Consider the following 115,343-nt stretch of genomic DNA (forward strand, 5'->3'; position numbering starts at 1 on the left):
TGTATAAATAATCAATGAACCATTCATCATTCGTATCATCTGAGTTGGGAGTGATGGCATTGTAGGGATGTATTTTAACTAAAACAACCACGTCTATGGTGGCAAAACTCTGGCAAGATAAACCCGTAGTAGCATCTTTTCCCACTCCTGTAATAAAATACGTCAAAGTAAAACTTGTACCTTCTAAATCTTGATGGCTTTGAATGATTTTCTGAATGTCAAACGTGGTATTCAGTCTAGTTGTATCAGTAATACCAATTTCTTGTCCACGATTTGTTCCCGCTAAAGTCCATGTCCATTTGATATCTGCATTTTGCGCCCCATTGACAGGAATGGGAATGGGATCAGGATAAGGTTCCCCTAAAAGGCGATTGGGAGAAAAGACCACCACTTTCTTTTCGGTAGCTACCCACACTGGACATTGAGCCCAAGTAGGTATATTTGCTCCCAATAAAAAGAGTAGCAGCAATACGTGCTTCACACGAGTTAAAGAAGGGTATTTTAATCTAGAAATTAATAAAGTGTTTGTTAAAAACATAAAGCTTAAAAAATTCTCCCTAAGGTTTTGTAAATATACCTAAATTCACAAAATTTTTATGGAATGCCCATGACCCATTTTTTTGAAACAGATTTAGCTTTGCTACGTGGTATCACTCCCGCGAGGCTTAGCCTGCTTCAAATGGAATTAGGTCTTTTTACCTATGGCGACTTAATTCAGTACTTTCCCTTTCGTTACGAAGACCGAACGGCTATTTATCCGATTGATCAAATCACCGAACAATTGGAGCATGCCCAATTTGTAGGGCGCATTCGTTACAAAGAAAAAATCGGTCAGGGACCCAAGCAAAGACTCGTAGCTCAATGTTGCGATGAATCTGGCTGTATTGAGCTAGTCTGGTTTCAAGGCATTAAATGGCTTGAAAAAACCTTAACGCCCGGGGTGGATTATTTATTTTATGGCAAGCCAACTAGCTTCAATGGACAAATCCAAATTACTCACCCAGAAATGGAAGTTTATAAGGGCAAAACCCAAAATGACACCTATTTCCATCCTGTTTATTCCTTAACTGATAAATTAAGAAAAAAATACATAGACAGTAAAGTGATAGCTCAACTGCAAAAAAATGTCTTGCAAGTGGCCTTCCCTTACATTCGAGAAACGCTTCCTACAGAAATAATCCAACAATTTAAACTCATTTCCAAGCAAGAAGCCCTATACCACATTCATTTACCCCAATCTGAAAATTGGCTACATCAAGCCAAAAGACGCTTGAAATTTGAAGAGCTGTTTTATAACCAACTCCGATTAATCAAACAAAATTTAGTCAGGAAAACCGCTTTCCCCGGTCAAGTTTTTTCATCAGCTGCCCTATTAACCAATTTCTATCAAAATCACATGCCCTTTGAATTGACCAATGCGCAGAAAAAAGTGATTCGAGAAATTTTTCAAGACATGAAATCAGGGCAGCAGATGAACCGACTTCTACAAGGAGATGTTGGATCGGGCAAAACCATTGTAGCCTTTATTGCGATGCTCTTGGCTATTGATAATGGGACCCAAGCCTGCCTGATGGCTCCAACTGAAATTTTGGCGGATCAACATTATCAAGGGTTAAAGAAATTTGCTGATTTATTGGATATTCAAATTGCCAAGTTAACAGGCTCGACTAAAAAGAAAGATCGACAAGTTTTACATGAAGATTTAGCCTCTGGGAAATTACAAATTTTGGTGGGGACCCATGCCATCTTTGAAGATGTAGTCCAATTTCACAATTTGGGATTGTGCATTATTGACGAACAGCACCGTTTTGGGGTAGCTCAACGCGCCAAACTTTGGGATAAAAACAAACAGACTCACCCACATGTCATGGTGATGACGGCCACGCCTATCCCGCGTACTTTGGCCATGACGCTGTATGGGGATTTAGATATTTCCATCATCGATGAAATGCCCGCAGGAAGAAAAGCTATTCAAACCATTCATCGCTATGATAGCCATCGTCTGCAGGTATTTGGTTTTATTCAACATGAGTTAAACAAAGGCCGTCAGGTGTACATCGTCTATCCACTGATTGAAGAATCCGAAAAAATGGATTTCAAAGATTTGATGGATGGCTTTGAAAGTATTTCAAGGGCCTTTCCTGAGGTGCCCTTGGGTATTCTTCATGGCAAAATGAAATCAGCCGATAAAGATTTTGAAATGGCTCGATTTGTCAAAAATGAAACCAAAATCATGGTGGCAACCACTGTTATTGAGGTAGGGGTCAATGTCCCCAATGCCAGCATCATGATCATCGAAAGTGCTGAAAGATTTGGATTAGCACAACTTCATCAGCTCAGAGGCCGAGTTGGGCGAGGTGCAGAGCAGAGTTATTGTATTTTAATGACTGGCTATAAATTAAGTGCTGATACCAAAAAAAGGATTGAAACGATGGTAAGAACCAACAATGGTTTTGAGATTGCGGAAGTAGACTTACAATTAAGAGGCCCTGGAGATTTAGGAGGTACGCGTCAAAGTGGTGCGATAGATCTCATGATTGCAGACCTAGCCAAAGATGGTGAAATATTAAAGGTTGCGAGAGAAACTGCCCAGAAAGTTTTGGACGAAGACCCACAATTAATGCTCCCCAATCACCAGATGATTCGTGAACAGGTAGCTCATCAGCGTAGAGACACCACCAACTGGGCTAAAATTAGCTAGCCTAGGCTTCCTTAGTTTAGATTAGGATCATCTGGATAGGTAGACAATACGCGATAATCCCCTCCTTTATCAAACAAGACTTTCCTCCACAAATTCAAGGTGGGCTCATCAAAGACATATTCGGCTTTGGCAGGATGTAACATCCAAGCATTGGATTTTACTTCTCTTTCCAACTGGCCTGCTCCCCATCCTGAATAACCAATGAAAAATTTGATTTCTTCAAACCCAATTTCCCCTCCAACCACTAATTCAATGGCCCGCTCAAAATCTCCTGACCAAAATACCCCCTGTCCTATCTCAATCCCATTGGGAATTAAATCCGGTCTTCGATGAACAAACTGCATGATGGTGGGATCTACTGGCCCGCCAGAATAAAGTGGTACATCTTCCATCACCTTCTCATCCATATACGAATCCAGCACAATTTCTTGCCTTTGATTTAACACCAATCCAAAAGAATGTGAGGAAGAATGTTCACACAATAATACAACAGAACGATGAAATGAAGGATCCTCCAAAAATGGTTCAGAAACCAATAACATACCTGGTTTTAATTCCAAAGGAGCATTTTTCTTAGGCATAAAAAAGAAATTTGTAAGTTTGTTAGAAATGAAATTGACCATGGCCACCAACATTTACCTCTCTTTGGGAGGCAATCTAGGAAATACCCTTGAAATTTTTAAAAATGTCTATCCAATTCTTGAAAAAAAAATAGGGCCTATACTTCATTTTTCATCCCTATATCAAACAAAAGCCTGGGGAAACACGCAGCAAGCTGACTTTCTGAACCAAGTGCTTGAATTAAACACAAAACTTAATCCGCAAGAATTAATCACTCAATTATTAAGTATTGAATCCGAGCTAGGCCGAGTGAGGAAACAACAATGGGAAGCTAGAATCATTGATTTGGATATTTTATTCTATGGGAACCAAGTCGTCCAAGAAAGTAATTTACAAATCCCTCATCCCTTTTTGCCTCAACGAAAATTTGTTTTAATTCCTTTGGCAGAAATAGCCCCAAATCTGATTCACCCTATCTTACAGAAAAGCATGGAAGCCCTGCTGAATGATTGTCCTGATAGTTCGGAAGTAAAGCAATTGGAATTATAGATTTTCCTGAACCTTATTCTTATCCATGGTATCCATCGTACCAAATATATAATCCCAAATAGGAGAAGAAACACCAAACACTGCATTCCCATCTTTATAATGATGAACAGCATGGTTTACCCAAAGCATTTTAAAATAATTTTTGGGAGGAGGATAAGCATGAACACAATAATGCACCAATAAATAGGATGCATATCCCCAGATAAAGCCAGGAAAAAACGCAAAGGCATAATTGTTGAGCGCAAAATATGAAATGGAAAAGAGCATACCTACCACTAGGACGGCTATGATTGGAGGCATGGCTAAGCGTGACTTATCTTTGGGATACTCATGATGAACACCATGTGCCATGTATTGAAATTTAGACCTTGCTTCGGTGCTTGGTTCTATGTGGTAAATACTACGGTGAACCCAATATTCAATGAAAGTAAATCCAAAAAATCCCACTAAAAATAGGCTTAAAATAACCCTGTTATCTAATACCGCATACGTGAAGGCAAAATACAACAGCACCATGCCTGTTAAAAAAAATAGGCTAACAGGAATAGCAATATGTGTTCTTGACAATTTCTCCAATAATGGATTTTCAAATAATTGTTTAGAACCCGAATGCTTCGGACGGATGTTTTGTTTTTCCATATTTCGAATTTTTAGAAAAAAATCGGAATTGAATTGAAGTAGACTTAGGCTATAAAACAAAATTAATAGAAACTATTCGCTATCCAAAAGATTCTGAGTAGGGAATTTCCAACTTTGGCTTATGACCCTTTGATAGTAGTTTTCGTAAATAGGAAGTATTTTCTCAATATCAAATAATTTAGCCCTCTCTAAAGAATTCTTCTTCATTTGAGTTAGTAACACTTCGTCTGAAAGTAGTTTAATGGTATTTTTGGCCATATCTTCAATATCACCAATTTCACTTACAAAGCCTGTTTCACCATGTATATTCACTTCCGTAATCCCACCCGCATTGGATGAAATCACCGGTACTTCACAAGCCATAGCCTCTAAAGCAGCCAGACCAAAACTCTCTTTTTCTGAGGTTAAAAAGAAAACATCTGCTAAAGAAAGGGCTTCTTCAATCGTATCCAACTTACCTAAAAATCGGACATCGCCTTGAACGCCTAAATCCCGACAAAGCGCTTCGATGGCAGAACGTTCTGGTCCATCACCAACTAACAACAATTTGGAAGGAATTACTTTTCTGACTTTTTCAAATACATGAATGATGTCTTCAATTCTTTTTACTTTCCGGAAATTGGAGGTATGCATCAACAGCTTTTCTCCATGTGGACAAATGGCTATTTTGAAATGTTCTTTGGCTTGTTTTTTAAATCGTTTGAGGTCAATGAAGTTCGGGATAACCTCAATCGCACTTAAAATTTCAAACTCCGCATACGTATCATTTCGTAGACTTTCTGATACAGCTGTAACTCCGTCCGACTCATTGATAGAAAAAGTGACAACGGGTTCAAATGAAGGGTCTCTTCCAACGAGCGTAATATCAGTACCATGCAAGGTTGTAATTACAGGAACGTGGATTCCTTTGTATTTTAAAATTTGTTTCGCTAAATAAGCTGCCGATGCATGCGGAATGGCATAATGTACATGCAATAAATCCAGTTTTTCATTGATGGTAACATCCACCATTTTACTAGCCAATGCCGACTCATAAGGTAAGTACTGAAACAAGGGATAGGAAGCTACACTTACCTCATGATAGAAAATATTCTCGGAAAAGAAATCCAATCTAGGTGGCTGAGTATAGGTAATAAAATGTACTTCATGACCAGCCGATGCTAGGGCTTTTCCTAATTCGGTTGCCACAACCCCACTCCCTCCATACGTTGGATAGCAAATGATTCCTATTTTCATGTTCCGATTTTAACCTGAAGAAACAAAACTTCAATTTTTGCCTAAAGGTTCCGCAATATGGGCTAAATTTGTAAGAAAATAATCGTTCAGGCTTGAAAAACATCATCATTTTTGCTTCTGGATCAGGTTCCAATGCGGAAAAAATCATTCAACATTTAGCAGGCTCTTCACTAGCTCAGGTAAGTTGTATTTATTGCAATAATCCTGAAGCGGGCGTCATTGAACGTGCCAAACGACTGCATGTACCTTGTCGAGTTTTCTCCAGAGAAGAATATAAAAACGGAAAAGTCTTGAGTGAAATTCAAGCTTTAGATACCGATTGGATTGTTTTAGCTGGGTTTTTATGGCTAATTCCTGGCAGTTTTGTGCAGGCCTTTCCTCAACGAATCGTCAACCTACACCCCGCACTATTACCTAAGTTTGGAGGCAAAGGGATGTACGGTCATTTTGTACATGAAGCCGTCATTGAAGCAGGGGAAAAAGAATCAGGCATCACCATTCATTTGGTGAATGAACAGTATGATGAAGGAGCTATTATACATCAAAGTTCTTTTAGCATTGATCCTGGCGACAGCCCAGAGGATGTCGCCAGAAAAGGCCAGGTTCTTGAGCACCGTGATTTCCCAAAGGTAATCGAGAACCTAATCAAACAATCAAGCTAATTACCAGCCTCCGCCTAATACCCGGTACAGTTGAATTGCATGAATCCAGCGTTTTCTTGAAATTTCTAATAATTCCAATTCCGACCTTAGAGCGTTTTGCTGTGCGGTAAGTACCTCCAAATAATTGGCCTTAGCCGTAGTAAATAAAGTTCCTACGGTGGCTATTGCTCCTTTGGTCAACATCACTTCACGCTCTTTCAACTGATCCATACGCTGTAAATAGGCCAATGATTTCACCTGAGTATCCCATTCCAAAAAGCCTTTTAACAGTGCATTTTGATAGCTTAAATCCAGGGCTTTCCATCGAGCATTTTCTCTGCTAATATTGGAATATAAGGCGGAACGATTTAACCAAGGTGCCGTAATGCCCCCAATCAATTGATAAGCCATAGAGCTTGGCAACTGTAATAAGTAAGCAGGTTGAAAACCTTGTACCCCTAACATGCCCGATAAAACCACCGATGGTTTTAATGCCAAGTCAGCACTTTCCTTGTTCAGCAATTGGGCTTCCAATTCCAATCTAGCTTGACGAACATCTGGTCTTCTTTCTAATTGATCAATCTGAATTTGAGCGTACATGCTGCTATCCAAGGAACAATTGAATGGATATTGAGAACGTGCAATTTTTTTAGTCGGTTGGTTTAGCCAATAACGAAGTTGGTTTTCTAATTCAATAATTTGCTGTAATACCAAACCTTCCTGAGCTCTTGAATTTAACCACTGAGCTTCCAATTGTTGTACGGCAGATTCATTTACTTTTCCGGCTTCCTTTTGAATCTTAACCAAACTCAAGGCACTAAATTGAATACCAATATTCGTTTTTAAAATATCCAATTCCTGGTCCAAAGCCACCAATTGTCCATACATACCAGCTACCTCAGAAACTAAAGAAGTAATGTACCACTGCTGACCTGATTCCGTCGCTAAATACCGCAAAGCACTCGCTTTTTTTCGTTTAGAAAGTTTCCCCCAAATATCCACTTCCCAAGAGGATTGAAGTCCGATCATCACGTCAGGCAAATGCTCTGGGATGATCTGCTCTTTGGTAATATTAGGAGAAAATTGAGTATCATAATTACCCACACCATCCATGGTGTATTTACTAAATCTTCTTAAACTCGGTTGAATAACACCTGAAACAGTCGGCTTCATAGCTCCTCGATCAAAAGTATACTGGGCCCGACTAATAGCCAGATTTAAGAACCCAATCTTAATGTCATTACTACGTATTAAGACAGAATCTATTAATTGTACCAATAAACTGTCCTTTTTCCAACAAGCTTCAATGCTAGAAACAGACTGCCCAAGATCTTTCATTCGATAGGCTTCCAGTTCAGCATCGATCTTACGGGCATCACGGAAAATGGCTTGCTGACAAGACAGCAAGCTCATCGAAAATATACTTATTATGACGATTAGACGCATATTAAACCTTGGGTTTAGAAAATTTAGCTGATATAGTGGCAAAGACAACATACAATCCGGGAATCACTAATAATCCACCCACTGTTCCTAAAATCATGCCGCCAGCAGATGCCGTACCAATTGTTTGATTTCCGATCGCACCGGCACCCGAGGCAATCATCAAGGGAATCAATCCTGCGACAAAAGCAAATGATGTCATTAGAATCGGACGTAAACGAGAAAAAGCACCCTCTTTGGCCGCTTCAATAATCGAAGCCCCTTCTTTCTGTTTAGCAATGGCAAACTCTACGATCAAGATGGCATTCTTACCTAATAAACCAATCAACATCACGAGGGCCACTTGGGCATAAATGTTATTTTGTAAACCAAATAAATACAAGAATGCATAGGTTCCCATCGCCCCCATTGGCAAGAAGAGCAGCACGGGGAATGGCAACAAGAAGGATTCATATTGTGCAGAAAGCAATAAATACACAAAAAGCAAACAAATGGCAAAGATGAAAATCGCTTGGTTACCAGCGAGATCCTCCTCTCGCGTCATGCCCGACCACTCAAGTGTATATCCACGAGGAAGACTTTTCAAGGCTTGTGCACGGATGATATCCAAAACCGCACCAGAACTAAATCCGGGTGCAGGTTCACCGTTGACCATGGCAGAAGTAAACATATTGTAGCGGGTAAATTGTTCTGGACCATATACTCGCTTCATCTTTACAAAAGAAGAATAAGGAACCATATCACCGGATTTGTTTTTGGCATAAAACTTCAAGACATCATCAGGATGCGCCCGGTAACGCGGATCAACCTGCACCATGACTTTATACATTTGACCAAAACGAATAAAGTTGGTGGCATAAAAACTTCCCAATAAGGTTTGTAGGTTATCCATGGCAGGCAAAACATTCACCCCTTTTTGTGCCGCAGCTTCTTGATCTACCTCCAGCATGTATTGTGGAAAGTTTGGGTCAAAACTAGAGAAGGTATTTTGAATTTCGGGTGATTCATTTAGTTTCTTCGCGAAGTCATTTGAAACGGCAGCCAATTTTTGCAAATCGCCCGAACCACTACGATCCTGAATCCTAAATTCAAAACCAGATGCATTTCCAAATCCAGGAACAGCCGGAGGGGGGAAGAATTGAATACTGGCATCTTTGATTCCATTTGTTTTGGCCCGAATAATTTCTGTCAATTCATTTACTGTTTCTTTGCGCTCTTCCCAAGGCTTCAAGGTTATAATTCCCGTTCCATAAGACGCTCCTGATCCATCCGTTAATAAGCTAAATCCGGCAAGTGTTGAGAATGACTCAATTGCATCAATGCCTTTGATCGATTTAAACACCTGATCCATAACACTTTCCGTTCTTTCCAGCGTAGCACCAGCAGGGGCCGTCGCATTCACATATAAGGTTCCTTGATCCTCCGAAGGAATAAATCCACTAGGGACAATGCCAGATAAGATAACTGTACCGACCACAGAACCGAGTAAAATCATCCACATCAATATGCGCTTACTAATTAAAGTGCCTACTACAAGCAAATATTTTTTGGCGATTTGATCGTAACGATGGTTAAAAGCATGGAAGAATTTACCTAACCAGTTTTTTTGATTGTGCTCAGGTTTTTTCAATAACAAAACACAAAGTGCCGGAGTTAATGTCAAAGCAGTCAATCCAGATAAGGCAATCGAAATGGCCATCGTCACAGAGAACTGTCTGAAAAATACGCCAATTGGTCCCGAAAGAAAAGCTACAGGCACAAACACGGCACCCATAACCAATGTAATTGCCAAAATCGCACCCGAAATTTCATGCATCGCCTCTTGTGTCGCAGCTAATACAGGCATATCTTTTTCTTCCATTTTGGCATGAACAGCTTCCACCACGACGATGGCATTATCCACCACAATACCAATGGCTAACACCAAGGAGAATAAAGTCAACAGGTTGATCGAAAACCCAAATGCCAGCATGAAGGTAAACGTACCCACAAGTGACACGGGTACCGCAATAATTGGCACTAAAGTTGCACGCCAATCCTGTAAAAATATAAACACCACTAGGGCAACCAATAAAAATGCCTCCAGTAATGTTTTAATTACTTCATGAATCGAAGCATCTAAAAAACGGGATACATCATACGAAATTGTAAATCCCATGCCCGGAGGAAAAGTAGACGTTTTCAATTCCGCCAATCGTTTTTTGACATTTTCAATAACTTCCGCAGCATTGGAACCCGGACGTTGTTTTAACAAAATTGCGGCTGATGGTCGACCATTTTCTTTCGAAAGCACATCGTAATCCAGCGACCCAAATTCCACATCGGCCAAATCTTTCAAGCGTAAAATCTGGCCTGTTTCAGTCGCTTTGATAACTAAATTTTCATACTCCGCTACTTGAGTAAACTTACCCGTATACCGCATCACATATTGCAAAGTTTGCGGATGTTTACCTGAGCTCTCTCCGATTTTACCTGGAGCGGCCTCTACGTTTTGATTACGCAAAGCTTGTATGACGTCTTCCGCGGATAGTTTGTAGGCAAACAAGCGATCTGGATGCAACCATACACGCATGGCATACTCACGTTGACCCATAATGTCGGCAAATCCAACACCGTTGATACGCTTCAGTTCAGGCAAAACGTTGATGTCGGCAAAGTTGTAAATAAACTTTTCGTCGATGCTTGGATCCGAACTTAACAAGTTCACATACAGCAACATACTGTTTACTTCTTTTTCCGTCATCACACCTGCCTTAATTACTTCTTCAGGCATTTCATCTAAAACCGTCTGTACCCTAGTTTGTACATTGACAGCCGCCACATCGGGATCTGTCCCCACTTCAAAATATACCTGAATAATACTTGTTCCATCATTTCCTGAAACGGAAGTCATGTAAGTCATACCGGCTACTCCATTAATTGCCCTTTCCAAAGGCGTCACTACGGCTTTTGCACATACTTCTGCATTGGCACCTGTGTATTTGGTGGTTACCGTCACTGCTGGTGGAACGATGTCCGGAAACTGCGTAATAGGTAACTGCTGCATGGAAATAACCCCCAAAATCACAATGAAGAGGGAAAGAACAATAGCCAGAACCGGACGCGTTATAAATTTTTGTACCATGGTTCTTGCTTAAAGTGTTTTAGATTTTTCCAATATTTGCCGCATGGGAACGTACTCTCCTTTGATCTTTTGTCCTTGTTTCACCAATTGAATACCTTCTACTAAAACGGTATCCGAAGAACTAAATCCTTTTACTAAATAAAAGTGCGGCATTCGAATCTCAGGCACTAGGCTTTTCATCTTCAAAGTACCCGTTTTGTCCTTGATAAAAACATAATTTTTTTCCTGAATTTCGAATACCGCCTTTTGTGGTAATAACCAGTAACCATTCACCTTTTTTGGCATTTGAATGCGACCAGAAGAACCATGTTTCAACAGTTTTTCTGGGTTATCAAATCGCGCTCTAAAAGCAATATTACCCGTATTCTTATCAAACTCGCCCTCAATCGTTTCCACCTTACCCCCATGAGGGTACAATTCTCCATTGGCTAATAATAAAGTCACGGCTGAATTGTTTTTAAAGCCTTCTCCCAATTCAGCAAATGCCAAATATTCCTTTTCAGAAACATTGAAATAGGCAAATACATTTTTGGTATCAGATAAGGTGGTGAGTAAAGTTCCCTCGTCAACTAAGCTACCAATTTTGAAAGGTAAGCGGTCTACAACTCCATCAAAGGGTGCTCGAATAGAAGAATATTCCACACGTAATTGAGCGGCTTTCACATGCGCTTCAGCCTCCTCTTTTTTCGCTTTTAAACCTTCTATTTTTGCTAGAGCGATGGATAATTGATTTTTGGCAATGACATTTCGATCCACCAATAATCGCGTATTGATTAGCTCCAATTCCTCCGCTTTGATTTCCGCCATGGTTTGGTTCAATATGGATTTGGCACGCATTACTTCGGCCAAATACTCCAAATTATTAATCGTGAATAATACCTGCCCTTTACGAACCGCTTTCCCCTCATCCACATGTATTTTATCCAAATACCCTTTTACCCGAGCCCGTATTTCTACGTTATTGATGGCATTAATATCTGCCACAAACTCCTGAGATATCGTGGTATCCATTTGGATAGGTACACTAACCTCTAGACTGGATATCTCCTGACTATTGGTTTCATTTTTAGTACCACATGCTTGTAAAAGGAGTATACCCATACAAAACACTAGCTTAGACGCTCGATTCATTTTACTTTTCTTTAGATTGGGCTATCGCCTGTTGTTTATAAGAACTACGTTCTAGTCCCCTGCTTACCGCTACTTGTTGCTCTATCAATGTTTCTCTCTTTCTATACTTGGGAGTTTCAGAACTCGTTTGTTGAGAATACTCCTTATTGATAACTTGAATAACTGTAGCTTCGGACTTTAAATTTCTATTTAACTGGGCTTTATAATTAGCCGGAACTTGGCTAACTCCTATATGTGCACAGCAAACACATAGGAATGACATGAATATTTTCATATAATTCAACTAATTAATGTGTGAGAGCTAATAGCCCCACACACCGGTTCAAGAAATGATTTTGTTTCGTTTTGTTATTAATTGTGCGGATTTAGACCGACAATTGCGGAGGCGGACTAATCATATCCAAGGAAATATCCTGATAAGGATTAGCCTCTAACTGAACAAGCAATTCATGTTGATTTACTTGAAATATATGTAACTGGGCTGCGGGCTGGAGAAGAAAAGCAAAACCTTCTTCTTCCATATCTTGAACTTCATCAGATGATGGACCCGCTATATTGATGTCAGAGAACTGATCTAGCCTAACAGTTGAGTCCTCACGTGTATGTTGAATCGTGCTCAAAATCAAGCTGTCGTTTATCATTAAAACGGCAAGCAAGACAAAACACCACGTTAATAAATTCCTCATTTAGGCAATTAAAATATTGATAGGTTTGAACAATGTACGTAAGTTAAAACGGAAAAACCTCAAAATCGTTTTACAAATACAAAAAATACAATTTATTCCTTAATCTCTTCAAATGGCACATAATCACCATCCTCAGCTTTCGTTGACCGAGGCTTAGATTTAGCTTGTGGTGGTACAAAATCCACATCTATACTTCCTTCCCTCTTAGCTTCCTTTTGTCGGAATGCCTGTTCAGATTGCTGTCGATGTACTTGAGTAATGATATAACTCTTAAACAGCAATTTGAACAATGGCCTAATGACGTAAATAAATAAGAAAATAAGTCCGAGAATCTTTAACATGTTTTTATTTTTTGTCTATTAACGACTTAAATATAAATTTCGTTCCCCATACACCTTTCTAAAAAATTCATCTTTCAAATCATCAATGAAATAAATGGCTTCTCCAGTAGATTTCATCTCAGGTCCTAATTCCATGTTGACATTCGGAAATTTGTTGAAAGAAAATACAGGAATCTTAATGGCGTATCCTTTCTTAACGGGTTGGAAGTTAAAATCCTTTACTTTTTTATCTCCCAGCATCACCTTGGTCGCATAATTGACATAAGGCTCTTGGTATGCCTTACAAATGAAAGGCACCGTTCTAGAAGCTCTAGGGTTAGCTTCAATGATGTACACCACTTCATTTTTAACTGCAAATTGGATGTTCAACAAACCTTTTGTCTTTAAAGCCACCGCAATTTTCTTGGTATGGTCTTCAATTTGTTTGAGCACATTTTCGGATAAATCAAATGGAGGTAAAACTGAGTGCGAATCTCCTGAGTGGATACCAGCAGGCTCAATATGTTCCATGACACCAATGATGTACACATCTTCTCCATCACAAATGGCATCAGCCTCTGCTTCAATCGCATTTTCTAAGAAATGATCTAACAAGATTTTATTTCCAGGAATATCGCGCAAAATATCCACGACATGTTGCTCAAGCTCTTGCTCATTGATCACAATCTTCATCGATTGACCACCCAACACATAACTTGGACGCACCAATAAAGGATAACCCAATTCACGACCTAACACCACCGCATTATCAGCATCTTCGCAAACTCCAAATTTAGGATATGGAATATCTAAGTCTTTCAAAAGACTAGAAAAAGCTCCCCGATCCTCTGCCAAATCCAAGGCTTCAAACGAAGTTCCTAAGATTTTAATGCCATATTTAGCTAATTTCTCAGCTAATTTTAAAGCTGTTTGACCTCCCAACTGAACAATCACCCCTTCTGGTTTTTCATGCTGAATGATGTCATACACATGCTCCCAGAATACGGGTTCAAAATATAATTTGTCTGCAATATCAAAGTCCGTAGAGACCGTTTCTGGATTCGAATTGATCATGATGGTCTCATAGCCTGCTTCTTTAGCCGCTAGGACACCGTGCACACAAGAATAATCAAATTCAATTCCTTGACCAATGCGGTTAGGCCCAGAACCCAAAACCACGACTTTTTTGCGGTCAGAGGATTTGGACTCATTGTCCATGGAGTCGGTACTTTGACCAAAAGTGGAATAATAATAAGGCGTTTTTGCTTCAAATTCTGCGGCACAAGTATCTACACACTTGTATAAACGCTTAATTCCTAGGCTATTACGCATATCGTAAACTTCAGATTCTAAGCAACGAAGTGTATGGGCAATTTGGCGATCAGCAAATCCTTTATGTTTCGCTTCTTCCAATAAATTGGTTGGAATGGTAGCTAAGGTATATCGTTCGATTTCTTTTTCTACACGTACCAAATCTTCAATTTGATTCAAGAACCACTTATCGATTCGCGTTAATTGTTGAATTGTCTTGAAAGAAATACCCATTTTAAAGGCATCATAAATATGGAACAATCGGTTCCAAGATGGGTTAGCCAATGAATGCATGATGGCTTCTTGATCTCTCAATTCTTTTCCATCTGCGCCTAGGCCATTACGCTTAATTTCCAGGGATTGACACGCCTTTTGCAATGCTTCTTGGAAATTACGACCAATACCCATGGTTTCTCCTACGGACTTCATTTGAAGACCTAATGAACGATCAGCACCTTTGAATTTATCAAAATTCCAACGAGGAACTTTCACGATTACATAGTCTAAAGCAGGCTCAAAATAGGCCGAAGTAGTTCCCGTAATGGCATTGGTTAACTCATCCAAATTATATCCAATGGCCATCTTGGCTGCGATTTTAGCAATCGGATAACCCGTGGCTTTAGAAGCCAAAGCAGATGAACGTGAAACACGTGGGTTGATTTCAATGGCAATGATTTCATCTGTTTCTGGATGTAAGGCAAACTGCACATTACAACCACCCGCAAATTTACCTATGGCATTCATCATCATGATGGCCATATCACGCATACGTTGGTAGATCGTATCTGGCAATGTCATAGCAGGCGCCACCGTGATGGAATCTCCTGTATGTATACCCATTGGATCAAAATTCTCAATGGAGCAAATGATGATAACATTGCCCAAATTATCGCGCAACAATTCTAACTCATATTCTTTCCAGCCCATGATGGACTGCTCTATTAATACTTCGTGAGTAGGAGATGCATGCAAACCTTTGTTCAATGCTGCATCAAAATCTTTAGGCTCATTGACGAAACCTCCACCCGTTCCACCCAAGGTGAATGACGGACGAATCACTAATGGGAAACCTGTTTCTTGGGCAATTTCTTTTCCTTCTAGGAAGGAACGGGCCGTTCTTCCTTTGCACACACCCACACCCAACTCGATCATTTTCAAACGGAATTTCTCCCGATCTTCGGTGGTCTCAATGGCTTTGATATCAACCCCAATAATTTTTACTCCATATTTTTCCCAAACCCCCGCTTCTTCGCAATCGATAGCCAAGTTCAACGCCGTTTGACCACCCATGGTTGGTAAGACCGCATCCACTTGATGCCTTTCCAAAATATGAATGATAGAAGCTCTATCTAATGGCTTCAAATACACATGATCGGCGTTCATAGGGTCCGTCATGATGGTAGCAGGGTTGGAATTGATCAAAATCACTTCGATTCCTTCTTCACGCAATGAACGTGCAGCTTGAGAACCAGAATAATCAAACTCGCAGGCTTGACCAATTACAATAGGACCAGAACCGATAATCAGAACGGAACGGATAGATAAATCTTTTGGCACGATATTAATTTATTTTGTATCAATAGAAAACAAATTTTTAGACCTTTACACTTAGGCTCAAAAATTGTACAAAGTTAGTAGTTGAAGCCCGAATTGGGAAACGTTATTGAAAATAAAAATCAGGAATTTTAAGCACATAGACCTTTTCACTCATTTGATTTCTTTTCGTCCCATTATTTCCCGTAATTTTGATAAAAATAAAAATCCCGTGATCAAAATAATCGTGGCTTGTGATGAAAAAAACGTCATTGGCAAAAACAATCAACTCATTTGGCACCTTCCGGCGGACCTAAAGCACTTTAAAAATTTGACCACCGGGCATTCCATCATCATGGGAAGAAAGACTTTTGATTCCATCGGCAAAGCCTTACCTAATCGTAACAACTTAGTCGTCAGCCGACAAAACGCTATCCACAGCGAAGGGATCATACTTTGCCATTCTTTGGAGGAAGCCATTTTAAAAGCAAAAAGCCTATCTAGAGATGATGTTTTCGTCATTGGTGGAGCTGAAATATATAAACAAGCCATCGAGATTGCCGACCAAGTTATACTCACCCGCTTGCATGATTATTTTGATGGAGATGCCTTTTTCCCCGAACTTTCCAGCAAGGATTGGGAAGTCATACAGACAGAAAGAGGCATTACCGATGAAAAAAATCCCTATCAGTACAGTTTTTTAACTTACCAAAGAATCCAATAACATGGAAAGAAAAGTGGCTTTACTCGAGCAAGCCATCCAACTGGATGCATTTTACCCTTTTTTGCAAGATGACATGGCAGGAGGAATATGTTTGTTTATTGGCACCATTCGAAATAAAAATCAAAATAAAGACGTGAAATCACTGGATATGGAAGCTTACCCTCCCATGGCTGTGAAACAAATAAACCTATTGATTGATCAGGCTGGAGCCAAATGGCCCATTGAAAAAGTAGTTATGGCTCACCGAACTGGCCCATTAAAAATCGGGGATATCGCTGTATTAATAGGCGTAACTTGCGTACATCGAGCAGAAGCTTTTCAAGCTTGTCAGTGGTTGATCGACCGACTAAAAGAAGAAGTACCTATTTGGAAAAATGAATTTTATGAAGATGGTTCCTCTTGGCTAGTTCCCCATCCTTGAGCTAGCATCAAATTACAGCCCCTTTGTTCCGAATTATCAAAACGCCCCAATACCTTAAATCGAATCCCATCCGCTTCCAATGAACCCAAATCTTTGGTTTCAATAAATGAACAGGAATCTATATTGGCTAGATCGATAACCTTGATACCTCCCACTCGACCTGCTTGAGTGACTTGCCCAAAAGGATCATTGACCTCCCTTAATAACACCCGCATGCTGATTCCAGGCGTAAAAACACCTTCCTTATTGGCATAAGCCTGAGAAAACAACTCTGTCATACCATATTCTGAAGCAATCTGCGGTACATGCATTTTCGCTTGAAGAAAAGCATGAACCTCTTCTCGTAGCCATTCTTCCCTCCTCCCTTTCATCCCACCAGTTTCCATCACCATGATGCGACCCTCTGTTATGGCTTCTTTCCAAAACGTAAAATCCTGACCTGTGTCTACCCAATCCAGCAAACCAAAGGTTACACCCATCAACCAAATCTTTCGGTCAGTCTGTAGCGCAGCTTTCAGATTTTCGACCAAGGTATCGTATTGATTCAAATAAAAACCCGCAAGCTCCGATCCCGACTGTTTAATAAAATAATCCATCATAAAGACCAAAGAAGAGCTACTTCTTTCCAGGTAGGAAGGCAAAAGCGCAAAAATATGGTAGTCTGTCAGTAAGCCGTAATTTGTCTCAAAAATTCGTTTTGCCTGGACTTGATAAAAGTCAGGATCACAAACGATATGTTTAGAGGGGATTTGACCCGTAGTTCCCGAACTTTCAAATTGAAATAAAATGGGCGCAAAGCCCGATTGAACCAAATGGTTTTTAAATAACTCAATGGGTAAAAAAGGAATATCCGAAATATGGGTAATACTCCCAGCATTTACACCCAATAAACCTACATACAAATGATACAAGGGGTTATGGACATATTGATAATGAAAAATATCCAAAGCGAGACTTTCAAAATCAGCTTCTTGCATCTGATTGACGCGATTCTTCAAACTCAAAGAAAGGCTTTCCCAATCTTCGTTTCCACTCTGCATAGCTTTTTTTGAAATTATGCACAAAATTAATGCAAATCATTAACTTTACGCTTCTAATGACCATCGAATCTTCATGATTAAACTAGGTAGTCTCTTCATCATCACCTCATTTTGCACTTGGGCATTATTTGCCTGTGTTCAAGAACCTGATTATGGTACTACTCCTAATATTGAATTTGAATCAATTAAAAAAATCACCAAAATCAGTAATGATGGTTTCGGAGGAAAAGCCAAAATTGATTCCGTCGTGATGACCATCAAATTCCAAGATGGCGACGGCGATTTGGGAATTACCACCGCTGAAAAAAATTCAGACCCTAAATATAAAGATTACCGCAACTTCGAAGTTGATGTTTTATTAAAGAAAAATGGCAAATTCATTCCAGTAACGTTTAGCCCCAAACTTGGAGGCTTAATGAATTTTCCTTTTAAACCTGATCAAAAACCCGGACCTATCGAAGGTTACATTTCCTATTCCACACAATTTGTATATGCCTTTTACAAAGGTTATTCCCCAGATTTTACGGAGAAAAATGACACCTTGGCTTTCCGTATTTCTATCAAAGACAAAGCATTTCATCAAAGCAATACGATTGAGACAAGTCCGATCGTGATTTTTCAAGACTAAATAATCTTAGATTCTACGTTTATCACGCATCTTCAGCCTCGCTGTCATTTTACTATTGGCTCATCTAAGCTTGGCACAAAAAACAAATCAGCTTAAAGAGCAGTCAAGGTACTTTGATCCGTTTATTGGAGGAAAACAATAAATTAAAGCAACAAATAATGAGTATGCGATTTCTACCCGTGAATTTTTCCAAATTCCCTTATCCAATGGCGAAAAATTAAACGCCTACACCATCAAGCCTAAAAACTTTGATCCGAATAAAAAATACCCAGTCTTAATGCATGTCTATGGTGGTCCTAACAGGTATTGGATGTTTATCCAATTAGCAATGATTTTTATTGGTATCAAACGTTATTGGATAAAGGTTACTTAATTTATTGCGTGAACAATCGAGGTACTGGAGCACGAGGAGTGGATTTTAAAAAAATAACGTATCAAAATCTAGGTAAAATTGAGGTGCAAGATCAAATTTATTAGGCCCAATATTTGGCTAAATTACCCTATCTAGATGCGTCTCGAATCGGCATTTGGGGCTGGAGCTATGGCGGATTTATGTCGTCCAATTGCCTCATGCAAGGAGCTGATGTATTCAAAGCGGCAATTTCCGCAGCACCTGCTACCAACTGGCGTTTTTATGATAGCATTTACACGGAGCGATACCAAATGACGCCACAAGAAAATGCGAAGGGATATGATGATAATTCACCCGTAAACCACGTCAATAAATTGAAAGGCAATCTATTATTGGTACATGGTACAGGCGATGACAATGTGCATTTTCAAAATGCGGTGGACTTACAAGAGGCTTTAATTAATGCCAATAAGAATCACAGCATTGCAGGAGGAAATACCCGATATCATTTATACCAAATGATGACCAAATCCTCTTGAAGAATTTATAATGATTTGAGAATTTGATAGACCTCTGGATTCAGGCGATAGGTAAACATCCGCTGATCTTTTTCGTCGGTGTGAACATCTAAAATTTGCTCTTTACCCAGTAATAGGCGAAGTGATTTTGTCAAATTCTCAAATATTTTAGCCCTAAATTGTCGTTGAGATTCTGGTGAACTTTTATGCTTACCAAAGAAGGCAATGATTTGATGTCCTGAAATATATCCAGTAGTATAATTCAAAATTAGGAAATCGAGCAGCATTTTTTCATTTTCCCCCAACATGATTTTTAATTGTTTTACCAATCTTATTTTTTTCCACTTTTGGTACAAAAAGAAAGCAAAAACTAGAAAGGCCAAGGTAATGATGACGACAGATCCTTCCAAGACGGTCTGGTACCAAGGAGCTTGGCCAAGTTTACCCAAGTATTCTGATTCACGAAGTACATCATTCAACATCATCCGATGATTTTTGATCTTGTTAGGACTAGACTGATTGGATAAATTAGTCCAAATCAAGGTATCTCCATTGACATGGATTGCTTTATCAAAATTCCCAGTATATGGCCCTTCAATAACCAATCGATTCGTATTTTTCCAACGATACGTTTTAAAATCATCCAATACATCGATGAAATACAACATATCAAAGTTCTTTTTCTGACCAGATTTGTCTAATAAAATGAAATAACGTCCATTGAATAAATAATAACGCGTCAAATCCTTTTCTAAGAAGGATTTGATTTCTTCCAATTCAATTTTACCCTGACTTACAAATTCACTTTTCTCGAAATTGTATTCATACATGCCCCAATCAACTTGATCTAATCGCTTGGAATCCGTATCATTGATTACGTGGTTGCCCATGGTAATGAACTTATCCTGACTAGGCACATAGGCCGTTAAGCCCATCGTAATTGCTGCTGGCACATTCCCTTTAGCTTGAATGCTCAACCATTCTTTACCATCTGCATGGTATTTGGTTAGTATATTGGTTGAAGTCCAAAAACCATAACCTCCAAAAGAATAAAGAACTCCATTACGATAAAAGGTCGTACTCAAACAATTAGCCCCTCGATAATAGGTCTGATCAATTCGCTTTAAGGCTAATTGCTTTTTATTTATTTGATAAACTTGGTTCGTACAAGAAATTAAAAGATAAGCCCAGTCTGAATTTTCAATGCTAAATTCTTTCACGGCATAATTCGCCGAAATCAAATCTGTCTTTTCTACGTTTTCAAGCGACAAGATGCCTAGATTAGACCAAGGAAGCCCATTCTTTGTCCTAGAAAGCTGCTTATTTTCAAAATCAATTTTATAAAAATATCCTGTGCCTGCACTAAACCATTCTAATGTTTGAGCTAAAACATTTACTTGAATCAACAATAAAACACTTATGAAGTAGCTACTTAGGCGCATGATTTAATTCAAATTGATAATAAAAATGCAATTATTTCAAGTAAAATTGTCAAATACTTGGGAATAGATTGAAAAGCTATGCCCAATTTTTCAACAAAAATGGCTAATTTTACGGATTAAAGTTTAACCCATGGGATGGATTAAACCATAAAAATCGCTTATGACCCTACACAGAGAAGGAAAAACTATCTTATTGACAGCCATTGTCATTGTATTAGCTATAAATGCTTTAGTAGCCTATTTTTTACCCGAACAAGTTTATATGAGAGAAGCTGTGGTGGTAATTACAGCCCTATTTTATTTGCTTTTGGTACAGTTTTTCCGTGTTCCTAAACGTGTAACGCCGATTAATCCTCAAGATATCATTGCCCCTGCCGATGGTAAAGTAGTGGTGATTGAAGAAGCTGTAGAGACTGAATATTTCAAAGATAAGCGTAGACAGGTATCCATTTTCATGTCACCGATCAATGTGCATATTAACTTTAATCCAATCTCAGGTATCGTATCGTATTTCAGATACCACCCTGGCAAATACTTAGTAGCCTGGCATCCAAAATCTAGTACGGAAAATGAGCGTACAACGTATGTGGTGAAGCATGAAAACGGGACAGAAATCTTATTTCGACAAATAGCTGGGGCTTTAGCCAAACGTATTTGTTGGTATGCCAAAGAAGGCGATGCCGTAGTTCAAGGAACAGAATTTGGCTTTATCAAATTTGGTAGTCGTATCGACATTTACCTTCCATTAGATGCTGAAATCTGCGTTAAATTAGACGATAAGCCAGTTGGAGGAGAAACTGTTATTGCTAGACTCGCTCAATAACCATTCATCATTTCATTCGTTTCAATCTAGGATGTATATTTCCTAAGGTGTATTTTTATCAAAAATCAACACCATGTTTAGACAATTAAGCGATTTTTATCGCACTTGGGCTTACGAATCCGACAGTACCATCAAGATGTTTCAGGCCATACAATCTGGCCATTTACAAGATAATCCCAGCGAAAATTTCAGAAGCATGGCTCGGTTGTCGTGGCATATCACGGAATCCATTGCTGAATTATTGCATCATGCTGGATTAAAGGAAGTAGAAGGGATTGTGGATGCCAGCCAAGAAAAAAATGACCTCGATAAGCTCATTTCAGAATATCAAAAATCATCGGAATCTTTGATTTTGGCATTAAAAAATCATTGGACAGATGAGATGTTGGAAGAGAAAGTTCCCATGTACGGTGACCATTGGGAAAGAGGTGTGGTATTAAGTATACTGATCCGTCACCAAAGCCATCACCGTGGTCAACTAAGCGTATTGATCCGCCAAGAAGGCCTTACAATTCCGGGCATGTATGGCCCTTCTAAAGAAGAATGGCTAGCTATGGGAATGAAACCATTGGTATAAGGTTTAGTACCAAGAACTATAATTTTTTTCAATCAAATCGATGATAGCCTGCAAACCCTTGCGGTCTGTTTCACTAAAATCATTCAATTGATCGGAATCAACATCCAAGACCATCACTACCTCTCCTGCAGAATCCATCACAGGTAATACAATTTCTGATTTGGAAGCAGATGCACAGGCAATATGACCTGGAAATTCGTCAACATTAGGCACAATGATGCTTTCCTGGGTTCGATAGGCATGACCACAAACTCCTTTGTGGTAGGGAATTCGGGTACAGGCTACTGGACCCTGAAAGGGTCCGAGAACCAATTGATCCTGTTTATTTAAATAAAAACCCACCCAAAAAAAACCAAAATAGGCATGGATAGCTGCAGCAATGTTAGCTAGATTGGCATATAAATCTGTTTCTCCTTGAATCAGCGCCTCCACTTGAGGGATTAGAGCCTGGTATTTATCGGCCCTACTGCCTTCGACTATTTGTAAATCTTCTGCCATAAATTAAACGGATGCAGCTACAAAATACTTTTTAAGCCAAGAATCATTTGCCTGAGCTGGCCAATGAGCTCTATAATCAGCTAAATCCTTCACCTGAGGAATAGCGATTAAGGAATCTGGGGAAATTTTTCCTTTGGCAACCACTTGTTTTATTCCTAATAATGGAAATAAAATAAGGCTATCTTCTTGAACCAAAGCCACGGAACGGTCAAAGAAATTAATTCCCATCTGAAATGCCAAATCCTTAAACCAGCCCGTTGAGGCATCAATAGAACAGCCAGATGCCGCATGCAGATGTTCATCAACGGCAATAACAATAATCTGATTATATCGGATTTGGAATGAACTTGCTAAAGGAGCACCATGGGCATTCCAATCTTGCACAGCCTGTTTCAAATAGGATTGAATAAAAGTTAATTCTTGCTCATTAAAAACCTTATTGGCTTGGTAAATCCAAACTCGAGAATGGGCAGGTAATTGTTGAAATTCTACGTACATATCTTTATATCATGGTTTGCTGAACTAACTCAGCTAAATCTACTACTTGTATTTCTTTGTCTTTTCCGTGTTTATTTAACCCGTCCTGAATCATGACCATACAAAAAGGACAAGCCAAAGCTACCTTTTGGACTCCAGAGTCCATGATTTCTTGCGATCGTTTGGTTTGTATGTCGATACTCCCTGCTTCTGGCTCTTTAAAAACCTGCGCCCCCCCAGCTCCACAACATAAACCTTTAGTTCTACAACTTTTCAGTTCTTTTAGTTCCTTTTTCAGACCAAGAATAATATCCCGAGGTGCTTCATAGATCCCATTCCCTCTTCCTAAATAGCATGAATCATGAAAGGCTACAGCTTCTTTTTCTTCTTCTTTTAATTGAATTTTACCTGCTGCCAATAGATCGGCTAGTAACTGACTATGGTGAATGACATCGTAATTTCCTCCTAATTCGGGGTATTCATTTTTCAAGGTATTGAAGCAATGGGGGCAAGCCGTCACGATTTTCTTCACACCGTACATATTCAACACCTCAATGTTGGACATCGCCTGCATTTGGAATAAAAACTCATTTCCACTCCTACGAGCAGGATCACCTGTACAAGACTCCTCTGTTCCGAGTACAGCAAATGAAATTTCTAGACTTTGTAAAATTTCACAAAAAGCTCGAGTTACTTTCTTGTGACGATCATCAAATGAACCAGCACATCCTACCCAAAACAAAAACTCAGGGCTTTCTCCTTTGGCGGCCCATTCCGCCATTGTACTTATCTTCAGTTCCATGCTATTCTTTTTTCGACTTATGTTGTTGACGCATTTGTTCTACTGTTAATCTTGAACCATCCGGACTCCATCCAGGAGGACCTATGACATAATTCCAGGCAGTTCTGAGGCTTTTAGAATGAATGATATCTTTGACAATTTGCACCCATTCAAAAAAGGCAATTTTGGCAGGATTGTAACTTTCAATTTGCTTCGTCAATCCATAATGAGGTCTTTGATTTTCTGGCTGAAATGACCCAAACATTCGATCCCAAATGATCAATATCCCAGCATAATTCGTATCCAAATAATCCAAATCTGTACCATGATGCACGCGATGGTGCGAAGGCGTATTGAAGATATATTCAAACCAATTAGGCATTTTTTTGATTAGTTCGGTATGTATCCAATATTGATACAATAAACTAATTTGTTGAAAAAAGAATACGATAAAAGGGTGTACTCCTAGTAATAATATCCAAACATAAAACAAAAATGCTCCTGATAAATTACCTGTCCAAGTTTGCCGTAAAGCCGCAGCTAAATTATACTTGGGGGAAGAATGATGCACCATGTGAGATGCCCAGAAATAGCGAACCTCATGGGAAATCCGATGAAACCAATAATAAGTCAAATCATCTGCAAAAAAAGCAAAAACCCAGACCCACCACCAGCTTATGGAAAGTTCAAATAGTCGCCAGTGATCATACACATAAAAATAACAAACATAGATTAGAGATTTGGTCAATAATCCTATAAAAAGATTACCTAGTCCCAATCCAATGGATGTTAAGGAGTCTTTTGTCTCCACAAAATCACGATGTTGCTTGAACACTACATAGGATTCCAAGATGACTGTAATCAAAAAGAAAGGGACTGCGTAAAGAATTAAATTGGGTGTCATAATCTACGGAAGATGAACTATTTCTTTCAAAAATTGAATGCTCGCCTTCAAAGGCAAATCTGTTCTCTTGGCTAAAATATCCGAAGTAATAACATGGTTTTCTGCTAATGGAAAAGCCATTTCTTTTTTCTGAGTAGGATTAGTTCCTAAATAAGGAAACATGTGTCGCATCGCTTTTACTGACACAACAGGGTCTTGATTGGCCTCATCTTTGTAATAATAACCCATAAATACGGGACATTTCACTTGTTCAAAAACCTCGTCGGTCATTTGATTTGTAAGAAAATTCTGCAATTCCACTGCACCCTCTAAGCGATAGTGTAAATTCCAATATTGATTATGAGCCTGGTTTTGTGGAGGAATATCTCTAAAATTACTGCCAACGACCTTTCTGGCCAACTGAAGACCCCAAGGATTATCCATTAAAATGGCTGCCGGATCTGCAATGGCGATGCAGGGACTATACAAAAGCAAGGCTTTAATTTCTGGATGACGGGAAGCAAGAGATAAAGACAAAGCTCCTCCAAAAGAAGTAGCCAACAAGATGACATTTTCACCCATTTTTTTGGCCACTGCCAATTGATTTTCCACACTTTCGTAATAGTCGTCCGCCGTCACATGCTGCAACACACTATCTGAGCTTGCAAAACCATGTCCTGCTACTCGCGTCAAGAGTAAATTAGCTCCAAATGTTTTTGCGATTTGTCGGTGTACTGGATTTCCCTCCATTTGAGAAGCAGAAAAACCATGCACATACATGAAAACCCATTTCGTTTTTTGGGGTTTCAACGAGTCTGCCCAAACTATTTTTGCTTCGTTATTCGATTTAATCTGAGTGAAATCTGCTTCTTTATCTTGTATATATTTAGCAATGGCAGGTAGTGAATCTGGAATATTTTTCCAAGTAACACCCCTATTCAGTAAAGGAGCTTGAGGACTTGGTCCCAAGGTAAAAAACAAGATTAACCCAAGGATGATGGGAATAAATACTTTTTCCATATGCTTATGATTTGGCCCAGTTTAATCGATCCGATGGGTTAAATTTCCATGGAGCTTGATTTGTTTCAATATTTGAAAACATGCTATTCCAAGCGGCTGGGGCATCCGATTGCTCCATAATTTGGTATCGACGTAATGCCAATATGATATTCAGGGGAGACAGTTCCATAGGACATGCTTCGACACATGCTTGGCAGGTAGTACAGGCTCTTAATTCTTCAGCTGATATATAATCGCCTAAAAGTGATTTTCCATCTTCTGCCCATTGACCCTTGTTTTTGGCCAAACCCTTCCCCACTTCTTCCAAACGGTCGCGTGTATCCATCATGATTTTTCTTGGCGACAATGCCCTGCCTGTTTGATTGGCGGGACACTGTTCCGTACAACGGCCACATTCGGTACATGAATAAGCGTCTAAGGCATTTTTCCAAGTTAAGTCCATGACATCTTTCGCACCAAATCGCATTTGATCAGGAGTGGCCGTATTGGCTTCAACGGGTTGCCCTAACATCAACTTTACTTCGTGCGTGACGGAGGTCATATTACTCATCTTACTGGAGGGTTCCAGGCTAGAATAATAAGCGGCTGGGAAAGCAAAGAAAATATGTAAATGTTTGGAGTAGGTAACATAAAGGGCAAAACCCAAAATTCCTAGGATGTGAAACCACCAAGCTACTCGTTCTAAAATCAACAAAACGGGTGTAGAAAGATTCGATAAAATAGGCATTAAATGCTGGGAAACGAAAAATGCGCCAACGGGTTCAAAATGTGCTACCTGCCTCTCTTGTAGAAGGGCATCACTCGCATTCATGGTCCAAAGGGCAAACATTAAAATACACTCAATGGCTAAAATGGTATATGCATCTTGTATCGCAAAACCTTTTAATTCTCGATGTGCATCGGGTTGCAGCCGCTGCACTCGTGTCACTCCCCGACGCAGAAAAAACACCACACAAGCCACAAAAACCCCTAGGGACAAGAGTTCAAAAAAATTGAGTAATAAAGGGTAAAGGCTTCCCAAAAAAGGAGCAAAAATTCGATGTGTACCCAAGATTCCATCAATCACAATTTCCAGAATCTCGACATTAATCAACACGAAGCCAATGTAGATCAAAAAGTGAAAAATCCCAACAAGGGGTTTTTGAAACATTTTTTTCTGGCCAAAAGCTAATAGAGCTACCCGTTTCCAGCGTTCACTGGCTTGGTCATTCAGCTCGATGGGTCTAGCTAATTGAATACTAGCTAGTATAAGTTTAAATCGTTGCGTTACCAAATAACCTAACCCGACGAGTACTAAAATAAAAAGTACTTGGAGAAAAATATGCATGATTGATGAGTGTTTTGCTGAATCTTTTTCCCTTAACGCTGTCAAGGTTTGAAACCTTGACAGCGTTGTTGAAATGCCAATAAAGCTAGCTTTTTTTAATCAAATTTTTCATCACATTTCTGATATTTTTTACCAATTTTTTAAGATCTACTTTTTGACAAATTCATGACATTTGTTTCATTCATTCTAAAATCACTAATCATGAAAAAAAATACAGAACCGATGGCCCCTGAACAGTTGTATCATATTTATAACCGAGGAATTAACCGAACTAAAATTTTCAAAGAATACAGGAACTACCGGTTCTTTCTTAGAAAATACCAAAAATACATTTGTCCGATTGCTGATACTTATGCTTATTGTTTATTAGGTAATCATTTTCATTTTCTCGTTAAAATTAAATCTGCCAATGAAATTTTTGAACACAAAAAAATAAAAACAGAGCAGAGAGAGCATTACGATCTTTCAAGGTTAATCGCTGCGCAATTTGGAACGTTATTTAATTGCTATGCGCAAGCATTTAATAAAACGAATGATCGAACTGGAGGATTATTTGAGAACCCATTTAGGAGAATCCTTGTGGAAGATGAAGTTTATTTTACTCAACTCATCAAATACCTACACTTCAACCCGGAAAATCATGGCATCGTACATGATTTTAGACAATACAAAAACTCCTCCTATTATGATATTTCAACGATGAAAAAGAGCTTTGTGGATAAAAAATCAGTTCTAAATTATTTTGGTGGAATCGATGAATTCAAACAATTTCATTCAACAGCTGTGGATGAAAAAAACATTATCAGTTTACTGTTAGAATAAATTTAAAATCCGTTCGTTTTCGCAACGCTGTCAAGGTTTCGAACCTTGCCAGCGTTAGGAAAATCTAAGCTAAATTCAGCTCTTTCAATAAAAACCTTCCTGTATGACTTTGCTTTACTTTGGCAACTTCCTCTGGGGTACCTTCTGCCACTATTTCACCTCCAGCAAGCCCCCCTTCTGGCCCTAAATCAATTACATGGTCAGATACCTTGATGACATCCAAATTGTGTTCAATAATCAAAACCGTATTTCCTCGGTCCACTAATTTCTGAAGCACTTCCAACAATAATTTCACATCTTGAAAATGCAAACCGGTTGTTGGCTCATCCAACACATACAATGTTTTACCTGTATCCTTTTTAGACAATTCCTCCGCCAATTTCACCCGCTGAGCCTCACCTCCGGATAAGGTTGTCGCATGTTGACCTAAGGTAATATAGCCTAAACCTACTTCCAATAAGGTTTTTACTTTACGGTAAATCTTAGGTTGATGTTCGAAAAACTCCAACGCTTGCTCCACGGTCATATCCAATACATCGGAAATTGATTTGCCTTTAAAGCGAACTTCCAAAGTCTCGCGATTAAATCGTTTGCCTTTACATGACTCACATTCCACTAATACATCCGGCAAAAACTCCATCTCGATTTTCTTCCTTCCAGCTCCTTCGCAACTTTCACATCTACCTCCTTTGACATTAAAACTAAACCTTCCTGCTTTATAACCACGAATTTTTGATTCAGGTAATTCACAGTACAAGGTTCGAATATCGCTATACATATTGGTATAGGTTGCGGGATTGGAACGCGGCGTTCTACCAATAGGCGATTGATCTACTTCAATCACTTTATCAATCAATTCCAAACCCTCAATTCCTTTAAATTCCTTAGGATCTCTCTTGGTTCGGTCAAAATGTTGCTTCAATTTAAGCACCAGGGTATCGTGGATCAAGGTAGATTTTCCAGATCCTGAAACGCCTGTTACGGAAATCATTTTTCCCAAAGGAATTTTGACGGTAACATTCTTTAAATTATTCCCAGAGGCACCTATCAATTTAATGACTTTATCAGTTCCTTTTCTACGTTTTTTAGGTACTTCTATGGCTAATTGCCCATTTAGATATTGTGCCGTAGGCGTTTGTAATTTCAAAAATTCAGCCGGCGTACCTTGCCCAACTACATGTCCGCCATGTCTACCTGCACCTGGCCCAATATCCAATAAATAGTCAGACTCCAACATCATGTCCTTATCATGCTCTACCACCAGCACACTATTCCCCAAATCCCTTAAATCCTTTAGGGCATGAATCAATTTTTCATTATCCCGCTGATGTAGGCCAATGCTCGGCTCATCCATGATGTATAAAACGCCAACCAACTGCGTTCCAATTTGAGTTGCCAAACGGATGCGCTGAGCTTCACCCCCTGATAAACTTTTCATTGGTCTATCCAAAGTCAGGTAATTCAATCCGATTTGGGTTAAAAATCCGATGCGCTTTTGAATCTCTTTCAGTACTTCTGCCCCAATCTGTTGTTGACGGTCAGAAAGCCGTAGATACAATCCTTCGAACCAAGTTTCCAAAGTCAAAATGTCCATTTGAGCCAAGTCCCCAATATGTTTCCCGTCGATTTTGAAACAGAGTGCTTCTTTTTTCAAACGGTAGCCCTGGCAATCAGGACAGGTTTTCACTTCCAAAAAGTCCTTTAACCAATCCTGTGTTTTTTCCGATCCACTCTCCTGCTGTCTTTTCAAAAAATGGATAATCCCATCGTACTTCGTTGTCCATTCTGTTCCCACATATTTTTTAGAAGGAACAGGTACGGGTTCATCCGTTCCATATAACATCATTTCAACAGCCTTTCGAGGGAATTTGGCAATTGGAGTCGACAAGCCCACTTGATAGGGCTTCAATAATACTTCCAATTGCTTGAAAATCCATAAATCACGGTATTCCCCAATAGGGGCAATAGCTCCTCGAATAATACTTAATTCAGGATCTGGGATAACGGATTCTTCCGTAATTTCTTCAATTTGGCCCAGACCATTGCAAGTTGGACATGCCCCATAAGGACTATTAAATGAAAAAGAATTCGGAGCTGGTTCATCATAAGACAAACCCGTCTTGGGATCCATTAAGGTTTGAGAGAAATAATGTAGCTTGGCTTTTTCGTCCAAAATAAAGACTTGCCCTTTACCTACATTCATCGCCGTTTGTAAACTTTGAGATATCCGAAAGCGGTCATCCTCTTTTACCACCAATCGATCTACGACAATCTCAATATCATGTACTTTGAAACGATCAACTTGCATTTTAGGCTCCAATTCCGTTATTTCCCCATCCACCCGCACTTTGGTATATCCCCATTTAGCAATTTGTACAAATAACTCTCGATAATGCCCCTTTCGTCCTTTAACAACAGGTGCCAACAATTGCACTTTGCCATCTTGGAATTGCTGTAAAAGGGTATTGATTATCTGATCAACCGACTGCTTGACCATTTTTTCGCCAGAAAGGTAACTAAAGGCCTCCGATGCACGAGCAAAAAGCAAGCGTAAAAAGTCATAAATCTCCGTGGTGGTTCCCACAGTTGACCTTGGATTTTTGGAAGTCGTTTTTTGTTCAATCGAAATCACAGGAGAAAGTCCTTCAATTTTATCCACGTCTGGCCTTTCCATATTACCCAAAAAGCTTCTGGCATAGGCCGAAAAACTTTCCATGTAACGCCTTTGGCCTTCCGCATATATCGTATCAAAAGCTAAACTAGACTTTCCTGAACCGGAGATACCCGTTATAACGACTAATTGATTTCTAGGAATTTGAACGTCGATGTTCTTTAAATTATGCTCACGAGCACCTAAAACTTCAATGTGAGAAAACCCTGTTAAATCTTTAGGTGGCTGCATATTTTGCTACAAATCAATCCACAAAGGTACAAAAAAAGAGGCTGCCCGGACAGGACAGCCTCAATAAAAATTTGAAGGATTTATTTATTTAATAACTCATCAAATGTAATGCTCACATAATAGATGCTACCTACGGTAGGATTACCCCATCCTGTAGTATAGGCCGTTCCTAAGATATTAGATGCCCCAACTTTTACAATGGATTTGATACTAGCTAACTTCTTACTAACCTGTGCATCCAAAGTACTGAAAGATGGGATAACACTTTGCTGAGTTTGGTTTAAGATTTGATTAACAAAACTAGATTGCCAAACATACTCATCTTGATATCTCCAAACGGTGCTGAAGCCCCATCCTGAACCACCAATATTGCGATTTCCTAAGGTGATGTTCGTACGATAAGCTGGTGTGTTATAAGCCAATTGATAATTACTCAATCCACCATTATCATTCACGGTATTGTAAGATACATTACCGCCCAAAGTCCAGTTAGATGGTAATCTATAATCTAAGCTCAAACCCCAACCACTTGTTTTCACTAAATTATCCACATTGGATGGGAATGAGAACACTTTGTTTCCAACTACGGTATTGTCCTTGTGCTGCTGAGGAGTTTGAACCACTACTTGACCTGCTGAGAAGTTAGTAAAGGTACTTTGGTAGTAATAGAAATCAGCTAGTAAGTTGTTTCCTAAGTTTCCTTTGTAACCAACTTCAAATGTACGTACCTGCTCAGGCTTCCAAGCTTTAGCAGTGTATACTTCTGGCTTTCCAGACAAGACTGATTGAAGAGTTAATGAATTTCCCGATAATTTATAACGATCCTGTACCACTGGTAAACCTCCCAACAATCTAGCTGAAGGTGTATTTAAATCAATGTATTGATCTTGTGTGGTGGGAATACGGAAACCTGTTTGATATGATGCTCTAAAGTTCGATTGACCAATGGTATAAACTCCCGATAGTCTTGGGCTATACTGACCTTCAAAGTTCTCATTTTTATCATAACGCATGGAACCTGTCAACTTAAATTTGTCTTGGAACAATTTCTTAGCCAATTGTAAATATCCGCCATATTCATTGATAGAGAACTCTTGTCCATTATCTTGACGAGCAAATAAGGTACCTTCCGAATTTAAGGCATAAACACGGTAGTTAGCACCCACCAACATTTCAAATTTATCATCTAACATCTCGCTGAAGTTGTACATTCCTTCATAGTGATACAAAGCTGATTTGTCTAAGAAACGAGCCCCTTGAGGAAGAGGTTTACCTTTGATGGCCTCCACTGCATTCGTAAACGCTGCTGTTCCTGGAATCAAACGACCTACATCTGCTGTATTGCGTGCATTGTTATGATAGGTATTGAAAGCCGCTTGCGTTGTAGCAATCGCATTTCCTACCGCTAATGTTGGATTACCTGTTTGTGCTAAAGTAGTCCCCAAAACGGTACCAAAGTTTGTTAATGCTTGTGTCGCAAATACACCGAAATACTGTGGATACCAGCTTGTACTAGGTTTCGCTGCTTCATTCACTAATTGACCTAAAGTTCCTGTGGCATAAGCATCACCCGAATTCTCCTGGGTAGTATAAGCGCGTATAAAGAAATTAGATCCTTTTAATTCAGCCTTGTACTGACCCATGCTAAAGTTTTTGATTGAATAACGATCTGCTCCAGTGTAAACCGTGGTACCTTGACCATAAGAACCTTGTAAAATCAACTCAACTTTATCATTAAAACGATAATGTAGGGCCGCATTAAATTTCATATTGCGGTTGGCATAAGAAGCCAAATCACGCTCGGCATATCCTTCACGTGAAATATTTACATTAGGAACAATGTATCCCAAAATTGCCGATGGAGACAATAGACCTCCTGTAGCTCTTGAAATCTGATTGATCCCTGCTGTCAAAGGATTAGTAGGATCTCCTAACAATGGAGTCAGAGAACTCAACATGTTCACGTTTGTCTCATCACCATAAATATTCACACCATTGTAAGCTAAGTTAGTAGAACGTCCACCTAAGCCTAAGGTTCTACCATTCAATAAACTTTGATCACGGTAATCGGATGCTTGCCAATCTTCAGCACTTAAGGTATTAAAATTCAATTTGAAGGCAACCTTATTATTGAATGCTTTCGCATAACGAATCGATATATCGCTGTAAGGCGTATTTTGAACGGTACGGTTAGGAGCATCCATGAATCCTCCTTTGACTTGTGCACTTAATCCTTGGTATAAAAATGGACTCTTCGAGTTCATTAACAAAATACCATTCATGGCGTTTGGACCATATAAAGCAGAAGATGCTCCTGGTAAAACTTCCACATTCTCTAAATCTAATTCTGAAATTCCGACAATATTACCCACCGAGAAGTTCAATCCTGGTGCTTGGTTATCCATCCCATCAATCATTTGAACCACACGAACGTTACCATTACTTCCAAAACCTCTCATGTTAATAGAAGAAAATGAAACCGACTGGGTCACTAATTCTACCCCTTTCAAATTACGCAGTGCATCATAAAATGAAGCCGATGGTGTTTCTCTAATGCTCCTAATGTCCATTTTCTCGACCGATACCGGCGATTTCATGACACTTTCTTCTACTCTACTAGCAGAAACAACGACATCCTGACCTAGTACAGATTGCTCTTTTAAGTTTATTTTTAAATCCGTTTTATTTCCTGAGATGGTAATTTCTTGTCTTTCATATCCGACCATTGAAACCACAATGGTGAATGGGACGGGTGTCGAAGTGCTCAAGGAGAAATTTCCTTTCGCGTCTGTAATCGTTCCAATTACTTTTCCTTTAACGGCGATACTCACCCCAATTAAAGCTTCTTTGGAAGCTGCATCTGATACTTGACCTCCCACTTTCGTTTGAGCAAGTACAGAAAAACTCATCAAAAACATCACTAAAATAGCGGGTAGGAATTTGGGAGATAGTCTTTTCATGTTGATAAATTTAGATAACAATTTAAATATGGCATTGACCACAAACAAATCTAAGGAAGAAAATAGAATTGCACACTCATTTTATTAAAAAATTACTAGTTTTTCAATAAATACTTAAATATTAAGCTTTATTACTATTCATTGATTTCGACCAATTCAAAAGTACTTTAAATCCATTGAAATTCTTGTTAGCTTTGAATTGAAATTCCAAGAGAACAAGGTAAAGATCTTGATTTCTTAAAGGAATGAGCATGATGCCTCATCGAATTTTTTGTTCCATCAAAAACAAGAATCCGTAAAAGCATTCGTTCAAACGAATTGAACGCATTATAACGTATGAAAGACAATTACCTCATCATCATGGCTGGCGGAATAGGCACTCGCTTTTGGCCAATTAGCAGAAGTGCAAATCCAAAGCAGTTTCACGATGTTTTAGGTGTTGGCAAAACCATGCTTCAACAAACTGCCGAACGATTTGAAGGCATCATTCCACCAGAAAATATCTATGTAGTAACCAGTGAAGAATTTGCTGGACTGGTGGAGGAGCAATTACCTTTTTTAAGTAAAGAGCAAATATTAAAGGAACCCCAGCGAAAAAATACAGCTCCATGTATTGCTTATGCAACCTATAAAATCTCTAAAAAGAATAAAAAGGCCAAGTTCGTCGTAGCTCCAGCAGATCATGTGATTCTAAAAGAACACGTTTTTCAAGAAAACATTCGGACCGCTTTGGCTGTTGCCGAGGAGCAAGTTTTCGTAACTTTGGGAATAATTCCTACTCGGCCGGATACGGGCTATGGATACATTCAATATGTGCCAAGTGAAAACAAAGCACAAAAGGTAAAAACATTCACGGAAAAACCGAATCTTGAATTAGCCCAAGCATTTCTAGAAAGCGGAGACTATGTTTGGAATGCCGGTATTTTTGTTTTCAAACTACCTACTTTCAAAAAAGAATTAGAAAAGCATCAATCCAGGATGGCTGAGCAATTTGAAGAAGGATTAGTGCATTATTATACCCAAGAAGAAGACTCCTTCATCAAAAAAGTCTACGGAGTTTGCAAAAATATTTCGATGGATGTGGGTATCATGGAAAAAGCTCAAGAAGTAAAAGTTATTCTTTCTGATATCGGCTGGTCTGACTTAGGCACTTGGCAGTCTTTGTATGAAATCAATGAGAAAGATGCAAATAAGAACGTGATTGAAGGGAATGTCATCACCTATGATACGCAAAATTGCATCATCAAGACCCCAACAGAAAAATTAGTGGTCATCCAAGGATTGAAAGGCTACATCGTGGCCGAACATGGGAATGCCCTGATGATTTGTCCGAAAGACCAAGAACAAGAGGTGAAGAAATTTGTGGAAGATGCTACCTCACTAGATCCCAAATTTAGTTAGTATTCGCAATCTCAATTAAATCTTCAAAATTTCGTAGAACCCGAATTTTTTCTGGAATATCATGACCTAGAGCCAATAATTGATAACCCGTTAATAAAAATTTCGAATTCGGAATTCGATCAATTAACTGATCTAAATAATTCGAAATTTCATCAGGATTGGGTTGAGATGTAAAAACACTCAAGATATAATCTGGTTGATGAATATCATAAGCCAAAACCAGTTCTTCAAATGGCAAGGATTGACCCAAATAAATTACTTGATGTTTTCTGGCTCGCAATAAATAATTAGCAAAAAGCAATCCGATTTCGTGCAGCTCTCCTTCTGGTAAATACAAGAGGAACTTTTTGGCATTGGGCTTATGACTTAAATCTTGTTGATCAATCGCTGCTATTACTTTTTGTCGAATCAAATGACTGATAAAATGCTCTTGTGCTGGTCCTACGGAGCCTGACAACCACAGGGTTCCTAAACGCAACATGAATGGATGTATGATTTGAATCAAATAATCTTCAAATCCATGCTTCTGAATGATATTTTTGGTCAATTGTTGAAACATAGCCTCATTCAATTCCAACATGGAAATCGTTAAGGCCTGAATCTGATCTGGAAAATTAAGTGTACCCTCAGATAAACGAAGTAAGTTCGCCGAGCGCTCACTATCACTCATTTTAGCAATTTCGGAAATCTTAAAATCGCCTCTATTTTGTAAAATAGCAATGTTTAGGACCAACTTCAATTCCTCATCACCATAGGTCCGTATATTGGTATCTGTCCTTTCGGGATTCAGGATGCCATATCTCTGCTCCCAAATCCGTAAGGTATGAGCTTTTATGCCACTAAGATGTTCTAAATCTTTAATTGAATAAATACTCATGGGTTGTATATCTATAATAGAACTAACCTGTTAAGTCTAAAAATTGTTTTCATGTTTTAAACTAAGCTTGTAAAAAAATCCAATGACCTAAGAAAAACATGAATTGCAATAAGAGTATCCAACGAAACAGGGATGATTTACTTGTAAACTCTCCAGATTGGAATACCCAATGAAAAAAGAAACTCACGAGCCACCAAGCACCGAAGTTTTGAATAGGTACCTGACCTCCTGACCACTGCCAAAAATCAAAATGTATAGCTACAGGTTCAATCAATAGATCCAAAGCGGTCATCAATCCCGCTCCCAATGCTGCTCTTCCAATTTTCCCGCCTACATTCCATTCCTCAACCACGGCACTAGAACCTAACAATAAGATAAGCCAATTAATCCCAATGGTAATAGGTACATCTAATACTTTAAAGCCCAAGGTGTTTCCATAGTGATACACACCAAAAATCTTTCCTGTTCTGACCCCTACAACTTCTAAAAACCATGCCGCCACCACAATTGCTCCCAAAGTTAAGTAAGCTGACATGCTGGGCTTAGGAAAATAAAATAAACAGATAAAACCGGTAAACCATAAGGTTAAAGGAACCAAAGAAACAAATAAAGCCTGAGTAGCGGGTAAGTTCATGCCAACCAATCCTGCGGCATAAAGTACAATGAGAAATCTTTTTAAATACACTCCTGACATATCAAAAATTCAATATTAATAATTAGGCCCATTCATCGGGTCTCTCTAAAACAAAACCATCTTCCTTACGGACATGCAAAGGAAATTGATTTTCCACTAATTTTTTTCTTCCTATCATTTGAAATGCTCTTGCAACAGCCACTACCGACTCATTTCTTCTTAAAGGAGGGAAAAATACCACAACAGATTTATCCAAAAAATGCTCATTCACGCTTTGAATACAAGGGACAAAATCGCTATCTCCAGATACCACAATGGCGATATCGTATTGATCCTGAAAGGCATCCATCAATAAATGAGTTGCCAAATTAACATCCGTCATTTTCTCATTGGGGATAATCCAGCTATTTCCGCATTTTCTACAATCCGTAAATTTAGCTTGGTATGACCCATAAATTAAAGTAAGCCCTGTCGATTCCAATGCTTCCAAATATGTCGTTTGGCGTTTTTGCTTTGGGGGATTATGAGTAATCCGACTGGTAAAGTATTTAATCTCCACTAGTTCTTGATTAGAGCGCAAAAAACTTCGAATAAGTTTATCCACATTCAACCATTTACAATTCCTAAAACCTGCATCAATCATTCCAAAATACAAATTGGAACCATCAATGTATGCCTTAACTCGATATTTTTTATCCTTCATGAACTTATTTCTTCAATGAATTGTATCTTTGTACAAGAACTTCTCCAAAGATAGCATCTTTGGAATGATGCCCCACCCAGGTGGGGCATTTACTTTTTCATAGCTATCCGGCTTCTTGAATAATTAAAGGAAATAATTGAGTAATATCGTTGAATAAATCATATCACGATGTCTCGTAAATTATCCATTACCTTCCTTTTTTCTTTGTTGCTTTCATGGTGCACTTGGGCTCAAGTGGCAAGAACGGCTGAGCAAGATAGTCTGTTAGCTGACCGAAATAGAAAGACTCAGGCTGATTATGATCAAATGTTGCAGCAATTACATATCAACAACATCCGACCGGGGGTCAATGGAAGTAATCCCAAAGCTCCCAATGCGGCCAATTATGATGAATCGAAAGCCACCATTTATCCCCATTTACCAGCAGTTTTGCAGTTAAATAATGGGAAGTTGGTGGATTCCAAAAGAAGCTGGAACTACCACCGCAAACCCGAAATTGTAGAAGATTTTGAAAAGGAAATTTATGGCCGTATTCCTGATAACATCCCCCCTATTTCATGGAAAATTATCTCCACAGAAAATAAAACCATGGCCGGTTTTCCCGTTGAAGTTCAGAAATTGAAGGGTACTGTTGAAAACAGACGATTCCCATCCATTTCTGTCCAAATGGAAGTGACCATTGGATTCAGAAAAGACCTCAAAAAAGCTATGCCCGCTATGATGGAGTTAGCCTGGGTATTTCCTCCAGGCATGAATCGACCACCTGCGCCTGCGAATGAAATTCCTTGGACAGAGCAAGTGATAGCCAAGGGCTGGGCTTTTATTCAATTAAACCCAACGAGTGTACAAGCAGATCATGGAGCAGGTCTAAAATCTGGGATCATTGGATTGATGAATCGAGGGGAATTTAGAAAAGCGGACGACTGGGGTTCATTACGTGCTTGGGCATGGGGAGCGAGTAAGGTATTGGACTATTTGGAAACATTGCCACAAATCAAGTATACTCATGTGGGTATTACAGGACATTCCCGATACGGAAAGGCAGCAGCTGTAGCCATGGCATTTGATTCCCGTTTTGCCATTGGGTATATCTGTTCCTCTGGAGCAGGTGGTCTGAAATTATACCGAAGAAATTATGGAGAATTAATTGAAAATGTTGCCGCTAAAAATGAATACCATTGGATGGCTGGTAATTTTCTGAAATATGCAGGGCCCTTGCAATGGAACGACTTAGCCATTGATGCTCATGAATTAATTGCACTTTGTGCTCCACGTCCTATTTATATTGGTGTGGGTGGAAATGGCGATAGCTGGGCAGATCCCTATGGAATGTATTTGGCAGGAAAAGAAGCTAGTCCGGTATATGAATTACTGGGTAAAAAAGGTTTAGTTTCAGATAGTAACCCAAAGATCAACGAAGCTATAACCCAAGGAAATATTGCCTTCCGAATGCATGATAAAGGGCATGTCACAGGCCCCAATTGGCCGAACTTCATTGAATTTGCTTCAAAATACTTGAAGTAAATGGTAAATGATGAAGTATAAATTATGAATGGATTTGGCTACATTCTAATTTCTAAAAACTAATCAGAAGGTTAATCCTAAAGAAAGATGGGATCGTAGCATGAGCGAAGCGGTAGGCAGGAAGGAAATGGTAAAGATGAAGTAAAAATTATGAATGGATTTGGCTACATTCTAATTTCTAAAAACTAATCAGAAGGTTAATCCCAACGAAAGATTGGAACGCAGCATAAGCGAAGCGGTAGGCGGAAAGGAAATGGTAAATGATGAATTATAAATTGTGAATGCCTAAATGACGTTGACCGTTTTATCCATTTGAGGATTCTACATTCCTAATTCTACATGCTACATTTCTAAGTTAATCCCAACGAAAGATTAGAACGTAGCATGAGCGAAGCGGTAGGCGGAAAGGAAATGGTAAATGGTGAATTATAAATTGTGAATGCCTAAATAATGTTGACCGTTCTATCCATTTGGGGATTCTACATTCTACATTCCTAATTCTACATTAAAAGCCAAAGGGATAAACAAAAAAAGTCCCAGTATAAATACTGAGACTTTCTGGGCGGATGATGGGATTCGAACCCACTACCCCTGGTACCACAAACCAGTGCTCTAACCGAGTGAGCTACAACCGCCATTTAGGATTGCAAAAATACACAAATCAAGGTACATCGCAAATCTGAATCGAAAAAAAATGGGGATAAAACTGAAAATTCATCCCCATTTTTTTATTTCTGCGCTGCTAAATATCTTTTTTCAGCTGCATTCCAATCAATTACATTCCAAAATGCATCCACGTAATCAGGACGCTTATTTTGAAACTTCAAATAGTAAGCATGTTCCCATACGTCTAAACCAATCACAGGAAAGCCTTTAACATCAGCTACATCCATTAATGGATTATCCTGATTCGGTGTTGAAGAAACGGCAACGGATCCATCTTTTTGAGCAACTAACCAAGCCCATCCTGAACCAAAACGTGTAAGACCCGCTTTTTTGAATTCCTCTTTAAAAGCAACAAAAGAACCAAATTTAGCTTCAATCGCTTTTGCCAATGTACCTACTGGAGCACCACCACCGTTGGGTGATAAAATATTCCAGAACAAATCATGGTTAAAATGTCCACCGCCATTGTTACGAATCGCTGGACTTAAACTAGAAATATGACTGAATAATTCTTCTAAAGTTTTTCCTTCAGACGGACTGCCAGCAAGGGCTGCATTCAAATTGGTCACATAAGCATTGTGGTGACGGTCATGGTGAATTTCCATGGTTAATGCATCAAAATGCGGTTCTAAAGCATTGTTTGCATAAGGTAAGGGTGCTAGTTCAAAAGCCATAATATAGGTTTTATTAATATGTAAATGTTATCTAAAAATTTAATCCTATTCATAGGATGCGTTGGTGTTAAACAAGTAAACCATCGTTTCGGTTCAACGGCGCATCGAAAAAAACTCTTTTAATAAGGATTCTGATTCCTCAGCTCTAACTCCTCCTCGTATTTCGGTTTTGGGATGCAAAACTGCCTGTCCCACTCGTTCAAATCCTCGTTTTTCTTCTTTTGCTCCATATACCAGCCTTCCAAGTTGAGACCAATACAGGGCACCTGCACACATCAGACAAGGCTCTAATGTCACATACATGGTGCAATCTTTCAAATATTTAGCGCCAATTGTTTGTGCTGCTGAGGTTATTGCTATCATTTCCGCATGGGCCGTCACATCCGTTAACACTTCTGTTTGATTATATGCCTTGGCCACGATTCTACCTTGGCATACCACCACAGCACCTACAGGAATCTCTTCCTCTTCAAGGGCTTTTTGAGCCTGGATAAGCGCCAATCCCATATAATATTCATCTTCCTGAATCAACATTAGGAAGGCATTTGTATCACTCGATTCCTCAAATAAAAATCCAAAATGACGATGGCAGCCATGGCTTCCACGATAGGTACGGCTCTAGGTACCACACAAGGATCGTGACGACCTTTCCCTGAAACGGTAATCTTGTCGCCCTTCTCATTAATACTATCTTGATCTTGCATGATGGTGGCCACAGGCTTAAATCCAACTCGGAAATAAATAGGTTCTCCATTAGAAATCCCACCTTGTATTCCTCCAGAATGATTGGTCAAAGTACGGACAGTGCCATCCGCTTCTTTCACGATGACATCATTATGTTCCGAGCCTTTCTTTTCTACTCCATCAAAACCACTACCATATTCAAAACCTTTGACAGCATTGATACTCAACATGGCCTTACCTAATTCTGCATGTAATTTATCAAATACAGGTTCACCCAAACCTACTGGAACACCCGTGATATAAGCAGAAACTACGCCACCAACCGAGTCTCCTTGTTTACGAATCTCATCAATGTAATGAAACATTTGATCAGCCATCGCAGGGTCTGGGCAACGAACAGCATTGGTTTCCGTGAGATTCAAATCCAATTGTTCTACTGGAGTGCTGAGTTTTAAGGTTCCCACTTGTGACACATAAGCGGTAATTTGTACACCTATTTGGGACAAAACCATTTTAGCTAAGGCTCCAGCAGCCACACGGGCAACTGTTTCTCTAGCAGAGCTACGCCCGCCTCCACGATAATCCCTCAGGCCATATTTAGCAAAATAGGTATAGTCGGCATGAGAAGGTCTAAACTGATCCGCTATGTGTGAATAATCTTTGGATCGCTGGTCGCCATTCCAAACTAACATGGCGATGGGGGTACCTGTAGTTTTACCTTCAAATACACCAGAAAGCACTTCAATGCTATCCGACTCTTTTCTTTGGGTAGTAATTCTGGATTGCCCAGGCTTTCTCCTATCCAATTCAGACTGTATGAATGCTAAATCAAATGAAATTCCAGCAGGACAACCTTGAACCACGACACCTACTGCCGCGCCATGCGATTCTCCAAATGTACTAATCTGAAATATTTTCCCATAAATACTCCCCATATCACTTTATTTTTTTGTTTTCCAAACCAGAAAAACCAAGACTACAAAAATTGAAAAAATGGTCAAATTGGCTAATTGTCGCCAGTTTACCCACCTATTCCACACCACAGTATCTGAATTCATGTTCTCAATACCTCGGTATAAACCATCCATCTCTCGACTCGTATTCACGCGTGAATCAGATGGCTGACCTTGAATCTGAACATCGATCTTTGATCGCAACGTATCAAACTTTTCCGTACGTGTGTTAAAATAAATCCAGTAAAAATACTGCTTTAATGCAAATTTACCCGGTTGTTTAGGAATAATCTGTATAATTTCTGTTTTATTCCCTAACATTTTATCCATAGATGGAAACACGGAACTTTGAGTAGATATTCGATTAAAATCAATGAAGTAATCCGATTCCAGCCCTTTGGAATCCCATAAAATACCATTTCCGTCGCCTATGATACTGGAGGTATATACTAATTGCTCTCCCGTTTTTGCCAGATTTTTAGAAATCGATTCTTTCAGTGTATAAATTCCAACTGGCACTTTAGATGCCAAAGGATGATTAGGCAAAGTCCGAGGCTGAATCAACAAAGCAGGGGACTTAAATACCATGGGTATTGATTTTACTTCTCCAGCGAGTTTTTCCTTCTTCAAAATCTGCAAGCTGAGTGAGGGAATTTGAATGGGACGATTATTCAAAGCAAAATAGGTCGCTTGAAAAAAACGATATTCGGTGTATTTTTTTTGATTGATTTCTACTTTAGACACTTTTTCAACTTGTAAACCAAAACTCTCTTCCCAGCAATTCCTTGGCCTCAATTGCTGTATAAGCTTGGGTATTTGAATATCATTTCGATCAAACTCCAATTCCTGGGTATTATTTTCAGGTACAAAGAGGGAAAATTTTAAAGTAAATCCTTGTCCTACGAATGGACGTACCTGATTACTCGCCACCAATAAAAAAGGCTGGTTCGCTTTAGCCAAAACTTCATCGGCAAGGGATATTTCATCTGAATTATTTTCGATGATTCCCCCATTACTTGGATTCACAGAAATATAAAATGGCTCAAACTTCTGAGACAGTTGATTGACCATCACTTCATCCGAAGGAATGTAAAACTGACCCACTCCTAAAGGTTGATAGTGCTGTGAATAGATGATTCGTTGTTCAATTTGCCCATTCTGATAATTAGAGGATTTACCTCGACTTATCCCCAATTTTTGAAAATTGGCTAATTCTGGAAATTTATAAACAATGGACTCAGGATTCGTGCCCACGGCTGGCACCGTGATGGAAATAACAAAAGTTTCATCCTGATTGATATTTTTAGAACCAATCTGAATGGTAAAGTCCATTTTGTTCTGAGCGACCAAAGCATGGAATCCGACAAGAAAATAAAGAAATAAGCCCCAAAAGGCATTTCGTGAATTCATTTCGGCAATTTAAGCAATTGTCCCAAGCTCTACAGACTAGTTCTTAAAAAAAATGAAATCGAAAAGGTTTTACATCCTCTGAATCAGAGAATACTTACAAGCAAAAATGCTGTCAATAGCACAAATTGTGGCCTTATTTTGCTCGACCAATAGAAAAACCTAGGGCTCCATACAATTCTCCAAACCAAATCGTCTGAGAAGCATGATCAACTGACCGTCCTGTGGTACGCACTTCCCACAAATTGGTGTAACCGCCTTTGAACATGGCTTCAAAAAATAATAGTTTGGTAAAATTCAAGCGAAAACCTGATTTAGCGGATGCTCCTGCCCCTGCTAAATTCCAAAAATGATTAGCTCCCACCGTAAATAAACGAACATCTGATCTAGGCACGACCACTCCTATACCTAATCCATTGACCCAATCTAACTGGATATTTGATTTCTCTTTTCTCCAAATGGGATGATAATTTTCAATTTCCACAGCGGCATAATTGTAGCCGTCGGTATGTTCATATTGTAAAAAGTCCTTTGATTGAATCACAAAAGGGCTATTAGTATAATTTCCCACATAGGCTGGATTTACGGGAATTTGAGGACTAGATACTTGGGCATCGATGTGACCTGTAATGTGAGAAGCCTGATCTGGGTTCATCACATATTTCATATGATCCCAACCTAGGCTAATTGACCAGCTATCATTGATAAAGTATCCTCCATGTAAATTGAACTGAGGTATGGAAAATAAGGAGGGGTTAAAATACGTTTGAAAACCATCGAAGGGAGTTGGGGCATCACTGGCTTTTACCGCATCCAGCGTAAAGTCATATCCTGGTCCTTGAAAACGAATATCTGAAGTAGGATAGGCAGAGCGATTATATCCCCAAAAGACATAGAAAGTGCCTTTACGATGTAAGAAATCGGTTTGAGAAAAAGTAACAAATGGGATAAATAATAGAAAGAATAGGATGTACTTGGGCATGAATAAATGTATAAATGAACAATGAAAATTGAGACAATTTGCTCAGACTTAAAAATTTTACAAAGCTGCTATTTTTTCAACAAAGTATGCTCAAAATATCATGATTTTCGTCAGAAAATTAGGTTTTAATAATCAAATTTTAGTAACATTGACGTAACTTGCGAGTTCAAATTTATAATTAGAGTACCAATACTAAGCGAGAAACAAAACGCGCAAAATTGGCCATAGAATATGAAAAAATCATCACCAAGGTTTGAATACAAAACATTTACTTTAGGTAGTGAGTTAACCCAAGAGCAGAAAGACTACTTTACCAAATTTGGAGTTATTCAGTTTAAGGGTTTCATTACTGATGAAACAGCCCAACTATTTATCCAAGAATTAGCTCATATTGAGAAAAAATGGTTAGATGAGAAGGTGGAGAAAATCAATGGAATTCCATTGAAATTTGGTAAAGATCCACAGGGTAATGATATGATTCAACGCATGTGTTTTACCAATAAATATAGCCCTGTACTAGGGGAATTCTTAAAAGATCCTCGTTTCCAGTTGTTAACTGAATTTTTGGCTCCCTATGATGGGCGTCTCAGTGAAGATGAAAAAGATGGTCTGGTATTTAATCACTACGTGAATCAACCCAATTCTAAATTCACTCAAATGGGCTGGCACACGGATAGCCCTAGAGATTTATTTTTAGGTCAAAAGATTTTACCTATGTTAAACGTAGGTATTCATTTAGATAATTGCCCTTCTGCTAATGGAGGTTTACGTGTGATTCCCGGAACACAAAACCAGAGTGTCCTAAAACTATTGTTCGGCAAGAAACAATTCATTGATCACCGTCCAGATCCACGTGAAGTGGCATTTGAGATTGAGCGTGGCGACTTAACCATTCATGATGGCCGCTTATGGCACCGAGTAGAAGTTTCTCCTAATTTTGGAGAAAAATCCCGCAGACGTGTCATGTATGTTCCGATTATCACGGGTAAGTTTAAGCCGAAATCAGAAAACAGTAAAACACCTTTCTACCATCGCTTTGCGAAAGTAGTTCAGAAATAAACAAAAAGCCCTCCAATATAAGAGGGCTTTTTTATGCTATTTTGATTCCATATAGGACTGCAATATAATGGTAGCAGAAACCCGATCCACCGTCGCTTTCACCCTTCGATCTTTCTTGGACATCCCTCCCGCAATCATAGCCTTCATGGCCATTTGAGAAGTAAACCGTTCATCGTGCAATCTCAAAGGGATAGCCGGAAATTTCTTTTGGATTTGCTTGACGATATTCCTAACCGCTTGAGTAGAATCCGTATCTGTATTATCCAAATTCTTGGGCATACCGATCACCATTTCATCCACTGGTTCCCTGGCCATATAATCTGACAGAAAATTCAACAACTGGTGAGAAGGAACAGTCTCTAATCCATTCGCAATAATTTGCAATGGATCTGTTACGGCAATTCCCGTACGCTTTAAGCCATAGTCAATGGCCAGTATTCTTCCCATATTGGATGATTCCTAAGAATCTTATGATAACAACAAACCTTTGTCGCGTAAAATCTTATCCAATAATTTACGATCGTTATCGCTCGTCAATACGTTGAATGGAAGATGGATGAATTGATATTTACCCATGGTAAATACATAAGCATCTTTATCTTTATATGCGCTAGTAATCATATCCCATTTGATCATTCCTCCTTCTTTATCCGAGATTTTCATAAAAATCTGACGGCTATCAATCTCATAACGATATTTATCAAACAATTGCTTGTACTGAGCTAATTGGGTAATCCCCGTAAATTGAATCAACCAAAACAAGACATAGCCAATAACACCTACCACAATGAAAATATAAATCCAGTAGTTTTTATATACGGCAGTTAGGTTTAAAGCTACGTTCGCAACAATCAAGGCTAAAGGCAAAAAAGACCATTTCCACTGATTAGAGAAGAGTTGACGCATACATAAGCCGATGTATTTATTTTTTTCAAGAGAAAATTTCTTCGTCTTAATTGCTAAAGGGTTACTGGGTGCTTGCTGAACTCGCTGCTGAGCCCCATACATTTTGGCCATATATCTATTATTTTAATCGCTAAATAAGTCGCAAAGGTACAAAATTTGAATACTTTTTGGTAATTTCAGAGGCTATTTTGAATGAATCCCATTAGCATGAATTCCAAACAAATACTTGACGGCCCGGCTTTGCTTCAAAAAATTCGCCGGATTGCCTTCCAAATTTTTGAAAATAATTTTGAAGAAAAAGAAATCATCATCGCAGGGATAGTGGGTGAAGGCTTTTCTTTAGCTCAACTATTGTGTCAAAACATCCTAGAAATTTCTAGCATCAAAGCTCAAGCTGTGGCGATTCAACTGAATAAAGACATTCCTTATGAAAGTCCTGTACAGTTTGATTGCGACAAAAGTATTTTTGAAAACAAAGTCATCATCGTGGTGGATGACGTATTAAATACAGGAAGGACCTTCTCTTATAGCCTGGCTCCTTTCCTTAGTATGCACGTGAAAAAGATACAAGTAGCAGTAGTGGTAGACCGTAATTACCGAAAATTCCCCATTTCGGCTGATTACATAGGCTACCAAATGTCGACTACCCTATCCGAGCATGTAGAGGTTGTTTTATCAGACAAATCTCGACTAGGCGTTTACCTCCGCTAAGCATTCCAGATTTCCCAAGCTTTATCAGCTTGTCCGTGAAGCATTTCTAGCCCTTCATAGATTCCTCCCACCCCTTGAGCAATCCCCTTCTCTAAAAAAGCAGTGCGTAAGGGATTGTAGACGATATCGTATAAATAATGTTGACGATTCAATAGGCAATAATCAATCGGAGGAAATGTGTCAATTTTAGGATACATTCCGAGGGGAGTCGAATTAACAATCAAACCTACCGCATTCATGGATGCAGCTAAATCTTCATAGGAAATCTGTCCTTCTTCGGGCGTTCTTGACACCTTCCATACCTCTAAACCTAAGTCTTCTAAAGCTGCAATGATAGCTTTCGCTGCTCCACCTTGCCCTAGAACAACGGCCTTTTTTAAATTAAAATGAGGAAAAGCATCCCAAGTTTCAATCGTTTGGCGAAAACCCCAATAGTCGGTATTATACCCTTGGGTCCTCCCATCAGGATAAATTTTAATGGTATTAACAGCTCCTATCTTAGCGGCGGCAGGATCAATTTCATCCAATAGAGGCATGATTTGCTGTTTATAAGGAATGGTTACATTCAAACCTTTCAATAGGGCTTTTTGCTCTGACTTTAAGGTCAAAAAATCTTCAATTTGTGGAATTTCGAATTGCTCATAATGATGCGTTTCAGACAAACCCATGGTTTTGAACTTCTCAGAAAAATACTTTTTAGAGAAAGAATGGCCTAATGGATAACCTAACAAACCATATAAATGAGAGATGGCCATGTTATTTAGCGGTGAATTTTTGTTTGATAATTCCAATGATGATGGGCAAAACAGAAACACCAACAATCCCTAAAACAACTTTTTCAAAGTTGGATTTCACCCATTCATTATCTCCTAGAAAGTAGCCCGCCAACGTAATGCTGGTCACCCAAAGACAAGCTCCCAAGAAGCCAAATAACAAATATACGGAATACGACATCCGCCCAGCACCAGCAACAAATGGGGCTACCGTACGTACAATAGGCACAAAACGGGCAATAATGACAGTTTTTACACCGTATTTTTCATAAAATTTCTCAGTTTCTTCGAAATGCGAACGTTTTAAAAACAAGATTTTATCCTTGGAACGCACATAGGCACTGAAATATTTACCCATAAAATAGTTCACTTGATCTCCACTTAAAGCAGCCAAGATTAACATAGGGATTACGATGGTAATGGACAATTGACCACTGGCGGCGGCTATTAAACCTACAGAAAACAAGAGGGAATCACCTGGCAACAAAGGAGTTACCACCAAGCCTGTTTCCATAAATACGATGGCAAATAATAAAGCATAAGTTAAAGACCCATGCGCGGCAATGAACTCCGTTAAAAAATGTAAGGGATCTTTTAGCAGATCTAAGGCTTGTTGTATCATGTTTGCTTCCATTAGATAACATAAAAAACCCCGAATATTCGGGGCTTAACTTATTTGGTTAAGAAATGATCAAAGGTATCACCTCGTAGGCCTAGTCGGATGGTTTCCAATGAAATCACTTCATTAGGAGCAATATTTCCTACGTTGACATTAGCCCCTACCAATTTCACAAACCATACTTGTTGTGATTTTTGAGGTGCTTCCCAAATGATACTTTCTTCTGGAATTTCGGTTAATATTTCTTCCACTAATCCTTGACGAACTTCTCCTGATGAACGGAATAGCCCCACATTACCTCCCTCTCTAGCTTCTCCAATCACTTTCCATGCACCAGCTTCTAACTCCATGCGCATTAATTTAATCCACTTATAGGGAGGAATAATTTTTGCTTCATCTTTAGATCCTACTTCAGAAAGTACGGTTACTTGCTGAGATAGTTGACGAATATATTCACATTTTACATCGGAATTCATCTCGACAGAGCCATCTGAAATCTCTGCATATTCCATGCCATATTGATCCAAGACACGACGGTACTCATCTACTTCACCACGGATATAAAAAGCTTCAAATAATGTTCCTCCAAAATATACAGGAATACCCGCTGACTTGTAAATAGCCAGTTTCTCCTTTAAATTATTGGTTACATAGGAAGTCGCCCATCCTAATTTCACTAAATCCGTATAACTTCCTGCTACCTCTATAAAATCTTCAACTTGACGTAGGCTAAGCCCTTTGTCCATGACCATGGTCAAGCCTTTTTGACGTGGCTTTTCAAATCTTTCTGGTATTTGGGATAAATTATAGTTCATATAGAAACAAGCAGAAGGTTATTTGTTGATTGTTTTTTTCTGCTATCCTACAAAAATAAGCATAACATCTGATTGAGCCAAACCTCCTATAATCCAATTCTCCTGAAAGCTCAAAAGAAGATATCCTTTTGTATATTTGCAAAAAAAATTCATGAAAAAGGCTATTTTACTTCTACTGTTTAGTTGCGTTTTTGTGTCCATGAGCCTAGCAGAGCCCCCAAGCGATGTTATTTTAGGAGATTGGATATCCCAACAAAAAGATGGAAAAATCACCGTTTACAAACAAGGTGACAAGTATTATGGAAAAATATCCTGGAGTAAAACACCTGGAAAAAAAGATGTGAAAAATCCTAACGAAGCCCTGAGAAGTCGAGATTTACTTGGAGCTGTCATATTAAAGGAATTCACTTTTACTGGTTCAGCTTGGGAAAAAGGAACCATTTATGACCCCCATTCAGGCAAGACTTACGACTGTATTTTAAAAGTAAAAGATAATAATAAGACACTCGATATTAGAGGATTTGTAGGAGTTACTATGTTCGGAAGAACCAGCACTTGGACACGTCCTCAGTAATATTGTACCACCGCCTACACACACATCAACATGAAAGCAAACGATAAAGCCATTGCATTTTTGTCTCAATACATTGGCAAGAGAATGGCCCATGAAAATCCCAATCCCATTACTCGGTATTTAGATGGTATTTTAAAATCCGTCTCTGCAGGTTCTATGACAGCGGAATTTGAAGTGAGGGAAGATCAGTGTAACCATGCAGGAGTATTACACGGAGGAGTGATATCCATGCTACTTGACGAAATGATGGGGACTACGCTCATCACTTGTGATATTGAGCATTTATATGTCACCATCAATTTAAGTATTGATTTTCTTTACGGTGCCAAAGCTGGAGAAAAAATCACCGTTGTTTCTGAAGTATTCCGAGTTGGGAAAAAAATTGCCAATGTTGAAGCAAAAATGTACAATGCGGAGGGCAAACTATTAGCCAAAGGCTCGAGTAACCTTGCCGCTACATCCATTCCATTTAAAATGTAATTAAGACAAAATTTGGTAGACCAAAAACGCGGACAAATAGGCTAAGGTAGTCATGTAACCAAATTGAATCAAAGGATATTTCCAGGATTTAGTCTCGCGATAGGTTGTCGCTAAGGTACTCATGCATTGCATAGCAAAGGCATAAAATATCAACAGAGAAAATCCTAAAGCTGCATCGTACATGGGTTTACCCGTGTCTGGGTTAATTTCTGCCCGCATGCGATTTTTGATGGTGGCGTTTTCATTGTCCACCTCGCCTCCAAGGCTGTAAATAGTCGACATCGTCCCAACAAATACCTCACGAGCAGCAAAAGAGGTAATTAATGCAATACCGATTTTCCAATCATATCCCAAAGGCTTGATAGCAGGTTCGATTAATTTACCAAAATGGCCAGCATATGAATTTTCTAATTTTTCAGAAGCAACCTTATTACTTAAATCTACACCCCTTAAACTCGGATTTTTCAAGCGAACTTGCTCCTCAATCTTAGCCATACTATCGCCCGGCCCATAGCTAGCAAAGACCCATAAAACAATGGAAATGGCCACAATGATTTTACCTGCTTCAAAAATAAAGGCCCGAACGGAATTGTAAATGGAGATGGCGACGTGTTTAAATCGAGGGCCCTTGTAAGTTGGCAATTCCATGATGAAATAGCTTCTTTCTTTAGCTCTCAATATTTTTTTCAATACCCAAGCTGACAACAAAGCCATGAAAAAGCCTAATAAGTATAATCCAAAAAGTGCTACCCCTTGTAAGTTAAATACCCCAAAAAGTGTATTTTTTTCAGGAACCACTAAGGCTATTAAAACCGTATAAATAGGTAAACGAGCGGAGCAGGACATTAAAGGTGTCACCAGAATCGTAATCAAGCGATCTTTCCTAGAACCAATGGACCGCGTACTCATGATGGCTGGTACCGCACAAGCAATTCCCGAAATTAAAGGAACCACTGATTTTCCATTTAATCCAAATCGACGCATCATTTTATCCATGATGAACATCACCCGCGACATGTACCCCGTTTCTTCCAACATGGAAATAAAGAAGAACAAAAAGGCAATTTGAGGCACAAATATCAATACCCCTCCGACACCTGCTATGAGTCCATCGGTCAACATCCCTGTCAAAGGAGAGTCAGGTAAAATGCCTTTTAACCAATCATTTAATTGAGCTACTCCCCCATCAATAAGATCCATGGGGTAGGTTGCCCAAGTAAATACGGCTTGGAACATGATGAATAAAATGGCTAAGAAAATCACATAGCCCCATATGGAGTGAATAAAAACTTTATCGAGTCGATCTGTCCAGGTTTTAACAGGCTCAGCATCCCACTGACGATTTAAATTGATCACACAACGTTCTACCACCTCTGAAATCTGCTCGTACCGCTTTACCGTTTCTGCCGATTTATATTTCTTCGACTCAAACTGATGTTTTTCCATCAAGTGATCGAAAGATTCACGCTGCTCTTGATTAAACATTTTCATACGATCATGTTCCATCAACCACAATAATGAACGATAGGGATCTGCTTCACCAAATTGCTTTTGCACATCTTCAATCAAGTCATCCGCAACGGGCAATGGTAAAGCGTCATTAGAAGCATAGCGATGTTTTAGGGTCTTAATCACCGCCAATTTCAATCCTCCTACCCCAATTCCTTTTTTGGCGTTGATTTCAGCAACCTCCACATTGAGCTCTCGCGCTAATTTCAAGGAATTAATTACAAAGCCTTGATTTTCAGCTATATCAATCATATTCAAGGCCAAAACCGTAGGAATACCTAAGTCTCTAACTTGAGAAAATAGTAATAAGTTACGCTTTAAATTGGATGCATCCGCCACCACAATCGCCATATCCGGATAATCCGCATGGTTGGGATTACCCAAAATATTTATGACTAACTCTTCGTCAATGGATTTGGGGTAAATACTATAAATGCCCGGTAAATCCAGAATTTCAATATTTCTACCTGGTTCTAATTCCCAAATACCTGTCAACTTATCCATGGTTACCCCTGGAAAATTTCCGGTTTTTTGGTTTAATCCCGTCAATGTATTGAACAAGGAGGATTTCCCAGCATTTGGATTACCAATAAGTGCTATTCTGGTTACGTTAGCCAATGTATAATTTATTTTCGTTTGATTTGAATGGTAGCCGCTTCCTCTCTTCGCATGGTTAAGGTATAACCAGAAACTTTCAAAGCGATCGGGTCGCCAAAAGGGGCATGATGCGTTAAAATCACTTCGGTACCGGGCAAACAGCCCATTTCTAAAAGCTTCAATGAGAGTAATTCATCCGTAAACCCTGTTATTTCACCATGTTCCCCTATCCGTAAATCCGCCAGTGTTAGCATATTCAATCCTCCATTCTTATTTAGAATAATTCAAAATTAGGCACAAATGTACTAAGTATTTCCGAGCTAAAAAATGATAATTCTTAGTTTTGAATAATTTGATTTTAAATCCCCAAAATACTCTTAGGAATATTCATCAAAGCCAACTTTCTGTCGTAAATTGCAGGTCCTTTACTAATTTGACAGTGATAATGCTTCAGGAGATCAAGGTTTTGTTTCAAAAAGAGTTACAACTAGAATGGCGTCAAAAATATGCCATTCATGGTTTGTTGCTTTACCTGGCTTCGACCATTTTTATCTGTTATTTATCCTTTAAAGCGAAACAAGAATCCATCAGTCCTATTACTTGGAATGCACTATTCTGGATTATTTTGCTCTTTATAGCCATCAATGCCATTGGTAAAAGCTTCACTCAAGAGTCATCTCAGCGGGGCATATTCTATTATACTTTAGTTAAGCCGGAGTCGGTCATTTATTCCAAAATCCTATATAACTCAGTCCTCATGATCGGTATTTCCTTAGCCGGAATTATCATGTATTCCTGGGTGATGGGAAACCCCGTAGGCAACATGTCGCTCTATGTCATTGCCCTGATTTTAGGATCCATTGGCTTTGCTTCGACCTTATCTTTAGTCGGTGGCATCGCAGCACAGGCAGAAAATACGTCCACTTTGATGGCTGTTTTAAGTTTCCCTATTATCATTCCTTTATTACTATTCTTATTAAAGCTTTCAAAAAGTGCTTTAGATGGTATATCCCTTTCCGAAAACTGGGATGAAATCGCTGTCCTAGCTTCACTTGACGTTATTGTGATTGTTTTATCTGGAATACTTTTCCCTTATATATGGAGACATTAAAAAAATATTATTGGAAATGGGCTGGTATGCTTTTGCTAGTATACACCATGTACATGGGATTTGAAGGACAGGTCCCGCGTCAAGCCATTTTGAATGAAACTGTACGCAATTTGTATTTCCACGTGACGATGTGGTTCAGCATGATTGCCCTATTGGGCGTTTCAGTTTATCATTCTATTCAGTACTTGCGTAAGTCTGATCCCTTGGATGATTTAAAGTCCAATGCCTATGTCGTTACAGGTCTGGTATTTGCTACTTTGGGCTTATTAACAGGGAGTATATGGGCTAAATTTACTTGGGGAGATTGGTGGACAAACGATCCTAAATTAAATTCTGTGGCCATCGGCATGCTCATATATTTGGCTTATGGCTTGGTACGTTCTTCTTTGCCGGATGAACAGCAAAAAGCCAGAATATCATCCGTTTATAATATTTTTGCGTTTATCATTTTCATGGTGCTTATCTGGATTTTACCCCGAATGACGGATTCATTGCATCCTGGTAATGGTGGAAATCCAGGTTTCAATTCCATGGATTTGGACAACCGTATGCGCATGGTATTTTATCCTGCCATTTTAGGTTGGATGGCCTTAGGTTTTTGGTATGCCCAATTACGCATTCGGATTAGAAAAATTGAAGTTTTATTAGAAGAAAAAGAACAAGCATGAAAACATATATCTTAACCTTATTGTTCAGTTTAACCAGCTTTTTAGGTTTAGCTCAAAGTGAAATCGAAATGGCGGACAAGTTCCGTGCTGATGGCAAAATCTATGTGGTGATAGCCGTGGTACTCGTTATTTTAATTGGACTATTCATTTATCTGATGAGTCTCGACAAAAAAGTTAGTGCCCTTGAAAAAGAAATAAAAAAATAAGTAGCATGAAAAAGACACATATCATTGGTCTGATTCTAATCGCTGTTGCCATTGGAATTATTTTAATCACCACAGGCGATGCCAGCACCTACGTAGGCTTTGATGAGGCAGAAAGCATTGCGCAAAAAGATCCGAATCAAAAAGTTCATGTGGTGGGGATATTGAAAAAAGATGCACAAGGTAAAATTGTAGGCATGCACTATGATCCTGCCGTAGATGCTAATCGCTTAGAATTCATTGTTCAAGATAGTTTAGGCCGGGAAAACCAAGTGATCTATCCAGCCCCTAAGCCGCAGGATTTTGAACGATCTGAGAAAATCGTGTTGGTGGGAAGTATGAAGTCCGACAAGATTTTCTATTGCGATAAAATTTTATTGAAATGTCCGTCCAAATATCAGGAAGGAAAAATTTCGGCTGACTCAACAGCCACTTATGAAGCAAAAAAACAATTATGATACACGAGACAATCGGATCAGTTGGTCACCTATTAGTCATCATATCCTTTGTAACTGCCCTATTGGCAACCTTTTCCTATTTCAAGGCCACACAAACGGCAGATGATTTAGCTGCCAAAGATTGGGTAAAATTAGCCAGAGCTATCTTCATCATTCACCTGATTGCGGTGATTGGTGTAGCATCTAGCTTATTTGTCATTATTTACAACCACTATTTCGAATACCACTACGCCTTCTCCCATTCGTCCAAAGCTTTACCGATGGCTTTCATGATTTCATGCTATTGGGAAGGACAGGAAGGTAGTTTCCTTTTGTGGATATTCTGGCAAGCCATTTTAGGTATCATTCTTATGGTCAAAAATCCGAAATGGGAAGCCCCAGTTATGACCGTTTTTGCCTTGGTTCAAACCTTTTTAACCTCTATGATTTTGGGAGTTATCCTTCCTTACATCGATTTAAAAATTGGTTCCTCTCCTTTCCTTTTATTACGAGAAGCCCAGCCAGATCTTCCTGTATGGAGTCTGCAACCTAATTTCATTCCCAAAGACGGTCGTGGCCTAAACCCGCTATTGCAGAATTATTGGATGGTCATTCACCCTCCTACCTTATTCTTGGGATTTGCCTTAACCCTAGTGCCTTTTGCTTATTTAATTGCGGGTCTATGGAAAAATAAATTAACCGAATGGATCAAACCCGCTTTGCCTTGGGCTCTTTTTGGCGCTGGAATTTTAGGTATCGGTATCATGATGGGTGCCTATTGGGCTTATGAAACATTGAACTTTGGTGGCTATTGGAACTGGGATCCAGTAGAAAATGCATCCTTCGTTCCTTGGTTAGTGCTCATCGGGGCTATCCACACCATGATTGCCTACAAACATTCAAGTGCCGCTTTAAAAACCTCCATCATCTTGGTGATATCCACCTTTATTTTGGTCTTGTATTCTACTTTCTTAAACCGCTCGGGTATCTTAGGAAATGCTTCTGTTCACTCTTTTACCGATTTAGGTTTATCAGGACAGTTGCTCATCTATATGTTGACTTTCTTATTTGTGGCTATCTTTTTTGCCGTAAAAAGATGGAAACAATTACCTGTGGATGAAAAAGAATTAGGCATTTACTCCCGTGAATTCTGGATCTTTATTGGGGCTTCCATTTTGGGATTATCAGCCTTCCAATTGATTTTCACTACGTCCATCCCCGTCTATAATAAAATAGCGGAGGCTTTCGGTATCGTATCCAACATTGCCTTGCCTGCCGACCAAGTAGAACACTACAGTAAAATTCAAATTTGGATCTTCTTAGCCATAGCGGCATTAAGCGCTGTTGGACAATATATTTGGTGGGGAAAATTAAAAGAATCCACTTCCTTTAAGCCTCTGACCAACTCAGCTTTGGTGGCAACATTATTGACTGTCCTGTTTGTCAATTTGGGTAAAGTCTATACCGTTTCTTACATCTTACTGCTATGGACCAGTTTATTCTCTGTCATTGCTAATTCCAATATCCTATTCTTCTTAATTCGTCAGCGATTTAATTTAGTAGGTGGAGCCATGGCACACGTAGGACTAGCGGTCATGCTCATAGGTATCTTGTTTTCTTCTGGGTATTCCAAAGTCGTTTCATTAAACCGCTCTGGTTTTGCTATTTCCAATAAAGTGGAGCAGTTTACCAAAGATGACAACAAAGAGAACAAAGAAAATCTTCCACTTTGGTTGGGCCAAGGGGCTCAAATGCAAGATTATTTGGTGACATACAAAGGCCGTATGATTGAGCTAAGAGGAAAACCCGGCTATTATCCAAGAAAAGATTTTGAAGTCATTGAGGGCGATTTCCATGCAGTAGCATTACGCAACGTGGAAAAAGACGGTCAGGTGCTTGCTAAAAAAGGAGATACCTTAACCGTAGAACCTGAGAATACTTACTATGAATTAGAATTTAAAAATGCTGAAGGGAAATCCGTTTCTTTGTATCCTCGCTGGCAGGTAAATCCAAAAATGGGGACGGCCATTTCGCCCGACGTGAAACATGCTTGGGGCCACGACATTTATACCTACGTTTCACTAGACCCACGTCTGGCAGCAGAAGCGGGAGAGGAAAAACAATGGAGCAAAACAGCAAATTCGACGGTGAGCATTGGTGATACTTTATTCCTGAATGATTTTGTGGCTGTTTTACAAGATGTCTCTCGAGTGAATTCAGTAGAAGATATGACCTTAGGGCCAAATGATGCCGCGGTAAAAGCGCAATTCCAGGTTCTAGGTAAAAACTTCCAGCAATTTTCGCTAGCCCCACTTTTCATCATCAAAGGAGGCATGGTTGCTATGCCAGCATTTGAAAGTGAAGAAACGGGTATCAAAATCAAATTCACGGCGATTAACCCCAAAACCCAACAGTTTAGTTTTGCGGTTAATACAACCCAACAAGATTTGATTATTATCAAAGCATTAGAAAAACCCTACATTAATTTGGTTTGGGTAGGTTCCATTTTGATATTTATGGGATTATTTGTGGCCATGTACCGTAGAATGCAACAACCCAAAGCTGCTTAATCACATGACAAGGAAAGAAATCATCATATTATCTGCTGGAATTGGATTTTTCATCATTTGGATCATTGATTTAAATGCCCCTACTCCTGTTGAAATTCAAGGAAATTTTTGGTTAGAGATTTACTTTCATTATGTTTGGCTTATGTTTGGTCTAGGTTCACTCCTATACTTTCAATATTCCAAGAACTTGCGCATCAAGGAAGAAGAAAAAAAAGCTGGAGAGCCCAAACAAGATATCCGTAGCCGAGCTATGAAAAGTAACAAGCGCAAAAACTAAGTTAAATGGACCCAGATCCCGGAATATATACCACTCAAGTAGCAGGAATCGTCATTTCTATGATATTCTCAGCCTTCTTTTCTGGGGTAGAAATGGCCTTCGTTTCCTGCAATAAATTGTATTTTGAGCTCAAAGCAAAACAAAATATCCTGGGTGCCAAAATCATTTCCAACTTTAACCAATCTCCTTCCCGATTCATAGGAACCATGCTGATAGGCAATACCTTGTCCTTAGTGGCCTACGGTATTTTCATGGAAGAATTTTTGCACCATCAAATTTTAATTTACATCCCCTTTCTCCACAATGAAATTCTGGCACGTTTATTAGCCTCCGTTGTAGCCACTATTTTGATTTTGATTACCTCTGAATTTACGCCCAAAAGTATTTTCTTAATTAACCCTGATGTCATTTTAGAATTCTTGTCCATCCTCATTTGGATTGTCTATGCGCTGATGTTTCCACTGGTTTGGGTGACAGTAGGTTTGTCTAAATGGTTCATTACCAAGGTACTCCGACTCAACTATTCGGAAGAAAAACCAGCTTTTGGTTTAACGGACCTCAATAACTATTTGCAAAATTTGAATCGGAAAGTATCCACCGAAGAAGAAACTGAAGTAGATACCAAAATCTTTCATAATGCCTTAGAATTCAAGCAAGTGAAAGTGCGTGACTGTATGATTCCTCGTACCGAAATCACCGCCATCGATTTGGAAGAAGGTATTGAAGGATTAAAAGAAGTATTTATAGAATCAGGGCACTCTAAAGTATTGGTCTATAAAGAAAGCTTAGAGGATGTTTTGGGTTATTGCCATTCATTAGCCCTATTCAAAAAACCCAAGGATATTCAATCCATCTTAACTAGCATTTTAATTGTTCCAGAGGCTATGCCAGCGAACGACTTGATGCTTAAATTTTCCAAAGACAGAAAATCGTTGGCTTTGGTGGTAGATGAATTTGGAAGTACTTCTGGCCTAGTCAGCATGGAAGATGTCATGGAAAAGATTTTTGGTGAAATCCAAGATGAATACGATGATTCCGAAGATTGGGTAGAAAAGAAATTGGATGAAAATTCTTATTTATTATCGGGTCGACATGAGATAGATTACCTAAATGAAAAATACGATTGGAATTTCCCTGATGGAGACTATGAAACACTAGGTGGAATGCTGATTAGCTTATATGAGGACATCCCTAAAGCCAATGAAATTATCACCTTAGCTCCTTTTCAATTTCAGATATTGACGTCTACGGATGCGAGAATTGATACCATCAAAATGACGATTGTTGGCAAAATTTCTCCCAAGGAAGAATCAAAAACCAAACACTAGTTTTCCAGAACCAGTTGAAGGGTTTGGCATTTCATGACAGTTTCTTGCCATTCTTTTTCTGGATCAGAGTCCTCCGTGATACCACATCCTGCAAAATAGGTTGCCCGACATTTTCCTTCGCTTTGGTCTACTTTTACGGTTCGTAAGTTGACAAATAAATGAATCTCTTCATCCAAATTGACAGGTCCTAAATAACCTGAATACAATTCCCGCGCATGTTTTTCTGCTTTGGCAATCCAGGCTATAGCCTCCTCCTTAGGTGTTCCGCAGACTGCAGAGGTAGGATGCAAAAGGGATAACAAAATACCCGGCAATTGGGAGAAATTCAAAGCCTTGGTATCCACCGTAAATTCAGTTTTTAAATGCAGCAGGTTACCTGCCAAAATCGTTTTTGGGCCAATCTCTTGGTATTCCCTTAATCGAATTTTCTTAAAGCATTCGATGATATATCGACAAACATAGGCTTGCTCTTCAATTTCTTTTTGAGACCAGCGTGCATTTTGTGGAGGGATGATTTCTCCCTGCGGGTCGATGGCAGATTGCGTTCCAGCCAAAGCTATGGTACGAAAAATCCCCTGAGCATTTTGCTCCACCAAAGTTTCTGGGGTAGCACATAACCAAGTACTTCCTAATTCTGGTATATACAAAGCGCAAACAAAGGCATTAGGATAGGCTTGGCATAATTGACCAAAAGCCTTTAGCGTAGAAAAATCTCCAGGAAATTCGACTTCATCGGTTCTAGAAAGTACTACTTTTTGAAAATGTCCCGATTGAATTTCATTAATTGATTCACTTACCCAATGGGTGAAATGCCGATGTTTCTGTTCATTTTCGTCGGCATTGTGCTTGGGTGTTAACATGGAGGCACCTACAACTTCTTCTTGAACTATGGACTCTTCCAATAATGTTTCAGCCTTTAAAAAATAAGGTAAACCCATGAAAGGAGCTACTAAAAATCCGGCTGGGAAAGTTTCTAAATCCAAAGAGCCTAGCTTCTCTCCACCACTAGAGTCTACCAAAAAATAGCGCTTATCGCTTTTGGGCAATCTCCACACGGCCATACCTCCACGCTTTTGCAACGTGTTTTGCCACAATTGTTCCCAATCGAGCAAGGAAGTCGTAGTTGATGAAAGCGTAGTGGGCATATTTGAATGTTGGAATATTAAAGTTAAAAAATTAAGATTAGTGTAAGCTGTTCTTCATTAAGATTTTTAATCATTTTTGATGTCAGTACTCCAACTAATTTCCATTCCATCTTTCTTTTACCTGTGATTCAAATGCTACAACTACATGCTTCAGTTTTACCCTCAAATCGAAGTCCAATGGATTTCCTTCCTCATCCAACTTCCCACGAATTCCTGAAATCAGGAGATTTGTTTCCTCCGTGAAATTGGCATTGAGCGTTTTCATGATTAACCTTAACTCTTCATTTCCCATCTTTCCATCAGCAGAAGCAGTAATTAGACAAGTCGGTTTTTCTGAAAAAACAGTGGTGGCGACACACCATTCTAATACATTTTTCAACACACTGGGAATACTAAAAATATATTCGGGACTACAAATCATAATTCCATCGGCCATCAAAATCCGATGACGAATTTCTATCACTGAAATGGGTGGATCCACTTGAGATTGCTCAGGATTAAAATGAGGTATTTGTGCTAATTGATCAAAGATTTCTACCTCAAAATCACTAGAAAACTTAGTCTCCATATATTGTAGTAATTTCAAATTAGAGGACTTGGAACTAGCACTCCCCACTATGGCAAAAATCTTTTTTTTCATATAACATTACGAATTAGGCTAGCAGTAACATTTGAAGGAATGAGAAAAAAATAGCTCTTGTTCATCATCAGACCAAGGCATCATGCAAAAGGGAATATGACCTCTTCTTCTTTTCTCCATCGAAAATATAGGTCGCCACCATTAATTCATCAATCCCCGTTTCTTCGATAAAATTTCCCAATTGCGTACGCAAGGTCTCAGGACTTCCATAAAAACTACAAGCCAGCATCTTATCTGCCATGGCTCTAATTTCAGGAATCTGGTAGGCTTCTGGCAATGGCCCTGGAGGCGCTAAGGGTACACGGCGGTTAGTAATGATACCCACAAACATGCGGATTAAACTACTGCGAAGGAAAGCAGCCTCCTCATCCGTGTCTGCTCCTACTACATTCACACAGGCCATCACATAAGGTTTATCTAATTGGGATGATGGGATAAAATGCTTGCGATAAATATCAATGGCTGACCGAAATTGAGCGGGAGCAAAATGGGCGGCAAAAGCATAAGGCAAGCCCATTTTAGCAGCCAAATAAGCGGAATCGGTACTAGATCCTAAAATCCAGATGGGCACATCAATACCTTCGGCTGGAAAGGCTCGTACTTGGGCCAAGCTATTTTCTTCACTGAAATACAATTGCAATTGCTCTACATCCTTGGGGAAATGGTAGGCGGTATCCATATTATCCCTCCTCAACACACGCGCGGTTTGTTGGTCCGTACCCGGAGCACGACCAAGTCCCAAATCTATCCGATTAGGGTACATGGATGCCAAGGTCCCAAACTGCTCGGCTATTACTAAAGGACTATGATTCGGCAACATGATACCGCCTGAACCTACTCGAATATGGGATGTTTTTCCTGCGACATGACCTATCAAAACGGAGGTGGCAGAACTGGCGATAAACTCCATGTTATGGTGTTCTGCCAACCAAATTCGTTGAAAACCCAAAGCCTCCGCATGCTGCGCTATTTCCACCGTTCTTTCAATGGCCGTAGCAGCTGTTCCTCCTTGTGGAATGGGGGCAAGTTCTAATACAGAAATGGGAATTACAGGCATTAATTTTCAATTATCTTCACATCAACTGGTAGATCCATAATTTTTTGAAAGTCTAAATAAATAGAGTCGTTTAACTTTTTATTTACATAAAAATCTTTTATCGAATTCTGTAATAATCCAATAACCGTATCTATTAATTCTTTTTTTGTAAATAATGCCCTAAAATCATCCTTCCTTTTAACTTCTTCTGTAAAATGTTTAGTAAGATTAAACATTATATCATCTATAACAGCTTTACCTTCAAAATTGTCTGGAGGAATTACTTCAAAACTTTCTATTTGATTAATTTCTTTTTCTCTGACATTTGCAAGTCGAGAAGTATATTCTAATCCAACCTCATTTTCTAAGTTTAAAATAATCCCTAAAGTATCAACTAATGAATGTGTATTATCAATTATATCATCAGAAATTAAAGCCAATAAATTTTCGGTAATTGTTTCAGAATTAATTGAAAATTTCAAAAGAGCATATACGTCTACAATTCGATTTGGAGTCAATGTAAGCCAATTTTGAGAGTCTGGATATCTCTCTATATATTGATTATGAGCTTCAAAAAATGTTTTATCCCAAGTTAAAAATATTGGTTGAGATGGATGAATTTCAACATCTTTATCTGCTAGAAACTTTAACATAATACTATCACATGTTTTTGCAAAATTTGTTTTATTCTTAAAGTATTTGATCATCACTTCCTCAAAAATATCACTCACCTCCTCAATATTATAATCTTTTACTAATTCTTGTTTCTTTATATTAATATTGGCCAAGCAATGGTGAATAATTGAATTAAATGAATCTTTAGTTAAGCTCTCTTTAAATCCAAATTTTTCTAAAAATTGAAGAAAGCTAATTTCTTCATCAACCAATTGAACACTTACTAAATAATTATAAAAGTTGTAAAATACGTTCCTTGAAGAACCTAAAGATGCAAAATTGGAAATATTGGTAAAAGGAATTAATCTAAAAGCATCTTTCACTTGATTCTGAATTTCCCAAATATATCTCTCTGAAATAAACAAACTCAATTTCTCCTTTATAGAGAACTCAATTAAATTTTTTACTGCTTTAAAATAAAAATTATTAAAGTCACAATTTGGCTTAAAAAAATAGCACAGCGCATATAAACCAACAGAAGTATCAATAAAAATCTTCTTTTTTTGACTCAAATAATTCTCTAATTGTTGATTATCAATTTTATCACTATAAATTATCGTAGCCGCTATTTTTTGAATAAACTTATTATTACTACAAAATTTCAATAATTCTAAAGATAAACATTTAGCAGTTTCTGTGTCTCTAACAAATTTGGCTTCTATGAATCTTATAAATGATTTAGAGATTAATGAAGTATGAAAATCTATTTCATTTGTTAATATTTCAGACAAATCACTAAAATTATCAACATATAACTGTTTCAATTGCTCAATGTATTCTTCCAAATATTCATTTTGACCAAATTTTTCAAGGATGAGATTTATCTGATTAATAAATATTTTTTTTTCATATTCAAACAATTGATTCTTTGCCTTTAAAGACTCTCTTTCATCTACTGTCAAGGAGTAATTATTATCCTCTTTATTTTTCACAATTTTCTTTTCAGTAGAAAATCGACTTAAAAGTTTATCGTAGAAAACTTCATTTTCTGAAACATTAAATTTCTCTTCACAACAACTTATAATTTCAGCTTTTGTGACAATCTCGTTCAAATAAAAATGTTGTAAAACAAATGAATCAATTATTTGAGTTTTAAATTCTGTTGGCTTACCGAATGAAAGTAAATCATAGAACAAATTATTATCGAATTTTGAATTGTTTATTTGAATTTTATCTAACCCGCTAAATTGAACTAATAGACTTTGAATTTGTGGATAATTATCTGATTCTTCAGCTAACCGATTCGCATCAATTATAGTCAAACTAATATTATATTTCTGTAATGCTATATGTTGAAATTCTCTGATTTTTTTGTTGGTCAATTTTTTTGAATAAAAAAACACCAAAATATCTTTATAGCCGTAATCCCTGCAATTAATTTGTGCTTTTTCCAAATCAGCAAAAAGCTTAGATTCAAAACTCTTTGATTCATTAACTGTAGAGGATTTTTGAGTAGTTAATTGATATTGTATTTGCTGTTCACCGAAATCAAACACTTTTAAATCTATTCCAATATCATCTTTACCATCTGTTATGACTATTTTTTCAAACCCATATTCGAATCGAAGATATGTTTTAACTATTTTGTCAAATTCTTTTTTTTCTAAACTTTCTAGTAAAAGAATTAATTGATTAGTTGCTGACATAGTTTAGTAATTAAATTGAAAATAAAAGATTAACATAACAAAAAAATAAAACCTTAAATATTAGAAAATTATTAGTCATTTAACTATTGATTTTAATCATAAAAGTGACTTTATCTTTTATGAAAATTTATAATTTCACTTGCTTGCTATAATACTGATCATCTACTTTTCCATCAAGGTCAAAATCCTCCACTCCCCAATACTCAATTTGATTTTTCTTGATTTTGAATTTAAACTTATAGGTGATCCGCTTGGGAATGGTATCTTGGATGATTAAGGTATCTTGAACAATTCTCCAGGTTCCAGCAGGGTCATAGGTCGTCTTTCCCTGGAGGTTTCGATGCAATGAATGGTATCGCCCATCCGCTGAATAGGTGGTTTGAATATTTTTAGCTTTCATTTTTGCCTCCCAATCCTTTCCATAGACCTCGATCTTTTGCGTACTATCTGAATTTTTATAGCTAGGCATGCTGATTCTCAAATGCGCTATTTCCCAAGTACCTACGATTGCTCGGTTAGCCTGTTGACTACAAGAAAACTGAAGTAGACTTATACAGAAAATTATTCCAAAATATAGGCCTGAGACTATTTTCATCCTGTATTGTTTAAACTATGCCGACAAAATCGCTACCGTCAGTCGACTCACGCAAATTAAGTCGCCCTGCTCATTGTGAATCTTGATATCATAGACATGCATGGTTCTACCAATCCGAATAGGGCTACAAGTCCCGATCACCCAACCTTCACGCACCGCTTTGAGGTGATTGGCATTAATTTCTACACCCACGGCTTTCATCGTAGCAGGATCTTTGGCCACTAACATGGTCGCGATACTTCCCATGGTCTCGGCTAAAACCACGGATGCGCCACCGTGCAATAGCCCAAAGGGTTGTTTGGTGCGATGATCTACTGGCATACGTGCTGTGAAATACTCTGGGTGAATCTCTAAAAATTCGATTCCCAGATGCTCGATCATATTGCCTGTACTAAAGCTGTTTAGTTGTTCTATCGTGATGGATGTATTAAACATATATTTCGTATTTTTGTGCCTAAAATTCGCAATAATTTACTAATTCCAACCTCAATTCGCCTTTTTTATGCACCCTATTAAAGACATTTACCTGATTCGCCACGGAGAAACTGATTATAACAGAATGGGGGTGGTGCAAGGAAGCGGCATAGATGCCCATTTGAATGAGTTGGGACGTCAACAGGCTCAGGCGTTTTTTGATCATTATGAAGATTTGTACCTTGATAAAATATATACTTCGGCATTGATCCGTACTCACCAGTCGGTGGATGGATTTATTAAAAAGGGAATTGCTTGGGAACAGCACCCGGGATTGAACGAAATCTCCTGGGGAAATAAGGAGGGGAAGTCGCCCAACACGGATGACGACCTTTACTATAAAAATTTAACCAGAACTTGGCGAGAAGGTAACATTGATGTACCTTCGGAAGAGGGTGAGAGCCCTGTGCAGGTTTTGGAAAGACAAAAGCCAGTGGTTGATTTAATCCTTTCACGTCCCCAAGAGCAGGCTATTTTAATTGCCATGCATGGTCGTGCTATGCGGGTTTTATTAACACATTTGTTTGAACAACCTCTACACAAAATGGATGATTTTGCCCACAGCAATCTCTGTTTATACCATTTACAATACTCTTACCCTGACCGTGTATTTAAACTGGTGAAAGGACCCTTGACCGAACACCTGAAGCACTTACCTGATTCCATGTAATTATGAAGAGACGGAAGCTTTATTGGGTTTTACAATTTTCAGGCTGGTTTGCCTGGACGCTCAATGAGGCTTTATTGTACACCATGCAATATGGTTGGAGGTGGGCATGGCTCTATGCATTTGTGGGAAATATTTCATTGGCCGTTTTATTGACGCACCAATACAAACAAATTACTCAAAAATACCAATGGCAAAATTATCCTCTTTTTAAATTATTGAGGACAAATCTTCAAGCCCTCTTGGTCATGGCTTCCATTTTGTTGGCTTTTAATTTACCCTTGGACTTCGCCTTACTGCAAGAAAATTATGAGGTAAAATTAAACACCTTCATCATCTTGCAATACCTGTTCAATTTCATGAAACCCTTGGCTATTTGGCAGTTGATTTTTTTCTTCTTTCAATATTCTCAGAGGAAATTGGAAATTGAAAGGCAAAACGATCAATTGGAGCGAACCATTCAGGAAACGGAAGGGAAGATTTTACGCGCTCAAATGAACCCCCACTTTGTGTTCAATGCCTTGAATAGTATTCGGGCATTAATTACCGAAGATCCGAGTAAAGCAAAAAAAGGGATTAATCAATTATCGAAATTGCTTCGGAGTTCTTTACTGACCGAAAGAAAAAAAACGATTCCACTGTCTGAGGAAATAGAAACCATTCTCGATTACTTATCCTTAGAAAAAATCCGTTACGAAGATCGTTTGTACTGGGAGGTTCAAATCCCGAAAGAACATCTAAAAGCAGAAGTACCTCCCATGATTTTGCAGACCTTGGTAGAAAATGCCATCAAACATGGAATCTCACATTCGGTCAAAGGGGGCACCATCCAAATTCAGGCACATAAGGTAGGGAATTTGTTGCATGCCTATGTCATTAACCCAGGTACCATTAAAACCAAAGAAAGTGAAACGGGAGTTGGTATGAAAAATTCCATAGCACGTTTGAAGATATTGTTTGGAGAGACCGCTCAACTAAGGCTTAAACCTTTCGACAAAAATCAAGTGATTGCCGAATTAATAATCCCTTATCTTGTGCCTTAATTCCTGTGTTTTTACAAAATAAACCCTATTATGAACGCTATTATTATCGACGATGAACGTTTAGCTAGAAACGAACTAAAACGATTATTAGAAAATTTTCCACATATCCAGGTCATTGGAGAAGCGGCAAATACCGATGAGGCTGGGGCCTTAATTGAAGAATTACACCCTGACGTAGTTTTCTTGGATATCCAAATGCCTGGCAAAACAGGTTTTGAGTGGCTAGAAGAATGGGATGGATATTTACCTGAAGTGATTTTCACCACGGCATTTGATGAATATGCCTTAAAGGCTTTTGAAGTCAATGCACTTGATTACGTATTAAAGCCCATTGAACTTTCGCGCTTAAGTGAAAGTATTCAGAAATTAGAAAAACAATTAGCCAATAAAACCAAATCTCATCCTGAACAAGTTTCTATTTCTCCCCAACATTATTTGAGTGCACAGGATCAAATATTTGTAAAAGATGGAGAAAAGTGCTGGTTTGTTCGCTTGGATAAAGTTCGTTTATGCGAATCCATGGGCAATTATGTGCGCTTATTTTTTGATGATCAAAAACCATTGGTATTGAAATCCTTAAATGCCTTGGAAGACCGCTTAGATCCTAAGGTTTTTTTCCGAGCAAATAGAAAACACATCATCAATCTCAATTTTATTGAAAAAATTGAGCCCTGGTTTTCTGGAGGTTTGCAAGTAACATTGCAAGGAAAAGGAGAGAAAATCGAGATTTCGAGAAGGCAATCTATTCGTTTCAAGGAATTACTCTCCCTCTAGTTTCTCTTCTTTTACGTTTTCTTCTTTCTTTTTTCGAGAAGGAACTTCTCCTAAAACATAACCATAAGCCTGTAAGGATGGCACATAGTCAAAGATCACTTTGACTATGGCTGTCAAAGGCAAAGCCAAGATCAAACCTGGAATTCCCCAGAGCATTTCCCCCAACAATAAGGCTAGCATAGCTACCATCGGATTAACACTTACTTTGGAACCGATCACTAATGGGGTTATAAAGTTAGCTTCAATAAACTGTACCGCCGCAACCCAAGCAATCACTGCAAAAGCGTGCGATGGGCTCAATACAATCAAACTCAAAACGATGGGACCACTAGCTCCCATCCAAATTCCGATATAAGGAATCAGCAATAATAAACCTGTGAGAATACCAAAAAAATAAGGATAGTCTACCCCAATCCACCAGAAACCTATGGTATTTAAAATGGAAACAATGAGCATCACCACCATTAAACCGACCAAATACCCTTGTACTACTTGACCTGTTTTACTCATGATCCCCTTCAAAACATGAGATTCTGTTTTAGGGAAAACCATTTCTAAAAATTGAGCAAAAAAGGTACGGTAATACAAGAAAAAGAAAACAAATATGGGAATCAGAATGATGGTGGTAATGGAATGTATAATGGTACCAAAGGTGGTAGTCAGAATAGCCCCAGAATTCTTCAAGAGGTTAATGGTCTGGTTACTAATTTCCACCATTTGTTTTTTCCTGGATATATTCAGATTTCTGGATAAAAAGCTCTGTAAACTAGAGATATACGATTCCGCTTTTTTGATAAAAATAGGCCAATCTGAAGCAAATTCAACCATTTGAACCGTCAAAATAGCCAATATTCCTGCTAATGCCGCAACAGTAATGATGAGGCAAATAGCAATGGAAACAGAACGAGGAAGCCCCTTGCGTTCTAACCAGGAGGCCAAAGGCAACAAAAGCATCGCTAATATTAAAGCCGCAGCTAAGAGGATCAATAAATCCTGCAAAAGGTATAATCCCAAAACCAATAAGGAAATGGAAATTAAAACAGAGGCTAAACGGACTATATAGGAAGATTCTTTCGCCATAAACCAAAGCTAATGATTAAATTTAGTCGAAAAAAATTAATAATTTGGTAATATAGCCCTCTCTATATTTGCAGCAAGTTTTAAGTTACTTCACTAATTTCATCTTATGAGCCAGGCAACAGCCAATTCGACAAAAATTCTTTTGGTAGATGATGATCCTGATATTTTAGAATTATTGGAATATAATTTAGCGAAAGAAGGATTTTTGTTAGCCAAAGCATCTGATGGGAAAGAAGCCATTGCGATTGCTCAGGACTTTAATCCACAATTAGTGATTTTGGATGTAATGATGCCAACCATGGATGGCATTGAGACGGCTCGTCGAATGAAATCCATGCCAGAATTAAAAGATGCCCTCATTTTATTTTTAACAGCCCGCGGAGAAGAATATACCGAAGTGGCGGCCTTTGATGCTGGAGCCCATGATTACATCATCAAACCCATTAAGCCAAGAGCTTTGGTGAGTAGAATCAAAGCTATGTTGAAGCGGGAAACCATAGAAGACAATCAAGATGTTATCGATATTGGTGGCTTACACATCAATCGTACGCAATATGCCGCTACATTTGATGGAAAGGCTTTGGTATTACCTAAGAAAGAATTTGAATTACTGTCTTTCTTAGCCAAAAACCCCAACAAAGTCTTTAACCGAGATGAGTTATTGGAGAAAGTATGGGGTTCTGATGTCTATGTGGTGGAAAGAACAATCGACGTACATATCCGTAAATTGAGGGAGAAAATTCCTGAATATTACATCAAAACATTAAAAGGTGTTGGTTATTTATTTTCGATTGAAAAGAATTAATTCTAGCACAATTCCATCATTTATAGGTAAATTGCGCCCTCAATGAGGGGTTCTAATATAATTCTAGCACTATTTTTTTTGATCCATTCCTTGGCGGCACAAAGCCCTAAGCGGGAATTGCGTGGAGTTTGGGTTGCTACTGTACAAAATATCGATTGGCCTTCAGCCAGAAATTACAATAGTATTAAACAAAGAGAGGAGTTTATTGACCTGATTGATTCACACCATCAAACAGGCATGAATGCCATTTTTGTACAGGTTCGCTGTGCCGCCGATGCGCTTTATGCCAAAAGTACAGAACCATGGTCTGCTTATCTATCAGGTTTTCAAGGCCAAGCACCTAGTCCATATTATGATCCCATGGAATTCATGATTGAACAAAGTCATGAACGAGGTATGGAATTCCATGCTTGGTTAAATTTGAATCGGGCAACCATGTCTTCTAAAACCATTTTAAGTTCGGATCATTTGGCTCGTCGCCATCCGGAATGGTTATTTTCCTACCATGGTCAATTGATCTTAAACTTTGGGATACCTCAAGTTCGCCATTATATAGCCGAATTGGTCAAAAATTTAGTCAAAAATTACGATGTTGATGGCATACATTTTGATGATTACTTTTATCCCTACCCTGTTAAAGGAGCTAGTATTCCTGATGAAAAAACCTACCAACAATATAAATTCCCAGAGGAAAGCTTGGCAGATTGGAGAAGAAGAAATGTCAATATGCTCATTCAGGAAATTGCCGAAACAGTGAAGTCGACCAAGCCTAAGGTAAAGTTTGGTATTAGTCCTTTTGGTATTTGGAGGCATCAGAGTATTGATCAAGAAGACGGATCTCCTACTCGCGCAGGTTTACAATCATACGATGATTTATTTGCCGATACAGAATTGTGGATTAGAAAAGGTTGGGTAGATTATTTGGCCCCACAATTATATTGGGGAACGACCCACAAGGTAGCACCTTATAAAGCCTTAGCCACTTGGTGGAACGATCATAGTTTTGATCGGCCAATTTATATCGGACATGCGGCTTACCATTTGAGTGATTTATGGGCGCCGAGTGAGTTGGCTAAACAATTGAGCATATCCCGAGGTTTACCTAAAGTTCAAGGAGCCATCTATTTCAGTTCCCGTCAGGTTAGTCAAAATACCAAAGGCTGGAGGGATAGTTTACGTACGAAGCACTTTGAGCATATTGCTTTGGTTCCACCAATGTTATGGTTAGATAGCATTGCCCCCACGGCACCCCACCAAGTGAGTTTAACAAAGCAAAAAGACCAGTGGATTTTACGTTGGAAAGAAGGGGAACCTAGTTTAGACAATGACCCTCCTCGCTATTACTTGGTTTATCGAATTCAAAAAGATGAAATTGAGCCTTTGGACAAAGCTGAAAACATGATTTATAAAGGTTCTGACAAACAAATAATAATTGATTCAAAATGGATCAAACCGGGTACAGGATTTGTTGTAACAGCTTTGGACCGATTACATAATGAATCTGTTCCGGGGACTATTCAATGGATAGTGCCCAATGTAGTAGAATAAATTGATGAATATGAAATTCTTGCATTTATCTGTTAAAGAAATTACGGAAGAAACAAATGATACCAAAACGATACATTTTTGGCATCCGATCCATGAGGCATTAAGCTATCATTCAGGACAGTTTTTAACGGTTATTCCTGAAATTGATGGAAAAAAAGTACGTCGTAGTTATTCTTTATCTTCCTCGCCCTTGATTGATCATTCTCCTGCGATTACGGTGAAGCGCATTGGGGGGGGAGCTGTTTCTAATTTTTTGTGTGATCAAATCAAGGTAGGAGATAGTTTAGAGGTGATAGAGCCCATGGGCAACTTTTACATAGAACCAGAGGCAAATGCTAGCAAAACTTATGTTTTCATGGGAGCAGGGTCGGGTATTACGCCTTTGATTTCCATGATTAAAACCATACTTAAAGGAGAGCCACAGTCGAAGGTGTATTTAATTTATGGTTCTAGACATGAAGATCAAATTATTTTCAAGAAAGTATTGGATGAATTGGAGCAGGCTTATTCAGGTAGATTTCATGTATTACATGTCATCAGCAAACCTGCGGCCAATTGGCCTGGGTTAAAAGGAAGGATCAATAAAGCTTCTACAGTATATTATTTGAAACAAGAATTTGGTTTAAATATCCCTTCTGCGCATTATTACCTATGTGGTCCTTCAGGCATGATGGATGAAATTCAGGAAGCTTTATGGATGTTTGATGTTCCAGTATTACATATTCACCGAGAATTATTTCATAGCAATCCACAGGCGGAAGATGTAACGGAAGATGATGGTAGTTTAAAAGAACAGGAAATCACCATTATTTACGAAGGTAAAGAACACCAAATCACGGTAAAACCCAATGAGACTATTTTAGAAGCTGCCTTATCTGCCGATGTGGATATGCCCTATTCTTGTCAGGCGGGTATGTGTACCGCTTGTATGGGCCTTTGCAAAAGTGGAAAAGTGATGATGGATGAGGAAGACGGATTGACCGACAATGAAATCAAAAAAGGATATGTGCTTACCTGCGTAGCACACCCTTTATCTAGCGGTGTCGTGATTGATTTAGATTAGTATATCAATTTCTTGATTCAATAAAAAAATCGTTTATTCGTTAACCTTGACAGCGTTTGAAACGCTGTCAAGGTTTAAAATTCGACTAAAAATCTCTTGGATCCCAAGCTACTCGGGTATTGTCGAAAAGTTGGCTCAACTGTTTCAAATCATCTGTTGAAATATGAAAGTCAAACACATCCATATTCTCTTGAATTCTAGCACGTTTGACAGATTTAGGAATGGTTATAGCACCTAACTCGATGTTCCACCGAACGAGTAATTGATACGTGCTTTTTCCATAATGAGTCGCTATTTCATTCAAAACCAAATCGTCTTTTTTCCAACCTCGAACTAAGGGAGCATAGCCTTCTACTTGAATATCATGTTCCTGATTAAATGCCAATTCCTCAGGCATAAAACAAAATGGACTTAATTCAAACTGATTAACGGCAGGACAAGTATTGGCATACAGAAATAATTCTTCTAGGTGTTTTTTGTAATAGTTTGATACGCCAATGGAACGACATAATTTCTGTTCATACAGCGATTCCAAGGCTTTCCAAGTTTCTTTCCTAGCTGTGTCTTTGGGCCAATGAATTAAATAAAGATCTAGATATTCTACACCCAAATCATTCAACGTTTTATCAAATGCGCGTAATGTAGAATCAAAACCCATGTCATCCATCCACACTTTACTGGTGACAAACAAATCCTTTCTGGTCACACCTGATGCTACTATTCCCTGTCCTACTTCCTGTTCATTGCCATAAATCGCTGCTGAGTCAATCAACCGAATACCTAAATCCAAGGCATCCAATACCGATTGTTTCACTTCGTTTTGTTGCTTGGGCGCATATAAACCTAGGCCTAATTGCGGCATTGAAATGCCATTGTTCAATGTTACAAAGGGTATGCTCATGATCGTATTTTCTTGGTAATCTTCTAGATTTTTCTTGCTTATCTCCTAGATTTGTCAACTTTTAAAAAGTTGACAAATCTGTTGACAAATCTAAAGAAAAAATCAAATCAACATATTATGCTATTTATCAAGCATTTGATTTCTTCTTATCAATAAACCTATTTTTTCATCTGCAAAAGCCAAATACCTTACGTATTTTTGTGAAAAATTAATCGCATGAGTAAAACAATCAGCATAGCTGCGCCTAAAAGAAATTTCCTTCCTTCTGATTTTCAACTGAGCACTTGGGAAAGTGTGTTACCTTTTTTTGAAAAACTAAGCTCCTTGAGCATTCAAAACCTGGCAGAATTACAACAATTTTGCATCAGTCGATCCGAATTAGAAAGTTATTTATCTGAAAACTTTGCCTGGCGATATATCAAAATGTCTTGCGACAATCAACATGAGGAACTTCAAAAAAGTTACCAACAGTTTGTGAATGACATTATGCCCAATGCATCTATTTACGAAGATGCTTGGAACAAAAAAGTCGTTGAGTCTGGCTATGCCGATCAATTACCGTCACATGGTTATGGTATCATGCTTCGTGGGATGAAAAAGGCGATTGAAATATTTCGCGAAGAAAATATTCCACTTTATACGGAGCTATCCAATTTATCCACCGAATATGGCGCATTAACTGGCGGATTGATGGTGGAAATAGATGGCCAAGAAAAAACGCTTCAGCAGGCCAATGCCTATTTGGAGTCAACCGAGCGAAATAAAAGACAAGAGGTTTATTTACTTGTAGCAAATAAACGATTGAGTATTAAGCAGGAATTAAATGAGCTTTTCAACAAATTAATTGAGAGAAGACATCAAGTGGCTCAAAACGCTGGATTTGATAATTTTAGAGATTATTCTTTCGCCAGCTTGGGCCGCTTTGACTATACCGCTGCCGATTGTTTTGAGTTTCATGAAGCCGTAGCTCAAACGGTAGTACCCATGGTCAACCAACAAGCTACCAAAAGAAAGGAGGTTCTTCAAGTAGATGCCTTAAAGCCTTGGGATAAAGCTGTGGACCCTTGGGGAAGAAAACCTTTGGTACCATTCAGTACTGCCGATGACTTATTAACAAAAACCATCCAAGTTTTTGATGAATTAGACCCATTCTTAGGTAATTGCCTGAAAGAAATGGTGAAGCTAAATCGCTTTGATTTGGATTCTCGAAAAGGTAAAAACCCTGGTGGATATAATTATCCTTTAGAAGAAAGTGGCTTCCCATTTATCTTCATGAATGCTGCGGGACAAGTTCGTGATATGGTTACCTTATTGCACGAAGGCGGGCATGCCGTACATTCCATTGTAACCAAAGATTTAGCTTTAAATGCTTTTAGAAATGTTCCTTCAGAAGTGGCCGAATTGGCCTCAATGAGCATGGAACTACTTACCATTGATCATTGGGATATTTATTTCCCAAATCCAGAAGAAGCTAAAAGAGCCAAAATTAAGCACCTAGAAGATATTTTAGAAACCCTACCTTGGGTAGCCACAATTGATGCTTTTCAACACTGGATTTATGAAAACCCAGCTCATAGTCAAGCTGAACGAGATGCAAAATGGTTAGAAATCATAGCACGTTTTTCCGATAATATCACTGATTGGTCGGATTTGCAGGAGGTTAAAACCAATATTTGGCAAAAGCAATTGCATTTATTTGAAGTACCATTTTACTACATTGAATATGCCATAGCTCAATTAGGCGCTTTAGCTGTTTGGAGAAATTATTGCCGCCAACCCAAACAAGCTTTAGAGCAATACTTACAAGCATTAGAGTTAGGTTATACCGAACCTATGAAAACGATTTATGCAGCCGCAGGTATTGAATTTAATTTTAGTAAAGCCTACATTGCTGAATTAATGAACTTTTTAGCTGAAAAAATTAAAAATTTAGAAGAAAGCTAAGCTGCATATTTAAAGAAATTTTTTTTGTACCAATTTTGGACTTATTTTTGCATTCGGATTTATTACACAACTATATGAAATTGAAAAGTTTATTGCCTGCCCTTCTTGTTGTAGCTCTAGCTAGCTCATGCGATTACCAAAAAAACAATCGAATTAAACAAAAAGATGTTCGTCAAGGCGATACTTATGTATACGGTGTTCATCCAGACAGTGCAGCAGCACAAACCAAGCAAACTTATACCGCAAAACCAGAATTGGAAGTTAAAGCCAACGAGCTTCGTGCTAAATTATACAGTGCAAAAAAATAGGAGAGTTTTACTCCCTGTTCTTCTTTATTTTGGCCTCCGCATTTCGGGGGCTTTTTTTATTTATCCATGAAATAATCCCGAATAAAATCTAGCTGGTAGATCAAGGCCGTATAGATCCCAGCCCACAAAAGGGCCGAGATGGCCATAAAAAACAAAATTCGGGGTAATGGCACTTTAAAAGATAAGGCCAGTAAACTTCCTCCAATGGGTGTTAAAAACAAGGGTGTGCAGGCTGCAATCCCTTTGATACCAAATTTTGTCCAAATCTTAACAGCTAATCGAGCACGTTTACTGAATACCAAGGGTTTTTGATTTCGCCATGTAGCAATATACTTGACCAACCATTGACCAAGGCTAATCATGAAACTGACTGTAATCATCATGCCTAACCAGGTGAAAAGTATTGTTTCCATCCAACTTAGACCCAAACTAAAACCCGTAATGGGCCCAGCTATGAACTTAATAGCAGTGGCGGCCATTACAGCCGAATAAAAAGACCAATCCATCATTAATTCATTTTATATTGACGCACACCTTTATCCAAAAACTCCACAAAATGATCAACATTGGCATCAAAAGCTACAGGAGTCACCATAGGCTCACCCTCTTTACGGGGATCCAATAGGACATAATGAGGCTGTGCATTGGAATTAAATCGACTAATTTGAAAATCTAAATTTTGGTCTCCCAGCGTTTTTTTCTCTTGTCCGTCTACTTTGGAAACATACCATTGATCAGATGGCAACTCCGTTTTATCATCGCAATACAAAGCTACAATCACGTATTCTTCTTGCAAGCGTTTTAAGACTTTGGGGTCAGACCAGACATATTCCTCCATTTTCCGACAGTTAACACATCCGTGACCTGTAAAATCAATGAACAAAGGTTTTCCTACTTGTACAGCATAAGCTTTAGCTTCTTGATAATCAAAAAAGCCTGTTAGTCCCAATGGCAACTCTAAAAAATCACCATATTTAACGACTCCTGTAGAACCGGGTTTAACCGTAACTTCTCCTGAATTTCCTTTAAAATCTTGACTACTCAATGGTGGTAACCAGCCCGACAAGCCTTTCAATGGTGCGCCAAACATGCCTGGAATCAAGTACACCACAAAGGCCAAGATAGCCGTAGCAAATAAGGTTCTCGGGATTGACAGTTTCCCACTAGGCCCATCATGTGGTAGAGAAATCTTACCAAATAAATACAAGGTCAAAGCACCAAAAATAGCAATCCAAATAGCTAAGAAAATCTCTCTATCTAATAAATGCCAGTGATACACCTGATCCGCTACACTTAAAAACTTAAAGGCTAAAGCTATTTCTAAGAAACCTAAAACCACCTTAACCTCATTCATCCAATTGCCCGACTTGGGTAATTTCTGCATGAATCCTGGGAAAATGGCAAATAAAGTAAAAGGGATAGCGAAGGCTAGAGAAAAGCCCAACATCCCAATAATAGGCTTCACAAAGGCCCCTTGTGACGCAGCAATCAAAATACTTCCTGCTAAAGGTCCTGTACATGAAAATGAAACTAAGACTAAAGTGAAGGCCATAAAAAACACGCCAATAATGCCGCCTTTATCCGACTTAGCATCCACAGAATTAACCATTCCAGATGGCAAAACGATTTCGAAAGCACCTAAAAAGGAGATTCCAAAAAAGATAAAAATACCAAAAAACAACAGGTTGGGGATCCAGTGGGTACTTAGGAAATTGGCAAAGCTAGCACCCGCAAAAAAGGCTAATAAAGTCCCAAAAAACACATAAATCAAAACGATGAAGGACCCATATAAAAAGGCTAAACCTTTACCTCCTTTCTGCTTGGTGAAAAAACTCACCGTCATGGGAATCAAGGGATAAACGCAGGGCGTTAATAAAGCCAAAAGACCTGCACCCATAGCAATCCAAAAAAATTGCCACAAGGATTCTGAAGGAGCAACAGGGCTTGCCGTGGCTTCAATACTTAGTTCAGGGTTTTTTTTTTTTGCTTCGTCTGTGATTACATCCGAGGCCGCGGCAGAACTTGCAATCACAAAGGGGCCTTTGACAGGCACACAAAGACCACTTTCATTGGAACATGCTTGAGAGTCATAAAGCCCTTCAATCTTCCAATTTTCAGCGGTTATTTTAATTTTTTGTCTAAACTCCCCCTTTTCAGTGAAATAGGTGTATGTTCCATTCCAAATCTCTTTGTCGAATTTGGAATGAGGATTAATCGCCTTTAAACCACCTAAAAGCTCAAATCCCACCGGATTTTTGATGGTCACTGTAGTAACAACTGGCCCTAAATCCTTATCAAAATCTGAAGAATACAAATACCACCCTTTTTCAATTTTTACTTGAAATACTATTTCAGCCTCTTGACCTACCGAGGGCTTAGCTGGTTCCAATGTCCAAGACCATTTAGCAGGCACCAACTTTTGTGCAAGCACCGGGCTAACCAAAAATAGAAACAAGCTTAAGATGAGTAATTTGTATTTCATGAGTTCAATATTTTCATAACCAAACGTTGTTTGGCATATAACTAGTTCGTGTGATTGAAATAATTTATAAAATTAAACAATTTAGTGGATATCTATGACAAATCTATTGAACTGAAAAGGCCGTCATTTGGTTTTTCTATTCGGATAAAAAAACGTAATTTTGTGCCCATTCTCACGTAAATACGAACAATATATTTCCATGGCTGCAAGCACATTCCCACAACAGCGCGATAACGAAATTTTTTCATTGATTAGTCAAGAAGCTCACCGTCAGGAATTCGGGATCGAGTTAATCGCATCTGAAAACTTCACGTCTCCTCAAGTAATGGAGGCTCAAGGTAGCGTTTTGACGAATAAATATGCGGAAGGACTTCCAGGGAAACGTTATTATGGTGGTTGTGAGGTAGTGGATGAAGTAGAAACTTTGGCCATTGAGCGTGCCAAAAAATTATTTGGAGCAGCTTGGGCTAACGTACAACCTCACTCGGGTGCACAAGCCAATGCAGCCGTATTTTTATCATTTCTAAACCCTGGCGACAAGATTTTAGGATTTGACTTATCTCATGGTGGTCACTTATCACATGGTTCTCCCGTTAACTTCTCTGGAAAGTACTTTCAGGCCTTTTTTTACGGAGTAGAAAAAGAAACTGGCTTAATTGATTGGGACAAAGTAGAAGCTACTGCTGCTAAAGAAAAGCCGAGATTAATCATTTGTGGTGCCTCAGCTTATTCTCGTGATTGGGATTACGTGCGCTTAAGAGCCATTGCTGACCAAGTTGGCGCCATTTTATTAGCTGATATTTCACATCCATCGGCTTTGATTGCCAAAGGTTTATTGAATAACCCGATGCAACATTGCCATATCGTTACTACTACCACCCACAAAACCTTGCGTGGACCACGTGGCGGTTTGATCATGATGGGAAATGATTTTGAAAACCCATTTGGTTTCAAAACTTTGAAAGGGGACCTTAAATCAATGTCGGCATGTTTAGACGGCGCTGTTTTCCCAGGAACTCAGGGTGGCCCATTGGAGCATGTTATTGCCGCTAAAGCCATTGCTTTTGGTGAAGCATTAACCCCTACTTTTGAGGCATATGCCAAGCAAGTGCAAAGCAATGCGCAAGCGATGGCTAAAGCCTTTTTAGCTAAAGGATATGATATTATTTCAGGTGGTACAGATAACCACTTGATGTTGATCGATTTACGTCCCAAAGGATTAACGGGTAAATTAGCCGAAAACACCTTGATCAAATCAGACATTACCATCAATAAAAATATGGTACCTTTTGATGACAAATCTCCATTTGTTACCTCGGGAATGCGTGTAGGTACAGCGGCCATGACAACGCGTGGTTTGAAAGAAACCGAAATGGAACAAATCGTAGATTTAGTAGATCGCGCTTTAATGAACCACGAAAATGAAGCCGTATTAGCTCAAGTGAAAACAGAAGTAAATCAGTGGATGAAGCAATTCCCACTTTATGTATAAAAAACAAACATGGCATTAGATCAGGATTGGGACGACGAGGACCAGGATGAAGATAAGGACGGCACTGAGATGTCGTTTATGGATCATTTAGAAGAATTAAGGTGGCATATCATTCGCTCCATAGCTTCTATTGTAATTTTCACTATCATGGCATGGATTTTCAGAAATGAGATCTTTGGTATCATCATCATGGGACCTACCAAAGTTGATTTCTATACCAATCAAGTACTTTGCCACCTAGCTGAATTAACAGGAATGACTAGCTTGTGCATGCAAGCCGCCGATTTCATTCTTCAAAGTAGGGAAGTGTCCGGACAGTTCATGATGGCATTGACTCAGTCGATCATCGTGGGTCTATTATTCGCTTTTCCTTACGCCTTTTATGAAATCTGGCGATTTATTCGTCCAGGTTTAAAAGAAAAAGAACAAAAAGCAGCCCGAGGAGCAGTATTCTGGGTATCCTTACTGTTTTTTATCGGGGTATCATTTGGCTATTTTGTCGTGGCACCCATGGCCATCAATTTCTTGGCGAATTTTAAATTAGACCCTAGCATCCAAAATCAATTTGATATTAACGATTACATCTCGTTATTGTCCATGTTGACCTTGGCTTGCGGCCTTACTTTCCAATTACCGATGATTGCTTTTGTGCTTTCTCAAGTAGGTATTTTAACACCTTCTTTCATGAGAGAATACAGAAAACATGCATTAGTCGTGATTTTGTTAGTTGCGGCTATCATCACCCCTTCCCCCGATGTGATTTCTCAATTACTAGTGGCCTTCCCTCTCTTTGGCCTCTATGAAATCAGTATCCTCGTTTCTGGAAGAGTATTGCGCAGAAAAATGAGAGAAGAAGCACTCGAATCGAATTCCTAATAGAATTCCTAATTAACAAACATGAATTACCTATCCGCGGAAAATATTTCTCGCAATTTGGGTGAAAGATGGGTCTTTAAAAACCTGTTCTTTGGCCTACAAAAAGGAGAGAAAGTATCCCTCATTGGAAAAAATGGTACGGGTAAAACGACCCTGATGGAAACCTTAATGGGTCTCCAAAGCCCTGATGAAGGTAAAGTAACCATACGCAAAGGCATACGCGTGGGTTACCTTCCTCAAAATCCCATTTTTCAGGAAAATGAAGAAGTTTTAAATTATCTTTTTTCCGACGATTTACCGAGTGCTCAGGCGATCAAAGCCTATGAAAAGGCTATGATTTCAGGTGATGCCATAGAACTTGAAGATTCTTTTGCGCTCATGGAAGCCCATAATGCCTGGGACTATGAGGCTAGAGCCAAACAAATCATAACTCGTCTTGGTATTCCCGACGGAGATCAAAAAGTAAACACGCTTTCTGGTGGGCAAAAAAAACGACTTTCTTTGGCCAAATTATTAATAGAAAGTCCAGATATCATGATTCTGGATGAGCCAACCAACCACCTGGATATAGAAACCATTGAATGGTTAGAAGGTATTCTTTCTGGACCCAATGTCACCGTCTTAGTGGTATCTCACGATCGATACTTCCTAGATAAAGTTTGCAATAAAATGCTAGAGCTAAGCAATGGCTCCATCTATACCTATGAAGGTAATTATGCCTATTTCCTTGAGAAAAAAGCAGAACGTGAAGCTTCAGAAGCAAGTACTATTTCCAAAGCCAAAAACTTGTACCGCAAGGAATTGGAATGGATGAGAAGACAACCCAAAGCTCGTGGCACTAAGGCTCAGTCGCGCATTGATGCTTTTGCTGAGACAGAAGAAGTGGCTCATCGCAAAACCGATGATAGCAAACTGGAATTAAATATTCAGATGTCGCGCTTGGGTAATAAAATCATTGAAATCAATCACCTGAAGAAAGCCTGGGGAGAGAAAAAGATTGTCAATGATTTTACCTATACCTTCAAGAAAAAAGATCGCATCGGTATCGTGGGGAAAAATGGTGCAGGTAAAACTACCTTCCTTCAACTATTAACGGGCTTAGAGCAACCTGATGCTGGTACAATTGATCCAGGTGAAACATTAGTAATTGGTTATTATACCCAAATACCATTTGAATTTAAGCCTGAACAGCGCGTTATTGATACCATTACCGAAATTGCCGAAGTGATTCCCTATGGAAAAAATGAGTCATTGACCCCTAGTCAGTTCTTAAGCAAGTTTTTGTTTCCAACTGCCCAGCAATATACCCCAGTAGAAAAACTATCGGGAGGTGAGAAAAAAAGGCTGCAATTGATGCAAGTATTAGTCAAGAATCCCAACTTCTTAATTCTAGATGAGCCTACCAATGATTTGGATTTAGATACCTTACAGTTATTAGAAGATTTCCTAAGTGAGTTCCAAGGTTGCTTATTATTGGTTTCTCACGACCGCTATTTCATGGATAATTTAGTCGATCAATTGATTTTAGTAGAGGGTGAAGGTGAGGTAAATTTCTTCAATGGTAATTATACAGACTATCGTATTGCCCTAGAAAATAAAGAAAAAGAACCTGCGGTAGAGAAAAAAAATCCTACTCCAGTAATCGAAAATAAACCTACTCCCAAAGGAGCAAAATTAAGTTTTAAAGAAGCGAAAGAATTGGAAGAACTAGAAAAGGACATGGCCGTGATGGAAGGTCAAAAAGAAGCGCTCATAGAACGACTTAGCAAAGGTTCCGATGATTTCCAAGACTTAACGGCTTGGGCAGCAGAAATTGAACGATTAAAAAACAGTTTGGAGGAAAAAGAATTGCGCTGGTTAGAGCTATCTGAGCGCGCTTAAATCATCACCTATGGACGAAGGACAAGTATCCAATGACCCTTTGCATGGCAAAACCTTAGCCTTCATCATGGAGCAATTGGTGGAACGTTATGGCTGGGAAGAACTAGCCAGAAGAATTCGCATTAACTGCTTTGCCATCAATCCAAGTATTAAATCTTCTTTAACTTTTTTGAGAAGAACTCCTTGGGCTCGACAAAAAGTAGAAAACCTGTACATTCGTACTAAATGGTAACAAATAACTACTACATGAAAACAAAAAAGGCTCCTTTCGGAGCCTTTTTTATGGAATATACTTTCCTAATTCTCAAAATAGATTTCCTTCAAACCATACAAAGGCTTATCCCCCGCATTCGGATTAGAAAAAACAAAATACAAGTTCTGAGTACCTGATACGTTAACTGGCATTTTAGCCTCTCCAGTCGTATTGATATCAATTGAGCCTAGAAGCGTACCACTTGGACTACCTGACCTCAATTCTAATTTACCTCCAGCTGTTTGCCCTGGCATCACAAAAGAAGATACTTGGATCGACTTAATTCCAGTCAAATCTATCATACCAAAATTGGCATAACCTTTATCAGCCGTAGCAACCAAAAGCTCTCCAATACCATCGATTTTATATTTCATGGTCTTTGAAGTCTGATCAGCAGTTGCTGCAGCCACTCGTGAATTACGTAATGTAATTACTTGCTGGCCAGTAGCCGAACCTACTTTAGAACCACCTTTGTCGGTATAGCTAGCCACAAATAAGAATGTACCTGGCTTCCCTCCATCATTGGTCACATATTCCCCTTTTAATGGTTTCGACGTTTTCTTGGTATCCGATAAACTTAGGATAAAACGAACCATTTCTTTGGCATCATCCGATTTGATTTGTGGGTGAGCAGCCATCACTTGTTCTCCCCAAACTCCACCACCACCAGAAATAACTTTCTTCGCTAACATATCTATATTAGCCGCAGTAGCGCGGTATTTCTTGCCCACTTCTGTATAAGATGGTCCAATGGATTTCTTTTCTACCGCATGGCAAGTTTTACAATCCGATAACTCTATTAAACGCTTTCCGTTAGAGAATGACGTATTACTTTGATGTCCTTGCTCAATTAAGGTCTTATCAAATCCTTGTAAGTAGTTGATATTCAACACAACATCTTCTTCCGCAATTTTCTTACTACTTAAAGTGCCATCTTCCTTATCTTCTACCTTCACTTGGTATTTCACCGCTTTGTCATTCCAATAGAACGATTTATTGCCTTCAATACTCACATCTACTTTTGGAATTTCATTTCCTACTTTGACAATGGTCTCGGCTGAACTAACATTACCTTTCGCATCTTTCACTTTCAAAACAGCTTTAAATACACCTGATTTGGTATAAGTGATACTTGGATTAGCCAATGTACTCGTTTGTCCATCACCAAATGACCAGGCATATTTAATAGCATCGCCATCATAATCTAAGGTGCCTGCTGAAGAGAATTTCACTTTTAAAGGAGATGCTCCAACTTTCTTATCTACCGCAATTTCCACCTTAGGAGGACGGTTCCCTCCATTGTATTCTATTTTATACAAGGTCGCCTCCTCGTTTTGTGCAAACCAGTTTGGACCATATTCTAAACCATAGAAAGTACCATCATTGGCAAATTGCATATCAATCGGATGAGAAAACTTCAGCGATGGCAAGAAACGCTCCATGGAATCGAAATCCCCATTTTGCTTCATTGAAACCGTGTAAATAATATCTCTAGCCCAATCGTAAGCAAACAATTTTCCATCATAATAAGCAGGAAATTTTGTTTTAGAATTGGCAGGAAAATCCTCAGAATAATAAACTGGGCCTGCCATGGCATTTCTAGAACCTTTTCCAATAACTGGGCCAAAATCTGGTGAATCTACATAAGGATAGAAAATAAAGGCTTTTTGGGGTTTAGGCAAATGAGAAAAACCCGTATTGTGAGGAGAATTATTGATTGGAGCCTCCACACTAAACTTAGCCCAAGTACTGTCTTTCACAAAATCTCGTTGATTGTAAGATTGATTATTCCCTACAAATAATGGCCATCCAAAATAACCTGCCTCACGAGCCTGATTCACTTCATCATATCCTCTTGAGCCATACTTAGGTGAATTTTCACCTGCATCTGGACCTACTTCTCCCCAATATAAAAAGCCTGTGCGCTGATCAACTGCTATACGGTAAGGATTACGATTACCCATCACATAAATCTCCGCTTTAGCATGAGGCGTCTTCTCTGGGAATAAATTACCCTTCGGAATGGTATAAGACCCATCTGCTGTAGGCTTAATACGCATAATCTTACCTCGTAAATCATTGGTATTCGAGCTAGTAGAGCGAGCATCCCAACCCGCTCTTCCTGGGCGATTATCGATTGGACCAAAACCATTCGATTCAAATGGGTTGGTATCATCTCCTGTGGACAAAAATAAGTTCCCTTCTTTATCCCAAGCGATAGAACCTCCTGTATGACAGCATCCTGTGCGCTTTACCGGAACACGTAATAATACCTTCTCTGTATTCATTAATAAGGTATCTTTCACATCATCGTAAGTAAAACGAGATAAATGCTGTGCTGTATCAGCCTGACCAGTTTGTGGGGAATAAAATAAATAAATCCATTTATTTTGATCGTAATTAGGGTCAATATTCATCCCCATTAAACCATATTCAAACTTATTAAATACATCCAAATTAGCTACAACCTTCGTTTTGCCTTTTTTCGGATCAAACATTTTCAATTTACCTTTACGCTCTGCATAAAAGATTTTTCCTTGATTCGTTACGGCCAATTCCGTTGGCTCGTCCAAATTACGATCTAACGTAATTTTAGTGAATCTATTTTCCTCTGGAAGTACTCCTGTACGCAACTTTTTATTATAGTTAATATCAGCACCTGAAGCCACCCATTGTAGGCCTCCCCATATATGCTTTAATACCAAATCCTCAGAAAAAGATTCATGGGTATGTCCCCAGTTGGTATAAAATGCCCGTCCACCATCAAATTCATGGTACCAAGCCATCGGGTGAAAATCACCCATTTTACCATCTTTATATGATTTCTCATCGACAGTCACCAGCACTTTAACGTCTTTGTTAAACTCTTTGATATCATAGAATTCATCCTTACGATTAAAACTAGCTGGCATGTGAGAAGTAGAAATATGACTTCCATCTACCACGTTCATCTTACCTTCTTGTACATTCGGGCGACCTGGATGTGAGGCAAAATAACCTCCCGATAATTTTCCATACCAAGGCCAATCATATTCCGTATCCGTGGCAGCATGGATACCAAGATAACCTCCTCCTGCTTGAATATAGCGCTCAAATGCATTTTGCTGAGGAGCAGTTAAGACATTTCCTGTGGTGTTTAAAAATACCACAACACGGTATTTCATCAAATTATTTTCAGTAAAAGCAGCAGCGTTCTCTGTCGTATCCACAGAAAAACCTTTTTCAGCAGCCATCTTCAAAAATGCAATTTTGCCAGGTTCAATAGAACTATGACGAAATCCTTTGGTTGATGAAAAAACCAAAACCTTTTTACCTTTGAGTACGTTTTTGTCTTGTGCAACAAGTGAGAACGAAAATAAACAGGCAAGACAGATGCTTGCAAAAATTCGGCCAGAGCCGAAGAAATTGTTTTTCATATGATGTTTCAGTCTTAAATAATTGGTAAAGTTAAATTAAAAGCTTCATTTTCGATTAAATTATTCAAAATTTTTATTCAAATAATACCATGAAAAAAATCGTCATTCTCCTCTCTCTAATTTTGGGTTTCCAAGAACTCGATGCCCAATCCTGCTGCTTTCTCAAAAAGGACGACATGCAATTAATGGCTTCTAATAAAGCCTTCCAACGCTCACATAAATTGCCTAAACCTTATGTACACATCTCAAAAGCTGGTGGTGAAATGATTGAATTCAGTACACCTGACGGCCAAAAAGCCAAGGCTTTTTACATCAAAGCAGCTAAACCTACTAAGACAACCTTATTCGTATTCCAAGAATGGTGGGGACTCAATGATCATATTAAAAGAGAAGCCGAACACTTCTATAGTACTTTAGGAAATGTTAATATCCTAGCTATTGACATGTATGACGGCAAGGTTGCCACTACGCGTGAAGATGCTGGAAAATACATGGGAGAAGCTAATCCAGCCCGACTAGAAGCCATCATCCGTGGTGCGATAAAACAGGTAGGGCCAGAAGCTAAAATTGCCACGGTAGGCTGGTGTTTTGGAGGTGGATTATCCTTAAAAGCGTCTATTTTGGCGGGAAAACAAGGTGTAGCTTGTGTGATGTACTATGGAATGCCTGTGAAAGATGTCACTGAATTAAAAGCCTTGAATACCGATGTATTGGGATTATTTGCAGGTAAAGAACAATGGATTTCCCCAAAAGTAGTCGCAGAATTTGAAGAAAACATGAAGTCCGCCGGCAAAAAACTACAAGTGAAAAGCTTTGACGCTGAGCATGCTTTCGCCAATCCTTCTAACCCGGCATTTGACAAAAAATCGACAGAAGAAGCTTGGAATATGGCCATTGCTTACTTCAAGGAAAGAATAAAATAAACACTTAGGGCGGCTTCTAGAGCGTTTCTTTCAACACTTCAGAGGCTGCCCGATAACCAGAAGAAATAGCCCCGTCCAAATAACCACACCATTTATCTGCAGTTTCAGTCCCTGCAAAATGTATGTGTTTAAATGGCGCTCTAATTTGATGTCCAAACTGAGTCAAGGTATTTGGCCCCATCAAACCTGTATAACATCCACGAGAATACACTTCCTCCGTCCAACATTTATCGATGTATTGCATCGGCATGGAAGCTTGATGACCAAAAATTTTCTCTACGCGTTCTAATATCATTTTTCTGCGAGTCCCTTCTTCCAAATCAATGAAATTTCTGGCATCGTTTCCTTCGACAAAGACCAATAATACGCCTAGTTCCGAATCAGTATGTCCCACATCAAAGGTCACTTTAAGTGGATATTCATCACTCACAATTTGCCCACTAAAACCCATTTCTCGCCAAAAAGGAGTCGGGTAAATTAAGTACACCTTCATGGCCGCGCCCATGGGCATTCGCTGGTATAATTGCGCTTTTTGTTGAGGTAAAGGTGGTTCAAATTCAATCGTACTTATTAATACAGGAGGAATTGTCAAAATACATTTCCTAGCATTTATTTTTAACATTTTTGTTTCCGCGATAATTCCATTTGCTTGTTGACTCAAGCGTAATAATGGTGACTCAAGATGAATTTTGTCCAAAAATGAGGCGGCTATTTTTTTAATTAATCCCTGAGTTCCTCCTTTCAATATGCTTTGCTGAGCCCCGTTTTTAATGGAAATGAGGGTATCCATATTGTCCCCCGATTTGAAATAAAACAAGGCAAATAGCAGCGAGATCTCTGAGGCTTCTGCGGCAAAAACCGTTTGTATGCCTATCTCAAATAAATGTTTTGCTTTGGCCGTCCAGATATGTTTTTCCATCCAAGTGGCCAAAGTCATCGCATCAAATTCCTTAGCTTTTGGGTGATTCCAAGGTTCGGTCAGCGAAATTTGCGCTGAAAGCTTATTCATTTTACTGATGGTAATTCCTAAATCAATCAATGAAATGGGGTCTATTTTAGGAATCGTACCCGTATAAGAAGTGATTTTATTTTTAAACTTCAATAGGTTCTTTCCTTGGTCATAGGTATCATAGGTTTCTGTATGGGTTTCCTTGATCCATTCCCAAACCAAATGCTGAGTCGGACCCACCCACTTAGCGCCCATATCAACCGTCACCCCCGATTCCAAATCCTCAGTCAAGGTTCTTCCTCCTATTCGATCTCGGGCTTCGATCACCATAAAATCTTGCTGAGCAGCATGTAATTTTTTAGCGGCTGCAATTCCTGCATATCCAGCTCCAACGATCAAAATGTCTGTATTAATTTCCTTCATGTTTCATTACCCTATTTTGCCATTTCCAATACAAGAAATATGCGAACGATCTTATGTTGAATTTACTATTCACTTTTTGTTGTTCCAATGCTTTCACCAACCACAAACATGCATCAACAGCATTCTGGCTGAGCTCTTCTTTCTTTTTCATGTCCATACTTAGGGACAATATTTGATCTTCTTCTAGCCAAGTATTCTCGTTTTCTTGTTGGAATAACTGAATTTTAGCATGCAGAGATCGATAATCGCTCAAAGCCTTCCTGTGAATTTTCTCCCATTGCCACCAATAGGAATGATCCATTCGCTTACTGGCCTGTGGAAACACATCGGCATTCAAGGTATTCGTTCCAAAGTAAAAAGGTTTAAAAACCGACAAACATGGTGCGGATGAGCCAGTCAACCAAACGCTTGATTGGGCATTTGCTCTCAACTCAGCCACCATACTACCTGTGGTTTGGGAAGGAGTCAATAGTCCTTGTGCATGCAAACAAATATTTCCCATATCTCCTTGGCATGGCTCAAAATTATCCTTGATTCGGTGGCTTCTCAAAATACCAAAAGCATCTTGAATGCTAAATTTTGGGCTATCTAAAGCAGAAGCTTGAAGCTCACATTGATGTTTACGAGATAGCCCCTTACCTAAAAATGTCATGATGGACTCTGAAAAGGCCCTTTGAAAATCGAAAGGAACACCTTCTTTCATCCAAGATTTTTGATAGGCAAAAGCTTGGGCATCAGGATGTATCTGATCAAAATCAGTACCAAGTGTCAACACATTAGAAATTGCATAAAAAGAATCAATGTGTTTATATGCCCAAAATGGTCCAGCCGTTTCCAATACGTAAGCTGAATGAGGGTCAGCAATCAAAAAACTATTGCTGTAAAACATTCCCTTATCTTGGTAGCCGCCACAAGCATCTTGCCCATATTTGCCCAAGAGTTCAAGGATAATTTCCAAAGCCAATTGAGCCGTTTTCGACTGTTCCAAGGCTAAGCGCAATAAGTCCATTCCAGTCAAACCTGTATTTTTTCGAGCCAAATGCATTTTGGTAAACACAGCTTCATTCCCAATAGCCACACCATGTTCATTGACACCCATTTCTGCACCCCACATTTGAAAAGGCTTGGAAAGAATAACCTCATGGACTTGTTCTGGACAATCCACAGCAATAAATGTCGCCTTTACTCGTTTCTGAGATCGCTGTTGTGCAGGAAATCGAACGATTTGTTGAGCTTCATTCGGCTCACGATCTGAATTTTTAGCTAAGATGGCATTCCCATGTAGGTTTCGATAAGAAGGGCTAAAAAAAGTATCGCACATGTTTGGAAGGTTTTTAAGCCAAGAATTATAATACAAGTATGGAATTAATTTCACGCATCTCAAAATAATTGTTGTTCCTATAAATCTCAAAAATGAGAAGCAGGAATATTCAATCAAAAATCTTAAGTTTGTACTCCATCAAAAGCGCTCAAAGCAATGAAATACCTCGTTCTATTTTGCTTGATTTCTTTCAGTATTCCGGCTCATAGCACGGTAGTAGATTCAAAAGTGGAGTTAAGCTATTCAAGCTCAACGAACAAGAAAGTGGCGAAATATCGTAAAAAGAAAGGTTTTCTTTGGGGTCTTTTCAAAAAGAAGAAAAAAGGCTGCGATTGTCCAAAATTGTAATTTATTTTTTCGTTAATGCCTAGGCTTAAACCAAGATAGGATTCAATGCAGAAGCAGCATCTTTTCCAGGAGCTAATCCTTGCAACCAACGCTGACGGTCTGCTTCTTGATTTTCATTTTGAGGTTCAATGATTTTGGCATCCGCATCCATATAAATGATGGTCATTACTTCCCGCATTTTATTTGAATGATTACCTGGTGCTGCATGCAAAGTCCAACCCTTATGAAAGGTCGCATCCCCCGCTTTCATCGTTTTTTGAGCTACAATCGGAAAATTCTTTTGCTTGACAAATTGACTGATCACCTGTTCCGACTCATCGGAAATATTCACCAAAGGTAAGTTGACATCCTGAGTACCTGAGGCAAAAGTAAGCATCCCCATTTCTTCGTCGATATCCACCAAAGGCATCCACATGGTCACGGTATTTTTGGTATTTAAAGGCCAATAATACTGATCTTGATGCCAAGGAGTTAGGCCTCCTCCTGGTTCTTTGAATAAAGCTTGATCATGGTACAGTCGAACCCGCTCAACTCCTAATAAATCAGCTGCTATTTGAGCAAATCGTTTGGCTAAGGTAAATTCTTTGATTTTAGTATCCTCTTCCCACAAATTCATCATTTGTAAAAAAGCTTTCCCATAGGTATCGCGTTCAGCTAAGGACTTTTGCTTAGCGCGAAAATCCTTAGCCCAGCGATTGATTGCTTCCCGATAAGGCTGCAAATCATCGGCACTCAACACGTCAGGTAAAAAGACGTGTCCATTCATATTAAAATAGGTTTTGTCTGTGTTCTTCAGTAAGTAAGCTTGATCAAGCATCTAGCTAATTTTTTGATCAAAGTTCTACAAAAAGAATCCGACTATCTACCGTGAAATTTGTAAAAATTAATGCAATTTTACCATATAACAATACATATATTGACTAATCTGATAATTTTCAAATAAGATGAAAGCAAGTTTGGAACATTTAGCCAAAGGAAGTGAAGCTTTTTCCTTTGAAATCAAGGAAGTTAAGCAAGCGCGTTTTGATGCTCCCTATCATTTTCACCCAGAATTGGAACTCACCTTAATTATTTCAGGGGAGGGCAAAAGATTTATTGGAAACCAAATAAGTGATTTTAGCCCAGGGGACTTAGTTCTTTTGGGGTCAAATTTGCCTCATTGTTGGCAAAATCACCGAAAAGATTGGCTAACTGAGGATTTGGAAGAAGACGCAGCCCAGGCTTTAGTGATTCATTTTTCTTCAGATTTCTTGGGAGAGGCATTTATGAATAGAAAAGAAAGTGCCGCTATTAAATCGATATTAGAAAGAGCCAAACTGGGATTCTCCATTCAAGGAAGTACACAGGATAAAATCGCTAGGGAAATGTTACTCTTAAAAGGCTTAGCCCCCTTCCCGCGTTTATTGAATTTTTTACAAATCTTACATACTCTAAGCACACAAGCAGCGGATCTTCAACCCATAGAGTCCAGTGAAAGTAGTTATACGCTATCTACGGTTGATTTGGAAAGAATCAATCGGGTATATGCTTATGTCATCGCTAATTATACACATGAAGTCCACTTGGATGAAGTAGCCCATTTAGCCAACATGACAGAAACTGCTTTTTGTCGCTATTTCAAAAAAGTAACCAATAAAACCTTTGTAGAGTTAGTCACAGAATTCAGGATAAAGCATGCCTGTCAATTACTTAGAAGCAGCTCCAAACCCATGATTGAGATTTGCTTTGAAAGCGGATTTGGGAATCTTTCTCATTTCAACAAGCAGTTCAAACAATGGATAAAAATGCCTCCCTTACAATATCGAAAATTGACTTTAGAGTGGCATCAGTAAAAAAACTTTAACGCTGTCAAGGTTTAAAACCTTGACAGCGTTGGGTAAATTTCACTAATTATCCCCAAATCTCCCTTCAATAAACTGATAAAAAACTGATTATTTCTTCTCAGGAAATAGCATGCTTAATACAATACTCACAGTCAAAATTCCAATTATGACTCCTAAAGAAACTAAGGTTCCAAAACCTATTTGCTCCAAATAATGATGCGCTAACATCTTGATACCAACAAAACTCAAAAGCACCCCTAATCCGATCGGTAAAAAACGGAATAGACCCATTAAGTTCGACAAGAAGAAAAATAAAGACCGCAATCCCATAACAGCAAAAACATTGGAAAAGAAAACAATGTATGGGTCTTTTGAGATGGAAAAAATGGCTGGAATAGAATCCACAGCAAATAAAATATCCGTAAATGCGATAACCACCACCACTACAAAAATGGGTGTAATGTATAATTTGCCCGTTTTCATTCGAACAAAAAAGCGACCAATCACATTTCTTTTGTAAACGTTAAAATACTTAGACAAAATCTTCACCACAGGATGATGTCCAGGTACCATTTCTTCCTCACCGTCTTTTTTGACGATAATACTTATACCCGTGTATACCAAAAACGCCCCGAACAAATAAATTATCCAGTCGAATTTTTGCAATAAGGCTGCTCCCAAAAATATGAAGATTAGTCGCAACACAATGGCCCCCAATACCCCCCAAACTAAAATCTTTTTGTAATAGCGCTTTTGAACCCCGAAAGAATTAAAAATCAAAATAAAGACAAAAACATTATCCGCCGACAAAGAGTATTCCACCAAATAACCTGTGATAAACTCCAAAGACATATTTTCCTGAAATACAGCTAGTTGGTCTAAATAGGTGCCCGAACCTAATTGAATCTGTTTGGCATATAATTCTTGAACAACTTGCAAACTTGGCACATCATGAATACCATGAACCATGCCTCCATTGAACCTCAAAAACAGATAAAACAATAGGGCCAAAACCACCCAAGCTCCACTCCAAAAACCTGCTTCTCGAAAAGTCACTTCCGACTGTGGTCCAGTCTTAAAAACACCTAAATCCACCAACATCACTGCCAAGACTCCCACTGAAAACAGAATAAAAAACAAAGTTTCGCTCATAAATATCTAATTTTACACCAAAGCCCAAAGTTCGTAAATCTTTGGCACACATTTTATGTACGAAGGGAAAAAGGTAATTGTTGTGATGCCTGCCTATAAAGCCGCACTCACACTCGAAAAAACGTATAAGGAAATTCCTCACGATTGGGTGGATGAAGTCATTCTTGTGGATGACCATAGTCCCGACAATACGGTTGAAGTCGCGAAGCAAATTGGCATTCAACATGTGATTCGCCACGACAAAAATAAGGGTTACGGAGGCAATCAAAAAACTTGTTATACCAAGGCCTTGGAATTACAGGGAGATATTGTCATTATGCTTCACCCGGATTATCAGTATACTCCCTTGCTCTTAAAAGCCATGATTAGTATTATTGGAAATGGTTTATATCCCGTGGTTTTTGCCTCCAGAATTCTAGGGAAAGGTGCTTTGAAAGGAGGAATGCCCATTTATAAATACATCGCCAATCGTATTTTAACCCTGTATCAAAATATTTTGATCGGTCAAAAATTATCCGAATACCATACGGGATACCGTGCTTTTTCAAGAGAAGCTTTAGAAGCTGTTTCTTTTCAAGATTGTGATGATGATTTTATCTTCGACAATCAAATGGTACTCCAATTATTTTGGAAAAACTTTGAAGTAGGTGAAGTAACCTGTCCCACCAAATATTTTGAAGAGGCATCTTCCATCAATTTCAAACGCAGCTCCATTTATGGATTTGGCGTCTTATGGTATTCCCTTCGTTATCGCTTAGCCAAGATGGGCTGGACTTGGGATTTAATGGGAAAGTAACATTCCCTAACTCCATAAAAAAATCCCCTGCCAGACCGACAGGGGATTTTTGTTTAATTAGCTTACAAGCGAATGGAAAGTCCAACCAAAAAGTTGAATCCTGCCTGAGGATATTGAAAATTCTCCGTAATTACTTTTTGTTCATATACATAACTGTACGTATATCCATTGGATGAATACAAGGTATTCGCCACATTATTTAACAATAAACTAGCTTGTAAACTTTTTGTCCAAGTCGCCTTTATCGGATAAGTCAAACGAATATCCTGAGTCCAATAAGCTTTCAATTTCCGATTTTCATCTGAAGTATTATCCAAATACTGCTGACCCACATATTTAGTTAACAAGCTCGTTTCCAAACCTTTCCAAGTATAAGTCAATTGACTTCCGGCGATGGTCGATGGAGAATAAGCGATATCCGTAGTTCCATGATTCACTATTTTAACGCCATAAGTATCATAATCTGAAATACTTTCTACAAAATTCAGGACCTTGTTCTGACTCAAAGTAAGATTAGCCAGCCAAGTAAAGTGATTGGACAATCGGTAGTTCAAACTAGCTTCTATTCCCATTCGATAACTATCAGACACATTCGTTCTAATGGCCTCACCCACACTATTGACAGCACCTGTCAAGACCAATTGATCACGATACTGCATTCGATACAAATTCAATTGAAATGAATAATTGGAAGCTGTTCTTTCAAAACCCAATTCATAATCCGTCAAAAACTCAGATCGTGGAGTCGTGCCGGGATTGTCGATAAAATCTTGTCGACTAGGCTCTTTACTACCTACTGCCAAAGAACCATACATTTTACTTGATTCACTTACTTGATGCGTCAAGCCAAATTTAGGATTAAAGAAATTATACGTCCAAATTTGACTTATATCCTGCATTTTATCGGCAGTTCCTTGCATGGAATAGCCCACAGTACGGTACTGCAAGTCCAGGTAACTTTGCCATTTAGTGGCCAAAGCATAATTCATTTTGACAAACATGTTCAAATCGGTTTTTTGCGATCTGCTCTGATACCAGCGATGACCCAAATAAGAATTTGGCAAATTGTCGCCTGAAATGACTTCTCCAAAATGCCGACCCACATAACGGCTCCATGCACCGCCAAAAGTAAATTTAAATCCTTGATTCGCATCGTAATTTAAGGCAAAAGTGCTTCCATAAAAGTCATTATCCAGCCATTTCCTTCTTACCAAATTGGTGGTCGTCAATTGGACCGATCCAAGATTGATGGGAGCTAAACCGTATTTCGATAAACTAGCGTCAGCTTTATACTCTTCGTAATAACCTCTTCCATAGGTATAATGCCCATTTAGGTCTAAATTCCAATGAGTCCCCAAGCTATGGTGCGTCAAGAATTGATAATGATCTTGAGCATAATTATCTGTTTGATTGGGATAGGTATAATAATTATAAGTCCTTCCGCTCTCCAATAAATTTTTGGCATCCGCTTCACTTAACCCATTTCGCACTATGTAAGCATTCATTCCTGTGATGTCATTATTCACCCTACTTTCAGGAGTTCCATACCAAGATTGAAACGTTTTTTCTTTTCCAATAAAATAATTCAATCGAAAAAAAGATTTCTTAGCAAAATAAGCGGTCGACAAATACAGCGATTGCAAATTAGAAGACGCTCGGTCTAGATAACCAGTAGAAACCACACGAGACAATCGACCATCGATGGTCCATTTCCCTCCCATTAAACCTGTTCCAAGTTTTAAGGTGGATTTTAATGTTCCAAATGAGCCTCCAGAAACATTTATTTCGGCATAAGGATCCTTTTCAAAACTAGTAGTTTGCATATTCACTGAACCTCCAAATGCTCCAGCTCCGTTGGTGGAGGTTCCTACCCCACGCTGAATTTGTACAGAGGCTACCGAACTAGCAAAATCTGGCATATTCACCCAATATGTCCCTTGTGATTCTGAATCATTCACCGGAATTCCATTGATGGTCACATTCACTCGAGTGGCATCAGAACCACGGATACGAATGCCCGTATATCCAACTCCAGCTCCTGCATCGGATGTTGTCACAATGGATGGTGTGAAATTGAGTAATACCGGCATATCCTGGCCTAAATTTGACTTAGATAATTCTTTAGCCCCCACATTCGTATAAGCCATCGCCGAGTTTTCATCTGCTCGAGTGGCCTTAACAAGCACTTCATCATTCAAAAATGACGATTTCTTCAGTTGTATATTCAGGGATCTCTCCGAGGAATTTAATACCCTAGTTTGGGTTTCAAATCCAATAAAATGAATCGAAATACTCACCGAAGATTGCGTGCTAGTTAATATAAAACGCCCCTTACTATCTGTAACGGTACCTCGCTGACTATCTTTTAGCTGAATATTAGCCCCCCAAAGTGCTTGGGAATTTTCTTGGTCTACGACCGTCCCTTCCCAACGGAAGGTTTTCTGCGCCCAAACTGGCACAGCCAACATAGCAATGACTACAATAAGAAAAATTTGTGTCGTTATCTTTTTCATTTTTGAAAAGTTTAACAACAGGTAAAGGAGTCAAATCCTGTCTGATTTAACATGCTAACCCTTACATCGATGATTTTTTTGAGTTTTCAGCGCTAAAAACTCGACAAAATCCCTTCGTCGGTACTAACCGAATCAGGTTCAATGGGTATAATCTCAGCCCAAATATTTGGGCACCCCTTTTTGTGGATGCACAAAGATACAAAAATTCCTACCTTTGCAAGCCCTAAGAAAAAATTGGCTGCCCTGATTCGGTAGATTATGATTGTAAAAGATTTTATTGCCCAATACCAACACGATGGAATTATTCAAACTCTTTCTTCGCAGATTCATCATGCCCAAAAAGGAAGCAAATTCCATGTAAAAGGCTTATCTGGTTCGTTAGACGCTATCCTGATGGCGGCCACCAAACAAGAAAAAAGACCTTATTTACTGATTTGCGAAGAAAAAGAAGAGGCCCATTACCTCCTCAATGACTTACAGTCTTTAGTAGGAGATGCGGAGGTTTTACTATTTCCGATGTCTCATAAAAAACCCTATGAATGGGAAGAAATCGATAATGCCAATGTATTGATGCGTGCCGAGGTGCTCAACGTACTCAGTAATTTATCATCCAAAGACACTTACATTGTCACCTACCCAGAAGCATTAAGTGAAAAAGTAATCAATCGAAAATCACTGGTTAAGAATACCCTTTCTATTCGGGTTGGTGATAAAATAGATCCCAATTTTGTAGCAGAAACGCTCAATGAATATGATTTTGAGCGAACCGATTTTGTCTATGAAGCAGGCCAATATTCCGTTCGTGGAGGGATATTAGATGTATTTTCATATGCGACAGAGTTTCCTTACCGACTAGATTTTTTCGGTAATGAAGTAGATAGCATTCGAACATTCCATCCAGAAACCCAACTTTCCATTCAGTCCGTTTCTGCCATGCACCTCATTCCAGATGTGCAAACCAAGCTCATTCAAGAAAGTAGAGAAAGCTTTTTGAGTTTCTTCCCAGAAAACAGCATCATTTGGATAAAAGACCAAGATATGCTCTTGGAAATTATTCAAAATTACTTCCAAAAAACACATGATGCTTTTGAAGAACTGAAAAGTCGAGGTGGTGACATTCAACTTATGTCTGATCCTTCCGAACGTTGGGAGAATAAAAAAGACTTTTTGAAATCACTCAACCAATTTACCCAAGTTGAATATGGGAAAAGGAATCACTTGAAAAATGCGGAATCCATTACGTATGCTTCTAAAAATCCTGGGGCATTTCATAAGGATTTCGAACGATTAGCGGGTGCTTTGCTCGATAACCAAACTCAAGGCTACCAAAATATCATTTGTTCCGAATCTTCTCGTCAACTGGAACGATTGGAAGTCATTTTCAACGAATTAAATACCTCGATTCAATTTAAAAACCTGCAAATTACGTTACGCGAAGGTTTCATTGATGAGCAAACAAAAATAGCTTTTTATCCTGACCACCAACTTTTTGACCGTTTTCATCGATTCAAAGAGAAAAACAAATTTTCTAAAAATAAAGCCCTGACCTTAAAAGAATTAAGGAGTTTACAGGTTGGGGACTTTGTTACGCACATTGATTATGGAATTGGTCGATTTGCTGGTTTAAACTTGATTGAAACATCCAATGGTGAACAAGAAGTCATTCGACTGATTTACAGAGATGATGATGTCCTTTCGGTATCCATTCATGCTTTACATAAAATTTCCAAATATTCGGGGAAAGAAGGTGCCCCTCCGAGTATGTCTAAATTAGGTTCTCCAGATTGGGACAACAAAAAATCGAGAGTCAAAAAACAGGTTAAAGACATTGCCAAAGAGTTAATTTCCTTATATGCCAAAAGGAAATCGGCCCCCGGTTTTTCCTTTTCTCCCGATACTTATTTGCAGGCCGAATTAGAATCTTCTTTTTTATATGAAGATACGCCCGACCAAGCGAAAGCGACACAAGATGTGAAAGCCGACATGGAAAAACCACACCCCATGGATCGATTGGTTTGTGGAGATGTAGGTTTTGGAAAGACCGAAATTGCTGTAAGAGCTGCCTTTAAAGCCGTAGCTGATTCCAAGCAAGTAGCTGTTTTGGTTCCTACGACGGTTTTGGCGATGCAACATTTTAGAACCTTTCATGATCGTTTGGCCGCGTTTCCTTGTAAGGTTGAATACATCAACCGATTTAAGTCGCCTAAACAAATCAAAGAAACACTAGATCGAGTAGCTAAAGGTGTGACCGACATTTTAATTGGAACCCACCGGTTGGTCAATAAAGATGTTGTTTTCAAAAATTTGGGCCTTATGATCATTGATGAGGAACAAAAATTTGGGGTGAAGGTCAAAGATCGCTTGAAAGAAATGCGCGTAGATGTGGATGTGTTGACTTTGACTGCCACACCTATTCCGCGAACCTTACACTTTTCGCTGATGGGAGCAAGGGATTTATCCATCATTGCCACACCTCCACCGAACCGCCAGCCAGTGGAAACCAAATTGGTCATATTAAATGATGAACTTCTACGAGATGGAATTAGAGAAGAATTATCCAGAAATGGACAGGTCTTTGTGGTCTACAATCGAATTGGAGAACTAGAAAGTATAGCCAATCGAATATTACGTTTGGTACCCGATGCCAAAATTGCGGTGGCTCACGGACAAATGGATGGTGATAAATTAGAAAAAATCATGCTGGGATTCATTGAAGGTCATTACGACGTGTTAGTGGCCACTAATATCATTGAATCTGGATTAGATATCCCGAATGCGAATACCATTTTTATCATCAATGCCAATAATTTTGGTTTATCTGATTTACATCAAATGCGGGGACGCGTCGGTCGATCCAATAAAAAAGCTTACTGCTATTTAGTAACTCCTTCCCTGGCGAATTTGACCAGTGATGCCCGTAAAAGATTAAGCGCACTGGAAGAATTTTCTGACTTAGGTGATGGGATCAAAGTAGCCATGCGCGATTTAGATATACGTGGGGCAGGGAACTTGTTAGGAGCTGAACAAAGCGGGTTCATCAATGATTTAGGCTATGATATGTACCACAAAATCCTAGATGAAGCCGTTCAAGAATTGAAAGAAAATGAATTTAAAGCCTTATTTGAGGCTGATTTACAGGAAGTTGCAGAGACATTAAAAGTAGATTGCCAAATTGAGACTGATATGCGGGTTTTAATTCCTGATACCTATGTTCAAAGTATTTCCGAACGATTAGCCTTATATACTCGATTGGATGAAATTGATCATGAAGAAGATCTAAACAAATTTATTCAAGAAGTAGAGGACCGTTTTGGCAAATTACCTCAAGAGGTCAGTGATATGACCGAATTAGTGAAATGTCGCTGGAAAGCTCAAGTTTTAGGAATTGAAAAAATACAGCTAAAAAACAATATCCTTAAACTTCATTTCGTTTCATCTGAGACACATCAAAAACATGCTAGTTCCATTGTTTTGAAGGTCATCAATTTTGTAAATGCTCGAAAAGGACAGTGTCAATTGAGAGAAAAAGCAAACAAATTGATTCTTCAAGTAGACCGAATCAGTAGTATTGACGAATTAAATACTATTTTAGTGGATATTTTAGGCTAGTTTTGAGCTTATTAATTGAATTTTATACCTTTGCTTTTCAAATTCTTACGATAAAAGATATCAATGATTGCTAAATTGAAAATTGTAATGGGGATTTGTGCTAGTGTATTTCTCTTGACATCATGTCCAAGTGGAATCAAATCTGGCGTAAAACCTAGCAGTGTAAATATCGGTTCAAAATCCTCTGCCACAGGCATTTCCTACAACCAAAAGGGTGGATTTCAAGTAGACAAAAAATTCAGTGGTCAATTAACAGGCCCTAATTTGGTGTTTATTGAAGGTGGCCGTTTCACGATGGGTTCTTTAGAAGAGGACGTATTGGGGATGCATGACAACGTAGAAAGAACGGTATCTGTACAGTCTTTTTACATGGATGAAACAGAAATCGCCAACGTTCATTATTTAGAATATTTATATTCGGTTCAAAAAGACTCCACACAAGATTTTTACGAATCTGCTTTACCCGATACGACTGTTTGGAAAAACGATTTAGCATTTAATGATCCTTACGTGGAGCAATATTTGCGTTTTCCGGGCTTCCGTATGTATCCAGTAGTGGGTATTTCTTGGAAACAAGTTAATGATTACTGTGTATGGAGAACAGCCGCTGTCAATCAGCAATTGGCAGGTTCAGATAAAGTCAAAGAAAAGAAACCTAAAAAAGGAGCTGCTACTGCTGGTACTGCTGCTACAGCAGCCACGACAAGAACTAATACAACGGCTCGTTTAACCATTGAATCAGGTCGAGTTCTGCCTTCTTACCGCCTACCAACTGAAGCGGAATGGGAATATGCAGCTAAAGCCATGATTGGAACGCAGCAAGAAGATGAGAACCAAATCAACCAACGTATTTATCCTTGGGATGGACCATCGTTACGCCAGTCACAAGGAAAAGCAAGAGGAACCATGTTGGCTAACTTCAAACGTGGACGTGGTGACTATGCTGGTATCGCTGGTAAATCCAATGACGGAGCTATTATCACAACTGAGGTATATAAATACCCTCCAAATGATTTTGGTTTATATCAAATGGCAGGTAACGTTAATGAGTGGGTGCAAGATTTATATCGTCCCCTTTCATTTCAAGACTTCAATGATTTAAACCCAATACGTAGAAACGAAAAATTAGATAAAGCGAGTCGCTATGACAGCAAAAATAATAATTCACTGATAGACAACAAGGTTCGCGTTTATAAAGGAGGATCATGGTCAGATGTAGCTTATTGGTTAGCACCAGGTACTCGTCGTTATTTGGATGAAGATTCTGCTACGGCTACCATTGGATTCCGTTGCGCTATGATTTCCGCGGGAACGAACAAATAATTTCTCTTTTACTGTAAAGCCGCCAGAGCTAAAAAAGACACTTGTCTAGCTCCAGCGGCTTTTATTTTTTGTCCAAATGCTAGCATCGTGGCTCCTGTGGTTAGGGTATCATCGACAATTAACACATGCTTCCCTTGAAAAAGTGATGGATCCGATACTTGAAATACGTCTTCCAATCCACTAAAACGCTCTTGTCGATTTTGATGAATCAAAGTTTGACTATTCTTGATTCTTTCTACCCCAGTCATTAAGATAGGAATGTGCGTACTTAAGGATATTCCTTCAGCGATGCAAAGCGCTTGATTGTAACCTCGTTGATGAGTTCTTTGTTGATGCATGGGAATTGGAAGGATAAGCTCGTAGGCTGAAGGCCAATTGTACTTATTTAATTCCGAGCCACACCAAATCCCTAGAAATTGACCTAAATCTTGGGCTCCTTTGTATTTAATTTGATGCATGAGGTGCTGAACACGCCCACCTTCAGAAAATAAAAAGAAACAATGTACATCCTGATAATCCATCCATCCGTCAAATTTCAGACGAAGCCAATTCGGCTTTGAAAGGAATAAACCTGGCCTTGGAAGCTCTAATCGACACTGAGTACAGAGTAATTTTTCTGATTCCAATAGGGTCTTGGAACACGCAAAACAAACTTCCGGATAAAGCAATTGTAAAATGCGCTTAAACATTTGAAAAAAGTTTTGTATTTAATTAAGATTCAGTAATTTTGCACCCCTAAATAAGAACCTAAAGTTTACATCCTAAAACCATGTTGCTCAAGTTCTTGATAATCTTAGAGAAGAGTAAAAACACTTATATCATAATTAACCTTTAAAAATGGCACGCGATTTAAAATTCACTAGAAACATCGGTATTGCTGCGCACATTGACGCTGGTAAAACCACCACGACGGAACGTATCCTGTATTACGCAGGTGTGAGTCACAAAATTGGTGAGGTTCACGATGGTGCGGCAACCATGGACTGGATGGAGCAAGAGCAGGAGCGTGGAATCACGATTACTTCTGCTGCAACGACTGTAAGCTGGAAATACCGTAACGAAGATTACCATGTTAACATCATTGATACACCAGGTCACGTTGACTTTACTGTTGAGGTAAACCGTTCCCTACGTGTGTTAGATGGTCTAGTTTTCTTATTTTCAGCGGTGGATGGTGTTGAGCCACAATCAGAAACTAACTGGCGTTTAGCTGATAATTATAACGTGGCTCGTATTGGTTTCGTTAACAAAATGGATCGTTCTGGTGCAGATTTCTTAAACGTGTGTAAGCAAGTGAAAGAAATGTTAGGTAGCTACGCAGTACCATTGCAATTGCCAATCGGTGCTGAAGAGCATTTTGAAGGAGTAGTTGACTTGGTTAACTTCCGTGGTATCAAGTGGAACGAAGCTGATAAAGGAATGACATTCACTGAGGTGCCTATCCCAGATGATATGTTAGAAGAAGCGACAGAATACCGTGAGAAATTATTAGAAGCAGTGGCTGAGTTTGATGAGACTTTGATGGAGAAATACTTCGAAGATCCTAACTCCATCACGGAAGATGAAATTTTAGCTGCCTTACGTGCTGCTACCATTTCTATGAAAATAGTTCCCATGCTTTGTGGTTCTTCTTTCAAAAACAAAGGAGTTCAAACCATGTTAGATTACGTGATGGCTATTTTGCCTTCACCAATGGATAAAGAAGGTGTAAAAGGAACTGATCCAAATACAGGTTTAGAGATCCTAAGAAAACCATCTGAATCAGAGCCATTTGCTGCTTTAGCATTTAAAATTGCTACGGATCCTTACGTGGGTCGTTTATGCTTTATCCGTGCTTATTCAGGTGGATTGGATTCAGGTTCTTATGTTTTGAACAACCGTTCAGGAAATAAAGAGCGTATCTCTCGTATCTTCCAAATGCACGCTAACAAGCAAAACTCCATTGAGCGTTTAGGAGCTGGAGATATTGGTGCGGTAGTTGGATTTAAAGACATCAAAACTGGTGATACATTATCTGACGAAAAACACCCAATCGTTTTAGAAGCAATGGATTTCCCTGAGCCAGTAATTGGTTACGCTATTGAGCCTAAGAAAACAGCTGATGCTGATAACTTCTCAAAAGCCATCACTAAATTGATTGAAGAAGATCCAACCTTACAAGTAGAATCAAACGAAGAGACGGGTCAAACCATCATCAAAGGAATGGGTGAGCTTCACTTAGAGATCATCATTGACCGTATGCGTCGTGAGTTCAAAGTAGAAGTAAACCAAGGTGCACCTCAAGTTGCTTACAAAGAGTCTTTAACTAAGACAACTGAGCACCGTGAGGTTTACAAAAAACAATCAGGTGGTCGTGGTAAATTTGCAGATATCGTATTTGAAATCGGACCAAGAGAAGATGACAAACCAGGTTTAGAATTTGTGAACAATATCGTAGGTGGTGTAATTCCTCGTGAATTTATCCCTGCAGTTCAAAAAGGTTTCGATGAGGCTATGAAAACAGGCGCTTTAGCGGGTTATCCAATGGATTCCATGAGAGTACGTTTGTTCCACGGTTCTTACCATGATGTCGATTCAGATTCATTATCATTTGAATTAGCCGCTCGTATGGGTTATAAAGAAGCCGCAAAAAGTGCAGGTGCTAAATTAATGGAACCTATCATGGCTGTTGACGTAGTTACTCCAGATGAGTATACTGGACCTATCACAGGTGACTTAAACCGTCGTCGTGGTATCATGAAAGGCATGGATTCTCGTCAAGGTGCTGTTATCTTAAAAGCTGATGTGCCTTTATCTGAATTATTCGGATATGTAACGGATTTACGTACGATGTCTTCTGGACGTGCTACTGCATCATTAACTTTCTCTCACTATGAATTTGTTCCGCAAAACATTGCAGACGAAGTCGTTAAGAAAGCGAAGGGATTGTAATATCCAAGCAATATAATAATAGAAAGCCCTCGATTTTCGAGGGCTTTTTTATGGACTAAACTTAAACTAAACTGCCTCAAATAGGTATATTTAGGTTAAAAAATTTCTAATGACAACGAGTAAAGCTGAAATAGTAGCTTTCCATTCCACACAAGAATGGCGAGAGTGGCTTGAAAAAAACCATTTGCATACCCCAGGCATTTGTCTTCAAATCTCCAAATTAAAAGCTCCAGAGCTAACCATTTCTTATAAGGAAGCATTAGATGAAGCCCTCTGTTTTGGTTGGATAGACAGCCAAAAATTTCCCTTAAATGAGCATTATTGGTTACAAAAATTTAGTCCTAGAAAGCCCAAAAGTATCTGGTCCAAAATCAATATTCAACACATCGAGCGATTGACCCAAGCTGGAAAAATGATGCCTGCCGGCTTAAAAACTGTACAAGCAGCCAAAGACGATGGGAGATGGGATCAGGCTTATGCTGCTCAAAGCGACATGGTGATTCCCGAAGATTTCCTTCATGAATTAAAAAAGAACAAACTTGCTGAACTCTTTTTCCAATCCCTTAACCGTTCAAATTTATTTGCCATCTATTTCAGACTTCAATCGGCAAAAAAACCAGAAACTAGAAAAAAACGAATGGAGCAAATCCTTGAAAAACTTTCTCGTGGCGAAAAATTTCACTAAATCATCCAACGCTGTCAAGGTTTTAAACCTTGACAGCGTTAGTCAAAACTAACGCAATTTCCCCTATTCCCCCTGAAAAAAACTGATAATTCATCAAGCTTTAAACAAAATATCGTTTAAGCGATTGAATGGGTTTCTCAAACACGTGATACGAGATAAAGCTGAATGTAAACAAAACTACTATACCGTATATATGGAATGGATCATGAATCGAAATATGAAGTCGATTCATCAGTTGATAAAATAAATCAGGGATCAGCATATGGTATAAATACAAGCCATAACTAACCTTTCCTATTTCTCTCAAGAGTCGTGTGGATAATACCTGAGCCAAGAATCCCGATTTCAATGCGGCTAAAATTAATCCAGCTGAAAGTATGGATGTAAAAGTTCTAAAAAACAACTGCTTTCCAAGATTCATGTCGGACATCAACAACGTAGTAATTAAAAATCCGAGCATAGCTAAGGGAATAAGCCATTTGGTGAATGTCCTTACTTGTTCTTCTCTCCCCTCTCGAATATAATAGGCTAATAAGCCCCCCCAAGCAAATGTATCTACACAAGTAATCATATAGACTCCAATGCCTGCATATTGATGAATCAAAACAAACCTAGCAACTAATCCCAATAAAGTAGTAGCCCATAAAAGTGACAAAAGGCTCTTCTTTGTACTTATTCCCAAAATGAGAATAGGCCAAATGATGTAAAATTGCTCTTCGACAGAAAGTGACCAATAGGGGGAAAGCATGTCGGACCAATTTTGACTTTGTTCTAACCAATGATTATACAAATAAGACCAATAATAGCCTGGGTGACCATAAAAGTCGCTGACAATTTGGATGCCGAATGATTTTAAAACGAGCAAGGATGTCAATACGGCATAATATATAGGAAATATGCGTAAAGCTCTTCGAGCCACAAAATTACCAAATGACTTAGCGAATGACTGGCTGTCTCTTTGGCCCAACAAAATCGAAGTAATTAAATATCCACTTAATACAAAAAATAAGGTAACGCCCACTGGACCATTGGGAATAGTATTTATCCAATGATTCGTGGGAAACCAATGAAAAATCAATACTAATAATATAGCTATGGCTCGAATGCCATCCAATGCAGGTATGTATTTCATCACGTAAATCTACAGCTAACAAAGCTAAAACATATTAATCAATAAACCTCTTATCCTTCATAGAGCTACTTTATCCATGATGCGTATCTTTTGTAGAAAAGTGAAACTTCTTTCAGGTATTGGATGTATTTTTAAGATATTTTATTCCTGAGATTATGACCAAAATTATTGAAACAAGAAATATTTCCAAACGTTATGTGATGGGAGAAGAGGTAATTGATGCCTTAAAAAACATTAGTATTTCAGTGGATAAAGGTGAATATGTAGCATTTATGGGCCCTTCGGGTTCTGGTAAGTCTACCTTAATGAACATTGTTGGTTGCTTGGATACCCCAAGTACGGGCAAATACATCTTGAATGGTCACGACGTCAGCGAAATGTCAGAGAATGAATTAGCTGCTGTTCGTAATAAAGAAATCGGATTCGTATTTCAAACGTTCAACTTATTACCCCGACAGTCTGCTTTAGATAACGTGGCACTTCCTTTGATATATGCAGGCTATTCCAAAAATGAAAGAAACGAAATTGCCATGGAAACCCTTAGAGGAGTAGGGCTTGACAATCGGGCTAGCCATAAACCTAATGAGTTATCTGGAGGACAAAGACAACGTGTAGCCATAGCCAGAGCCTTGGTCAATGATCCCTCTATTTTGCTTGCTGATGAGCCTACAGGAAATTTAGATACCAAAACTTCCTATGAAATTATGGATCTTTTTGATCAACTGCACAAAAAGGGAAACACCATTGTGATGGTAACCCACGAGGATGACATTGCTCAATATGCCCACCGAATTATCCGTTTAAGAGATGGACTTATCGAGTCTGATACCATCAATCAAAACGTAAGAAAAGTAATCAAGTAATTTATTCACGATAAACACTAAGCCCTAAAATTAGAATGATCTCTAATTTTAGGGCCTTTTTTTGATCTATATCAAGTATTTTTCTTGAGAAAGCGCAAGAAATTAAATTCCAGAACAGCTTTATATCCTACATAATTGGCTATCCACCAATGGATTTATATCTTTGGAACGTTCTAAATGTATACACCCCTTGAAGATTTCAAATTCTTCATTTCTGAATCTCATTTTAATTTGTTGCAAATCTAACCAGATTTCCAAAGTAAAAGAGTATGTCCGCATTTATATCACTCTAATCATCTTATACTATACCCTTTTTATATGACCACTTTAGCTAGCTTAGAAGCTTACCTTAAAACCTTTAATTTAATGAGCCCTTCAGAGACGAAGCAACTTGCGGGATATTTTAAACCCGCCGTCTTTCAAAAGAATCAAATCATCATTGCTGAAGGAGAAATCAATAGCAAATTTTATTTTTTAGCCTCGGGACTTTTGAGAGAATACTCGTGGGTTGACCAATTAGATATGCCCGAACCCATTTCCAGATGGTTCACCTTGCCTGGTAAATTTGGCATCTCAGCTGAAAGTTTCTTCCATGAAAGGCCAAGTGAAATCACCCTTGACGCACTTAAAAAATCCGAGGTATTCTACATGGAAAAAGAGGATTTAGAAAGGGCATATATTGAGATTCCCCATTCAAATACAATTTGTAGAATCATATTACAAGAAACACTCGTTCAACACGAACGTATTACCTCCTTCCTACATATCAGAAATACCCAAATAAGGTATGAAGCATTTCGCAAATCATTCAAGGATATGGATGAGCAAGTTCCTGATAAATATAAAGCCTCTTTCCTTAATATGAGCCCTTCAGAACTAAGCCGAGTGAGGCGAAAAATCATGGAAAATGGGTCACTAATCGATTAATCTTGCGTTTTCTCAACTTTATTTATTGATTTTTCGCAAGAATATTTCATGCAATATTTCTCAACTTTGTAATGTGATAATCGAGAAGAATCTTCCACCATTTCTGGAAGATTTGATCATTATCGGTTAAAAAGAGAAAAATATTACAATCTGTGTTCTAAATCTAAACGTTAAAATATGGAAGTCCAATCGACCACATTTTTAACCATTTTCGAATCTAATATGTATTTATATGTTTCGAAAATAATTTGTTACTTAATCTCTCTTATTAACCACCTAATCACTAATAATTTATAAAACAAAAGAGGAGCCTAAAAACTCCTCTCTTGTGAAATTCGCTGCAATAATCTACTTCTCTTTCAAATTCACATCTAACCACTAGTACCCTAAAACAAAAGAGCTGCCCTTTCGAGCAGCTCTTTCTATTTCAAAGAAATCAAACCTCTTATTTTTTCTTCTCTTTAACACGAGCAGCTTTACCTTGCTTTCCTCTCATGTAATATAAACGAGCTCTACGTACTTTACCACGACGTAATACTTCAATTTTGTCAATGTTTGGAGACAAGATTGGGAATATACGCTCAACACCAATTCCATTAGAAATCTTACGAACCGTGAATGACTCACCAGCACCCGAATTCTTACGCTGAATTACCAATCCTTGAAAAACCTGGATACGCTCCTTATTACCCTCACGAATCTTCACGTGAACATTAATGGTATCTCCTGCTGCAAATTCAGGATGATCTGCTCTACGAGCTGCATTTTCTGCTTCAACTAATTTAATTAAATCACTCATCTTAATTTATTTGTTCAAACTTTGGTGATTATCAGTGCTTAGCGGTCCAATCGTACTTAAGCCTCACTGATTTGGGTTGCAAAGATAGAAAAAATATTTTTTCTAAAAAACTGTTAGTCAAAAAATTGTGAATTATTTAAGGCCTTTAATCCCTCGAACAAAAGCAACAATATCCTCCTGTAAATGACTTGAATGGGCCAACAACTTCACAAAGGCACTTCCAATAATTGCCCCTGATGCTGAAGCCGAAGCTTTCAAAAAGCTTTCACGATCTGATATTCCAAAGCCAATCAATCTTGGATTTTTCAAGTTCATTTCATTGATTCTTTCAAAATAAACCTCTTGTTCTGAACTAATCCCTGTTTTAGCACCAGTGGTACTGGCCGAAGAAACCATATAAATAAAGCCTTGACTCACCGAATCAATTCGACGAATGCGCTCATCGGTGGTTTGAGGTGTAATCAAAAAAATGTTAAATAAACCATATCGCTCAAAAATCGCTTGATATTCCGATTCATATTCTGCCATGGGCAAATCCGGCAAAATCAAGCCATCAATACCTACTTCTTGGCATTTTTGACAAAATTTTTCCACCCCAAACTGTAAAACAGGGTTGATATATCCCATCAACAATACGGGAACCTGAACTTTGGATCTCAAATCTTTCAATTGCTCAAACAACAAAGCCACGGTCATTCCTTGATCTAAGGATACTTGGTTCGACTGCTGAATGGTTTCACCGTCTGCCACAGGATCAGAATAAGGCATTCCAATCTCTATAATATCGACGCCTCCTTCTTGAAGTGCCTCCAATACCGTCATCGTATCACCCAATTGGGGATAACCTGCCGTAGCATACACATTTAATATAGGGCCTTTCGCCGATTCAAAAACTGCTGAAATTCGATTCATCTAAACTAAATTTAATCTTTGTTGGTAAGTAGCCAAATCCTTATCCCCTCTTCCTGACAAATTAATAACCACTATTTCAGTAGGTTTGGCCTGTAATTTAGGTAATACCGCTAAGGCATGGGCTGACTCTAAAGCGGGAATAATTCCTTCTAATTGACTTAACTCCAAAGCCGACACCAAAGCTTCCTCATCTGTAATATCGTAAAAATGAGCGCGCCCTGTCTTAAATAGATGAGCGTGCATTGGGCCAATTCCCGGGTAATCCAATCCTGCTGAAATAGAATACGGTTCTATCACTTGCCCATCTTCTGTTTGCATTAATAAACTCTTACTACCATGCAATACACCCGACTTACCTAAGAATGTCGTAGCTGCAGAATGTCCCGTATTTATCCCCTGTCCTGCTGCCTCCGCCGCCACCAATTGGGTCCTTGCTTCATCTAAATAATGATAAAAAGCTCCCGCTGCATTTGATCCTCCTCCAACACAAGCCAAGACATAGTCGGGATAATTTCTCCCTACTTTTTCCAACAATTGAGCCTTTATTTCCTCCGATATCACGGATTGAAATCTGGCTACCATATCTGGATAAGGATGAGGCCCCACCACTGAACCAATGATGTAATGCGTATCAACTGGATGATTAATCCAATGGCGCATAGCCTCATTAGTGGCATCTTTCAAGGTCTTAGACCCTGACTCTGCCGCGACAACCTGCGCACCTAACATCCTCATTCTCGCCACATTAGGAGCCTGTCGCTCTATGTCGATAGCCCCCATATAAACAATACACTCTAAGCCCATCAAGGCACAAACCGTGGCAGTAGCTACACCATGCTGACCCGCACCCGTTTCTGCTACAATCTTATTTTTACCTAATTTCTTAGCTACTAAAATCTGCCCAATGGTATTGTTGACCTTATGAGCGCCAGTATGACAAAGATCTTCCCGTTTTAAATATATCTGAGTTTGGTATTTCTCTGATAATCTTTTTGCCTCAAACAAGGGTGTAGGTCTTCCTACAAAATCCTTCAATAAAGCATGAAATTCTTGTTGAAAAGTCGGATCATGTATAATTTCAAGGTAATGTGTTCTAAGCTCTTCCACATTAGGATAAAGCATCTCGGGAATAAAGGCCCCGCCAAATTCTCCATAATAACCTTTGTCGTCTACTTGGTAAGTAAGTGCCATAACGCTAATTTTCTGCTAATATTTCCGAAATTTCCTGTACTTCTCGTACATCTTTCAACCCTGCTTTGATCTCCACTTTGCTGTTAAAATCAAGCGCATGAATTGGATATTTTTTACTTAATTCCATTGCTTCCTTTACATTCTCCTTACTTAAACCGCCTGCTAAAAGAAAAGGTTTTCCAGCTGCATATGCGGCTAATATATCCCAATCAAATCGCTGCCCTGTTCCACCTGTTTGCTTTCCTTGTTTGGTATCAAATAAATAGAAATCAGGCGCTTCACTCAAGCCTACCACATCCTGTTTATCTGCCACCGATATGGCTTTTATCACAGTTAAACCTGCATTTTTTAATGCCAAAATCTCATCTTCTTTTTCCTCGCCATGTAGCTGAACCCAAGTAAAACCTGCCCTTTGAGATAATTCAATAATACCAGCAACCTCACGATTAACAAATACCCCAACTGGAATGGTTTTACCTAAAACTTCCTTGGGAATCACAAAATCTTCTCCTACGTATCGAGGTGAAGCTTCTGCCCAAATAAATCCCATATAATCTGGATTCGCTTTGGCCACTTCTTGGATATTATCCATGTCTCGCATGCCACAAACCTTCCATTTCATCTTATCCTTGATTTAAAAAATCCAATAAGGCCTTTCCGGGAGCATCTGTTTTCATAAAACTTTCTCCAATCAAAAAGCCTTTATAGCCATATCCTCTTAATTCTTGAATGATGCTAGGCCCCGAAATACAACTTTCAGACACCTTTATACAAGTAGCTGGAATTTTTTCTGCCAAACGCATGGACGCCTCGACATTCTGCTCCGCGAAATTTTTCAAATTACGGTTATTCACTCCTACCACAGAAATATAATCCCCCAAACTTCGATTTAACTCTTCCTCATCATGTACCTCTAACAAAGTTTCCATGCCTAAGGATCGAGCCAATGTTCCTAATTGCTTAATTTCCTGAGGACTCAATGCTGCGGCTATCAACAAAATCACATCCGCTCCCATCGCCTTTGCCTCCACAATTTGGTATTCATCTACCATAAAATCTTTGCGCAGCATGGGCGTATGGGGATTAGCCCGACGAGCCTCATCAAAATCTTGGTCCGTTCCTCCAAAAAATGGGGTATCGGTTAATACAGACAAACATGCAGCACCAGCAGCAGCATAGGCTTGGGTCACTTCTTCTACAGTTAAACGATTATTGATCACTCCTTTTGAAGGCGATTTTCGCTTAAATTCAGCAATAATTCCCGTTGACGCAGGCTGCGTTAAAGACATCGATAAGGAATGGCAATTCCGCGCAAAAAATCCCGTTTTCTCCAATGCATTCATGGAAATGTGTGATTTCCTTTCCGCAACTTCCTTCCTTTTGGAATCTAAAATTGTAGCTAAAATACTCATCTTAATCCATGATAAATTTCTTGAAAACTTGAAATGCTCTACCGCTTTCCAAAGATTCCTTGGCCATCAAATAAGCATCCGACATATTATTTACCTTTTCCGCTACGAGTAATGCCGCTCCCGCATTGGCCAAGACGACTTGGGTTTGAGCAGGCGTCCCTTGTCTTTGTAAAATCTTATATAACATATCTGCCGACTGCTCTACATTAATGCCTCCACTTAAATCCTCAGATTGAACCGTTTCACATCCAAAATCACTTGGTAAATATCGTTTTTCTCCTTCCTTCGTCGTCAATAAAAATGAACTCGTTAATGAAATTTCATCATATCCATCTTCACCAAAAACGATTCCAAATTTCTTACTTCCAGATGTATAAAATTGCACAAACAAGTCATAAACGTCTTTGGCATAAACCCCAGTTAATTGCTTAGTAACTAAAGCCGGGTTCATCAAAGGCCCCAACAAGTTGAAAAAAGTTTTCATTCCCAATTCCTTACGAATAGGTCCAACATGGCGCATCGCAGGATGAAACAATGGCGCATGTAAAAAACAAATGCCTGACGAATCCATTTTACGCTTTAAATAGCTGGGGTCATTACTGAACTTCACACCCAAAAATTCCAATACAGTAGAAGAACCAACAGCTGATGAAACTCCGTGATTTCCATGCTTGGCAATCTTTTGTCCTGCGCCCACCACAACAAAAGAGGAGGTGGTACTTACATTAAAGGTATCTTTCCCGTCGCCACCCGTACCACAGACATCCATGGCATCAAATTCAGTTAAGTCAATGGTCACCGCCAATTCCATCATGGCAGAGACAAAGCCCTTTAATTCTTGAACTTGAATGGGTGTATACCAATAACTCGCTAAAAATGCAGCAATTTGACTCGGATTAATTCCTCCTTGACCTACGCGCAACAATACGTCTTTAGCCTCTATCTCGGTTAAGGAATACCCTTGAACTCGTTTACTTAATATATTTTTCATGTTTTATTGAATCCAATTTTTAATCATTTGCAAGCCATGTTGCGTTAAATAAGCCTCTGGATGAAATTGTACGCCACGTACATCATATTTCTGATGAGCCTCTGCCATCACATATCCTTGATCATCCACTGCCGTAATTTTTAATTCAGAAGGCATGGTTTCAGGAATAACCGTCCATGAATGGTAGCGGCAAACTTCGAATCGAGCTGGAATTCCTTGAAATAATCTTTCTTTAGGATCCGTCACGACACACTCGGTAGTAACTCCGTGCAAAACCTCTCCCATATTTTGCAATTTCGAACCAAAAGATTCCGCTATGGCTTGATGTCCTAAACAAACACCTAAAATACGTTTTGTGGATGCATATTCCTTCAATAAATCTAGCATAATCCCTGCTTCTGAAGGAATCCCAGGACCTGGTGATAATAAGATATGGTCATATGCCTTCACTTCTTCTAAGGCTATTTTATCATTTCTAAATACATCCACCTCAGCTCCAATCTCTTTCAATAGGTATACCAAATTGTATACAAATGAATCATAATTATCTATTACTAATACTTTCATGGCTTCTTATGCTAAATTTTCAGCTACATCCAAGGCCTTTTTCAGCGCAGCTAATTTGTTATGTATCTCTTGCATTTCACTGGCTACTATGGACTTAGCCACGACACCCATCCCTGCTTGATAAAATAAGGTATTCCCTTTACTCAAAAAGGTACGAATAGCGATGGCATGATTAAAATTGCCTTCAAAATCCATAAAACCGATGGCTCCTCCGTAAATATGGCGGTTCGTCGGTTCCAAACGATTGATAATCGTCATGGCATTGTGCTTAGGAGCCCCACTTAAAGTCCCTGCTGGAAACGTATCTGCTACCATTTGCAAAGGATTAACTCCTTTTTGTAAGGTACCTGTCACCTTTGACACTAAATGTATCACATGAGAAAAGAACTGCACTTCTTTAAAGGTCTCTACCTTCACATTATCAGCACTCCTACTTAAATCATTTCTTGCCAAATCCACCAACATCACATGTTCGGCTGATTCTTTAGGGTCAGCAATCAATGCTTGAGCTAATTCTGCGTCTCGTGCATCATCTCCCGTCCGACGAAATGTTCCAGCAATTGGGTGAATTTCTGCCAAATCATGATCTATTTTGATTTGTTTTTCTGGCGAAGCGCCAAAAATGCGGTATTGTTCGTAATCAAAAAAGAATAAATAGGGAGATGGGTTAACTGAGCGTAAGGCTCGATAAACCTGAAAATCATCCCCTGAAAAATTTTGACTAAACCTTCTGGAAGGCACAATTTGAAATACATCCCCACGCAAGCAATGCTTAATGCAAGTCTTTACAATCTCTTCCGTTTGAGCTTCAGTAAGATTACTTTGTTCATCACCTACTCGCTTAAATGCCTCCAAGGTATAATGCGGCATGTCTAAATGATAGGCCACCGCCTCTAAATTGGGGGTTTCTCCTTCTAAATAACTGTGGGCATACCAAGTCATCTGGTTATTGAAATGATTCAATGCTACCACATACCGATACACATTATATCGAATGGAAGGTATGGCTGTCTCTGGGTTTTTATCTTGTATTTGAATATCTTCAAAATACGTGACGGCATCATAACTGATGTGACCAAAAAGGCCATTGGCCATGGGAGAATCACCTACTTCCTTTTGATACGCAAAACGTGAAGAAAAATCTTGTAATACCTTCACGGCATCTTTGGTATTTTCCAATTGGAAAGTTTCTATTGTTCCATCGGGAAAAGTCTGAGTGACAAGCTGCTGATCCAAAACAAAGCTAGCTACGGGATCAAAAGCGATATGAGAAAAACCATGTTCACGACCGTGGTAATCAGCACTTTCTAAAATAACAGAATTTTTATAATGTTTTCTGATTTTCAAGAAAATACCTATAGGCGTTAACGTATCTGCTAACAAGGTCTTCCTAGTGGTATGAATGGTAAATTTATTTGAACTGGACATGAGGCTATCGGCAAAATTAAAATAAAAAGGCTTACTGGGAACAGCAAGCCTTGAGTAAAACATATCATGTACACACAGCAAAACTGTTCAAAGGAATTTTAGCCTTGCCACCAGTTTTTGTTGTATGTCGTTTTAGTCATTTCTATAATAATTTGATGCAAATGTAATCTGAAATATGGTAAATCAAAATTTCAAGATAAAAAAACTAGGCTTTCCTTTCTACTAAATCCCACAAATTGCCGTATAAATCGGTAAATACCGCCACTTTTCCATATTCCTCAATACTCGCCTCTCGAATTATCTGAACTTCTTTTTGTAATAAATTATGGTAATCTCGATCAAAATCATCCGTGTGTAAAAACAAGAAAA

At 38.8% G+C, this 115,343-nt stretch carries 107 protein-coding genes, 1 tRNA gene, 1 pseudogene and 1 riboswitch (2 of these 110 only partly in view); of the genes and pseudogenes, 45 read left to right on the forward strand and 64 right to left on the reverse strand.

The annotated features are described in order from the left end of the window. On the reverse strand, positions 1 to 538 hold the 5' portion of the coding sequence (locus U0R11_RS01620; protein ID WP_406749491.1) for a gliding motility-associated C-terminal domain-containing protein. 197 nt of this gene lie to the left of the window's left edge; only the first 538 of its 735 coding nucleotides appear in the window; its start codon is at positions 536 to 538; the stop codon falls past the left edge of the window. A gap of 69 nt (positions 539 to 607) precedes the next feature. Here U0R11_RS01620 and recG point away from each other — a divergent pair, with 69 nt between their 5' ends. Next, on the forward strand, positions 608 to 2,701 hold the full coding sequence (gene recG, locus U0R11_RS01625) for an ATP-dependent DNA helicase RecG (protein WP_406749492.1): 2,094 nt from the start codon (positions 608 to 610) through the stop codon (positions 2,699 to 2,701). An 11-nt stretch (positions 2,702 to 2,712) separates the two neighbouring features. Here the strand turns inward: recG and U0R11_RS01630 are convergent, their stop codons facing one another. Continuing rightward, positions 2,713 to 3,282 carry a YqgE/AlgH family protein gene (locus U0R11_RS01630; protein WP_406749493.1) on the reverse strand — a complete coding sequence of 190 codons (570 nt, stop codon included), beginning with the start codon at positions 3,280 to 3,282 and terminating at the stop codon, positions 2,713 to 2,715. A gap of 40 nt (positions 3,283 to 3,322) precedes the next feature. On the opposite strand from U0R11_RS01630, the gene folK reads away from it, so the two are divergent. Next, positions 3,323 to 3,811, forward strand: coding sequence for a 2-amino-4-hydroxy-6-hydroxymethyldihydropteridine diphosphokinase (gene folK / locus U0R11_RS01635; RefSeq protein WP_406749494.1), 489 nt, complete (start codon positions 3,323 to 3,325; stop codon positions 3,809 to 3,811). Here folK and U0R11_RS01640 read toward each other — a convergent pair. After that, the gene (locus U0R11_RS01640; protein WP_406749495.1) at positions 3,806 to 4,450 is read right to left on the reverse strand and encodes a sterol desaturase family protein; all 645 of its coding nucleotides are present in this window, start codon (positions 4,448 to 4,450) and stop codon (positions 3,806 to 3,808) included. The two genes, folK and U0R11_RS01640, sit on opposite strands and share 6 nt — an antisense overlap. Before the next feature lie 72 nt (positions 4,451 to 4,522). Beyond that, the gene (gene bshA, locus U0R11_RS01645) at positions 4,523 to 5,686 is read right to left on the reverse strand and encodes an N-acetyl-alpha-D-glucosaminyl L-malate synthase BshA (RefSeq protein WP_406749496.1); all 1,164 of its coding nucleotides are present in this window, start codon (positions 5,684 to 5,686) and stop codon (positions 4,523 to 4,525) included. Between the two features lie 92 nt (positions 5,687 to 5,778). On the opposite strand from bshA, the gene purN reads away from it, so the two are divergent. Next, positions 5,779 to 6,348 carry a phosphoribosylglycinamide formyltransferase gene (gene purN / locus U0R11_RS01650; protein WP_406749498.1) on the forward strand — a complete coding sequence of 190 codons (570 nt, stop codon included), beginning with the start codon at positions 5,779 to 5,781 and terminating at the stop codon, positions 6,346 to 6,348. Here purN and U0R11_RS01655 read toward each other — a convergent pair whose 3' ends face one another. From U0R11_RS01655 to carB, 7 genes are all read right to left on the reverse strand, one after another. Continuing rightward, a complete protein-coding gene (locus U0R11_RS01655; protein WP_406749500.1) occupies positions 6,349 to 7,740 on the reverse strand; it encodes a TolC family protein in 1,392 nt (463 codons plus the stop codon). 34 nt (positions 7,741 to 7,774) lie between these two features. Further along, positions 7,775 to 10,894 (reverse strand): efflux RND transporter permease subunit, encoded by a 3,120-nt coding sequence (locus U0R11_RS01660; protein ID WP_406749501.1) that lies wholly within the window; start codon positions 10,892 to 10,894, stop codon positions 7,775 to 7,777. A 9-nt stretch (positions 10,895 to 10,903) separates the two neighbouring features. Continuing rightward, positions 10,904 to 12,025: an efflux RND transporter periplasmic adaptor subunit gene (locus U0R11_RS01665; RefSeq protein WP_406749502.1), complete on the reverse strand. Its 1,122-nt coding sequence runs from the start codon at positions 12,023 to 12,025 to the stop codon at positions 10,904 to 10,906. A gap of 1 nt (position 12,026) precedes the next feature. Beyond that, the gene (locus U0R11_RS01670) at positions 12,027 to 12,287 is read right to left on the reverse strand and encodes a hypothetical protein (protein WP_406749503.1); all 261 of its coding nucleotides are present in this window, start codon (positions 12,285 to 12,287) and stop codon (positions 12,027 to 12,029) included. A 103-nt stretch (positions 12,288 to 12,390) separates the two neighbouring features. Continuing rightward, positions 12,391 to 12,711 (reverse strand): hypothetical protein, encoded by a 321-nt coding sequence (locus tag U0R11_RS01675; protein ID WP_406749504.1) that lies wholly within the window; start codon positions 12,709 to 12,711, stop codon positions 12,391 to 12,393. Between the two features lie 92 nt (positions 12,712 to 12,803). Then, the gene (locus U0R11_RS01680) at positions 12,804 to 13,052 is read right to left on the reverse strand and encodes a hypothetical protein (RefSeq protein WP_406749505.1); all 249 of its coding nucleotides are present in this window, start codon (positions 13,050 to 13,052) and stop codon (positions 12,804 to 12,806) included. 18 nt (positions 13,053 to 13,070) lie between these two features. Next, a complete protein-coding gene (carB, locus tag U0R11_RS01685) occupies positions 13,071 to 15,899 on the reverse strand; it encodes a carbamoyl-phosphate synthase large subunit (RefSeq protein WP_406749506.1) in 2,829 nt (942 codons plus the stop codon). A gap of 208 nt (positions 15,900 to 16,107) precedes the next feature. On the opposite strand from carB, the gene U0R11_RS01690 reads away from it, so the two are divergent. Together U0R11_RS01690 and U0R11_RS01695 are read left to right on the forward strand one after the other, a co-directional pair. Further along, positions 16,108 to 16,599, forward strand: a complete 492-nt coding sequence (locus U0R11_RS01690; protein ID WP_406749507.1) for a dihydrofolate reductase — start codon at positions 16,108 to 16,110, stop codon at positions 16,597 to 16,599. Between the two features lies 1 nt (position 16,600). Continuing rightward, complete coding sequence (locus tag U0R11_RS01695; protein WP_166374916.1) at positions 16,601 to 17,020, forward strand: molybdenum cofactor biosynthesis protein MoaE; 420 nt, start codon at positions 16,601 to 16,603, stop codon at positions 17,018 to 17,020. On the opposite strand, the gene U0R11_RS01700 is transcribed toward U0R11_RS01695, so the two are convergent. After that, positions 16,981 to 18,060, reverse strand: a complete 1,080-nt coding sequence (locus U0R11_RS01700; RefSeq protein WP_406749508.1) for a long-chain-fatty-acid--protein ligase — start codon at positions 18,058 to 18,060, stop codon at positions 16,981 to 16,983. The two genes, U0R11_RS01695 and U0R11_RS01700, sit on opposite strands and share 40 nt — an antisense overlap. Positions 18,061 to 18,133: 73 nt before the next feature. Between U0R11_RS01700 and U0R11_RS01705 the strand changes: the two genes are divergently transcribed. Next, complete coding sequence (locus U0R11_RS01705) at positions 18,134 to 18,688, forward strand: hypothetical protein (RefSeq protein WP_406749509.1); 555 nt, start codon at positions 18,134 to 18,136, stop codon at positions 18,686 to 18,688. Between the two features lie 381 nt (positions 18,689 to 19,069). Next, a pseudogene (locus U0R11_RS01710) lies at positions 19,070 to 19,579 on the forward strand (prolyl oligopeptidase family serine peptidase). Positions 19,580 to 19,584: 5 nt separating this feature from the next. Here U0R11_RS01710 and U0R11_RS01715 read toward each other — a convergent pair. After that, positions 19,585 to 21,000: a hypothetical protein gene (locus U0R11_RS01715; RefSeq protein ID WP_406749510.1), complete on the reverse strand. Its 1,416-nt coding sequence runs from the start codon at positions 20,998 to 21,000 to the stop codon at positions 19,585 to 19,587. Between the two features lie 160 nt (positions 21,001 to 21,160). Here U0R11_RS01715 and U0R11_RS01720 point away from each other — a divergent pair, with 160 nt between their 5' ends. Both U0R11_RS01720 and U0R11_RS01725 read left to right on the forward strand, forming a co-directional pair. Continuing rightward, positions 21,161 to 21,823 (forward strand): phosphatidylserine decarboxylase family protein, encoded by a 663-nt coding sequence (locus tag U0R11_RS01720; RefSeq protein WP_406749511.1) that lies wholly within the window; start codon positions 21,161 to 21,163, stop codon positions 21,821 to 21,823. A 73-nt stretch (positions 21,824 to 21,896) separates the two neighbouring features. Next, the gene (locus U0R11_RS01725) at positions 21,897 to 22,400 is read left to right on the forward strand and encodes a DinB family protein (RefSeq protein ID WP_406749512.1); all 504 of its coding nucleotides are present in this window, start codon (positions 21,897 to 21,899) and stop codon (positions 22,398 to 22,400) included. 3 nt (positions 22,401 to 22,403) lie between these two features. On the opposite strand, the gene U0R11_RS01730 is transcribed toward U0R11_RS01725, so the two are convergent. From U0R11_RS01730 to U0R11_RS01755, 6 genes are read right to left on the reverse strand one after another with little or no spacing between them, the layout of a single operon-like run. Further along, positions 22,404 to 22,898: a GAF domain-containing protein gene (locus tag U0R11_RS01730; protein WP_406749513.1), complete on the reverse strand. Its 495-nt coding sequence runs from the start codon at positions 22,896 to 22,898 to the stop codon at positions 22,404 to 22,406. Positions 22,899 to 22,901: 3 nt separating this feature from the next. Further along, positions 22,902 to 23,396: a hypothetical protein gene (locus U0R11_RS01735; RefSeq protein ID WP_406749514.1), complete on the reverse strand. Its 495-nt coding sequence runs from the start codon at positions 23,394 to 23,396 to the stop codon at positions 22,902 to 22,904. 4 nt (positions 23,397 to 23,400) lie between these two features. Continuing rightward, positions 23,401 to 24,177, reverse strand: coding sequence for a (Fe-S)-binding protein (locus tag U0R11_RS01740; RefSeq protein ID WP_406749515.1), 777 nt, complete (start codon positions 24,175 to 24,177; stop codon positions 23,401 to 23,403). Position 24,178: 1 nt separating this feature from the next. Then, entirely contained in the window at positions 24,179 to 25,060 is an 882-nt protein-coding gene (locus U0R11_RS01745; RefSeq protein WP_406749516.1) for a sterol desaturase family protein, read from the reverse strand. A 3-nt stretch (positions 25,061 to 25,063) separates the two neighbouring features. Continuing rightward, positions 25,064 to 26,059: an alpha/beta hydrolase gene (locus tag U0R11_RS01750; protein WP_406749517.1), complete on the reverse strand. Its 996-nt coding sequence runs from the start codon at positions 26,057 to 26,059 to the stop codon at positions 25,064 to 25,066. A 4-nt stretch (positions 26,060 to 26,063) separates the two neighbouring features. Further along, positions 26,064 to 27,386, reverse strand: a complete 1,323-nt coding sequence (locus U0R11_RS01755; RefSeq protein ID WP_406749518.1) for a 4Fe-4S dicluster domain-containing protein — start codon at positions 27,384 to 27,386, stop codon at positions 26,064 to 26,066. A 201-nt stretch (positions 27,387 to 27,587) separates the two neighbouring features. Between U0R11_RS01755 and U0R11_RS01760 the strand changes: the two genes are divergently transcribed. Continuing rightward, entirely contained in the window at positions 27,588 to 28,208 is a 621-nt protein-coding gene (locus U0R11_RS01760; RefSeq protein ID WP_406749519.1) for a transposase, read from the forward strand. Positions 28,209 to 28,272: 64 nt separating this feature from the next. Here the strand turns inward: U0R11_RS01760 and uvrA are convergent, their stop codons facing one another. After that, on the reverse strand, positions 28,273 to 31,110 hold the full coding sequence (gene uvrA, locus U0R11_RS01765; RefSeq protein WP_406749520.1) for an excinuclease ABC subunit UvrA: 2,838 nt from the start codon (positions 31,108 to 31,110) through the stop codon (positions 28,273 to 28,275). A gap of 80 nt (positions 31,111 to 31,190) precedes the next feature. Further along, entirely contained in the window at positions 31,191 to 34,070 is a 2,880-nt protein-coding gene (locus U0R11_RS01770) for a TonB-dependent receptor (protein WP_406749521.1), read from the reverse strand. Between the two features lie 336 nt (positions 34,071 to 34,406). Here U0R11_RS01770 and U0R11_RS01775 point away from each other — a divergent pair, with 336 nt between their 5' ends. Continuing rightward, positions 34,407 to 35,471: a mannose-1-phosphate guanylyltransferase gene (locus tag U0R11_RS01775; protein ID WP_406749522.1), complete on the forward strand. Its 1,065-nt coding sequence runs from the start codon at positions 34,407 to 34,409 to the stop codon at positions 35,469 to 35,471. On the opposite strand, the gene U0R11_RS01780 is transcribed toward U0R11_RS01775, so the two are convergent. The 3 genes from U0R11_RS01780 to U0R11_RS01790 form a co-directional block, all read right to left on the reverse strand. Next, complete coding sequence (locus U0R11_RS01780) at positions 35,464 to 36,348, reverse strand: MerR family transcriptional regulator (RefSeq protein WP_406749523.1); 885 nt, start codon at positions 36,346 to 36,348, stop codon at positions 35,464 to 35,466. The two genes, U0R11_RS01775 and U0R11_RS01780, sit on opposite strands and share 8 nt — an antisense overlap. A gap of 61 nt (positions 36,349 to 36,409) precedes the next feature. Next, positions 36,410 to 37,042 (reverse strand): carotenoid biosynthesis protein, encoded by a 633-nt coding sequence (locus U0R11_RS01785; protein WP_406749524.1) that lies wholly within the window; start codon positions 37,040 to 37,042, stop codon positions 36,410 to 36,412. Between the two features lie 22 nt (positions 37,043 to 37,064). After that, on the reverse strand, positions 37,065 to 37,685 hold the full coding sequence (locus tag U0R11_RS01790; RefSeq protein WP_406749525.1) for an NYN domain-containing protein: 621 nt from the start codon (positions 37,683 to 37,685) through the stop codon (positions 37,065 to 37,067). Positions 37,686 to 37,853: 168 nt separating this feature from the next. Between U0R11_RS01790 and U0R11_RS01795 the strand changes: the two genes are divergently transcribed. Then, on the forward strand, positions 37,854 to 39,209 hold the full coding sequence (locus tag U0R11_RS01795; protein WP_406749526.1) for an alpha/beta hydrolase family protein: 1,356 nt from the start codon (positions 37,854 to 37,856) through the stop codon (positions 39,207 to 39,209). 561 nt (positions 39,210 to 39,770) lie between these two features. Here U0R11_RS01795 and U0R11_RS01800 read toward each other — a convergent pair. The 6 genes from U0R11_RS01800 to U0R11_RS01825 all read right to left on the reverse strand — a co-directional run bounded on the left by U0R11_RS01800 (position 39,771) and on the right by U0R11_RS01825 (position 44,575). Then, a tRNA-His gene (locus U0R11_RS01800) sits at positions 39,771 to 39,844 on the reverse strand. 93 nt (positions 39,845 to 39,937) lie between these two features. Beyond that, entirely contained in the window at positions 39,938 to 40,549 is a 612-nt protein-coding gene (locus tag U0R11_RS01805; protein ID WP_406749527.1) for a superoxide dismutase, read from the reverse strand. 93 nt (positions 40,550 to 40,642) lie between these two features. Further along, a complete protein-coding gene (locus U0R11_RS01810) occupies positions 40,643 to 41,083 on the reverse strand; it encodes a nucleoside deaminase (RefSeq protein ID WP_166374938.1) in 441 nt (146 codons plus the stop codon). Beyond that, a complete protein-coding gene (aroC, locus tag U0R11_RS01815; RefSeq protein ID WP_406749528.1) occupies positions 41,083 to 42,168 on the reverse strand; it encodes a chorismate synthase in 1,086 nt (361 codons plus the stop codon). Before aroC ends, U0R11_RS01810 begins: the two co-directional genes overlap by 1 nt. Before the next feature lie 6 nt (positions 42,169 to 42,174). After that, positions 42,175 to 43,596, reverse strand: coding sequence for a BatD family protein (locus U0R11_RS01820; RefSeq protein WP_406749529.1), 1,422 nt, complete (start codon positions 43,594 to 43,596; stop codon positions 42,175 to 42,177). A 133-nt stretch (positions 43,597 to 43,729) separates the two neighbouring features. Beyond that, entirely contained in the window at positions 43,730 to 44,575 is an 846-nt protein-coding gene (locus U0R11_RS01825; protein ID WP_406749530.1) for a hypothetical protein, read from the reverse strand. A 231-nt stretch (positions 44,576 to 44,806) separates the two neighbouring features. On the opposite strand from U0R11_RS01825, the gene U0R11_RS01830 reads away from it, so the two are divergent. Next, complete coding sequence (locus U0R11_RS01830; RefSeq protein ID WP_406749531.1) at positions 44,807 to 45,634, forward strand: phytanoyl-CoA dioxygenase family protein; 828 nt, start codon at positions 44,807 to 44,809, stop codon at positions 45,632 to 45,634. Between the two features lie 36 nt (positions 45,635 to 45,670). On the opposite strand, the gene ruvX is transcribed toward U0R11_RS01830, so the two are convergent. Further along, a complete protein-coding gene (gene ruvX, locus U0R11_RS01835; RefSeq protein ID WP_406749532.1) occupies positions 45,671 to 46,081 on the reverse strand; it encodes a Holliday junction resolvase RuvX in 411 nt (136 codons plus the stop codon). A gap of 21 nt (positions 46,082 to 46,102) precedes the next feature. Then, positions 46,103 to 46,651 carry a YcxB family protein gene (locus U0R11_RS01840; RefSeq protein ID WP_166374944.1) on the reverse strand — a complete coding sequence of 183 codons (549 nt, stop codon included), beginning with the start codon at positions 46,649 to 46,651 and terminating at the stop codon, positions 46,103 to 46,105. Positions 46,652 to 46,747: 96 nt separating this feature from the next. Between U0R11_RS01840 and U0R11_RS01845 the strand changes: the two genes are divergently transcribed. Continuing rightward, entirely contained in the window at positions 46,748 to 47,251 is a 504-nt protein-coding gene (locus U0R11_RS01845) for a phosphoribosyltransferase family protein (RefSeq protein ID WP_406749533.1), read from the forward strand. Here U0R11_RS01845 and U0R11_RS01850 read toward each other — a convergent pair. Genes U0R11_RS01850 through U0R11_RS01860 form a run of 3 tightly spaced genes read right to left on the reverse strand, consistent with a single transcriptional unit; the run spans position 47,248 to position 49,458 of the window. After that, complete coding sequence (locus U0R11_RS01850) at positions 47,248 to 48,006, reverse strand: shikimate dehydrogenase family protein (protein ID WP_406749534.1); 759 nt, start codon at positions 48,004 to 48,006, stop codon at positions 47,248 to 47,250. The genes U0R11_RS01845 and U0R11_RS01850 overlap by 4 nt on opposite strands. Position 48,007: 1 nt before the next feature. Next, entirely contained in the window at positions 48,008 to 48,646 is a 639-nt protein-coding gene (locus tag U0R11_RS01855) for a VTT domain-containing protein (protein WP_406749535.1), read from the reverse strand. A gap of 50 nt (positions 48,647 to 48,696) precedes the next feature. Further along, positions 48,697 to 49,458: a phosphosulfolactate synthase gene (locus U0R11_RS01860; RefSeq protein ID WP_166374948.1), complete on the reverse strand. Its 762-nt coding sequence runs from the start codon at positions 49,456 to 49,458 to the stop codon at positions 48,697 to 48,699. A gap of 151 nt (positions 49,459 to 49,609) precedes the next feature. Here U0R11_RS01860 and U0R11_RS01865 point away from each other — a divergent pair, with 151 nt between their 5' ends. Both U0R11_RS01865 and U0R11_RS01870 read left to right on the forward strand, forming a co-directional pair. Next, complete coding sequence (locus U0R11_RS01865) at positions 49,610 to 50,032, forward strand: DUF2147 domain-containing protein (protein ID WP_406749536.1); 423 nt, start codon at positions 49,610 to 49,612, stop codon at positions 50,030 to 50,032. A gap of 30 nt (positions 50,033 to 50,062) precedes the next feature. Beyond that, positions 50,063 to 50,512: a PaaI family thioesterase gene (locus tag U0R11_RS01870; protein ID WP_406749537.1), complete on the forward strand. Its 450-nt coding sequence runs from the start codon at positions 50,063 to 50,065 to the stop codon at positions 50,510 to 50,512. Here U0R11_RS01870 and feoB read toward each other — a convergent pair whose 3' ends face one another. Together feoB and U0R11_RS01880 are read right to left on the reverse strand one after the other, a co-directional pair. Then, the gene (feoB, locus tag U0R11_RS01875; RefSeq protein WP_406749538.1) at positions 50,513 to 52,639 is read right to left on the reverse strand and encodes a ferrous iron transport protein B; all 2,127 of its coding nucleotides are present in this window, start codon (positions 52,637 to 52,639) and stop codon (positions 50,513 to 50,515) included. Positions 52,640 to 52,647: 8 nt separating this feature from the next. After that, positions 52,648 to 52,872, reverse strand: coding sequence for a FeoA family protein (locus U0R11_RS01880; protein ID WP_394367196.1), 225 nt, complete (start codon positions 52,870 to 52,872; stop codon positions 52,648 to 52,650). Positions 52,873 to 53,063: 191 nt separating this feature from the next. On the opposite strand from U0R11_RS01880, the gene U0R11_RS01885 reads away from it, so the two are divergent. Genes U0R11_RS01885 through U0R11_RS01915 form a run of 7 tightly spaced genes read left to right on the forward strand, consistent with a single transcriptional unit; the run spans position 53,064 to position 59,212 of the window. Beyond that, positions 53,064 to 53,729 carry a heme exporter protein CcmB gene (locus tag U0R11_RS01885; protein ID WP_406749539.1) on the forward strand — a complete coding sequence of 222 codons (666 nt, stop codon included), beginning with the start codon at positions 53,064 to 53,066 and terminating at the stop codon, positions 53,727 to 53,729. Further along, entirely contained in the window at positions 53,717 to 54,397 is a 681-nt protein-coding gene (gene ccsA, locus U0R11_RS01890) for a cytochrome c biogenesis protein CcsA (RefSeq protein ID WP_406749540.1), read from the forward strand. The genes U0R11_RS01885 and ccsA (U0R11_RS01890) overlap by 13 nt, the downstream gene beginning before the upstream one ends. After that, the gene (locus U0R11_RS01895) at positions 54,394 to 54,603 is read left to right on the forward strand and encodes a CcmD family protein (RefSeq protein WP_406749541.1); all 210 of its coding nucleotides are present in this window, start codon (positions 54,394 to 54,396) and stop codon (positions 54,601 to 54,603) included. Before ccsA (U0R11_RS01890) ends, U0R11_RS01895 begins: the two co-directional genes overlap by 4 nt. Before the next feature lie 5 nt (positions 54,604 to 54,608). Next, positions 54,609 to 55,058 (forward strand): cytochrome c maturation protein CcmE domain-containing protein, encoded by a 450-nt coding sequence (locus tag U0R11_RS01900; protein ID WP_406749542.1) that lies wholly within the window; start codon positions 54,609 to 54,611, stop codon positions 55,056 to 55,058. Then, entirely contained in the window at positions 55,055 to 57,607 is a 2,553-nt protein-coding gene (ccsA, locus tag U0R11_RS01905) for a cytochrome c biogenesis protein CcsA (RefSeq protein WP_406749543.1), read from the forward strand. Before U0R11_RS01900 ends, ccsA (U0R11_RS01905) begins: the two co-directional genes overlap by 4 nt. Positions 57,608 to 57,611: 4 nt before the next feature. Then, on the forward strand, positions 57,612 to 57,884 hold the full coding sequence (locus tag U0R11_RS01910) for a hypothetical protein (RefSeq protein ID WP_166374957.1): 273 nt from the start codon (positions 57,612 to 57,614) through the stop codon (positions 57,882 to 57,884). A 5-nt stretch (positions 57,885 to 57,889) separates the two neighbouring features. Next, positions 57,890 to 59,212, forward strand: coding sequence for a hemolysin family protein (locus U0R11_RS01915; protein ID WP_406749544.1), 1,323 nt, complete (start codon positions 57,890 to 57,892; stop codon positions 59,210 to 59,212). On the opposite strand, the gene U0R11_RS01920 is transcribed toward U0R11_RS01915, so the two are convergent. The 6 genes from U0R11_RS01920 to U0R11_RS01945 all read right to left on the reverse strand — a co-directional run bounded on the left by U0R11_RS01920 (position 59,209) and on the right by U0R11_RS01945 (position 65,384). Next, a complete protein-coding gene (locus tag U0R11_RS01920; RefSeq protein WP_406749545.1) occupies positions 59,209 to 60,357 on the reverse strand; it encodes a chorismate-binding protein in 1,149 nt (382 codons plus the stop codon). The genes U0R11_RS01915 and U0R11_RS01920 overlap by 4 nt on opposite strands. 94 nt (positions 60,358 to 60,451) lie before the next feature. Next, on the reverse strand, positions 60,452 to 60,997 hold the full coding sequence (locus U0R11_RS01925; protein ID WP_406749546.1) for an NADPH-dependent FMN reductase: 546 nt from the start codon (positions 60,995 to 60,997) through the stop codon (positions 60,452 to 60,454). 67 nt (positions 60,998 to 61,064) lie between these two features. Then, positions 61,065 to 62,054, reverse strand: a complete 990-nt coding sequence (locus U0R11_RS01930) for an LLM class flavin-dependent oxidoreductase (RefSeq protein WP_406749547.1) — start codon at positions 62,052 to 62,054, stop codon at positions 61,065 to 61,067. After that, positions 62,054 to 64,354, reverse strand: coding sequence for a hypothetical protein (locus tag U0R11_RS01935; RefSeq protein ID WP_406749548.1), 2,301 nt, complete (start codon positions 64,352 to 64,354; stop codon positions 62,054 to 62,056). The genes U0R11_RS01930 and U0R11_RS01935 overlap by 1 nt, the downstream gene beginning before the upstream one ends. A gap of 127 nt (positions 64,355 to 64,481) precedes the next feature. Then, entirely contained in the window at positions 64,482 to 64,949 is a 468-nt protein-coding gene (locus U0R11_RS01940; protein ID WP_406749549.1) for a hypothetical protein, read from the reverse strand. Between the two features lie 15 nt (positions 64,950 to 64,964). Then, a complete protein-coding gene (locus tag U0R11_RS01945; protein ID WP_406749550.1) occupies positions 64,965 to 65,384 on the reverse strand; it encodes a hotdog fold thioesterase in 420 nt (139 codons plus the stop codon). A gap of 67 nt (positions 65,385 to 65,451) precedes the next feature. Here U0R11_RS01945 and U0R11_RS01950 point away from each other — a divergent pair, with 67 nt between their 5' ends. Genes U0R11_RS01950 through U0R11_RS01960 form a run of 3 tightly spaced genes read left to right on the forward strand, consistent with a single transcriptional unit; the run spans position 65,452 to position 67,907 of the window. Continuing rightward, positions 65,452 to 66,093, forward strand: coding sequence for a histidine phosphatase family protein (locus U0R11_RS01950; protein WP_166374964.1), 642 nt, complete (start codon positions 65,452 to 65,454; stop codon positions 66,091 to 66,093). Positions 66,094 to 66,095: 2 nt separating this feature from the next. Next, positions 66,096 to 67,133, forward strand: coding sequence for a sensor histidine kinase (locus U0R11_RS01955; RefSeq protein WP_406749551.1), 1,038 nt, complete (start codon positions 66,096 to 66,098; stop codon positions 67,131 to 67,133). Positions 67,134 to 67,163: 30 nt separating this feature from the next. Beyond that, positions 67,164 to 67,907: a LytR/AlgR family response regulator transcription factor gene (locus U0R11_RS01960; protein WP_166374966.1), complete on the forward strand. Its 744-nt coding sequence runs from the start codon at positions 67,164 to 67,166 to the stop codon at positions 67,905 to 67,907. Here U0R11_RS01960 and U0R11_RS01965 read toward each other — a convergent pair. Continuing rightward, complete coding sequence (locus U0R11_RS01965) at positions 67,893 to 68,987, reverse strand: AI-2E family transporter (RefSeq protein ID WP_406749552.1); 1,095 nt, start codon at positions 68,985 to 68,987, stop codon at positions 67,893 to 67,895. The genes U0R11_RS01960 and U0R11_RS01965 overlap by 15 nt on opposite strands. A 106-nt stretch (positions 68,988 to 69,093) precedes the next feature. Between U0R11_RS01965 and U0R11_RS01970 the strand changes: the two genes are divergently transcribed. From U0R11_RS01970 to U0R11_RS01980, 3 genes are all read left to right on the forward strand, one after another. Continuing rightward, positions 69,094 to 69,792 carry a response regulator transcription factor gene (locus U0R11_RS01970; RefSeq protein ID WP_166374968.1) on the forward strand — a complete coding sequence of 233 codons (699 nt, stop codon included), beginning with the start codon at positions 69,094 to 69,096 and terminating at the stop codon, positions 69,790 to 69,792. A 78-nt stretch (positions 69,793 to 69,870) separates the two neighbouring features. Next, entirely contained in the window at positions 69,871 to 71,340 is a 1,470-nt protein-coding gene (locus U0R11_RS01975; protein ID WP_406749553.1) for a glycoside hydrolase family 10 protein, read from the forward strand. Between the two features lie 4 nt (positions 71,341 to 71,344). After that, positions 71,345 to 72,403, forward strand: a complete 1,059-nt coding sequence (locus U0R11_RS01980; RefSeq protein WP_406749554.1) for a 2Fe-2S iron-sulfur cluster-binding protein — start codon at positions 71,345 to 71,347, stop codon at positions 72,401 to 72,403. An 85-nt stretch (positions 72,404 to 72,488) separates the two neighbouring features. Here U0R11_RS01980 and U0R11_RS01985 read toward each other — a convergent pair whose 3' ends face one another. Further along, positions 72,489 to 73,304 (reverse strand): aldo/keto reductase, encoded by an 816-nt coding sequence (locus tag U0R11_RS01985; protein ID WP_406749555.1) that lies wholly within the window; start codon positions 73,302 to 73,304, stop codon positions 72,489 to 72,491. A gap of 216 nt (positions 73,305 to 73,520) precedes the next feature. Here U0R11_RS01985 and U0R11_RS01990 point away from each other — a divergent pair, with 216 nt between their 5' ends. Continuing rightward, a complete protein-coding gene (locus U0R11_RS01990) occupies positions 73,521 to 75,248 on the forward strand; it encodes a M3 family oligoendopeptidase (RefSeq protein WP_406749556.1) in 1,728 nt (575 codons plus the stop codon). A gap of 74 nt (positions 75,249 to 75,322) precedes the next feature. Further along, entirely contained in the window at positions 75,323 to 75,556 is a 234-nt protein-coding gene (locus tag U0R11_RS01995; protein WP_109322027.1) for a hypothetical protein, read from the forward strand. Between the two features lie 56 nt (positions 75,557 to 75,612). Here the strand turns inward: U0R11_RS01995 and U0R11_RS02000 are convergent, their stop codons facing one another. Both U0R11_RS02000 and U0R11_RS02005 read right to left on the reverse strand, forming a co-directional pair. Then, the gene (locus U0R11_RS02000; protein ID WP_406749557.1) at positions 75,613 to 76,065 is read right to left on the reverse strand and encodes a hypothetical protein; all 453 of its coding nucleotides are present in this window, start codon (positions 76,063 to 76,065) and stop codon (positions 75,613 to 75,615) included. Beyond that, entirely contained in the window at positions 76,065 to 78,038 is a 1,974-nt protein-coding gene (locus tag U0R11_RS02005) for a protein-disulfide reductase DsbD family protein (RefSeq protein WP_406749558.1), read from the reverse strand. Before U0R11_RS02005 ends, U0R11_RS02000 begins: the two co-directional genes overlap by 1 nt. Before the next feature lie 199 nt (positions 78,039 to 78,237). On the opposite strand from U0R11_RS02005, the gene U0R11_RS02010 reads away from it, so the two are divergent. The 4 genes from U0R11_RS02010 to U0R11_RS02025 are packed head-to-tail and all read left to right on the forward strand — an operon-like array spanning position 78,238 to position 82,519. Beyond that, positions 78,238 to 79,530 (forward strand): serine hydroxymethyltransferase, encoded by a 1,293-nt coding sequence (locus U0R11_RS02010; protein WP_406749559.1) that lies wholly within the window; start codon positions 78,238 to 78,240, stop codon positions 79,528 to 79,530. Between the two features lie 9 nt (positions 79,531 to 79,539). Further along, on the forward strand, positions 79,540 to 80,406 hold the full coding sequence (gene tatC, locus U0R11_RS02015) for a twin-arginine translocase subunit TatC (RefSeq protein ID WP_406749560.1): 867 nt from the start codon (positions 79,540 to 79,542) through the stop codon (positions 80,404 to 80,406). 21 nt (positions 80,407 to 80,427) lie between these two features. Beyond that, positions 80,428 to 82,287: an ABC-F family ATP-binding cassette domain-containing protein gene (locus U0R11_RS02020; protein WP_406749561.1), complete on the forward strand. Its 1,860-nt coding sequence runs from the start codon at positions 80,428 to 80,430 to the stop codon at positions 82,285 to 82,287. Positions 82,288 to 82,297: 10 nt separating this feature from the next. Beyond that, a complete protein-coding gene (locus U0R11_RS02025) occupies positions 82,298 to 82,519 on the forward strand; it encodes a VF530 family protein (RefSeq protein ID WP_166374978.1) in 222 nt (73 codons plus the stop codon). Positions 82,520 to 82,584: 65 nt separating this feature from the next. On the opposite strand, the gene U0R11_RS02030 is transcribed toward U0R11_RS02025, so the two are convergent. Beyond that, the gene (locus tag U0R11_RS02030) at positions 82,585 to 85,956 is read right to left on the reverse strand and encodes a ThuA domain-containing protein (protein WP_406749562.1); all 3,372 of its coding nucleotides are present in this window, start codon (positions 85,954 to 85,956) and stop codon (positions 82,585 to 82,587) included. A gap of 89 nt (positions 85,957 to 86,045) precedes the next feature. Here U0R11_RS02030 and U0R11_RS02035 point away from each other — a divergent pair, with 89 nt between their 5' ends. Beyond that, positions 86,046 to 86,879, forward strand: coding sequence for a dienelactone hydrolase family protein (locus tag U0R11_RS02035; RefSeq protein WP_406749563.1), 834 nt, complete (start codon positions 86,046 to 86,048; stop codon positions 86,877 to 86,879). Positions 86,880 to 86,895: 16 nt separating this feature from the next. Here U0R11_RS02035 and U0R11_RS02040 read toward each other — a convergent pair whose 3' ends face one another. Then, positions 86,896 to 88,251 carry a flavin monoamine oxidase family protein gene (locus tag U0R11_RS02040; protein WP_406749564.1) on the reverse strand — a complete coding sequence of 452 codons (1,356 nt, stop codon included), beginning with the start codon at positions 88,249 to 88,251 and terminating at the stop codon, positions 86,896 to 86,898. Continuing rightward, positions 88,238 to 89,572 (reverse strand): carcinine hydrolase/isopenicillin-N N-acyltransferase family protein, encoded by a 1,335-nt coding sequence (locus tag U0R11_RS02045; RefSeq protein ID WP_406749565.1) that lies wholly within the window; start codon positions 89,570 to 89,572, stop codon positions 88,238 to 88,240. The genes U0R11_RS02040 and U0R11_RS02045 overlap by 14 nt, the downstream gene beginning before the upstream one ends. Positions 89,573 to 89,728: 156 nt before the next feature. Between U0R11_RS02045 and U0R11_RS02050 the strand changes: the two genes are divergently transcribed. Further along, the gene (locus U0R11_RS02050) at positions 89,729 to 89,920 is read left to right on the forward strand and encodes a hypothetical protein (RefSeq protein ID WP_406749566.1); all 192 of its coding nucleotides are present in this window, start codon (positions 89,729 to 89,731) and stop codon (positions 89,918 to 89,920) included. A gap of 25 nt (positions 89,921 to 89,945) precedes the next feature. Here U0R11_RS02050 and U0R11_RS02055 read toward each other — a convergent pair whose 3' ends face one another. Next, entirely contained in the window at positions 89,946 to 90,737 is a 792-nt protein-coding gene (locus U0R11_RS02055) for a phytanoyl-CoA dioxygenase family protein (RefSeq protein WP_406749567.1), read from the reverse strand. Between the two features lie 127 nt (positions 90,738 to 90,864). Here U0R11_RS02055 and U0R11_RS02060 point away from each other — a divergent pair, with 127 nt between their 5' ends. Beyond that, the gene (locus U0R11_RS02060; RefSeq protein ID WP_406749568.1) at positions 90,865 to 91,752 is read left to right on the forward strand and encodes an AraC family transcriptional regulator; all 888 of its coding nucleotides are present in this window, start codon (positions 90,865 to 90,867) and stop codon (positions 91,750 to 91,752) included. Positions 91,753 to 91,851: 99 nt separating this feature from the next. Here U0R11_RS02060 and U0R11_RS02065 read toward each other — a convergent pair whose 3' ends face one another. After that, positions 91,852 to 92,901 carry a TerC/Alx family metal homeostasis membrane protein gene (locus U0R11_RS02065; RefSeq protein WP_406749629.1) on the reverse strand — a complete coding sequence of 350 codons (1,050 nt, stop codon included), beginning with the start codon at positions 92,899 to 92,901 and terminating at the stop codon, positions 91,852 to 91,854. Between the two features lie 49 nt (positions 92,902 to 92,950). On the opposite strand from U0R11_RS02065, the gene U0R11_RS02070 reads away from it, so the two are divergent. Further along, positions 92,951 to 93,691 carry a glycosyltransferase family 2 protein gene (locus U0R11_RS02070; protein ID WP_406749569.1) on the forward strand — a complete coding sequence of 247 codons (741 nt, stop codon included), beginning with the start codon at positions 92,951 to 92,953 and terminating at the stop codon, positions 93,689 to 93,691. 62 nt (positions 93,692 to 93,753) lie between these two features. On the opposite strand, the gene U0R11_RS02075 is transcribed toward U0R11_RS02070, so the two are convergent. After that, positions 93,754 to 96,204 (reverse strand): TonB-dependent receptor, encoded by a 2,451-nt coding sequence (locus U0R11_RS02075; RefSeq protein ID WP_406749570.1) that lies wholly within the window; start codon positions 96,202 to 96,204, stop codon positions 93,754 to 93,756. A 92-nt stretch (positions 96,205 to 96,296) separates the two neighbouring features. Next, positions 96,297 to 96,392: riboswitch (TPP riboswitch) on the reverse strand. A gap of 70 nt (positions 96,393 to 96,462) precedes the next feature. Between U0R11_RS02075 and mfd the strand changes: the two genes are divergently transcribed. Further along, positions 96,463 to 99,813, forward strand: coding sequence for a transcription-repair coupling factor (gene mfd / locus U0R11_RS02080; RefSeq protein WP_406749571.1), 3,351 nt, complete (start codon positions 96,463 to 96,465; stop codon positions 99,811 to 99,813). Between the two features lie 63 nt (positions 99,814 to 99,876). Further along, the gene (gene gldJ / locus U0R11_RS02085) at positions 99,877 to 101,136 is read left to right on the forward strand and encodes a gliding motility lipoprotein GldJ (protein WP_269002714.1); all 1,260 of its coding nucleotides are present in this window, start codon (positions 99,877 to 99,879) and stop codon (positions 101,134 to 101,136) included. An 8-nt stretch (positions 101,137 to 101,144) separates the two neighbouring features. Here the strand turns inward: gldJ and U0R11_RS02090 are convergent, their stop codons facing one another. Continuing rightward, positions 101,145 to 101,825, reverse strand: a complete 681-nt coding sequence (locus tag U0R11_RS02090) for a ComF family protein (protein ID WP_406749572.1) — start codon at positions 101,823 to 101,825, stop codon at positions 101,145 to 101,147. A 148-nt stretch (positions 101,826 to 101,973) separates the two neighbouring features. Between U0R11_RS02090 and fusA the strand changes: the two genes are divergently transcribed. Further along, on the forward strand, positions 101,974 to 104,067 hold the full coding sequence (gene fusA / locus U0R11_RS02095; protein ID WP_406749573.1) for an elongation factor G: 2,094 nt from the start codon (positions 101,974 to 101,976) through the stop codon (positions 104,065 to 104,067). Between the two features lie 109 nt (positions 104,068 to 104,176). After that, positions 104,177 to 104,752 carry a YdeI/OmpD-associated family protein gene (locus U0R11_RS02100; protein WP_406749574.1) on the forward strand — a complete coding sequence of 192 codons (576 nt, stop codon included), beginning with the start codon at positions 104,177 to 104,179 and terminating at the stop codon, positions 104,750 to 104,752. Positions 104,753 to 104,852: 100 nt separating this feature from the next. Here U0R11_RS02100 and U0R11_RS02105 read toward each other — a convergent pair whose 3' ends face one another. Further along, positions 104,853 to 105,884 (reverse strand): acyltransferase family protein, encoded by a 1,032-nt coding sequence (locus U0R11_RS02105; RefSeq protein WP_406749575.1) that lies wholly within the window; start codon positions 105,882 to 105,884, stop codon positions 104,853 to 104,855. A 155-nt stretch (positions 105,885 to 106,039) separates the two neighbouring features. Between U0R11_RS02105 and U0R11_RS02110 the strand changes: the two genes are divergently transcribed. Together U0R11_RS02110 and U0R11_RS02115 are read left to right on the forward strand one after the other, a co-directional pair. Then, a complete protein-coding gene (locus U0R11_RS02110) occupies positions 106,040 to 106,747 on the forward strand; it encodes an ABC transporter ATP-binding protein (protein ID WP_406749576.1) in 708 nt (235 codons plus the stop codon). Positions 106,748 to 107,113: 366 nt separating this feature from the next. Further along, the gene (locus tag U0R11_RS02115; protein ID WP_406749577.1) at positions 107,114 to 107,674 is read left to right on the forward strand and encodes a Crp/Fnr family transcriptional regulator; all 561 of its coding nucleotides are present in this window, start codon (positions 107,114 to 107,116) and stop codon (positions 107,672 to 107,674) included. Between the two features lie 445 nt (positions 107,675 to 108,119). On the opposite strand, the gene rplS is transcribed toward U0R11_RS02115, so the two are convergent. The 9 genes from rplS to U0R11_RS02160 all read right to left on the reverse strand — a co-directional run. Further along, positions 108,120 to 108,473 carry a 50S ribosomal protein L19 gene (gene rplS, locus U0R11_RS02120; RefSeq protein WP_109322003.1) on the reverse strand — a complete coding sequence of 118 codons (354 nt, stop codon included), beginning with the start codon at positions 108,471 to 108,473 and terminating at the stop codon, positions 108,120 to 108,122. Between the two features lie 132 nt (positions 108,474 to 108,605). After that, entirely contained in the window at positions 108,606 to 109,385 is a 780-nt protein-coding gene (gene trpA, locus U0R11_RS02125) for a tryptophan synthase subunit alpha (protein ID WP_406749578.1), read from the reverse strand. After that, positions 109,386 to 110,576, reverse strand: coding sequence for a tryptophan synthase subunit beta (trpB, locus tag U0R11_RS02130; protein ID WP_406749579.1), 1,191 nt, complete (start codon positions 110,574 to 110,576; stop codon positions 109,386 to 109,388). Between the two features lie 4 nt (positions 110,577 to 110,580). Next, on the reverse strand, positions 110,581 to 111,198 hold the full coding sequence (locus U0R11_RS02135; RefSeq protein WP_406749580.1) for a phosphoribosylanthranilate isomerase: 618 nt from the start codon (positions 111,196 to 111,198) through the stop codon (positions 110,581 to 110,583). Position 111,199: 1 nt separating this feature from the next. Next, positions 111,200 to 111,988, reverse strand: coding sequence for an indole-3-glycerol phosphate synthase TrpC (gene trpC / locus U0R11_RS02140; protein WP_406749581.1), 789 nt, complete (start codon positions 111,986 to 111,988; stop codon positions 111,200 to 111,202). Between the two features lies 1 nt (position 111,989). After that, positions 111,990 to 112,979 (reverse strand): anthranilate phosphoribosyltransferase, encoded by a 990-nt coding sequence (trpD, locus tag U0R11_RS02145; protein ID WP_406749582.1) that lies wholly within the window; start codon positions 112,977 to 112,979, stop codon positions 111,990 to 111,992. Positions 112,980 to 112,982: 3 nt separating this feature from the next. Continuing rightward, positions 112,983 to 113,546: an anthranilate synthase component II gene (locus tag U0R11_RS02150; protein WP_406749583.1), complete on the reverse strand. Its 564-nt coding sequence runs from the start codon at positions 113,544 to 113,546 to the stop codon at positions 112,983 to 112,985. 6 nt (positions 113,547 to 113,552) lie between these two features. Then, positions 113,553 to 114,974 carry an anthranilate synthase component I family protein gene (locus U0R11_RS02155; protein WP_406749584.1) on the reverse strand — a complete coding sequence of 474 codons (1,422 nt, stop codon included), beginning with the start codon at positions 114,972 to 114,974 and terminating at the stop codon, positions 113,553 to 113,555. A 205-nt stretch (positions 114,975 to 115,179) separates the two neighbouring features. Beyond that, positions 115,180 to 115,343: the final stretch of a VOC family protein gene (locus tag U0R11_RS02160; protein WP_406749585.1), read on the reverse strand. The gene runs 229 nt beyond the window's last position; 164 of the gene's 393 nt are visible here — the last part of the coding sequence; the start codon falls outside the window, past its right edge; its stop codon occupies positions 115,180 to 115,182.

Source organism: Aquirufa salirivi, assembly GCF_045310485.1.
In the GTDB taxonomy this organism is placed as follows: Bacteria; Bacteroidota; Bacteroidia; order Cytophagales; family Spirosomataceae; genus Aquirufa; species Aquirufa salirivi.

What these genes read in the sequence shown, in the direction of transcription:
- U0R11_RS01915 (WP_406749544.1), top strand. Translation starts at nt 57,890, where the DNA reads ATGGACCCAGATCCCGGAATATATACCACTCAAGTAGCAGGAATCGTC.
- U0R11_RS01930 (WP_406749547.1), bottom strand. Translation starts at nt 62,054, where the DNA reads ATGCCTGTAATTCCCATTTCTGTATTAGAACTTGCCCCCATTCCACAA.
- U0R11_RS02150 (WP_406749583.1), bottom strand. Translation starts at nt 113,546, where the DNA reads ATGAAAGTATTAGTAATAGATAATTATGATTCATTTGTATACAATTTG.
- U0R11_RS01965 (WP_406749552.1), bottom strand. Translation starts at nt 68,987, where the DNA reads ATGGCGAAAGAATCTTCCTATATAGTCCGTTTAGCCTCTGTTTTAATT.
- uvrA (WP_406749520.1), bottom strand. Translation starts at nt 31,110, where the DNA reads ATGCAGCCACCTAAAGATTTAACAGGGTTTTCTCACATTGAAGTTTTA.
- ccsA (WP_406749543.1), top strand. Translation starts at nt 55,055, where the DNA reads ATGATACACGAGACAATCGGATCAGTTGGTCACCTATTAGTCATCATA.
- U0R11_RS01850 (WP_406749534.1), bottom strand. Translation starts at nt 48,006, where the DNA reads ATGGCCATCTCTCATTTATATGGTTTGTTAGGTTATCCATTAGGCCAT.
- U0R11_RS01880 (WP_394367196.1), bottom strand. Translation starts at nt 52,872, where the DNA reads ATGCTAACACTGGCGGATTTACGGATAGGGGAACATGGTGAAATAACA.
- U0R11_RS01950 (WP_166374964.1), top strand. Translation starts at nt 65,452, where the DNA reads ATGCACCCTATTAAAGACATTTACCTGATTCGCCACGGAGAAACTGAT.
- U0R11_RS01785 (WP_406749524.1), bottom strand. Translation starts at nt 37,042, where the DNA reads ATGTCAGGAGTGTATTTAAAAAGATTTCTCATTGTACTTTATGCCGCA.
- U0R11_RS01720 (WP_406749511.1), top strand. Translation starts at nt 21,161, where the DNA reads ATGACCCTACACAGAGAAGGAAAAACTATCTTATTGACAGCCATTGTC.
- U0R11_RS01740 (WP_406749515.1), bottom strand. Translation starts at nt 24,177, where the DNA reads ATGGAACTGAAGATAAGTACAATGGCGGAATGGGCCGCCAAAGGAGAA.
- U0R11_RS02010 (WP_406749559.1), top strand. Translation starts at nt 78,238, where the DNA reads ATGGCTGCAAGCACATTCCCACAACAGCGCGATAACGAAATTTTTTCA.
- U0R11_RS01860 (WP_166374948.1), bottom strand. Translation starts at nt 49,458, where the DNA reads ATGAACTATAATTTATCCCAAATACCAGAAAGATTTGAAAAGCCACGT.
- U0R11_RS01640 (WP_406749495.1), bottom strand. Translation starts at nt 4,450, where the DNA reads ATGGAAAAACAAAACATCCGTCCGAAGCATTCGGGTTCTAAACAATTA.
- U0R11_RS01630 (WP_406749493.1), bottom strand. Translation starts at nt 3,282, where the DNA reads ATGCCTAAGAAAAATGCTCCTTTGGAATTAAAACCAGGTATGTTATTG.
- U0R11_RS02055 (WP_406749567.1), bottom strand. Translation starts at nt 90,737, where the DNA reads ATGCTTGATCAAGCTTACTTACTGAAGAACACAGACAAAACCTATTTT.
- U0R11_RS01830 (WP_406749531.1), top strand. Translation starts at nt 44,807, where the DNA reads ATGAAAAAATCATCACCAAGGTTTGAATACAAAACATTTACTTTAGGT.
- recG (WP_406749492.1), top strand. Translation starts at nt 608, where the DNA reads ATGACCCATTTTTTTGAAACAGATTTAGCTTTGCTACGTGGTATCACT.
- mfd (WP_406749571.1), top strand. Translation starts at nt 96,463, where the DNA reads ATGATTGTAAAAGATTTTATTGCCCAATACCAACACGATGGAATTATT.
- U0R11_RS01750 (WP_406749517.1), bottom strand. Translation starts at nt 26,059, where the DNA reads ATGGAAAAAGTATTTATTCCCATCATCCTTGGGTTAATCTTGTTTTTT.
- U0R11_RS01865 (WP_406749536.1), top strand. Translation starts at nt 49,610, where the DNA reads ATGAAAAAGGCTATTTTACTTCTACTGTTTAGTTGCGTTTTTGTGTCC.
- trpC (WP_406749581.1), bottom strand. Translation starts at nt 111,988, where the DNA reads ATGAGTATTTTAGCTACAATTTTAGATTCCAAAAGGAAGGAAGTTGCG.
- tatC (WP_406749560.1), top strand. Translation starts at nt 79,540, where the DNA reads ATGGCATTAGATCAGGATTGGGACGACGAGGACCAGGATGAAGATAAG.
- U0R11_RS01715 (WP_406749510.1), bottom strand. Translation starts at nt 21,000, where the DNA reads ATGCGCCTAAGTAGCTACTTCATAAGTGTTTTATTGTTGATTCAAGTA.
- U0R11_RS01925 (WP_406749546.1), bottom strand. Translation starts at nt 60,997, where the DNA reads ATGAAAAAAAAGATTTTTGCCATAGTGGGGAGTGCTAGTTCCAAGTCC.
- U0R11_RS01735 (WP_406749514.1), bottom strand. Translation starts at nt 23,396, where the DNA reads ATGTACGTAGAATTTCAACAATTACCTGCCCATTCTCGAGTTTGGATT.
- U0R11_RS01895 (WP_406749541.1), top strand. Translation starts at nt 54,394, where the DNA reads ATGAAAACATATATCTTAACCTTATTGTTCAGTTTAACCAGCTTTTTA.
- U0R11_RS01775 (WP_406749522.1), top strand. Translation starts at nt 34,407, where the DNA reads ATGAAAGACAATTACCTCATCATCATGGCTGGCGGAATAGGCACTCGC.
- gldJ (WP_269002714.1), top strand. Translation starts at nt 99,877, where the DNA reads ATGATTGCTAAATTGAAAATTGTAATGGGGATTTGTGCTAGTGTATTT.
- U0R11_RS02070 (WP_406749569.1), top strand. Translation starts at nt 92,951, where the DNA reads ATGTACGAAGGGAAAAAGGTAATTGTTGTGATGCCTGCCTATAAAGCC.
- U0R11_RS02050 (WP_406749566.1), top strand. Translation starts at nt 89,729, where the DNA reads ATGAAATACCTCGTTCTATTTTGCTTGATTTCTTTCAGTATTCCGGCT.
- U0R11_RS01725 (WP_406749512.1), top strand. Translation starts at nt 21,897, where the DNA reads ATGTTTAGACAATTAAGCGATTTTTATCGCACTTGGGCTTACGAATCC.
- U0R11_RS02040 (WP_406749564.1), bottom strand. Translation starts at nt 88,251, where the DNA reads ATGAAGGAAATTAATACAGACATTTTGATCGTTGGAGCTGGATATGCA.
- U0R11_RS01755 (WP_406749518.1), bottom strand. Translation starts at nt 27,386, where the DNA reads ATGCATATTTTTCTCCAAGTACTTTTTATTTTAGTACTCGTCGGGTTA.
- U0R11_RS02045 (WP_406749565.1), bottom strand. Translation starts at nt 89,572, where the DNA reads ATGTGCGATACTTTTTTTAGCCCTTCTTATCGAAACCTACATGGGAAT.
- U0R11_RS02000 (WP_406749557.1), bottom strand. Translation starts at nt 76,065, where the DNA reads ATGATGGATTGGTCTTTTTATTCGGCTGTAATGGCCGCCACTGCTATT.
- ruvX (WP_406749532.1), bottom strand. Translation starts at nt 46,081, where the DNA reads ATGGGAAGAATACTGGCCATTGACTATGGCTTAAAGCGTACGGGAATT.
- U0R11_RS01820 (WP_406749529.1), bottom strand. Translation starts at nt 43,596, where the DNA reads ATGAATTCACGAAATGCCTTTTGGGGCTTATTTCTTTATTTTCTTGTC.
- U0R11_RS01910 (WP_166374957.1), top strand. Translation starts at nt 57,612, where the DNA reads ATGACAAGGAAAGAAATCATCATATTATCTGCTGGAATTGGATTTTTC.
- U0R11_RS01945 (WP_406749550.1), bottom strand. Translation starts at nt 65,384, where the DNA reads ATGTTTAATACATCCATCACGATAGAACAACTAAACAGCTTTAGTACA.
- U0R11_RS01810 (WP_166374938.1), bottom strand. Translation starts at nt 41,083, where the DNA reads ATGTTGATTCAGGAAGATGAATATTATATGGGATTGGCGCTTATCCAG.
- U0R11_RS02100 (WP_406749574.1), top strand. Translation starts at nt 104,177, where the DNA reads ATGACAACGAGTAAAGCTGAAATAGTAGCTTTCCATTCCACACAAGAA.
- U0R11_RS01680 (WP_406749505.1), bottom strand. Translation starts at nt 13,052, where the DNA reads ATGTTAAAGATTCTCGGACTTATTTTCTTATTTATTTACGTCATTAGG.
- bshA (WP_406749496.1), bottom strand. Translation starts at nt 5,686, where the DNA reads ATGAAAATAGGAATCATTTGCTATCCAACGTATGGAGGGAGTGGGGTT.
- U0R11_RS02005 (WP_406749558.1), bottom strand. Translation starts at nt 78,038, where the DNA reads ATGAAATACAAATTACTCATCTTAAGCTTGTTTCTATTTTTGGTTAGC.
- rplS (WP_109322003.1), bottom strand. Translation starts at nt 108,473, where the DNA reads ATGAGTGATTTAATTAAATTAGTTGAAGCAGAAAATGCAGCTCGTAGA.
- U0R11_RS02155 (WP_406749584.1), bottom strand. Translation starts at nt 114,974, where the DNA reads ATGTCCAGTTCAAATAAATTTACCATTCATACCACTAGGAAGACCTTG.
- U0R11_RS01660 (WP_406749501.1), bottom strand. Translation starts at nt 10,894, where the DNA reads ATGGTACAAAAATTTATAACGCGTCCGGTTCTGGCTATTGTTCTTTCC.
- U0R11_RS01795 (WP_406749526.1), top strand. Translation starts at nt 37,854, where the DNA reads ATGTCTCGTAAATTATCCATTACCTTCCTTTTTTCTTTGTTGCTTTCA.
- U0R11_RS02105 (WP_406749575.1), bottom strand. Translation starts at nt 105,884, where the DNA reads ATGAAATACATACCTGCATTGGATGGCATTCGAGCCATAGCTATATTA.
- U0R11_RS01670 (WP_406749503.1), bottom strand. Translation starts at nt 12,287, where the DNA reads ATGTCATTCCTATGTGTTTGCTGTGCACATATAGGAGTTAGCCAAGTT.
- U0R11_RS02115 (WP_406749577.1), top strand. Translation starts at nt 107,114, where the DNA reads ATGAGCCCTTCAGAGACGAAGCAACTTGCGGGATATTTTAAACCCGCC.
- U0R11_RS01700 (WP_406749508.1), bottom strand. Translation starts at nt 18,060, where the DNA reads ATGCAGAGTGGAAACGAAGATTGGGAAAGCCTTTCTTTGAGTTTGAAG.
- U0R11_RS01885 (WP_406749539.1), top strand. Translation starts at nt 53,064, where the DNA reads ATGCTTCAGGAGATCAAGGTTTTGTTTCAAAAAGAGTTACAACTAGAA.
- U0R11_RS01990 (WP_406749556.1), top strand. Translation starts at nt 73,521, where the DNA reads ATGAGTAAAACAATCAGCATAGCTGCGCCTAAAAGAAATTTCCTTCCT.
- U0R11_RS01935 (WP_406749548.1), bottom strand. Translation starts at nt 64,354, where the DNA reads ATGTCAGCAACTAATCAATTAATTCTTTTACTAGAAAGTTTAGAAAAA.
- U0R11_RS01955 (WP_406749551.1), top strand. Translation starts at nt 66,096, where the DNA reads ATGAAGAGACGGAAGCTTTATTGGGTTTTACAATTTTCAGGCTGGTTT.
- trpD (WP_406749582.1), bottom strand. Translation starts at nt 112,979, where the DNA reads ATGAAAAATATATTAAGTAAACGAGTTCAAGGGTATTCCTTAACCGAG.
- aroC (WP_406749528.1), bottom strand. Translation starts at nt 42,168, where the DNA reads ATGGGGAGTATTTATGGGAAAATATTTCAGATTAGTACATTTGGAGAA.
- U0R11_RS01960 (WP_166374966.1), top strand. Translation starts at nt 67,164, where the DNA reads ATGAACGCTATTATTATCGACGATGAACGTTTAGCTAGAAACGAACTA.
- U0R11_RS01995 (WP_109322027.1), top strand. Translation starts at nt 75,323, where the DNA reads ATGAAATTGAAAAGTTTATTGCCTGCCCTTCTTGTTGTAGCTCTAGCT.
- fusA (WP_406749573.1), top strand. Translation starts at nt 101,974, where the DNA reads ATGGCACGCGATTTAAAATTCACTAGAAACATCGGTATTGCTGCGCAC.
- U0R11_RS01840 (WP_166374944.1), bottom strand. Translation starts at nt 46,651, where the DNA reads ATGGCCAAAATGTATGGGGCTCAGCAGCGAGTTCAGCAAGCACCCAGT.
- U0R11_RS01980 (WP_406749554.1), top strand. Translation starts at nt 71,345, where the DNA reads ATGAATATGAAATTCTTGCATTTATCTGTTAAAGAAATTACGGAAGAA.
- U0R11_RS02075 (WP_406749570.1), bottom strand. Translation starts at nt 96,204, where the DNA reads ATGAAAAAGATAACGACACAAATTTTTCTTATTGTAGTCATTGCTATG.
- U0R11_RS01705 (WP_406749509.1), top strand. Translation starts at nt 18,134, where the DNA reads ATGATTAAACTAGGTAGTCTCTTCATCATCACCTCATTTTGCACTTGG.
- trpB (WP_406749579.1), bottom strand. Translation starts at nt 110,576, where the DNA reads ATGGCACTTACTTACCAAGTAGACGACAAAGGTTATTATGGAGAATTT.
- U0R11_RS01825 (WP_406749530.1), bottom strand. Translation starts at nt 44,575, where the DNA reads ATGCCCAAGTACATCCTATTCTTTCTATTATTTATCCCATTTGTTACT.
- U0R11_RS01970 (WP_166374968.1), top strand. Translation starts at nt 69,094, where the DNA reads ATGAGCCAGGCAACAGCCAATTCGACAAAAATTCTTTTGGTAGATGAT.
- U0R11_RS01870 (WP_406749537.1), top strand. Translation starts at nt 50,063, where the DNA reads ATGAAAGCAAACGATAAAGCCATTGCATTTTTGTCTCAATACATTGGC.
- U0R11_RS01855 (WP_406749535.1), bottom strand. Translation starts at nt 48,646, where the DNA reads ATGATACAACAAGCCTTAGATCTGCTAAAAGATCCCTTACATTTTTTA.
- U0R11_RS01675 (WP_406749504.1), bottom strand. Translation starts at nt 12,711, where the DNA reads ATGAGGAATTTATTAACGTGGTGTTTTGTCTTGCTTGCCGTTTTAATG.
- U0R11_RS01655 (WP_406749500.1), bottom strand. Translation starts at nt 7,740, where the DNA reads ATGAGCTTGCTGTCTTGTCAGCAAGCCATTTTCCGTGATGCCCGTAAG.
- U0R11_RS02030 (WP_406749562.1), bottom strand. Translation starts at nt 85,956, where the DNA reads ATGAAAAACAATTTCTTCGGCTCTGGCCGAATTTTTGCAAGCATCTGT.
- U0R11_RS01780 (WP_406749523.1), bottom strand. Translation starts at nt 36,348, where the DNA reads ATGAGTATTTATTCAATTAAAGATTTAGAACATCTTAGTGGCATAAAA.
- U0R11_RS02110 (WP_406749576.1), top strand. Translation starts at nt 106,040, where the DNA reads ATGACCAAAATTATTGAAACAAGAAATATTTCCAAACGTTATGTGATG.
- U0R11_RS02135 (WP_406749580.1), bottom strand. Translation starts at nt 111,198, where the DNA reads ATGAAATGGAAGGTTTGTGGCATGCGAGACATGGATAATATCCAAGAA.
- U0R11_RS01665 (WP_406749502.1), bottom strand. Translation starts at nt 12,025, where the DNA reads ATGAATCGAGCGTCTAAGCTAGTGTTTTGTATGGGTATACTCCTTTTA.
- U0R11_RS01790 (WP_406749525.1), bottom strand. Translation starts at nt 37,685, where the DNA reads ATGAAGGATAAAAAATATCGAGTTAAGGCATACATTGATGGTTCCAAT.
- U0R11_RS01845 (WP_406749533.1), top strand. Translation starts at nt 46,748, where the DNA reads ATGAATTCCAAACAAATACTTGACGGCCCGGCTTTGCTTCAAAAAATT.
- U0R11_RS01730 (WP_406749513.1), bottom strand. Translation starts at nt 22,898, where the DNA reads ATGGCAGAAGATTTACAAATAGTCGAAGGCAGTAGGGCCGATAAATAC.
- U0R11_RS02090 (WP_406749572.1), bottom strand. Translation starts at nt 101,825, where the DNA reads ATGTTTAAGCGCATTTTACAATTGCTTTATCCGGAAGTTTGTTTTGCG.
- U0R11_RS01805 (WP_406749527.1), bottom strand. Translation starts at nt 40,549, where the DNA reads ATGGCTTTTGAACTAGCACCCTTACCTTATGCAAACAATGCTTTAGAA.
- U0R11_RS01745 (WP_406749516.1), bottom strand. Translation starts at nt 25,060, where the DNA reads ATGACACCCAATTTAATTCTTTACGCAGTCCCTTTCTTTTTGATTACA.
- U0R11_RS02020 (WP_406749561.1), top strand. Translation starts at nt 80,428, where the DNA reads ATGAATTACCTATCCGCGGAAAATATTTCTCGCAATTTGGGTGAAAGA.
- U0R11_RS01940 (WP_406749549.1), bottom strand. Translation starts at nt 64,949, where the DNA reads ATGAAAATAGTCTCAGGCCTATATTTTGGAATAATTTTCTGTATAAGT.
- folK (WP_406749494.1), top strand. Translation starts at nt 3,323, where the DNA reads ATGGCCACCAACATTTACCTCTCTTTGGGAGGCAATCTAGGAAATACC.
- U0R11_RS01985 (WP_406749555.1), bottom strand. Translation starts at nt 73,304, where the DNA reads ATGAGCATACCCTTTGTAACATTGAACAATGGCATTTCAATGCCGCAA.
- U0R11_RS01695 (WP_166374916.1), top strand. Translation starts at nt 16,601, where the DNA reads ATGGAAAGAAAAGTGGCTTTACTCGAGCAAGCCATCCAACTGGATGCA.
- U0R11_RS01770 (WP_406749521.1), bottom strand. Translation starts at nt 34,070, where the DNA reads ATGAAAAGACTATCTCCCAAATTCCTACCCGCTATTTTAGTGATGTTT.
- U0R11_RS01900 (WP_406749542.1), top strand. Translation starts at nt 54,609, where the DNA reads ATGAAAAAGACACATATCATTGGTCTGATTCTAATCGCTGTTGCCATT.
- U0R11_RS01920 (WP_406749545.1), bottom strand. Translation starts at nt 60,357, where the DNA reads ATGCCCACTACGCTTTCATCAACTACGACTTCCTTGCTCGATTGGGAA.
- U0R11_RS02060 (WP_406749568.1), top strand. Translation starts at nt 90,865, where the DNA reads ATGAAAGCAAGTTTGGAACATTTAGCCAAAGGAAGTGAAGCTTTTTCC.
- trpA (WP_406749578.1), bottom strand. Translation starts at nt 109,385, where the DNA reads ATGAATCGAATTTCAGCAGTTTTTGAATCGGCGAAAGGCCCTATATTA.
- U0R11_RS01760 (WP_406749519.1), top strand. Translation starts at nt 27,588, where the DNA reads ATGAAAAAAAATACAGAACCGATGGCCCCTGAACAGTTGTATCATATT.
- U0R11_RS02025 (WP_166374978.1), top strand. Translation starts at nt 82,298, where the DNA reads ATGGACGAAGGACAAGTATCCAATGACCCTTTGCATGGCAAAACCTTA.
- ccsA (WP_406749540.1), top strand. Translation starts at nt 53,717, where the DNA reads ATGGAGACATTAAAAAAATATTATTGGAAATGGGCTGGTATGCTTTTG.
- U0R11_RS02035 (WP_406749563.1), top strand. Translation starts at nt 86,046, where the DNA reads ATGAAAAAAATCGTCATTCTCCTCTCTCTAATTTTGGGTTTCCAAGAA.